Genomic DNA, 112,620 nt, shown 5'->3' with positions numbered 1-112,620 from the left:
AAACCCAATCCACCGAATCCCGTTCCGGCTACGCCGTGCTGTTCAGCCGTGAATACCGCAAACGCACCGCGTTCAACTGCCTGTTCTTCGTCTGCATCGTGATGCCGTACTTCGCCATTTACACGTTCCTGCCGTCGATTCTGCAGAAGATGGGCCTGGCCGAAGGTTTTGGCACTGAGCTGATGCTGAACATGCTGCTGATCCTCGGTGCGCTGATCGGGATCTGGTGCACGATCAAATTCTCCCGCCGCGGGTTCTTGATCAACTCGTTCATCATCCTGGCCGTCGCGTTATTCATGTTGGCGGTGTTGCCGAGTAGCGCGGCGTTCTTGATGGTGTTGGTGTTTGGCTTGTTCACGCTGGTGTTGTCGGCGGTGAGCAACCTGGTGGGGGTATTCCCGGCCGAGAGCTTCCCGACTGAAGTGCGGGCCAGCGGAATTGGCCTGGCGACTGCCGTCAGCCGTTTGGGCTCGGCGGTGAGCACGTTCCTGTTGCCGGTGAGCGTAGCGGGGATTGGCTTGAGCCCGACAATGGGCATTCTGGCGGCGATTCTGGCGCTGGGGGCGTTGCTGTCCTGGGCCTGGGCGCCGGAGACTAAATCGTTGACGCTGAGCCAGGCGTGCAAGGCGCAGAGTCCGGTGGAAGGAGGTGCGTCGGTCGCCGTGAAAGTCGCAGCACCGGTCTAATCGAGGCTCACCACCGTCTTCTGTAGCAGCTGTCGAGCTTGCGAGGCTGCGTCCGACTGCGAAGCAGTCGTAAAACCATGTACCGCGGTGCTTCAGACAAACCGCGTATTCAGGGTTTACGACCGCTTCGCAGCCGGACGCAGCCTCGCGGGCTCGGCAGCTGCTACAGGTTGTGTGTTTTCAGGGATTACTGACCAGTTCCAACCACTGCGTAAACAACCGTACTTTCGACAACCCTTGCTTGTCGTTCGCCACATCCAGCCAATACCCATATGGCCCGATCACTTCCACCGGGGTGATCGGCAACAAACTGCCATTGGCCAGTTCCTTCTCGATCATCTGCCGATCAATCACCGCCAATCCACCGCCCGCCAGCGCGGTGTGGATCACCTGATCCAGGGTGCTGAATTCCAGGCCTTGCCCGGCATCGACATCGTCCCGGCCCATCGCGGCCAGCCAGTTCTCCCAGACCTTTAAACGCTTGCCGTCGTGCAAGATGTGCAGCAACGGAAACTGCCGCAGATCCGGGGCTTGCCCGTCGTTGAACAGCTCCGGGCTGGCCACGGCGATGTGCCGTTCCATCACCAGCAACTGACTGCTGCAATGGCTGGCGGCTTCGAGGCCGAAGCGGATGTGGCAATCGATTTCCGCGAGGCTGTCGTGGCCGGCCTGGTTGGTTACGCTCAGGCTGATATCCGGATAGCGCTGGCAGAACACCCGCAAGTGCGCCGACAACCAGCGCGTAGCCCAGGTCGGTGGCGCGAGAATGCGCAGGCGCTGACGCAAGTTCGGCACGCGCACGGCTTGCAGGGCGCGTTCGATGTGGTCGAAGGCTTCCGCCAGATGCGGGGAGAGGGCAATACCGGTCTCGGTCAGTGACAAGCCTTGGGGCGTACGTATGAAGAGTGCCACGCCGAGGTAGTCTTCGAGCTGTTTGATCTGGCGACTGACGGCACCTTGAGTGACGTTGAGGCCCAGGGCGGCCTGGCTGAAACTGCGATGCCGTGCGACTTCTTCGAAGACACGCAGCATGTTGAGCGAGGGCAGTTGACGCATGGGAGGAGGGCTCCGCACCGGCCTCGGGTGTTGCGTCGGGTCGGTTTATTGTTTTTGGATGGTTTTGTGGTGCCTATCTGACTATCTGGTAAGGGTGGATGCAAGTGTTGTTTGGGCTGGCGTCTTCGCGGGCAAGCCTCGCTCCTAAAGGTGTGCGCTTAACCCTGTAGGAGCGAGGCTTGCCCGCGAAGGCGTCCTCAAGGACGCCAAAAATACCGGATCAGAAGTAATACCCAATGTTCATGTACAACTGGTTTTCCCACTGGTCGCTACCGCCAGCCCCCAAACTCTGGGTGTAGCTGCTACCGCCGATGTACGGATCGTTCTTGCCGTAAATCCATTCCGTCGCGATCCACAGTTTGCTGAACGAGAACGAGGTGCCGAAGATCAACCGCTGCGACGTCTTGAACTCATCGGCGGATTTATCGAAGGCGCTGTAGTTGGCGTACAGCTTCACGCCGCTGACCTGATCGAACAGGTATTTGCCGGCGACGTCATAACTCACATCCGCCACATACAGATTGCCGCGACTGGCGACGTTGTAGGTGCCGTCGTAACCGCCCAGCGTCACCAGTTCGTCCGTGCCGGCGTTGCGCGGGGACATCTGCTGACGTGCCGCTTGCAGCTGAACACCCCATGGGCCGTTTTTGCCCAGGTAATGCACGGCCACCGCATTGCGCCGACCATCGTTGCCGGTGTCTTTGTTTTCCAGGGTGGAGCTCAGGCCGGAAAGACCTACTTCGGATTTCCATGAGCCCAGGTCCAGAGCCCTGGCCACTCGCAACACCACGGTATTGCGTTCCTGGTTGTCGCTGCCATCGGTCACGTAGCTGTCGGCGCCAGAGACCACGCTGGAATAGGTCACGCCTTTGCTGGTGCCCTTGCCTTGCCACGCCGGACGCAGGTAATAGCCGGCCTGAAGGTTCCAGTCACCGCTTTGCTGGATGTACTTGGCGCCGATCTGTTGCACATCCTCCAGGCCGATGACGTTACCCAGGGTTTCGTAGAACGTGCTGCCGAAGTACGGCTGCAAACCAAATGGCACCGTGTTCAAACCCACCTGCACCTGCTGGTCGGGATTGAACTTGTAGCCAGACCAGGCGAACTTGGCGAAGCGAATATCGCCGTAGTTTTTGGTGTACTGATAAGGGTAGGACCGCCCGTAGAAACGGTACTGAGCCTCACCGATCCAGGTGTCGGAGTTGTATTTGGCGCTGAGAAACACCGTGTCCAGGCCGAACTTCTGAATGTCACGGTCCGGGTCGTAATCCCATCGGGCACGAATGGCTCCGCCAAGGTCCAGGTTGTCGGTCACTTGTACCGCCATGGCGGGCGCCGCAAACGTGCAGAGTAGAGCGAGGCAAGACGAACTTAGGCGCAGGGAAGCAGGGAAGTGCATGGGGCGGCTCTCGGTTATTTTTATTAGAGATGCCGGCCAGTCTTGCGATCAGCGATGCGTTGAACAAACGATAAAAAATGTGAGAGAACCTTCGCCAAATGCATGTTACTGAGAAAATCCTGTAGGACAATTCGCGGCAGGCGTGGGATGCTTTGCGCCTTGTCATTGGTCTTGAGAGCCCTCCATGAAACGAAAAATGCCCGGCCTCAACGCGTTGAAAGCCTTTGAAGTGGCTGGCAGCACGGGCAGCTTCACCCGCGCTGCCGAGTTGTTGAACGTGACCCAGAGCGCCGTCAGCCGCCAGGTGCGTCAGCTGGAAGAACAGCTCGAAGAGACGCTGCTGGAGCGGCGCCACCATCACCTCGAACTGACGAGCGCAGGGCGAATTCTGCTGCGGGCGCTGCATCAGTCCTTCGACAAGATCGAACTGACCGTGCGCAGCATCCAGCAAAAAACCCATTCCAATCGCCTGCACATCAACGCGCCGCCGACCTTTACCAATCGCTGGCTGATGCCGCGCCTGGGACGCCTGCGGGAAAAGCATCCGGAACTGGAATTGAGCATCACCACTCGTTTGCAGGACAGCCTGGCCGAGACCAGCACGCTGGATTGCGCGATCCGTTTTGGTGATGGCGAATGGGACGGGCTGGACAGTTCGTTGCTGATCCAGGAACGGCACATCGCGGTATGCGCACCGTCCTTGTATGCGCGGGAGTGGAGCGGGCAGGGCATTGATCTCAATCGCCTGACCCTGTTGCACGTACTGGCCCGGGAGGACCAGCGCTACCTGACCTGGAAACACTGGCTGGACGCGGCGCGCATCACCGGTGTCGATACCCAGGGCGGCTATGAATTCGACTTGCTCGACCTGGCGATCCGCGCGGCCATCGACGGGTTGGGCATCACCATCGCCGACTGGCACATGGTCGCCTCGGAGCTGGCCAGCGGGCAGTTGACCCAAGTGCTGAACGTGCACGTGGAAGGTCATCAGTCCTACTGGCTGGTGACCCGGCCGGAGCAGACGCTGATGCCGCAATTGCAGGTGTTCAGCCAGTGGTTGCAGGAAGAAATCTGGTTGGCGCAACGCCAGCTCGAGCCCTCGACCGCCGTCCTCTGACCACCGCAAACCCCTTGTAGAAGCGAGGCTTGCCCGCGAAGACGGTGTGCCAGGCAATAAACGTGTCGACTGATACACCGCCTTCGCGGGCAAGCCTCGCTCCTACAGGGAATGTCGGTAACCTGCATTTTTCGAATGTTACATCGCTTAATAAATCGTTTGTTCAACTCGGTTCAGATGCCAAGACTGCGAGAACTGGATAAAAACAACGATGGGCGATGCACATGCGACTCGAGCGAAATTTTGTTAACGGTCACTTCATTGAACCTGCCAGCGATGCGCTGATCGCAGTTTTCAACCCTGCAACCGAAGCGCTGGTGGGCCACGTCTCGGCGGCGACTGCCGATGAAGCGACCCATGCGGTCGAAGCCGCCGCTGCAGCCCAAAAAACCTGGGGCAAACTCACCAGCATCGAACGCGCCGAACACCTGCGATCTTTCGCTGACGCCCTCGATGCTCGCGCAGAAAACATCGGTGCAGCGTTGGCCGCCGAATCGGGCAAAAGCGTGGCCGACGCCAGCAACGAAGCCCGTTACGCGGCGCAGATCACCCGTTACCACGCTGAATGGGCGCGCCGTATCGAAGGCGAAATCATTCCCAGCGACACCCCGAACGAAAACCTGTTCCTGCACCGCGAGCCGATTGGCGTAGTCGCGTGCCTGATTCCGTTCAATTACCCGGTCTACACGTTGCTGCGCAAAATCGCCCCGGCGTTGATTGCCGGCAACACCGTGGTGGTGCGCCCGAGCAACAACACCCCGACCTCGGCGTTCGAAATCGCCAAGGCGGTGCAGCAATCCGGTTTGCCGGCCGGCGTGGTGAACATCCTGACCATGGACCACGCCACGGCCGCCGCCGTTTGCACGCACAAAGCCGTCGGTTTGATCACCCTGACCGGCAGCGTCAACGCCGGGCGCATTGTGCTCGATTACTGCAAGGCCAACATCGCCAAGCCATCGCTGGAGTTGGGGGGCAAGACCCCGGCGATCATCGAAGCCGACGCCGACCTTGAAGCCGCCGCTACCGCGATCGTTGCTTCCAAGACCACTCACTGCGGCCAGTTGTGCACGGCGGTGGAGCGGGTCTACGTGCAAGAAAGTGTCTACGAGCAATTCCTCGCCCTGCTGAAAGCCAAAATCAGCGCCGTGAAGTTCGGCGACCGCGCCACCGATGCGAATTTGATGGGGCCGTTGGTCAACGCCAGTGCGCAACAGAACATTCACGCCATGGTCGAGCGCGCCATCGCTGCCGGTGCTGTACTGGAAACGGGCGGTGTGCTGCCGCAAGGCAAGGGTCATTTCTACCCGCCGACCCTGCTCAGCGGCTGCCGTCAGGACATGGAAATCATCCAGGAAGAAATCTTCGGCCCGGTGTTGCCGGTGCTCAAGTACCGCGACATCGACGAAGCGCTGGCCATGGCCAACGACCATCAGTTCGGCCTGTCTTCGGTGCTGTACACCGAGAACTACCGCACCACGATGAAAGTTGCCAATGCCATCGAGGCCGGCGAGTTGTACGTCAATCGCACCCCGGCGGACCCGTACCAGGGCTTCCACGCCGGCTGGAAACGCTCGGGCCTGGGCGGCGATGACGGCAAGCACGGCATGCTCGAATTCACCCAGACCCGTCTGGTGGTCATGAAGTATTGATCCACCCGCAACACGCCTCACGCTGCACCCATAAAAACAATTATCAGGGGCGCCCGGACCACCGGGCTGCCCGAGGTCTCCTAGATGTCCAAGCATGCATCCACTGCTGCCGCTGTTCAGGGTTCGAACGCGGGTTCAAAAAGCCACAGTGACAAGGGAAGTCGCTATTTCCAACTGATGCTATTGGTGCTGGCCGCCGGTGCGATCTATCCGATCCTGTACCTGCGCCAGGTCTACCAGACCACCATGCTCGAAGTGTTCCAGATCAACCACAGCGAACTGGGTTATCTGTACTCGATGCTCGGCACGATTTTCCTCCTCAGCTACTTGCCCAGCGGCTGGCTGGCCGACCGCATTGCCCCGCGTTTTCTGATCTTCTTTTCGCTGGTCGCCACCGGCGCCCTGGGCCTTTGGTATTCCACCGCGCCGTCGATGACCGGGTTGATGATCATCTTCGGTTGCTGGGGCCTGACCACCGGCCTGACGTTCTGGGCGTCGGTGCTCAAGCGCGTGAAGATGATCGCTCATCACACTGAACAAGGCCGGTTCTTTGGCATCCTCGATGGCGGTCGCGGGCTGGTCGAAGCCTTGCTGGCGACCGTCGCTCTGGGGCTGTTTGCCTTCGCCACCGAAACCCGTGGCGAGTCGGCCGCCGAAGGTTTCAAACACGTGGTCTACCTCTATGCCTTCACCTGTATCGCCATCGGCTGTGTGCTGGTGTTGATCAAGGATCCGAAGTCCATGGAGGACACGGCGGCGGTGGAGAAGGGCAAGTACAACCTGCTCAGCGATCTGACGACCCTGGTGAAAATCCCCGAGCTGTGGCTGGTAACGGCCATCGTGTTTTGCGGTTATCACATCTTCTGGGCCACCTATAGCTTCTCCGATTACCTGCAGGGCGGCGGCATGACCGCGGTCATGGCCGGCACCATCACCACCATCAAATTGTGGATGCGCCCCATCGGCGGCATCGGCGGTGGCTGGCTGGGTGACAAGTTCTCCAATATTTCGGTGCTGATCGTGGCGCTGTTTTTGGCGACCCTGGCGATGGTCGGCCTGATCGTGTTCCCGGCGCTCAACAGCATGGGCCTGCTGATCGGTACGGTGATCTTCATCGGCCTGATGACCTACGCGATTCGCGGCTTGTACTGGGCGATCCTCGATACCTGCAACATTCCGCTGCGCATCACCGGTCTGGCGATTGGGATTGTCTCGGTGGTCGGTTATCTGCCTGACGCCTTTATTCCCTTGATCAATGGCTACCTCACTGAGCATTTCCCCGGTGCCCCTGGTTACAAGCTGTATTTCGGCTACATCGCTTTCGTCGGCCTGCTCGGGACCCTGGCGGCCCTGACCCTGCGCGCTCGAATCAACCGTAAAACTTTGAACAAAACAGGTGCCTGAGATGAAAATCGTCGCCCTTGAAACCCATATCGTTGCCGTACCGCCACCGCACATCGGCGGCATGTACTGGCTGTTCGTCAAGCTCAAGACCGATTGCGGCATCGAAGGCGTGGGCGAAATCTACGCTGCGACGTTCGGTCCCAAAGCCATGCTGCCGATCATCGAAGACGTGTTCGAACGTTACCTGCTCAACCACGACCCGCACCACATCGAACGCTTCTTCCGTCAGGCCTATTCGAGCGGTTTCACCCAGCGTCCGGACCTGACCATGATGGGCGTGGTCAGCGGCCTGGAGATGGCGTGCTGGGACATCATCGGCAAAGCAGCGAACAAGCCGGTGTATGAACTGCTGGGCGGCAAGGTCAACGAACGTTTGCGTTCCTACACCTACCTGTACCCGGTCAACAGCAAGGGTGAATACGACTACGACGACCCGGACCTGGCGGCCGAGTGCGCGATCGAGAACATGAACAAAGGTTTCACCGCCGTGAAATTCGACCCGGCCGGGCCGTACACCGCGTACTCCGGGCATCAGATCTCACTGGAAGTACTGGAACGCTGCGAAACCTTCTGCCGCAAGATCCGCGAAGCGGTGGGCGACAAATGCGACCTGCTGTTTGGCACCCATGGGCAGATGGTGCCGTCCTCGGCCATCCGCCTGGCCAAGCGTCTGGAAAAGTACGACCCGTTGTGGTTCGAAGAACCGGTGCCACCGGGGCAGGAAGAGGCCATGGCGCAAGTCGCGGCCAAGACCAGCATCCCGATTGCCACCGGCGAACGCCTGACCACCAAGTACGAATTCTTCAAGCTGTTGCAGGCTGGCGGTGCGTCGATTCTGCAGATGAACGTCGCCCGTTGCGGCGGTCTGTTGGAAGCGAAAAAGATCGCCAGCATGGCCGAGGCTTATTACGCGCAAATCGCACCGCACCTCTACAACGGGCCGATTGGCGCGGCGGCGAGTTTCCAGTTGGCCACCTGCACGCCGAACTTCTTGATCCAGGAAAGCATCATGACCTGGGGCGGTTTCCACGCCGAAGTCCTGACCAAGCCACTGCAATGGGAGGACGGCTACATCATCCCGTCCACCGAGCCGGGCCTGGGTGTGGAGTTGAACATGGACGTGGTGCGCAAGCATTCGCCGTACACCGGCGAGCGCCTGCACCTGCAAATGGCGCCTACCCCGGCTGACGTCAAAGACACATCGCCAGCCCGAGGCTGACAGGAGAGGGCGCTGTTCCTCTGTAGGAGCGAAGCTTGCTCGCGAAAGCGGTGGGTCAGCCAATATCAAAGTGACTGACTCGACGCCTTCGCGAGCAAGCTTCGCTCCAACAGGTGGGGCTGCGCGCAGTTTTTTGTACAACGACTTACGCGGTAACCGTGCATGACTTACGACTACATCATCGCTGGCGCTGGCGCCGCAGGCTGCATTCTTGCCAATCGGCTGTCGGCTTCCGGGAAATACTCGGTGCTGCTGCTGGAAGCGGGCGGCAAGGACAGTTCCCTGTGGTTCAAGATTCCGGTCGGCTTCGCCAAAATGTATTACAACCCGACCTTTAACTGGATGTACTACAGCCAGCCGCAAAAACAGCTGAACAACCGCGAAATCTACGCGCCGCGCGGAAAAGTGCAGGGCGGCTCAGGCTCGATCAACGCGATGATCTATGTCCGTGGCCAGGCCCATGACTTCGACGACTGGGCGGCCAACGGCAACGAGGGTTGGGGCTTCAAGGATGTGCTGCCGTACTTCCGCAAACTGGAAAACCATCCGCTGGGCGACAGCGAATACCACGGCGGCAGCGGTCCGATCAGCATCACCCCGATGAAGGGCCAGACCCATCCCATCTGCGATGTGTTCCTCAGGGGATGCGACGAACTCGGCTATCCGCACAGTGACGATTTCAACGGGCCGAAGTTCGAAGGCTCGGGGATCTACGACGTCAACACTCGCAACGGCCAACGCTGCTCCAGCAGTTTTGCCCATCTGCATCCGGCATTGAGCCGGCCAAACCTGACGGTTGAGCATTATGCGCTGGTGGATCGGGTGCTGTTCGACAGCGGTCGTGCGACCGGTATTTCCATTACCCAGCACGGCGTAGTGCGCAGCTTCGCCGCCAACAAGGAAGTCATTCTTTGCGCTGGCGCCGTGGACACGCCGAAGATTCTGCAATTGTCCGGCGTCGCGGATCAGGCGCTGCTGGCCAAGCACAACATTCCGTTGGTCAAACACCTGCCGGCGGTGGGGCAGAACCTGCAAGACCACCTGTGCGCCAGCTATTACTACAAGGCCAACATCCCGACGCTCAATGACCAACTCAGCTCGCTGTTCGGTCAGTTCAAGCTGGGTCTCAAATACCTGTTTACCCGCAAGGGCGCACTGGCGATGAGTGTCAATCAGGCCGGTGGCTTCTTCCGCGGCAACGAACAGCAAGCCAACCCGAACCTGCAACTGTACTTCAACCCGTTGTCGTACCAGATTCCGAAAAACAACAAGGCCAGCCTCAAGCCCGAGCCGTACTCAGGCTTTCTGTTGTGCTTTAACCCGTGCCGGCCAACCAGTCGCGGGCACATCGAGATTGCTTCGAAAAACCCACGGGACGCCGCACTGATCGACCCGAACTACCTGAGTACGCAAAAGGACATCGACGAGGTGATCCAGGGCAGCCGTTTGATGCGCAAAATCATGCAGGCGCCGGCACTCAAAGGCGTCACCGTCGAGGAAGTACTGCCCGGCCCGGCCATCGAAAGCGACGAGCAGATGCTGCAGTATTTTCGTGAAAACAGTGGTTCGATTTACCACCTGTGCGGGTCCTGCGCGATGGGCGCGGACGATCAGCAGTCGGTGGTCGACAAGCGTCTTAAAGTCCATGGTCTGAACGGTTTGCGCATTGTTGATGCGTCGATTTTCCCCAACGTAACCTCCGGCAATACCCACGCGGCGGTGTTGATGGTGGCGGAGAAGGGCGCCGATCTTATTCTGCAGGACGCCTGATTTCGTCATCTTCCTGTATCAAAAATGAATTTCCGCCGAGTCCGCTGCTCATACCTGTAAGCAGCGGATTTGAGCCCGCGAAATCATTAGGCAATCAGGGAGTGGCAAAGTCATGTGTCCAATATCGATGGCGGGCGAGCAGCTTCCTGGCGGGTTGATACTGGTGGTTGAAGATGACCCGCTGATTCTTGAGTTTCTCTGCGAAATTCTTCAGGAAGAAGGTTTTGTGGTTCACCCGCAAGGCAGCGCGGATGCCGCATTGGGATATCTTGAACAACACGCCAACGAGGTCGGGTTGTTGCTGACGGACATCACCATGCCCGGCAAACTCAACGGCGCGGATCTGGCCAACCAGTTCGGCGATCGCTGGCCGGAAAAGCCGATCATGATCATGTCCGGATATGAAACCCCCGAATCCTCCGGGGTGCGGCATGAGGTGTCTTTTATCAAGAAACCCTGGGCGCTGGGCCAACTGCTGGATTGTGTCGATGGGGCCTTCAAGTCGCGACGGTCGCTGTAGGTCGTGTACATTGACGGACCTGCCTGACACTCGAAGGAAGCCTGTCCTTGTCTGCCAATGACTCCGTTTTCAAGACGCCGTATCGCGCGTTTCTGTTCGACATGGACGGCACCGTCCTCAACTCCATCGCCGCCGCCGAGCGGATCTGGACCACCTGGGCCTTGCGCCACGGGGTGGATGTCGAATCGTTCCTGCCGACCATTCACGGCGCCCGTGCCATCGACACCATCAACCGTCTGGCATTGCCGGGTGTGGATGCCGAGGCACAAGCGCAGTGGATTACCGAGTCGGAAATCGAGGACGTGGAGGGGATTGTCGAGGTGTCCGGCGCGGCGAATTTCCTCAGGTCCTTGCCGGCCAATCAATGGGCGATCGTTACCTCCGCACCGAGGGCATTGGCGTTGCGCCGGATGGCGGCGGCGGGGATTCCCGAGCCGGGTGTCATGGTCACGGCCGAAGATGTCAGCGCCGGCAAACCGGATCCTGCGGGTTATTGCCTGGCGGCTCAACGGTTGGGTGTTGAGGTGACTGATTGCCTGATCTTTGAAGATGCCGCCGTGGGGATTCTTGCGGCAGAGGCGGCTGGGGCGGACCTTGTGATAATTACCTCGACGCATGACCATCCGATTCAGACGGCGCATGCCACGCTGGCGAGTTACGACTCGGTTGTCTGTCGTGCAGATGTTGACGGTCTCCTCCTGATCGAAACCTGACCTGTAGGAGCGAGGCTTGCCCGCGAAGGGGCCATCACGGTCGAACATGGGATAGTTATTGGTTGTGCCGACGTCTTCGCGGGCAAGTCGGATCGCCGCACCGCTCGCTTCTACAGGTCAGATTTCGGCACGTTAAACCTCAGTAAACTCCGGGAATCAACCGCCAACTACGGGCGCAGTACGCCTCATATTCCCCCCCGAACTGCGCCCTCAGCAGCGACTCTTCCGAGTGAATCCGGGCAATCAGCGGAATCACCGTCAGCGCCGCCAGCAACAACCCGACCCCAGAACGAAACGCCAGTGCCCAGCCCACGGCGATAACCAACATCCCCAGATAACTGGGGTTGCGCAAGCGGCGATAAATCCCGTCGGTGACCAGGCTGTGTCCCGGTTGAATCGCCACCAAACCGCTGAAGCGCTTGCCCAGCACAAACACCGGCCACATCCGCAAGGCGCCGCCGACGATGAACAGCAAAGCCCCCAGCCAGCGCACCCCCTCGCCACCGAAGGTCCAGAAATCGATGCGGTCGGTGTAGGCCGGCAGGTACCCACTCAACAGTCCGATGACGCCGAACGCCGGCAGCACCCAACGATTGGCCCGGTCTTCACGTTCTCCGGAGCTCAGATTGACCTCGGTGAACAACGAGGCAACGGCCATCGCTAACGTTGCGATGGCAACGACCACCAGCGGTGCCTGCGCGAAAAGCGCCGCAAACCCGCCCAGCCCCCACACCGCGAGGCCGAGGTAGGCGAGGGTGGAGACGATGGCGAAAAACGCCAGCCTGGCCGAAATTTTCATGGGCACCCATTCCTGCTTTTAACCGATGCCTTCAGTGTAGAGGGTCATGCTGATCCACCGGATTGCGCTAGCTTCACCGAACGGTTCAGTCGGGCGAAAGGAGAGGCGTATGAACCCATCGATGCTGGCCTGCGGCGTCAGTTTCCTCGGCATGCAAGACTTGCGCTTCCGGCGCACTCACTAACACTCACGCCGTCATCTGCGACCTGGCATTACGCCGAATCACCTGCGGCGGTTGGCCGAACGCTCGAAGGAAAGCTTCGCGCATGCGACGACGGTCGGTAAAACCGGCCTCGGCGGCAATCTGGTCGAGGGTCAGGCGCCCGCGTTCGAGCATCTGTCGCGCCGCCTCCAGGCGCAGATTTTCGATGGCCTTGGCCGGGGACTGCCCTGTCTCGGCGCGAAAGGTACGGCTGAATTGCCGTGGGCTGAGGCGCGCCACTTCCGCCAGTTGTTCCACCGACAACGCGGATGTCAGGTGTTCCCGGGCGTAGCCGAGGACGGTCTGAATGCGGTCGGATTTGGGCTCCAGTTCCAGCAATGCCGAATGCTGCGACTGGCCACCTGCGCGGCGCTGATACATCACCAGCTTCTGCGCGACGGCGCGGGCCAGTTCGGCACCATGATCCTTTTCGACCATGGCCAGCGCCAGGTCGATGCCAGCAGTCATGCCGGCGGAGGTCCAGATGGAACCGTCGACCACGTAGATCCGGTCGTCTTCCACTTTTATCGAGGGAAACCGCGCTTGCAGTTCCCGCGCGTACGCCCAGTGGGTGGTGGCCCGTCGCCCGTCGAGCAAGCCGGCCTGGGCCAGCACGAACGCGCCCGAACAAATCGACGCCGTGCGTCTCGCGGTTCTCACGCTGTCGCGCAGGTACGCCAGCACACCCTCGGGCGCCTGCTCGAGGATCGAATCGCCTCCGACCACGATCACCGTGTCGAACACCTGCTCATCAAATGCCTGGGTGCCGACACTCAAACCGCCGGAAGCCCGCAGGGTACGGCCATCCTCAGAGATCACGCTGACCTCATAAAGCGCTTCACCGGCGCTGAAGTTGGCGTACTCGAACACCGGCATGGCCGCCAGCGCCATGGACTGGAAACCCTCGAAAACCACGAACGCGACGGAAGTCATGATGATGCCCTCAAAGGCCTATGTCCTGAAAACGTACTTTAAACGTCATTTGAGACGAGCGTGAGTCAATTTATAACTGTTCACACCCGGCGACCTTATCGCCTCACTGTGAAGGAAATTGCACATGGCTCTCTCATCCAAAGGCACCGCACTGATCACTGGCGCTTCTTCGGGCATCGGCGCGGTCTACGCCGACCGTCTCGCCCGGCAGGGTTACGACCTGATTCTGGTCGCCCGCAGCCAGGGCAAACTCAACGCGCTGGCCAACCACCTGAGCAACGAAACCGGCCGTGCCGTGGAAGTGGTCGCCGCTGACCTTAAAGACAAGGCCGGCCTGCTGCGGGTTGAAAGCATTCTGCGCAATGACGCGAGCATCACGTTGCTGGTCAACAACGCGGGCGTTGGCGGTGTCATGCCGTTACTCGGCAGCCCGGTGGACGATATGGAAGACATGATCAACCTCAACGTCACCGCGCTGATGCGTCTGTCCTATGCCGTGGTGCCCGGCTTCGTTGCACGGGGCGCCGGCACCGTGATCAACATTTCCTCCATCGTCGCCATTGCTCCGGAAATCCTCAACGGCGTTTATGGCGGGACCAAGGCTTTCGTTTTGGGCCTGAGCCAATCGATGCACCATGAGTTGGCCGACAAAGGCATTCGCGTCCAGGCGGTATTGCCCGGCGCCACCGCCACCGACTTCTGGAGCGAGGCCGGCAACCCGGTGGAGAACCTGCCGCAAGAGATCGTGATGTCCGCCGAAGAGATGGTCGATGCCGCGCTGACAGGGCTGGCGAAAGGGGAAGTGGTGACCATCCCGGGCCTGCATGAGGGCAACAAATGGGTCACCTACGAAGCTCAGCGCCAAGTGCTGTCAGGGTCGTTTGGCCACTCGTCGGCGGCACCGCGTTATCAGTAAGACGGTAACCGCGGGGCAGGGTGAACTAAGCTTGGATAAGGAATGTTCATCACCGGCGCGTCGACACCTCGACACGCCGATGCTGCCAAAGGAAGCTCGCGATGCTACACATCAGAACGCCTTTGATTCTGCACCCAGGTCTGTCAACGCCGACCCGGCGCCTCTGGCTCAAGCTGGAAAACCTGCAACCCAGCGGCTCGTTCAAATTGCGCGGCATGGGCCTTTTGTGCAGTCAGGCAAAGGCCCAGGGCAAACGCAAAGTCGTTTGTCCTTCCGGCGGTAACGCCGGTTTTGCCACCGCCATGGCCGCCGCTGCCCTCGGGCTGAAAGCCTGCATTGTGGTGCCGCACACCACCCCGGAATCCACCCGCGCCAGGATCAGGAAAACCGGTGCCGAGGTGATCGTTCACGGCAAGGTCTGGGACGATGCCAATCAACGAGCGAAAGAGCTTTCACAGGATGCGGATACCGAATACGTGCCGGCCTTCGATCATCCCGTGTTGTGGGAAGGGCACAGCACCCTGATTGATGAAGTCCTCGAGGATTGTCCTCAAGTCGATGCGCTGGTGACGTCGGTGGGCGGCGGAGGTTTGTTGGCGGGCATTCTGACCGGATTGATGCGGCACCATCGCATGGACTGCCGGATCATTACATGCGAAACCCAAGGGGCGGCGTCCTTCGCGGCTGCCATCGAGGCTGGGCATCCCGTCAGGTTGGCGCGTATCGACACCGTCGCGACATCGCTGGGCGCTGCAAAAGTGGCCGCGTGGCCGGTGCAGCACATTCTCGAATTTCCTCACGAATGTGTGGTGCTCAGTGATGACGAGGCGATCATGGGCGTGGTGCGTTACGCCAACGACCTGCGCCAACTGGTCGAGCCGGCGTGCGGTGTTTCATTGGCAGTGGCGTACCTGGACCATCCGGCGATTGCCGAAGCCCATGACGTGGTGATTGTGGTGTGTGGCGGGGTCAGCATCAGCGCGCAGTTGGTGGCCGGGTGGGCGCGCTTATCTTCGGGGTGAAGTAAGGCAGGGCTGCAAACTATCCGGGTGTCGCGAGCCCTGCCTCAACCTTCATTGGCCGCCAGCGACGGTTTCATGGATCAAGATCGCTCTGGCGAGCTCTTCGTCGCTTGCTTTGAGGCCTGGATTTGCCTGGCGAATCTGATTCAACACCGACTCCAGGTACACACCGCGAATCGTACCGCCACTGGCAACGAAGCTGGAAGCGTCATCACGGGCAGGAATCGCCAGTTTGTTGTCCTTGAACGTCGAGTACAGCGATGCGGAAACCCCCGCAGAGGTAGCGACATCACCTGCATCCACTTTGGCCATCGCGGAGCCGAAGGGTAAACACAGCAAAAGGGAAGACAAGATAATCAGACGGCGCATGACGGTGTCCTCTGAAAGCGTGAAGCAAAAAGGAAGTACCTCATCATTTAAGATGCCCGGCGAAGGTCAGGAGTTCCCTGTTGATGCGTTACCCACGCCCGTTAGCGTTCAAAACCGCAGCGTTGCCCCAGTGGTCAGCCACTGATCACGTTTCCCCGTCAAGTTGCGTCCCACCACCAGATCGACGTCGATGCGCTCACCGATATGCAGCCTCGGACCGGCCTGCCACGCCTGTTCCCCGCCTTGTTGGCCATAGCGTTCAGCGATCAACGTCAGGGAGCGGGCCAGGTCGTATTCCGCGCCGGTGCCCCAGGTCCAGCGATGGTTTTGCTCGCCATTGTCATAGGCGTGGGTCCAGCCGGCATTGAGGTTCAGACGCAGGGTTTCGAGCGGTTGGTAGGTGAAAGGCAGGTTCAGGTCAGCGCCATCGAAGGCGTGGGCCCGATTGAAGGCGAAGTGCGCCGAGCCTGCCAGTGCCAACGCCAGGCCAAGGTCTTCCCGTGAGAATATTTGCGCCTTGAATTGTGGGCTCAACTGGGTTTCTGAATCCCCGTCATCGCGGTTGTGCTGCACGGCGGCGCCGAGTTGCACGCTGGGCAGGCTTTTGAATGTGCAGTCCTGTGACACCACGCTGGTGCTGGATGAATTGTGCCGACCGTTCTGGTACCAGGCGTCGATGTTGCACTCACCGGGGGCGTTGATCCCGGCGTCATCCACCGCATAGGCACCTCCGGCAGCGTTGGCGCTGGAGATGATGCTGAGCAACGCGATCAGGCCCAGGGTGAGGCTGACGAACAGCAGGTTGCGTCGCACGCCCCGGCTTTGGGTGGGCGGCAGATTGCGCATGAAGGACGTAAACAGGCGAGTAGGTTTTTGCATGAGATATACCTCGAAGTTTTTTGATGGCGAGCAGCGAATGCGGTCCCGTAGCAGCTGCCGAGCCTGCGAGGCTGCGTTCGGCTGCGAAGCAGTCGTAAAACCAGCGATTGCGGTACATCAGGCAGACCGCATCAGCCGGACTCACGACTGCTGCGCAGCCGAACGCAGCCTCGCAGGCTCGACAGCTGCTACGGGACCGCGTTGTGAAGTGGGGCTCAGCCCCGACCCTCTACCGATAAGGTTTGCAATCCGGCCGTCCGGGCCTGGGCCACCAGTTCTTCGGTGTCTTCGCCGCCGGGCAGGGCGATCACCACGTCCGGTCGGCTGTCGAGCAACATGAAGTGGTTGCGCAGGCGTTCAGCCGACTTGCCATGGCGCTGCCAGTTGGGCGGGTAGCGCACGATGTCGGCGCCGTGTTCCCGGGCCCACTCTTCGATGTCGCCGCCCAGGTATTGATTGCCGCCATGGATCAGCACGCGCACCGGATGCATTCGGTGGAAGGCATCGAGGACCCGCCGGCACAGACGGCTGTCGGCGTAATGGCGACCCGCGCAGATCAAGAGGCGCATGACGGGTTTTCCTTGCTCAGATCATGGCTCTCGACCGCTTGCTCACCGGCACGCTCCAGCAGCGGATAGCCCAGGGCGGCGATGTGGTGATGCACGCGGCGGTAGTCACGCAGGACCCGCTGGAAGATGTCGCCGGACTCCGCCCAGGTGTTTTTGTCTTCCTGCAACTTGCGAAAGTGCTCGCGGCTGGCGTGCGCTTCGAGCCTTCTGACGGTCTCCTTGCGATGGATCAAATGATGCGCGGTGGGAATGTCTTCGCGCAGGAACACGGTGATCGCCAGGCTCAGGCTTTCCAGCAGCGCGTCGTGCAGCGGGGCGATGTTGCCCAGCTCGAACGCCGAGAATTGTTCGCCACGGCGCAACCGGCGCATGGCCAATTGCGTCAGGCTGCTGGAAAGAATGTCCGCGGCATGTTCCAGGTTGATCACGAACATCAGGATTTCCTGGGAGCGATCGGCATCGCTGTCACTGATGCCTTCCTTGCCGATGTCCGCCAGATAAGCGCGAATGGCCGCGCCCAGCAGGTCCAGTGACTGATCGATGCGCTGCACTTCAGCGGCGCAGGCGGGCGCCGAAGTCTGGAACAGCTGCACCAGTCGGCCGAGCATCGCCGAGAGCATGTCGGCCATACGCAGCGCTTCGCGGGCGGCGTTGGACAGGCCGATGTTGGCCACTTCCAGACCCGCTTCGTCGAGGTAGTGCGGCATGCCTGGATCGACATCCCGCTCCGGCGCCGGCAGCAGATGGGTGAGCCATTTGGCGAGTACGTCGGTGAGGCCGATGAACACCAACGCCAGCAGCAGATTGAAACCGCTGTGCAGGGACACCACCAGCACCGACGGCTCCAGTTTCAGCTCGGCTAGCAGCCCGGAAAATGGCAGCACAAACAGGGCACCAACCGCACGCACCAGCAGATTGCCCAGCGGCAGACGTCGGCCGACGCTCGAACCGGCATTGATGACCGAAGGCAGCGCACCGCCAATGTTCACGCCCAGTATCAGCGCGACGAGGGTGGTTGCCGACAGCATGCCTGTGGCAGCCAGCGAGACGATCAGCAACACCACGGCGACGCTGGAATGGCACAGCCACGTGAGAATCAGCGCCACCAGCAGCGCAATCAGCAGATCGCCGTCCAGGCTCTGCATGATCAGCTGAAAGACCGGCGTGCCTTCGACGTCCGCCAGTGTCGAACCGAGCATGCGCAGGGCCAGGAGCATCAGCCCCAGACCAATCAGCGCACAGCCGACGCTTTCGTACCGCGAGTCATCGCGCAGGCGGAACACCATCAAACCCGCTAGCAAGACGATGGGTGTGAGGATTGAAACGTCGACGCTGAGCAGTTGCACCACCAGGGTCGAACCGATATTGGCGCCGAGCATCACCGCCAACGCGGGCGCCAGACCCAGGGTGCCGGCGGCCGTGAACGAAGTCGCCATCAGGCTGACGGCGGTGCTGCTTTGCAAGAGGCCGGTGATGCCGATACCCGAGAGCAAGGCCATCCAGCGGTTGTTCAAGTTGTGGCCCAGCCAGTGGCGCAGCGGCGTGCCGAATCCGCGCAACAACGCCGAAGAAATCATGTGAGTGCCCCACAGCAAAAGTGCGATGGAGCCTGCGAGGTTGATCAGTAGAGTAGTTCCCGACATCAGGACTCTCCCTTTTTCCGTGTTGCATTAATTTATGGCCCGACCCGAAACCTGTGGGAGCGGGCTTGCCCGCGATGGCGGTGTGTCAGTCGACATCTCTTTTGAATGTCAGTCCGCTATCGCGGGCAAGTCGGATCGCCGCACCGCCGCTCCCACAGGGATTGTGGTGTTCAAGTCATTTAGGCTCGTCCACTCAACTCAGGGTGTTCGGATCAGAACCACTGCTTGAAGCGGCGGATGTAGATCGTCTTCATGATCTGCGCGAACACGCAGTAGCTGAGGAGGGTGCCCACCAGCCAAGGGAAATATGCCCACGGCAGCGGTTGCAGGCCGACCAGCGTGCCCAGTGGCGAGAACGGAATGTAGATACCCAGCGCCATCACCAATCCAGTCATCAGGATCACCGGCAACGCCGCCGTGCTCTGGAAGAACGGAATCTTCTGGGTGCGCAACATATGCACCACCAAGGTCTGCGACAGCAGCCCTTCGATGAACCAGCCGGACTGGAACAGGCTCTGCATTTCCACGCTGTTGGCGGCGAACACGTACCACATCAGGGCGAAGGTGGTGATGTCGAAGACCGACGAGGTCGGCCCGATCCACAGCATGAAACGGCCAATGTTTTTCGCGTCCCATTTGCGTGGTTTGCGCAGGAACTCCTTGTCCATCTTGTCCCACGGCAGCGACAGCTGAGAGATGTCGTACATGAGGTTTTGCAGTAACAGATGGATCGACAGCATCGGCAGGAACGGAATGAACGCACTGGCCACCAGCACCGAGAACACATTGCCGAAGTTGGAGCTGGCGGTCATGTTCAGGTACTTCATGATATTGCCGAAGGTTTCGCGGCCCTTGAGCACGCCTTCCTCCAGCACCATCAGGCTCTTTTCCAGCAGAATGATGTCGGCCGATTCCTTGGCGATGTCGGTGCCGCTGTCCACCGAAATGCCGACATCGGCATCGCGCAGGGCAGGGGCGTCGTTGATGCCATCGCCAAGGAAACCCACGGTGTGACCGTTGGCCTGCAGCGCCTTGAGCACCCGGGACTTTTGCAGCGGCGTCAGCTTGGCGAACACCGTGCGCTCTTCAACCCGTAGCTTGAGCGTGGTGTCGTCCATTTTCTCGATGTCTTGCCCGAGCAGCGGCGTGCCGGGCTCCAGCCCGACTTCGCGGCAGATCTTGCAGGTCACCACGGCGTTGTCGCCGGTCAGCACCTTGACGGTCACGCCCATGTCGCGCAACGCGGCAATCGCCGGGCCCGCGGTTTCCTTCGGTGGATCGAGAAAGGTCAGGAAGCCGCGAATCACCAGCTCGCGTTCATCCACGGTGTTGTACTGGTTTTTGCTTTGCGCTTTCGGGATCTCGCGGGTGGCGACCAGCAGCACCCGGAAACCGTCCTCGTTGTACTCGTTGGCCAGGGCCAGCAGGTCTTTGCGGCGCTGTTCATCGAGTGCCACGACCGTGCCGTTTTCATGAATGTGGCTGGCGATGGTCAGCATTTCCTCGACCGCGCCTTTGCACACCATCAGGTGATCGTCGCGGCTGTCCTTGACGATGATCGACAGGCGCCGACGGACGAAGTCGAACGGCAACTCATCGACCTTGCTGTAAGCAAAGGGCACGCGAAACTTTGGATTGCTGTTGGCAAACTGCACCACGGCCTGGTCCATCAGGTTTTTCAGACCGCTCTGGTGATGGCTGTTGAGCCACGCCAGTTCGAGGATCGTGTCGTCGCGCCGACCGTTGCTGTCGACGTGGTGCTCAAGAATGATCTTGTCCTGCGTCAGGGTGCCGGTCTTGTCGGTGCACAGCACGTCCATCGAGCCGAAGTTCTGGATCGCGTTGAGACGCTTGACCACCACTTTGCGCTTGGCCATGGCCATCGCGCCTTTGGCCAGGTTGGCGCTGACAATCATCGGCAGCATTTCCGGGGTCAGGCCGACCGCGACCGCCAGGGCAAACAGGAACGCGTCGCTCCAGTCGCCTTTGGAAAACCCGTTGAGCAGGAACACGATCGGCACCATGACCAGCATGAAGCGGATCAACAACCAGCTGACGCTGTTCACCCCGCGATCGAATGCCGTTTGCACCCGCGAGCCGACAATGGCTTTGGCGAGCGAGCCGAAATAGGTGCGCGGGCCGGTCGCGACCACCACCGCCTTGGCGGTGCCGCTGACCACGTTGGTGCCCATGAAGCAGATGTTTGGCAGGTCCAGCAGGTTGGATTGATCGGCAGCGCTGTGGCTCGCCGACTTCTGTGCGACGTCGCCCAGGGTGTCGTACTTCTCGACGGGCAAGGCTTCGCCGGTCAGCACCGCCTGGCTGATGAACAGGTCGCGGGATTCGATCAGGCGGATGTCCGCCGGGATCATGTCGCCAGCGCTGAGCTGGACGATGTCGCCGGCCACCAGTTCGCGCATCGGCACTTCGCGCAGCACCGGGCCGTTGCCGTTTTGTCCGCGTCGCAGCACGGTTGCCGTGGTGCGCACCATGGCTTTGAGGGCTTCGGCGGATTTGGCCGAGCGGTATTCCTGCCAGAACCGCAGCAGGCTGCTCAGGGTAACCATGGTCATGATAATGATGACCTTGGTCAGATCCGCATCGTCGCCTTCGCCCTGGCTGATCGGCAGCCAGTAGTCGGTGAAAAAACTGATGCCGGCCAGGGTCAGCAGGACATAGATGAAGGGATTGTTGAGGGCTTTGAGTAGTTGGACGATGGCGTGAGGCGGCTTGTCGTGGGCGACTTCGTTGAAGCCTGCGCGCGCCAGACGGCCTTCGGCCTCAAGCTCGGTCAAACCGTCAGGGGTGGCGTTGAGATTGGCGAGGGTCACGGCCAGGCCGTTTTGTGCTTCACGGGCGGCACGCATCGACAGTTTGGCGTTGTCGCTGCTGGCGCCTTTGGCGCGAGTATCCGGAGTTTTTACAGTCGTCATTGTGTGTGCTCCTGCCGCCGTCTTGCGGCACGACACACAGCCCACTCATCTATTCATAGGCGAGCGAATGTATGTCGAGTCGCAAACAGGCGATCAATTTCGAAAGTGTTGTTTTCTTGTGTTTTTAACGTTCGCTGCGTATCAGTGGAAAGTTGATGCGCAGCGAACCGTCTACTGGCTTCGTCCATAACTAACTCCAGCAATTTGGTGTTTTAACAGGCAATAAGAAGTTGCCGAATTCCGTATTAAGGAAAACGTCGAGGGAAGGACTTTGAAGTGCCTTCAGATCAACTGAAAGTGCGGGCCCCGAGGGTCAGGCCGAACATCCGCGCGATGCGCCGACTCGGTGGTTCCTGGCTGTCGTCGAAGCTCCAGCGTTGCTGAAGCCGGCCCGTCATCGGGCAGACGCGCCAGTTGGCACGAGGGTGTGCCTTGGCGGGGGAAGAAGGGGTGGAAAACGGGGCGCTGACCCGTGTCGTCAATAGACGCTCACGGCACAGCTTGACCCGCATGGTCGATGCAAAGGCGCGTACGCCCGGCATTACGGTGGTTTTGAAATTCATAACATGCCTCTGGACCGGACGGACGCCGGTGAGGCAAGTTACGGTGGAGCATCAAGCTCTAGCGCAGCTCACCCGACCGAAAAGTCGAGTCCCGTCATTTACTGGGTTATGTGCCAGGTTCCGCGAATTCGCAGTGTCCCGACAGCGACTAGATACTGTGTCCATTGGATTCTTTTGTGAGTTGAAAAAAGGCCTTCGTCGAAGGCCCGGGCAATTTACTCAGGGAGGTCGGTGAAGTCAACCTTCAATGTCCGCTAAATACCGAATCGAGTGGAAAAAACATCGGATTTGAATATTGAAGTTCGAACTTGTTCAGCTAAATGACAGGTAGTTATATGCGCTGTGATTAACGAGAGAATCGATTGCGATAATCCCTCGGCGAGATCCCAAGGTTGCGCTGAAAGGTAAAACGCATGCGCTCCTCATCACCAAACCCGCATTGACGGGCGATTTGATCAATGTTGCGCTCGGACTCTTCCAGCAAGCGTCGGGCGGCTTCCAGTCGCAGCACTTCCACCGATTTGGCCGGGGTGCGCCCAGTCTTGAGTTTGTAGACCCGGGCAAAATTTCGCGGGCTCATTTGCATCTTTTCCGCCAGCGCTTCGACGGTCAGCTTTTCGCTGCTCAGGTTTTGCGCGATCCACAGGTGCAAATCATCGAAGGCGGCACCGTCTTCGGTCTGCGATTGCAGCAACTGGCTGTACTGGGCCTGGCCGCCGGGGCGCTTGAGAAAAACCACCAATTCCCGGGCGACCTCCAGAGCGACTTCACGGCCGCAGTCGGCTTCCACCATCGCCAGCGCCAGATCGATACCGGCGCTGACACCCGCCGACGTCCACACTGAGCCTTGCTGGATGAAGATCGCATCGCTATCGACTTCAATCGACGGGAAGCCCCGCTTGAGCATGTCGCACATCGCCCAGTGAGTCGCGGCGCGGCGGCCGTCGAGCAAACCGGCTTGCGCCAGCAGGAAGGCGCCACTGCACACGGAGGCGGTGCGCTTGACGTTGACCGCTGCCGATTTCAGCCAGACGACCAACGCCTGGGAATTGCTCATTGCATGACGAATATCCGGCGCGCCGGGGACGATCAGGGTATCGATCGAATGCTCGTCGAAATCGCTCAATCGCAACGTGTCGACCGACAGACCTTCCGCGGTCTGAATCAACCCGCCGGTGAGGCTGGCGGTGTGCCGGATGTAACCCGGCAAACTGCGCTCGGCCATGGCTTTGGAAGCTGCCCAGAACACGGTTTGCGCCCCCGTGAGATCCAGCAGGCCCATCTCCGGGAACGCGACGAACACGATAGAGCGCGGCTGATCGGGATGAGGTGTTCGGGTGATTTCGTTCATGGGCTTCTGTGTCAGCGACGCCGGTTCAAGCGGCTGGATTTCCGGGGTTTATGTCATTGCTGCCGGCAGAGTTCAACCGCCAAACGACGAAGTGGTCGCCAGTCCCATGAATACCAGTCGGCTTACCACATTCCCTGTAGGAGTGAGCGTGCTCGCGATAGCGGTCTGTCAGCCACGTCGGTGCTGAATGACCCACCGCTATCGCGAGCAGGCTCACTCCCACAGGGGTTCAGCGATGGTCACAAAAAACGGGAGTGACGCCCATCCAGTGTGGGAGCTAGCCTGCTGGCGATAGCGGTCTATCTGACAGCGCAACTGTTGAATGTGCCGCCGTCATCGCGAGCAGGCTCGCTCCCACAGGGGTTCAGCGATGGTCACAAAAACCGGGAGTAACGCCCATCCAGTGTGGGAGCTAGCCTGCTGGCGATAGCGGTCTATCTGACAGAGCAACTGTTGAATGTGCCGCCGTCATCGCGAGCAGGCTCGCTCCCACAGGGGTTCAGCGGTGGTCACAAAAACCAGGAGCGACGCCCATCCAGTGTGGGAGCTAGCCTGCTGGCGATAGCGGTCTGTCAGCCGGCGTCGATGCTGAATGTTCCACCTCTATCGCGAGCAGGCTCACTGCCACAGCTCTCACTCGTGACAATCCAGAACAAATGTATTGCCCATCCCTGTCTGTTTCCCCACAGACAGGCTGCGTACCTTGGGTCCACTGCAACCTCACAAGGACCCGCTCATGCTCAATCGATTGGTACTGCCATTTGCCCTGTTGTTCACCCTCAATGCCGCCCACGCTGCGGACAGCGAAAAATGGTATCCCTCGAAATACGGCGCCAACGATGAAATCGGCGCACTGAACCTGCTGAATGCCGAGTCAGTCATCAACGCTTCAAAGCTGATCAAGACCGGCAAAACCTACCCGCTGGCCGTGCCCATCGACAAAACCCTGCCGGCTTTCCGTCACCGCAGCTTTCACCTGACCAATATCCAGCCGGGCGAAGCGGGTGGCACCACCATGGGGCCGAACAAATTCACCTTCAACGATGAACTGGTGGTCGGCTGGACCGGTGTCGGCACCCAACTCAACGGCATCGGCCATATCGGCATCGACAACGTCTACTACAACGGCAACCGTGCCGCGGACTTCGTCACCGTGGAAGGGGTGAAGAAACTCGGCATCGAAAAAGTCCCTCCCATCGTCACCCGTGGCGTGGTGCTGGACATGACCGCCGTGTACGGCAGCGCCATCGTGCCGGAGAAAACCGAGTTCAGCGTCGCCGACATTCAGAAGGCACTGGACCTGCAAGGCATCAGCATTCAGAAGGGTGACGTGGTGCTGTTCAACACCGGTTGGCTGGAACTGCTGGGCAAGGACAACGAAAAATTCCTCGCCGTGGAACCCGGTATAGGCATGGCCGCGGCCAAATGGCTGGCGGACAAGCAGATCGTCGCGTTCGGCGGCGACACCTGGGCTTCGGAAATCTACCCGGCCAAAGACGGTCAGGAATTCCCGGTCAACCAATTCATGCTGGCCAAGAACGGCATCTACAACCTTGAGCTGATCGACAGCCGCGCGCTGGTGAAAGACAAGGCCTGGGAGTTCATGTTTGTCCTCGGACAGCCGCTGTACAAGGGCTCGACCCAGGTCAACATCAACCCGGTCGCGATTCACTGACACCCACCGTCCGAAGTCGTAACGCACCCGTAGCAGCCTGCGTTCGGCTGCGCAGCAGACGTAAATCCTGCGCACGCGGTCTTTCTGAAACACCGCATTGCCTGATTTCACGACTGCTGCGCAGCCGAACGCAGCCTCGCGCTGCTCGGAAGCTGCTACACCGACCGCATTGCGGCGAAGTGCCGGTTATCAGCCTTTATAATGTCGCCCGCTGTGAGGGCTATGCTTGCCAGTGCGCCCATCGTAATGGGAGAACTCTGATGATCAACGTACGCACTGCGCGCATGCTTGCCGATTACAAGCAATGGGCCGATCAGCGCCTCTTTGACAGCCTGGCCGCATTGCCGCCGGGTGAGGTCAACAAAGAGCGGGTGTCGGTGTTCAAAAACATGATCGGCACCCTGAACCACATCTACGTCGTGGATTGCATCTGGCAGGCTCACCTCGAAGGCCGAGGGCACGGCTTCAAAACCTCACACGACCTGCTGCATCCCGACCTGGCTGATTTGCGCATGGCGCAAAAGGAGATCGATCACTGGTATTGCCGGTGGAGCGCCCGGCAGAGCGAGACGTCGCTGGATAAGCCCGTCGAATTCACGTTTGTCTCGGGCGAAAGCGGCACCATGAGTGCCGGGGCGATGCTGATGCACGTGGTCAATCACGCCAGTTATCACCGTGGCTGGGTGATCCAGATGTATTTCGACATTCCGGCGATGCCACCGATGACCGACATGCCGATCTTCCTGCGCGAGACCGATCCGGATTTCAACTCGCTCAGAGCACCGGCAGTTCAGCCGACATGTGTTGGGCAATTCGCGAGCGCAACCAACGTTCTGCCGGATCGTTATCGTTGACCCCGTTCCAGACCATGGACAGTTCGGACAGCACGATGTCAAACGGCGGGTCGTCGGCACGCAACTGGCTGCTGCCTTCGATCAGCGCACACGCGGCGTAATCCGGCACCGTTGCCAGCATATCGGTGCCGGCCAGCAACGCGCGCAGCCCGGAGAACTGCGGCACCGCCAACACCACCCGCCGTGAACGTCCGATGCTCGCCAGGTCGTTGTCGATAGCTCCAGTCAAATCCCCGGAAAACGACACCAGCGCATGAGGGCGAGCGCAGTATTCATCCAGGGTCAGGGGGCCGGGGCGGTCATCACCGCGCAGGATCTTCACGCTCAGGTCCCGTAGCTTCTTGCGCTTGGCATTGGCCGGCAGTTCGGTGGTGTAGCTGATCCCGACGGAAATCTCCCCGGAGGCCAGCATCGACGACATCAGCAAGTAATTCACCCGACGCACCACCACCACGACGTTCTGCGCCTCTTCGCGAATCTGCTTGAGCAACGGTGGAAACAGACCGAACTCGGCATCGTCGGACAGGCCGATACGGAACACATCGCGGCTGGTGGCCGGGTCGAAATCCTTGGCCCGACTGACCGCACCGGAGATGGTGTCCATCGCCGGCTGCAATTCCTTGAGAATCACCAGGGCGCGCTGGGTCGGCTCCAACACCCGGCCGTTGCGCACCAGCAACGGATCGTCAAACAGATCGCGCAACTTGGCCAGCGAAGCACTGACGGCGGGCTGACCGAGAAACAGTTTCTCCCCGGCCCGGGTCAGGTTCTTCTCGAACATCAACGTTTCGAAAATCACCAGCAGATTCATGTCCACGCGGCGCAGGTCGTTGCGGTTCATGTCCGGGTACTCGCAGGGTTTTGGGGTCTTTTCAGTAAAGCATCAAACCCGGACGGTGCGATGGCGGCGGTCAATGACAGGGAGTGGAACGGGGACGTATTGCACTGGCACTCAGATGCCGACCATTCATCTGAAAACATACCCCACCTGTCAGATCTGACAGTAGCCAACACCCTCGCTTCACACCTTAAATGACCCCGTCGCCCAGCCCCTCGACAGGAGTCATCAACATGCTCGTGCAACCCCGCCACGCCGTTTCCATGCTGTTGCGTGCACCGGAAATCCCCGGTGCCCACCCGATGGAATCGTCCGATGACGAATGGGCGATCAACCGCAGTGCCGCCCTGGACAACTTCCCCGACCATGGTCTGAAAGTCTACGTCCCGGTCTGGTCGGCGATGGGCAAAGGCGACAAGGTCGAGCTGCTGTTCAACGGCCTGGTGGTCGATCAGCACACCCTCACGCAAGACACCGAAATCGGTGAGCGCGTGACTTTGTGGGTGGCGCCCAAGCATTGGCTGACCGGGCCGCATACGCTGGCTTACCGGGTGACCCGTTTCAATCAGGGCCCCGAGACGTTTGCGCCGGCGCTCAAGCTCTACGCCAAGCTGGAAATCCCTGCCGGCCAGGATCTGGACCCGGAAGAAGGCAGCCACTCGAACTTGTTCATGTTCATCGACCCGGTGATCGTCGAGGGCATCATCGACAAGGAGATCGCCAAGGACGGAGTATCCGTCATCATTCGCGCCGAGTCCGGGACCGGCGCGCCGTATCCGGACGCGGCAGTGGGCGATGTCATCGTGCTGAGCTGGGGCGGTGTGCTCGTGGAATCCGCGCCGTTGACCGCCGAGCAGATCAACGACCCGGACAAACATCCGATCGTGATCCACATCGACCTAGCGACCATCCTGGCGGCGGGCGATACCGATGGCGACGGGTTGGCGGTCACCTTCCATGTGTGCGACGTGGTGCACAACTACTCGGAGGACTGGTGCAAGGCCACGCGGCTGGTGGTCATGACCGGCACCGATCTGCTGGACGCGCCGGTCGTCCACGAAGCAGTGAACAACAGGCTCTTTCTCGATGAGCTGGACGGGAAAGACATCACAGTCGAGGTCTGGGCCAAAAAGCCGGCGGTCCAGCTGGGCGATATTATTGCCCTGAAAATGCGCGGTACCACAGTCGACGGCGAAGTGGTGGAAATCACTGCGCCGGCCCAGACGATCGACAACCTGCCACATACCTACAAATTCATCCTGTCCAACGCCAACGTGCTCAGACTGGCGAAAACCCAGGTGACTTTTTCCTACTACGTGGAGCGCCCCGGCACGCCCGACCCTTTGCCGTCCAAGGGTCAATTCGTCACCTTCATCGGCGAACCGAAACGCTTGGCCGCGCCCTGTGCCGAAAAGGCGGAACACGGCGGGATTGACCCGGACTTGCCGTTCCCCCGCGTGCGGATCCCGTTCGACCTGATCATGCAGATGGGCATGGCCATCGAGCTGATCTGGTTCGGTACCCGCCCCGACAAGAGCACCTATACCCCTGAGCTAGAGTGGTACTTTCTCAGCCAGGAGGAAATCGAGGCCGGGAAAGATTTCTTCATCACGGTGGACGGCAAACACCTGAAAACCCTCGAAGGCGGCACGCTGGTCCTGTCGTACAACCTGCTCAGCGAAGGCCAAAACGGCGAGATCGTGCGGCGCGAGTCACTGCCCGCGGCGCTGCTGGAGGTGGGCGAGCAGCTGGCTGAATTGGTCAGAGCCATTGTGTTGGGTGAAAAGAACGGAATGCTGGAGACCTTGGAACTGCCCCACGGCGCCAGCCAAGCGACCGTGCTGAACCCGGCGGTCAGACCGACCAAGGCTGGGGACAAGGTGTTTTGCACGGTGACCGGCGAGGTCAGTGGTGAGGTAGAGCTCTCGATCGACATCACCAGAATCTCGGAGGGTAAGGACGTTCACTTCACGCTCAATGCCAAGTTTGTCAGGGATCACTTTGAGCCGAATCGCGGCAAGAAGGTGACGGTGCGTTACCGGATCTGGCGGGCGACGGAGAAGGAGATGAGTTATTCGGAGGTGTTGGAGTTTGTGATCGGGACGGCGTTGGAGCTGAAGTCGCCGAGAGTGAAAGAAGCCGACGACACCCGCCTCGAACCGTTGAACTCCCAGACCCATCTCACAGCCATCGTCGACTATGACGGCATGCAGATCGGCGACCAAATAATCGCCATCTGGACTGGTGCTGACGGCACGCTCCCCGAGGGTTCGCACACTACAAAAGTGTGGGCTGTGGCCACCCTCGGGCCGCAGGAAATTCCGTTGGTGACCACGGTGATCGCCTTTAACCTGAGCAAAGAGGTGAAGGTGTTCTATCAGGTGAGCCGTGGCGATAATGGACCGGTCAAGTCGACGCCACTGCTGCTGACGGTGCTGCCATTGCAACAGCAGGATTTACCCCGCCCCGAAATCGACGGCATGCTGGGTGATGTTCTGGACGTGCAGGCATTGGTCGACTCTGCGTGCACGCGGATCGCCAAATGGCCTTTTATCGCGCGCGGACAGAAACTTTGGTTGCGTTATTTCGGCACTAAGGCTGACAACTCGCCGTACAGCTCGCAGACCTATGAAGCGACGCCCGTGCCCGAGGCCGGCTTGCCCAATGGCTTATTCCCCAATGCGCCAGTTGCCGATTTGCGTGGGCTGAAGGACGGCTCGAAGCTGGAGATCAAGTTCAAGGTGACATTTGACGGCAGCACTGACGAAGACGAAGCGGTGATTTTTTCAATGCGGACTTATACCGTCCAGGCCGTACCGCAAGAGCAAGTGAAGTTCACGAATGTGCCATACACTATCGCGCCGGGGGGGCGCTTCAAGGATATCGAACTTCAGCTGCGCACTGTTGTGGACGAAAAGCCGGTGCAGGGCACTTTTACGCTGACGATTCCGCCAGGCTTTAGATATGACGATGGTGAAAGCGGCCCGCGGGACTTTGTCACCAACAGTGAGGGCATGGCCAGCATCAGTGGGGTAACGGGCTCCGACTCAAGCGGCACTTACACATTGATTGCCACTAAAGGTGCTGCGCGGGACGAAGCCTCAGCCACGGTAACGGCTCAAGGAAATCAGACAGTCATCCCTATTGGAGGAGGCTGTTGGGGCGTAGCAATCAGTTTGGACGGTACACGTGTTTATGTCTCCGGCTGGTCAAAAAACAGCATTTCCATTATCGACACGGCAACCCACCAGATTGTTGAAACGGTTTTGAATATCCACAGTCCGCATGGTATTGCGCTGCATTCCAATGGACAGCTCTGCTATGTGAGTAACCGATACCAGGACAAGGTCTCGTTTATTGATCTGTTGTCGGGTGCAACACTTCGTACCGTTGCTACAGGGCAAGGGCCGGTTGGTATTGTTCCGAGCCTGGATGAGCAGTGGCTATTCGTTTGCAACTTTTCCGGGGCCAGTGTTACACGAATAAATACCGGTACTTATGAGGTAAAGCATATTCCGGTAGGGACGTCACCGCGCAACGGCGCTGCCAGCCCGGATGGCAAGTCCATATATATCAGTACATTCAGTACCGACATTGCGGTCCTCGACGTTGAGACAGGCATTCCCCGTTCAATCCGCTTGTCCGGGGCAACATGGGATGTAGCATTTAGCCCTCGCGGCGACTTTGCCTACGCTGTCATGGCGTCAAAAATTGCGGTCATTGATGTCAAACTCGAGAAGGTCGATCGCTATATCGAGAAAGTTGGCGGCTGGCATATTACTGTCGGTCGAACCGGGGAATATCTTTATGTGACAAACGTTGATAGCGATACATTAACCAGGGTCAACGCGCTTACCGGGGCCGCTGGGCCAATCGTCAAAGTTGGGAAGAAGCCTCGTCAAGCGGTCAGTAGTACTGATGCGAAGTCTATGTATGTGTGCAACTACGAAAGCGACGGCTTGTCACGGGTGCCAGTCTAATAAAACGTAGAAAAGGGGACGTAGAAAAGGGGACGCATCTATTTTCTATCCAATGAGCTGTGCAACGGCCCCAAAAAAGGGATCGTTGCACACACAACATCAGTTACCAATATGACCACATGTGACCGCAGCTACTTGGGCAGATCAATTTTATCCAACATCCGATTCGCCGTGATCTCCGCCATCATGATGCTGTTGGAAATACCCAGCAGCGCATAACGCGATTCACCCTCCAGATGATCCACCAACTGGTGGACCATCACATCGACTGATGCCAGGATTTCGACCAGATAAACCGCCAGGGTTTCGGCCGTGGCTTCCGGGTCTACGGAAAACAGAGTGCTGCGTGTTCGTGGGGCGGCTTTGATGTCGGCGTTCGATGGGAAGTGGAAGTCGAGAGCTCGCTCGGCGGCCTCGTTGAGTTTTTTTGAATCGGGCTCATACGGAGAGACTGGATCGGTGTCGGGTGGGTTTGGTGTAACCTTGAACATAATTGCAAACTCCTGAGATGGAGCCACAACCACTTCGCGACTAAACGAGGGGTGGCGGCTGTGCGCAGGTTAGTCGACCGGGGGAGTTAGCAAAACCGGCGCGCCCGAGGGCGCCCTGCGCACAACCACCATTAAGCACAGGACTGAAATGCCTGACTGAATGACGCGCTATGCATACTAACAACCACGGGCGACTAAACCCGATCACTGATGGGCAGTGACGGGAACCAAGTTACCGAGCGGCCCTTAGGCGCACAAGCCGGCGGATTCTGGCGCAGCCGTAGGCAACGGCGCAAGGTTTTGTAGCTTTCAGGAAGTATCTTTGAGGGTGTTTAAACAAGTGCTGTTTCGCGCTTAAACAGGTGAGTGGGATCAGGGCCGCATCAGCAGACTCTGTGGCGAGGGAGCTTGCTCCCGCTGGGTCGCGCAGCGGCCCCAACACCTGCAACCACGTACTGTCAGGAAGACCGCGTCGGGTGGTCTGGCGCCTGCTACGCAGCCGAACGGGAGCAAGCTCCCTCGCCACAGGGTTTTTGTGAACTTCACACATTAAGGTGTCATCACCACAGGGTTTGATCGTTCCCCACGCGGGAACGATCAATGCGGACCTGATTCGGTCAGCACCTTCCTGAACGTCTCCACCAACGGCCGCAAATTGATCCGGTGCCACGCGGCCCACAGCGGTCTGGTGTAGCCAATCCACGACACTTCCCGCAGCACCACGCCCGGCGGTGCGTTGCGGCTCAAGCCTTTCTGGATCATGGCGATGCCCAGTCCCGAGGCCACCAGAGCCAATGCAGTGAAGGGACCGGTGGCTTCCATGCGGATGTCCGGGGTGAAGCCGGCACGGATGCAGGCGCTGACGAAGTCTGCGCGGCTAGTGAGGTGCTGCACGCCGATCCACTCCTGATCGGCGAGGTCGGCCGGGATCAGTGTGGCCTGGTGGGCGAGGGGATGGTCCTCGGGCAGGGCCAGCAGCATCGGGTCGTCCAGCACTTGAAAACCCAGCAGGTCCGGGTCGTCGGCGACGGGCGGTTCGCTGACCAGGGCGATATCGAGACTACGCTGACGCAGGCCTTCGAGTTGTTCGGCGGAGCTCTGGTTGTACAGCGCAACGTGCACGTTCGGCCGGTCGACGCGCAGCACCCGCAAGGCGTTGGGTAGCACGCCGGCGTGCATGGCGTTTTCGATATAGCCGATGCACAAGCCGCCTTCTTCGCCGCGACCGAGGCGTTTGCCGAGGGATTCGAGGCGGTTGGCGTGGGTCAGCAGGGCGCGGGTTTCGGCGAGGAAGGTCTGGCCGTCGCGGGTGAGGCGGATGCGCTGTTGGCTGCGCTCGAACAGGGTCAGGCCCAGGCGTTCTTCGAGCTGGGCGATCTGCCGGCTCAAGGGCGACTGGGAGATGTGCAAACGTTCGGCGGCGCGACCGACGTGTTCTTCTTCGGCGACGGCGACGAAGTAGCGCAATTGGCGGATGTCGATCATGTCAGACCTCGTGGGACTCAAGTGCTGCACATTATGTCTTGGACGGTCCGATCATCGCAATCTAGGATCTGCTCAACGGTCAGGCCACTGACCACTGAAACTGACGAGGATTGAATCATGAGCTTGAAAGACAAACTGCCCGGCGCGCTGGGTTTCGGTACCGCTCCATTGGGCAACATGTTCCGCGCCATCCCTGAAGACGAGGCGCAGGCCACCGTCCACGCTGCCTGGGATGCCGGCGTGCGCTATTTCGACACCGCGCCATTCTACGGCTCGGGCCTGTCGGAGATTCGCCTGGGCACTGCACTGGCTAAATACAACCGCGACGACTACGTGCTGAGCAGCAAAGTCGGCCGGGTCATCCTGGACGAAGTCGAAGACGCCGCCGCCCGCGACCTGGGTGAAAAGAGCGGAGTGTTCGAACACGGCCGCCCGAACAAGATCGTCAATGACTACAGCGCCGACGCGACGATGCGCTCGATCGAAGACAGCCTCAAGCGTCTGCAAACCGATCGCCTGGACATCGTCTGGGTGCATGACATCGCGCAGGATTTCTACGGCGACCAGTGGCTGGAATACTTCAATCAGGCCCGCACCGGCGCGTTCAAAGTGCTGACCCGTTTGCGCGAAGAAGGTGTGATCAAAGGTTGGGGCCTGGGCGTGAACAAGGTCGAACCGTGCGAACTGACCCTTGATCTGACCGAAGCCCAGCCGGACGGTTTTCTGCTGGCGGGTCGCTACACACTTCTCGACCATGACCGTGCCTTGCAACGTCTGATGGACGCAGCCCTGGCGCAGAACGTCGAGATCGTGGTCGGCGGTCCTTACAGCTCGGGCATTCTGGCCGGTGGCGCGCACTTCGAATACCAGAAGGCCAGCCCGGCGATCGTCAACAAAGTCGAGCAGATCAAACGCATCGCGGCTGCCCACGGTGTCGATATCAAAGCTGCAGCGTTGCAGTTCTCGCTCGCCAACCCGGCCGTGGCGGCGGTGATTCCCGGCTCCAGCCGTCCAGACCGAATTGCTGAAGATGTTGCCGCACTCTCGGCCGTCATTCCTGCTGCTTTCTGGCAGGCGATGCGCGACGCGAAACTGGTGAGCGAACGCGCTCCATTGCCCATCTGAGGAGGTTGAGCATGAAGATTGATCTGACTGGAAAACTGGCGATTGTCAGCGGCAGCACCGCCGGCATTGGGCTGGGCATCAGCAAGGCGCTGGCCGAATCCGGCGCCACGGTGGTGGTGATCGGCCGCGAGTCGGCCAAAGTCGAGCAGGCACTGGCGAGCATTCGCCAGAGCGTGCCGGGCGCGCAACTGCGTGGCCTGACCGCCGACCTTGGCACCGCCGAAGGTGCGGAGCAACTGTTCGTCGCTGAACCGCGTGCCGACATCTTGGTGAACAACCTCGGCATCTTCAACGAGGTGGATTTTTTCGACACGCCAGACAGCGAGTGGACGCGCTTCTATGAGGTCAACGTGATCTCCGGCGTGCGCCTGTCCCGGCATTACGTGCCGGACATGGTCAAGCAGGGCTGGGGCCGGGTGATTTTCCTGTCCTCGGAGTCCGGCATCGCGATCCCGGCGGACATGCTCAATTATGGCGTGACCAAAAGCGCCAACCTCGCGGTGTCCCACGGTCTGGCCAAACGACTGGCGGGCACTGGCGTGACTGTCAACGCGATCCTGCCGGGCCCGACGTTGACCGATGGCCTGGAGCAGATGCTCAAGGACGCCACCGCCCAATCGGGGCGCAGTGTCAAGGAAGAGGCCGATGCGTTCGTACGCAAGGCGCGGCCGACGTCGATCATCCAGCGCGTGGCAGATGTCGAGGAAGTCGCCAACCTGGTGGCCTACATCGCCTCGCCACTGTCCTCGGCCACGACGGGCGCGGCCTTGCGGGTCGACGGCGGTGTTGTCGACAGCATGGCGATCTGACTTTTATTGATTAAGCGAGAACATTACATGGCAAGTGCATCAGCGTTTATCGACATTCCGGCTTCGGCCGAAGAGGTTTGGCAATTGATTGGCGGCTTCGACACGCTGCCGGACTGGCTGCCGTTTATCCCGAAAAGCGAACTGAGCGAAGGTGGGCGGGTGCGTTGCCTGCAAACGGCGGACGGGGCGGTGGTGGTTGAGCGGCTGGAGACGTTTGATAACGCCGGCAAGACTTACAGTTACTCGATTATGGAGGCACCGTTTCCGGCGACCGAGTACCTGGCGACGATCAAGGTTGAGGCCCAAGGGCAGAGGGCTCGGGTAACGTGGTCGGGTCGGTTTTTGCCGGTTGGGGTGAGTGATCAAGAGGTTGAGGAGTTGTTTGCCGGGATTTATCAGGGTGGACTAGAGGCCCTGCGGGCGAACTACCCAACCTAGAAGTACAACGCAACCTTTGTAGCAGCTGCCGAGCCTGCGAGGCTGCGTTCGGCGACGCAGTCGTCGTAAACCCTGCGAACGCGGTTTTCCTGACACACCGCAGGGGCTGATTTCACGACGACTTCGTCGCCGAACGCAGCCTCGCAGGCTCGGCAGCTGCTACGCAATGGAGTGGGCTTCAGGTTTGGGGTATCAAGTCTTGGCCGCAATCGAGCACTAACCGCGCCCCGCCGAGTTCACTGGTGCTCACCTCAAGCGCAAACCCATGCAGGCTGACAATCGCCGCGACAATCGACAGCCCCAAGCCGAACCCGCTTTTCTGACTCCCACCCTCGGCACGGTAAAAGCGCTGGAACACCGCTTCCCGTTCGCTTTCCGGAATGCCTGGCCCTGAATCGAGCACTTCGATTCGCGTCCGCCCACCGTCATTGACCCCCCGCAAAATCACCTCGCCACCCAGCGGTGTAAATTTGATCGAGTTGCTCAACAGGTTCGCCACGGCTTCAAACAACAGGGCCCGATCGCCATTCAACATCGGCAACGACGCCGGTAATTGCAGCTTGAACACCAGTTCGCCTTCCTCCGCCAGCGGCAGGTAAAAGTCATGCAGCTCCTGCAGCAACGGCACCGGGTCCAGCTGCACGAAACCGGAACGTCGCTGGCGATCCTCCAGCTCGGAAATCCGCAGCAATCCACGAAACCGCGCCATCAAGGTATCCGCTTCACCGAGCACGGAATCCAGTTGCACGGCCAGCGTTGAGCCGTCATCCGCCTGCTGCTGGATCCGGTACAACTGCGCCCGCAAGCGGGTCAGCGGTGTGCGCAGGTCATGGGCGATGTTGTCGCACACCCCCTTGACCTCGTTCATCAGGCGTTCGATGCGTTCAAGCATGGCGTTGACGATGGCGGCGAGCATGTCCAGCTCATCGCGGCGGTTCGACAATGGCAAACGCCGGGTCAGGTCGCCGGCGACGATCGCCTCGGCGCTGGCCTGGATCGCACGAATCCGCCTTAACGGGCGCCGCCGCAACAGATGCCAGCCGGCGATGCCGGGCAGGATGGTCAGCGTCACGCCCCAGAGCAACGCGTGCAGAATGATCCGGGTCACGGCAAACAGTGAACCGTTATCGCGCACCAGCACCAGCCAGCGACCGACCGTCCTTTGTCTGGGTCGCGACCGCGTCGCAACTGTCGGCGGGCAAGCTGGGGTCATCAGACTCGGCGCAGTCGCCGAGCATGTGGATCTTGCCATCCAGCGGCAGGCCTTCGGGCATGTGCCGCAGTGCACCGCTGAGGTAGCGGTGCTGCGAATCGAACAGGCCATAGGCGTCGATGCCGCGAATGTCGAAGGTCATGCTGACGGCGAGGGCGTCGGCCAATTGTTCGCCCTGAAAGTGCGAAAACAGGTGCTGACGCTGCTTCAGCGAGTGCTTGGCCAGGTTGTCCAGGTACGCGGACACCTCGTAGTACATGACCCCCATCAGAATCCCGCTCCAGATCACGAACAGCGAACTGTAGAGCGCGAGCAAGCGGCTGCTGGAAGAGCGCCAGCCGTTAGAGGGGTTCAGCAATGACATAACCCGAGCCTCGCACGGTCCGAATCAGTGGGACTTTGCCAGGCGGGTCGATCTTTTTGCGCAGCCGGCCGATGTGCACGTCGATGAGGTTGGTGCCGGGGTCGAAGTGATAACCCCAGACCTCTTCGAAAATCATCATCCGCGACAGGATCTGCCCGGTGTTGCGCATCAGGAATTCCAGCAACTTGTATTCAGTGGGCAACAGCGTCAGCAACTGATCGTCGCGGCTGGCTTCGTGGCTGATCAGGTTCAGCTCAAGATCGGCGACCCGCAACGTGGTCGCCTGGGCGGTCACCGTGTTCTGGCGGCGCAACAGCACTTCAACACGGGCGGCCATTTCATCGGTAGCAAACGGCTTGGTCAGGTAATCATCACCACCCGCCCGCAAGCCGCGCACCCGCTCATCGACGTCGGAGAGGGCGCTGATCATCAGAATCGGCGTGGCCACGCCCATGGTCCGCAGCGTGGTGACAATGGCCAGGCCGTCGAGCTCCGGCAGCATGCGGTCGAGGGTGATCAGGTCGTAATCACCGCTGACCGCACGCTCCAGGCCTTCGCGGCCATTGTTGACCCAATCGACGTCGAGGCCGTGGCTACTGAGTTCGGCGACGATTTCCCGAGCGGTCACGGCGTCGTCTTCGATGGTCAAGATGCGGGTCATAGGGCGTGCCTGATAGTCAGTTCATGGCGGAGTGTGTGGGCATTTTGCCTATAAATGCTTGCCGACTTTCTAAATAAAACTTCACGTAGAGAAAAGATCGATAGCACGCAGCCTCGTTTCACTCGACAGCTGCTACAGGGGATACGCAGTTCTATGTAGCAGCTGTCGAGTGAAACGAGGCTGCGTGCTGTTGATCTCCAATGCATAAAACCCGCTGCAATTGCCGCTTCCTTGCATTTTGCATGGATATCGGAAGTTCAAAATTTATAAGGTTATGAAATCAAACGATTTATTGAAATTTGGCAACTGGCACGGTGACTGCACTCACTCCTTTGAAGAGTTGTAACACCATCTTTCCTGCCTGGAGCGATACAACAATGAATAGATCCTCTGATGGTTTCTATCCTGCCGCAGAAGAATCAAGCACGCTCTCGGGTGTGTCCTGGGGAGCGATCTTCGCCGGTGCCGCTGCGGCGGCGGCGTTGTCGCTGATTTTAGTGCTGCTTGGGTTTGGTCTTGGATTTTCAGCTGTTTCACCATGGGCCCACGAGGGTATGAGTGCCAAGGGCCTGGGGATTTCAACGATTGTCTGGCTGGCCGTTACGCAAATTTTGGCGTCCGGCGCCGGTGGTTACATTGCCGGTCGTCTGCGGGTGAAGTGGGCCTACATGCACGGTGATGAAGTCTATTTCCGTGACACGGCCCATGGCTTCCTGGCCTGGTGCGTTGCCACGCTGGTGACCGCGACGCTGGTCGTCGGTTCGGTCAGCAGCATTGTCAGCAGTGGCGTGCAAGCCGGGGCGAGTGTAGTCGGTGGCGCTGCGAGTGCCGCGACTCAAGCCGCTGGCGCCGCTGCGGGCAATACCAGCAGCGACCAATATGGCTACTTCGTCGACACTCTGTTCCGCGATGATCGCCCGGCTGCTGTCAGTGATGACGCCGCCCGTAGCACCGTGACTCGCATCTTCGTGCGCTCCTTGAGCAACGACGGTCAACTGGCTGCCGAGGACCGGACTTACCTGGCGCAAATGGTTGCTCAACGTACCAACCTGACCCAGGCCGATGCCGAGCGCCGTGTCGATGAGGTCTACGCCCGCACCCAAAAAGCCGCGGCCGACGCCAAACTGGCTGCGCAGCAAGCTGCTGACACCGCCGCCAAAGTCGCTGCCTGGACTGCGCTGTGGATGTTCATTGCGCTGCTGATCGGTGCGTTTTTCGCCAGCCTCGCCGCTACCTTCGGCGGTCGTCGTCGGGATGCCGTGGAGTATCTGGAATCCGACGATTACGTGACCACTACCACTACGCTGCCACCCGTTCGCTAACCCAGGAGAATTACCATGCGCTCATTACTGCTGTTATTTCTTGGCGTACCAATCCCGATCATCATCCTGATCGCCATATTCATGCATTGATTATCTGAGGCTCATGCCTCTGCCGCTTCCGCCTCTGGTGGAAGCGGCGTTTTGCTTTCTGGCGCCCATTAAAGCGAAGATGAACCCATGTGGGAGCGAGCCTGCTCGCGATAGCGGACTTAAGTTCAGAATCTTCGGTGACTGACAGCCCGCTATCGCGAGCAGGCTCGCTCCCACACTTATTTTGCATTTGGATTAAAAAGGGGAGAAGTACGTTGGACAAAAAGGAAATCAAACGGCAACTGGTGGCCATGCTCGACGCCGGGCGCTCCAAAACCGAGACGTTCAAGGCGTTCTCCGGTGGGGCGGTAAAGGACCGGGTGCTGGCTTACTGGATCGGCGCCCGGCCGGACCCGGCACTGCGGGAAAAACACTCACTTAAAGTCAACGTTCTGATCGCGCTGACTTGCGTTCAAGCCTTGCTGGGTGCGGTCTCCGGGTTTTTCCTGGGCTCGATGATCGGTCCCGGTGCCGTGGTGTTCTTCACCCTGTTTGCGGCGTTGGTACCGCTGGCGTTTGCCTGGGGCTTCTACAAGTACGTGCCACAGGCTTACACCATTTACGTGATTCTGACGGTCAGCCAGGTGTCGCGGATGTTCAAGGGTTATGAAGAAGACCCGGTGATGACCGTGGTCGGCGTAGCAATCACCGTGGGCATGGCGTTTTTCGTCGCCTTGGTCAAAAACCTGCTGTTCCCGGACCTGGGCTTCATCGGCGCGAAAAAGGTCAAGGGCGAGTACGTGTTCTCCAACTGATCGATGGGTTGGGGCTCGGCGTCTTTCACTGGCCTGGATCAATATTCGCTTACGCGATATCCCCTACCGTAAAAGATCCAAGCCCCTTCTTTGGCTTCGACTACATTGCTTTGACGCGCACTTGTTGCGCTGTCGAAGTACCGGTGCAGGCCGTCTCGTTTTTTGCGTATCAGTTGGCCTGCAAGGTGTAGTGCAGCAAGGAGCTGTGGACCCTCACCTGAACTCATCATGGATGAACATCGCAATGCCTCGTTTAGACAGAACGTTTGATATCCAGCCACTGCGGTGCGCGGATATGACTGTGCACATCAACGGCCAGGCGGTCAGCGCCGCCATCGGCGAAACCGTGCTCTCGGTCATTCAAGCCCTTGGCCTGCGCCAGGTGGCCCGCAACGATCACGACCAAATCAGCGGCGCCTATTGCGGCATGGGCGTGTGCCAATGCTGCCTGGTGAAAATCAATGGCCGGCACAAACGTCGCGCCTGCCAGACCGTGGTGCGCGACGGCATGAAAGTCGAAACCCAGGTCAACCGCGTCGTTGAACAGGAGGGCGTATGAGCCTGCTTCCGGTGATCGTCGGCGGTGGACCGGCAGGGATGGCTGCGGCCATTGAACTGGCCCGCCACGGCGTGCGTTGCACGTTGCTCGAAGAGGCTTCGCGGCTGGGCGGCGTGGTCTATCGCGGACCGTTGCGCGATGGCGTGCAACTCGACTATCTGGGGCCGCGGTACTCGGAAGTGCTGACCAGGTTGCATGGCGAGTTTCAGGAACACGCGGCGCTGATCGACGTGCGCCTGAATCACCGCGTGATCGGCGCCGAAGGCACACGGGCGTTGGTGGTGCTGGACGCCGAGGAGCGTTTGCAGGAAGTCGAATACGCGCAACTGCTGCTCGCGGCCGGTTGCCATGAGCGCAGCGTGCCGTTCCCGGGCTGGACCTTGCCCGGCGTAATCCTGCTGGGCGGCCTGCAATTGCAAATCAAGAGCGGAGTGGTCAAGCCTCAAGGGCCGGTGGTGATTGCCGGCACTGGGCCTTTATTGCCGCTGGTGGCCTGTCAGCTGCACGCGTCCGGCGTGACAGTCGCCGGTGTTTATGAGGCGTGCGCATTCGGCAAAATCGCTCGGGAAAGCCTGTCGCTGCTGAACAAGCCGCAGCTGTTTCTCGATGGCTTGAGCATGCTCGCGTTCCTCAAACTGCACGGTATCCCGATGCAATACGGCTGGGGCGTGGTGGCGGCGCAGGGCGACGGTGAGCTGGATAGCGTGACCGTGGCGCCGTATTCCAGCACCTGGGTGCCGGACCTGAGCCGTGCCGAGCAAATCCCGGCGCAAACCCTGGCGGTCGGTTACGGTTTCATCCCGCGCACCCAGCTCAGTCAGCAAATGGGCCTGAACCATGGGTTCAGCGACGACGGTTACCTGCGGGCCAGCGCCAATATCTGGCAGCAAAGCAGCGAGCCTCACGTGCACCTGGCCGGCGACATGGGCGGGATTCGCGGTGGCGAAGCGGCGATGCTCGCGGGACGGATCGCGGCCACGTCGATCCTGTTGCAACGGGACGTGCTGGACGCGGAACTGGCCCTGGTGCGGCGCAATCGCTATGTGTCGAAACTCAAGGCCATCGTGCGCTTTCGCGCGGCGATCGATCGCTACACCGAACGCGGTGCCGGGCAAACCGCGCTGCCGGCCGCCGACACGGTGATCTGCCGCTGCGAACATGCGATTCGCGCCGACATCGACCGGGCGCTGGAACAGGGCGTGCAAGACCTGGCTAGTCTGAAAATGCGCACTCGTGTGAGCATGGGCGATTGTCAGGGGCGGATGTGCGTCGGCTATTGCACCGACCGCTTGCGCGAAGCCACGGGTCGCAAGGACGTGGGTTGGTTGCGGCCGCGTTTTCCGATCGATCCGGTTCCCTTTTCTGCGTTTCAATCCACCGGCATGGAGGCCGCGAATCATGAGTAAGTTCTATGACGTGGTCATCGCCGGTGGCGGCGTGATCGGGGCGTCCTGCGCCTATCAGTTGTCCAAGCGCAAAAACCTCAAGGTCGCGTTGATCGACTGCAAGCGCCCGGGCAACGCAACCCGTGCTTCAGCGGGTGGCTTGTGGGCAATCGGCGAGTCGGTAGGGCTGGGCTGTGGGGTAATTTTCTTTCGCATGATGTCGGCCAATCGCAAGCGCGAGGCCCAGGGTTCGGCGGTGGTGGTGGATTCCAGCACGCCGCACATCCTGCCGCAGTCGTTCTTCGATTTTGCCTTGCAGTCCAATGCCATGTATCCCGCGCTGCATCAGGAGTTGAAAGACAACCACGGGATGGATTTCAAGTTCGAAAAGACCGGGCTGAAATTCGTGATCTATGACGATGAAGACCGCCTCTACGCCGAGCACATCGTCGCCTGCATTCCCCACCTGGCCGATCAGGTGCGCTGGCTCGATCAGGCGGCGCTGCGCGAGGCCGAACCGAGTGTCAGCCATGAGGCGAGCGGGGCGCTGGAGTTTCTCTGCGACCATCAGGTCAGCCCGTTCCGACTGGCCGATGCCTACACCGAAGGCGCGCGGCAGAACGGCGTCGACATGTACTTCAACACCAACGTCACCGGGGTTCTGCACCATGGCTCGCGCGTCAGCGGCGTGCAGACGGCCGAGGCCGGGGTGTTTCACTGCACCACGCTGATCAACGCGGCGGGTGCCTGGGCGGCGGACTTGAGTGAGCAGGCCACCGGGATCCGGATCCCGGTGAAACCGGTCAAGGGGCAAATTCTGCTGACCGAGCGCATGCCGAAAATACTCAACGGTTGCCTGACCACCAGCGATTGTTATGTGGCCCAGAAGGACAATGGCGAGATCCTGATTGGTAGCACGACAGAGGATAAAGGCTTTGACGTGACCACCACCTACCCGGAAATTGCCGGGTTGGTGCAGGGGGCGGTGCGGTGCCTTCCTGAGTTGGCGGACGTGAACCTCAAACGGACCTGGGCGGGGCTGCGGCCGGGGTCGCCGGATGAGTTGCCGATTCTCGGGCCGATGAGCGGGGTGGAGGGCTATCTCAATGCCTGCGGGCATTTCCGCACGGGGATTTTGACGTCGGCGATTACCGGGGTGTTGCTGGATAAGCTGGTGAACAACGAACCGTTGCCGCTGGATATCACACCGTTTCTAGCGGATCGGTTTGCGGTTGAGCCGGTTGGGCTGAAGAAGATGGCCTGACATCACACCGCGTTATCGTTCTTCGCGGGCAAGCCTCGCTCCTACAGGGCACTGGACCTGTAGGAGCGAGGCTTGCCCGCGAAGGCGTCATAACTGACACCACAAGCCTCAAACCTTACCCGCCTCCCGCTCCTCCATCTGATCCGCCTCAAACAACCGCGCCAATTCCCCCCGGGCTTCCTGGGCGGTCTGCAGCACCTTCGCCGCATCGTCATAAACCGCATGCTGAGCCTCCAGCACCTGTTCATCGTGATGCTTGAAGCGCTTGATCCGCGCATCGGCCTGCGCGTGGGTCAGCCCCAGCCCGACCAGCGTGCGACGGCTCATTTCCAGACTTGAATAATAGGTCTCCCGAATCGCCTCGGCGCCAAGGTCCACCAATCGGTGCACATGCTGACGGTTACGTGCCCGGGCGATGATTTTGATGTGCGGATAGAGCTTGTGCACCACTTCGGCGGTCTTGATGTTGGTGTCCGGATCATCCGTGGCGATGACAAAGTATTCCGCCTGCTCGACCTTGGCCGCGCTGAGGATTTCCGGGCGCATCGGGTCGCCGTAGAACACCGGCACGCCGCCGAAGCTGCGGGACAGCTCGATGGTTTCCACCGAAGTGTCCAGCGCGACGAACTTGATGTTCTGCGCCCGCAGAATCCGCGCCACGATCTGTCCCATCCGGCCCATGCCGGCGATCACCACGCGCGGTGCGTCGGTGTCGATGTCGCGGAATTTTTCCGGCACCACCACAGGCTGCACCTTCGGCGAATACAGGCGTGCGCACAGCAGCAGCAACAGCGGCGTGACCGCCATGGACAAGGTGATGGTCAGCACCAGCAAGTCGTACAGACGCGGCTCGAACAAACCCTGGTCGCGACCAATCTTGAACACTACAAACGCAAATTCGCCACCGGCCGCCAACACGATGCCGAGTCGAATTGCATTGACTTTGCCCAACCCGCCGGCCAATCGGCCGACCACAAACAACAGCGGCAGTTTGATTGCGATCAGCAGCAAGGTCAGCCCCAACACCGCGATCGGCGCGCTGAGCAGCAGGCTCAGGTTGGCGCCCATACCGACGCTGATGAAGAACAGCCCCAGCAACAGGCCCTTGAACGGCTCGATCTGCGCTTCCAGTTCATGGCGGTATTCAGAGTCCGCCAGCAGCAACCCGGCGAGGAACGCCCCGAGTGCCATCGACACGCCGACCAGGTCCATCAGCCACGCCGTGCCGATCACCACCAGCAATGCGGTGGCAGTGGACACCTCGGGCAAACCGGTCTTGGCCACCACGCGAAACACCGGGCGCAGCAGATACCGTCCGCCGATCACCACCACCGCAATGCTGCCCATCACCCGCAAGCCGTGATTCAAATCCTCGGCCGCCGTGGTCGTGTGGTCGCCGCCCGCCAGCAGCGGCACCATGGCGATCAACGGGATCGCGGCGATGTCCTGGAACAGCAGAATCGCAAACGCCAGTCGCCCGTGAGGGCTGGTCAGCTCCTTGCGCTCGGCCAGGCTTTGCAGGCCAAACGCGGTGGACGACAACGCCAAGCCAAGGCCGAGCACGATGGCGCTGTTCAGCGACTGGCCGAAGACAAACAGCGCCAGCACGCCGATCACCGAACCGGTCAGCAACACCTGCGCCAGACCGACGCCAAACACCGATTTGCGCATCACCCACAAGCGACGCGGCGACAATTCCAGGCCGATGATAAACAGCAGCAACACCACGCCGAGCTCGGAGATGTGGCTGACGCTTTGCGGATTGCCGATCAAGCCCAGCACTGACGGCCCGATGATCACGCCGGCAAACAGATAACCCAGCACCGCCCCCAGCTGCAGGCGTTTGGCCAAGGGCACGGTGAGCACCGCCGCGAACAGAAAAACGACAGCGGCTTGCAACAGGTTGCCTTCATGGGGCATGGCTTACTCCAGAGCTCGGTACGGCGGAGTGCCAAGGATAAAGGGTGGGGCTTCAGGCGTCAGCCTTGAACATGAATTGATGTTGACTGATAGACCGCCATCGCGAGCCTGCTCGCGATGGCGTCCGAATGGGCAACCAGTCATTCAGATAAACCCCTCAATATGCGCCATCCCCCGAGCCACATACTCTTCCTTCTCACCCACCGGCGCGAAATTGTGCAACGCCTCCCGCGCCGCTTCAGTGCTCTTGAGCCGAGCCAGCAACCACACCGCCAAATACTGCGCCGACAGACACCCCCCCGCCGTGGCGATATTGCCGTTGGCATAGAACGCCTGATTCACGACATTGACGCCAGCCGCCTGCACCCACGGCTTGCTGATGGCGTCGGTGCAGGCCGGTGCATCACCGAGCAGTCCGAGCTTGGCCAACAGAAAAGTGCCGGAACATTGCGCCGCCAGTAACTGACGGCCTGAGTCGAAGCGCAGCTGATCCATGATCGCCGGGTCGGCGGCCACTTCACGGGTCTTCCTGCCGCTGCCCACCAACACTGCGTCAGCCTGACAGGCTTGCGCCAGATCGATGTGCGAATCGATGGTCAAACCGTTCATCGACGTGACGCGCGGCGTCGGCGAGGCAATGCTCACGCGCCAGTCCTTGTCACCCAGCAGGGAAACCCGGCTAAGCATGCCGAAGGCGATCAGGGAGTCGAGTTCGTTGAAGCCGTCGAAGGTCAGAATGGCGATGTGCATGGCTAATCCTGTTGGTTTTTGCCAAGCGTACGCCCGGCGAATGCCCGGTTCCCCGTACAGTCCGCGGCAGAATCATCGCAACAGTAAGGAATGATTCCACACGGGCGCAGTCGGAGTTCAGGTGTCACGAATTTACTGGAGGTTCATCGATGAACAACAAGACCCTTATCGCCAGCCTTGCCCTCGTCGCAGGCCTCGCCGGTATCAGCCCCATCGTTCAGGCGGATGATCCCCCCGCAAAAACCGTCCAGCCCGGAGTCAACAACGCCCGCCAACTGGTGGTCGGTGACCGCGCCCCGGACATTTACCAGCGCAGCGAAAAAGCCCTGGGCGACTGGAAAGCAAAAGGCCTGAAAGAGCCAAAGGAACAGGCGCAGTGGGTGCAGATCAATGACAAGTACATGATGGTGATGGTGACCAACGGGACGATTGTGGATATCACGCCGATAGAGCGTTAGGCCGCCAGCAACAATTAGCCATGGAAGGCTGATTGAAATCGTCCGCTGCTCCGGTAAAGATCGGCGGCGACTTTGTTGACTGGATGTCAGGAGTTATTCGTTGGGAAAGAAACCTCTCTACCGTAAGGTCAATACTCGCACGTGGGGTGTTCGGCACAACGATCACACGGGTGAATACCGCCATCAACGCCATACAAAAGCGGAAATGAGCAGCGATGCACTGCGCGGTTCGATGCATGGAACCCGTCGGTATGGGTACGATTACACGCCGCTATACAAGTTTTTACTGTCCAGAGTCGGTGAGCGTTGGGACGAAGTTTTCAGTGAGGCGGTCGCTCGGCTTGATCGACCTGAGCCGGTTTTCTGGATAGTTGCTTTACATGAAAGTGAGCAGCAGGATTTCGTCAGGACAGATGAGGCCAGCTACTTCAGCGGCTTGTTCGTCGATGATCAAGGCTTGCTCGCCATAGTCGCGCCTGAGTTGACTGCCGAGAACATGGCCACTTTCTGCCGCTGCTGCAGCCATAGCTTCAACGGCATTCCTTACGGGCAACCGGTTGAGCGCAGTGCCATCGTGTCGTATTGACCCGAGTGCCTTGGTGTTGCTTATCTTAGTTGACGTTAATTCTGAAAACCGTACCGAATGAGTTGCCAATGGCGCACATTTCTGGGAAAACGGCGCCCATTGGGCCCTGTCGGGTGAGAGAACAATAGAGTGAACGTGATGAATGATGAATTGCAGGTAATCGATCTTGAAATCGGCGACGGCAAAGCCGCCGTCAAAGGCGCGCTGATCACCACCCAGTACCGCGGCTGGCTCGAGGACGGCACCGAATTCGATTCTTCCTACAGCCGTGGCAAACCTTTCCAGTGTGTGATCGGCACGGGGAGGGTGATCAAGGGTTGGGATCAGGGGATTATGGGCATGCAGGTGGGCGGCAAGCGCAAGTTGCTGGTGCCGGCGCATTTGGCTTATGGCGAGCGGACGATGGGCAAGATCACGCCGAATTCGAACCTGATTTTTGAGATTGAATTGCTGGAAGTGCTGACGCGGGATGAATGATTTGTTGGGTGTGAACTGGAATGGCGAACCCCGCCATCTCTGTTAGAAGAAATGGTGGGGTTTCTATGTGTTGGGAGGGTGATTTCTGGTTTTGATTTAGCGAGTCAGGTGAACATTTCAATATCGTCGACCGTGTCAGCAACTGTAGCTTCAAGTGCAGGAAATTTTCTTTTTACGAAATCAAGGGCAGGCATCACAGCATGCATTTCAAGCTCTCCGAGTCTGCGGGCTACGTGGCCAAGTGCGGTGATTGCTGCCGCGGCCACCGACTGAGTGCCACTCTCGAGATGTTTCAGGCAAATAGTCTGAGCCCAGGCACTGTCTTTCTCATTTAATCCGATGGAAATCAGCGCGGTGACAATGTTCTTTTCTGAGCCGCTATCAAAGAGACGGACTGCTTCGTCATGGCTAATCGACGGATCGTGGTAGATAAGACTCACTTTTTTGCTCCCAGAATGTCTGATCTTTGAGATTGAATTGCTGGAAGTGCTGACGCGGGATGATTGATTGGCGCGTGGGTTGAGATGGCACATGCGGCGAGGGAGCAAGCCCCTCGCCGCAGTTAAACAGTTTTCCCCACTATTCCCGCAGTCCTATGAAGAGGTCCAGGTCAGTCGGTAGCTGCACATTGAGCGCTTTAGCGGTTTGTTGTGTTTGCTCGGCGGTCAATAAACCGATTCCCGCTAGCCTTTCGGATCGATGTTATCCAGCGCCCGGTTTACCGCCAGTTCGCCCAGCATGACGACCTGCGCAATCCCCAGCGCCTTGTTGCGATGCGGACCTTCCAGAAGGTCGGCGAAGTCGCTGAGCATCACGCTGGCGGAGGCCATGGATTCGCAAGCATTGGCCAGCAGGCTTTCGCTGTCCATGTCGGGGGCGACCATGAACATGGTGCTGGGTTTGCGCGGGGTTTTGGCTTCTTTCAGGGCCGCGGGGTTGAGGTAGTGATCGAGGGCGCGCTCGGCGGCTTCGTGGAGTTTTTTTGAATCGAGGGATTCGTAGGGGGAGGCCGGGTCTGTATCGGTTTCTGATTCAGGGGGATTTGGTGTTTCTTTAATCATCATGATGCTCCTTGGTCCATTAGGAGCTGCCAACATCACTTGCAGATGATGGGGTGGCAGCTATGCGCGGGTCTGCAAGACCGGGGAACCAGGAACCCGGCAGACCCGAAAGTCTCCCGCGCAAAGCCGCCATCAAAGCGGACACAAAAAAGTGTCCTTTTGGCAACGCTATGCGAATAGTTCCGTCGGGCTTGCAGACCCGATCACTGATGAGCAGTGACAGGAACCAAGTTACCGACGAGCCCCAAGGCGCACAAGCCGGCGGATTCTGGCGCAGTTGTAGGCAAAGGCGCAAGGTAACGTAGCCTCTTGCGACAGTTACAAATGATGTAGTGATCAAGCGGCAAAACACCCCGCTATGACGTGTGTTCAGATCTGAAACGTCTCCCGATACGCATACAATCCTGGCGTTCCGCCCGTCATCACAAACAGGACATTGTCCCCGCGCTGAAAGCGCCCTTGCCTGATATCACTCAACAACCCGGCGAAAGCCTTTCCGGAATACACCGGATCAATCAACAAGCCTTCAGCCCGAGCCATCAGGCGCACCGCGTCCAGCATGGCGGTCGTCGGCAGACCGTATCCGTCGCCCAGCTGACTGCCATCAATGACTATCTCTGAAGCCTGAACGACCGCGTCACTACCCAGCAACGCCAGCGCGTCCTGAGTCAATCGTACGGTTCTGTCCGCTGACGTTTCCTGATCAGACAAGACCGAATACGACTTGACGATCGACGTCCCCCGACCCAGCAATTGAAACCCTGCGGCGAGCCCGGCGTGGGTGCCAGCACTGCCATTGGGCACTACAACCTGCTTAAAGTTGATGCCCAGCTCCGTTTCCTGCTGCGCAATCTCCGCTGCACAGCGCGCATAACCGAGGCTGCCCAGCGGCGTTGAGCCCCCGGTCGGTATCACCAACACTTTGCGACCGGCTTCCCGAAGTTGAGCGGCCCGTTTCTCGGCCTCGGCCAGTGAATCGCTCCCCCCTGCAAGCACCCGTATTTCAGCGCCGAACAACTGATCGAGCAGGACGTTTCCGTTCAGCTCGTAGTCCACTTCGGATTTGGGCAACGACCGGGTCAGGATCAATTCGCAGGCAAGGTCCAGACGGGCACACACGGCGGCGGTCAGGCGCGCATGGTTGGACTGGAGGCCGCCGATGGTAATGATCGTGTCGACCCCGGCCGCGAGCGCCGCGCCAAGGTGGAATTCGAGTTTGCGCAGTTTGTTGCCGCCACCACCGATCAACATGTGATCATCGCGCTTGAGAAACAGGCCGATGCCCTGTGCCTTCAAACCCAGCAGCTGTTCCAGGCGTTCGGCCCGTTGAATCGGCGTGGGACCTTGCAGCAGATCTGCCCGTGCAAAAGAACTCAGTGACGTGTCCAGTAGGGTTTGCATCAATGGCGCCTCGTTATGCACTTTATTAAAGTGACTCTAGGGACAAAGTCCCGGGTGATAAACGCATCGCCGGTTATTACTCCTTTAACCTGATGTATCGAATGCAAGGCAGGGTGATGAGAAAACTCAGGCAAATGGAAGTCTTCGTCGCGGTTGTCGAGGCGGGCAGCTTCGCCGATGCGGCCAACGCAGTCGGCATGTCGGCGGTCATGGTCGGGCGGCATATTCAGAGCCTGGAGAAAACCCTCAATACTCAGCTGATTCAGCGCACCACCCGGCGGCAATCCATCACGGGCGAGGGGCGCTTGTTTTACGAAGAAGCCAAACTGGCGCTGGAACAAGTGAAGTACGCCTTCAGTCGGGTGGAAGCGTCCAGCCCTGAGCCCAGCGGCCTGCTGCGAATCACCGCGCCGATGAGTCTCGGCGTTTCCCTGGTCGGGCCTTTGGTGGCCGAATTCATGCAGCATTATCCGCAGATCCAGGTCGAGCTGATTCTGAACAATGAAGTGGTGGACTTGTACGAAACGTCCTTCGATCTGGCGTTCAGGATTTCCGAACTGATCGGCGTGAATCTGCTGGCCACGCCGTTGCCGCCGTATCGGATGGTGATCTGCGCCTCACCGCGGTATCTGGAGAAATGGCAGGAGCCCCAGTGCCCCGAAGACCTGCACCGACATAGGATTCTCACCCATACCTCCTGGAACAACCGGTTTGCCTGGCCGCTGAGAAACGGCGCCAGTGAAGTGCCCTGGCCTGAGAGCGCGGTGTTGAAGAGCAATGATGGTCAGGTGCTGCTGCAGGCTGCGGTGGCCGGAGAGGGGATTTTGATGCAGCCTGACTTTCTGGTGTCGGCGGCGTTGGCCAAAGGGGAACTGGTTCGGATCATGGATGCTTATGTTCCGCCGCCCAAGCCGGTGCAGATGGTTTATCCGCGCTCCCGGAAATCGCTGCCCAAGTTGCAAGCCTTTGTCGACTTTGTAGCGGATCGACTGGGGTGACAGGGCAGATTTGCGGATTCAGATGATGTGGCGGTGTTAGGTCGTCATCGCGGGCAAGCCCGCTCCCACAGAGGATCTCCAGTGAACACAATAGTTGTGAACGACAAAGAATCCTGTGGGAGCGGGCTTGCCCGCGATGAACGATGACGCGGTGTTACGGCAAGTCGTTAAAGACCGGAATACGCCCGTTCAGTGAAGGCCGGTACTTCCACGCCAATCGATCCAGCGCAGGTTGAGGCGCCAGAATCTCGCTCAACGTGGCACTGGCAATCCCCAACGCCAGCATTTGTCCCGGACATTGATGTCGCCCGGCGCCAAACGTAAAACTGCGCCGATGCGGGCGATCCAGAGTAAAGGCGTCGGGACTGTCATTGAGGTGCGGGTCCCGATTGGCCGAAGCTAGCAGCACCAGAATTACATCGCCTGAATTGAGGTTTACTCCTTCGATTTCGCAGGGTGCCACGACAAACCGGCGGGTGTTCTGCACCGACGGGTCGAAGCGTTGAACTTCTGCAATCAAGTCGTCAACGCGCGTCGAATCACGCAGTAATGCCCGGTTTCGAATCAACGCCACTATCGCGTTTCCAATCAACCCGGCGGTGGCTTCATACGTCTGGGAGAACAGCCCGATCAGATTGGCAATCAGCGTTTCAGTGTCGCCGGCGAAGCGTGACCGAATCCCGGCGAGCAGCGCGCTTTTGTTGTCCAGATCATCCAATAGCTCAACAAAGTAACCCCTCAACTGTTCCGCCGCTGCATGAGAAATCTTCAGTTGTGCCTGATCACTCAGCGGCGACAGGCACGCCACGAAATCCGCCGTCAGCTCACTGATCGCCCGGCCCTGAGCCGGCGAGAACCCCAACAACGCCGCCACCACGCAAACCGGCCCGCGAAACATGGCGTTGTACAACCCATCGGTATCCGGCGTGATCAACCGCGCGGCCACCAGTGCATTGACTTCGTTCTCATCAATCAGCGCCAACCCCGGCTGAATCGCCGACCTCGGGCAACGCTGACGTTCACCCTCATTCATGCGCATCAATTGCCCAAACACCTTGCCGGCCAGCCCGCCGACAATCGCTTTGGGCACAGGCTCAGCAGCCGGCCGAACGTGACAATCCGGATGCGCCAGCACCGCCGCAACGGCTCGGGCGCTACTCGCCACCCACAGGTTCAGTCCTTGATGAAACACCAGCCCACCCTCGGCGCGCAGTTGGGCGTAATAGGGATAGGGGTCAGCATGAGTCGCAGCGATGATCGGGTCCATGGGTCGCAGCCTTGTTCGTGGTGGGGAAAGTGTTGCTACTATCTCCAGTTCGAAAGGGCCTTGATTCGTCCGGGAGCGAAATATGAACGTTGAACACCACGACATCGGCGTCTCTCAAGTGGCCGCGGCCATCGCGGAACCGGCCCGGACGAAAATCCTCTGTTCGCTGATGGACGGCCACGCCCGCACCAGCACCGAGCTCGCGGCGATTGCCGAAGTCAGTGCCTCCACCGCTAGCGCGCACCTGGCCAAGCTCAAGGACTTGGCGCTGCTGCGTTTGCACGTGCAGGGCCGCCATCGCTATTACAGCCTTGCGGACAAACGCGTGGCCCAGGCACTGGAAGCGTTGATGGTGATCGGCCAGAACTCCGCGCCGACCTTCAATTCGCGAACGCCGGATCGCCTGCAATTCGCCCGCACCTGTTACGACCACATGGCCGGGACGCTGGCGGTGCTGTTGCATGACCGGATGCTGGAAAAAGGCTGGTTGCTGGAAACCGACGAGCAGGTTTATCGCCTGAGCGACAGCGGCGAGGCGTTGATGCAAGGGCTGGGCATCGAGGTCAACGACCTGAACACCTTGCGCCGCCGCTTTGCTTGCCCGTGCCTGGACTGGAGCATGCGTCGGCCACATTTGGGTGGTTCGCTGGGGGCGGCGTTGTTGCAAGCGGCGATCAAGCGCAAATGGGTGACCCAGGATCTGGACAGCCGGGCGCTGGCGTTGACGGCATTGGGGCGCAAGGAACTTGGCGCACGGTTCGACCTGACGCTGCCAGATGTGCAGCCTGTCCGGGCACAGCGCCAAACTCTGCCCGCGCATGATGTGATCTGACCCGACCAAGGGTTCGTTGATGGCTTGTGCCTTGGAGGTCGACCCTATACTGTATATCCACACAGTAATAGGCGTGCCCCCATGGAACTCATCGACAAACTCAGCATTCTCGCCGACGCCGCCAAGTACGACGCGTCTTGCGCCAGCAGTGGTGCGCCGAAGCGTAGTTCCGAGGGCAAGAGCGGCCTGGGCTCGACCGACGGCATGGGCATTTGCCACAGCTACACACCGGACGGGCGCTGTGTTTCTTTGCTGAAGGTGCTGCTGACCAATTTCTGTCTGTACGACTGCCAGTATTGCGTCAATCGACGTTCCAGCGACGTGCCACGCGCACGCTTCACGCCGGAAGAAGTGGTGACGCTGACCATGGATTTCTACCGGCGCAACTGCGTCAGCGGGTTGTTTCTCAGTTCCGGGATCATTCGCTCGGCGGACTACACCATGGAGCAACTGATCCGCGTGGCCAAATTGCTGCGCGAAGACCACGAGTTCCGCGGTTACATCCACCTCAAGACCATTCCCGAAGCCGACCCGGCGCTGATCGAGGAAGCGGGGCGCTATGCCGATCGCTTGAGCGTGAACATTGAACTGCCCACCGACGCCAGCCTGCAAACCCTGGCCCCGGAGAAACAGCTGGGCTCGATCAAGCAAGCGATGAAGACCATCTATACCGGCGTACAAACCGTACTCAATGAACCCCGCGCACCGAAATTTGCCCCGGCCGGGCAGAGCACGCAAATGATCGTCGGTGCCGATGACACCGATGACAGCACCATTCTGCACAGTGCCCAGGCGCTGTACGGCAACTTCAGTTTGCGTCGGGTCTATTACTCGGCGTTCAGCCCGATCCCCAACAGCCCGAAAAGCGTGCCGCTGGCCGCGCCGCCGCTGATGCGTGAACACCGCTTGTATCAGGCGGACTTCCTGTTGCGCAGTTATGGCTTCACCGCTGGCGAGCTCTTTAAGGGGCCCGGGCACCTGGCGCTGGATATAGACCCGAAGTTGGCGTGGGCGCTGGAGAATCGCGAGGTGTTCCCGCTGGACCTCAATCGCGCCGATGCAGCGTTGATCGCGCGCATTCCCGGCATCGGCCTGCGCACCACCGAGCGGCTGGTGGAGCTGCGCCGTCAGCGACGCATTCGCTACGAAGATCTGGCCCGAATGCGCTGTGTGTTGGCCAAGGCCAAGCCGTTCTTCATTACCAGCGACTACCACCCGCAGCAGGCCGAGGTCACCAGTCATTTGCTGTATCAGCAATTGCGCGACCGGCCACAGCCGCAACAAATGGGGTTATGGGGATGATCAGTCTGGATTGCGACGACCTGTTCGACACCTGGCGCCAGCAGGCACGCTGGCTGCTCAGTCATGAGGTGGACCCAAGCCGGGTGAGTTGGGCCAATGAAGGCGTGCCCGATCTGTTCGCCAGTGACGATGCGCCCCCCCAAACCCAAGGGCCATTTCAGGCTCGGATACCGCGAACGCTGCTGGACACCCTTGAGCGCGCTGCCCGTTATCGCGGTGATCAACGCTGGAGCCTGTTATACGAAGTGCTGTGGCGGGTCAGTCATGGTGACCACACCGCGATGCTGGCGGGGGACAAACTCGGCAGTGAATTTCATAGAAGAATCAAACAGGTACAGCGTGAAGCTCATCATTTACATGCATTTGTACGCTTTGTGGCGATGCCTGAAGGCAAGGGGCCAGAGTACGTCGCCTGGCATGAACCGGCCCACGACATCCTGCACAGTGCCAGTGAACATTTTGTCGGGCGCATGGGCCGGCATCGCTGGTTGATTGCCACGCCCAGGGATGGGGTTTACTACGATGGCGAGCAGTTGATCCACCAACGCCGGTGCCCGATTGAATGGCAGCATCTGGCACAAAACGTCGACGACCCGCATAGCGACATGTGGTTGACCTATTACAGCCACATCTTCAATCCGGCGCGCCTGAACCCGAAAGTCATGCAGGGGCATTTGCCAGCCCGCTTCTGGAAAAATCTGCCTGAGGGGGCGCTGATTCCGGGGCTGATCACCCAGGCACGCACGGGTAAGCAGCAAGATGGCCAGGCGAGCGGAATCAAGGGCAGGGGCGGTAAACGTATTGCGCGGGCAGACGCCGATCATCGCTCATAAAAAAGCCCCCCATCGCCATAGCGATGGAGGGCTTCGATGCAGCAGGGGTCAGATCAAACCTTGACGATCCAGCCCGCTGGCGCTTCGATGTCGCCAGTCTGTACACCGGTCAGCTCTTTGTAGAGCTTCTGGGTGACCGGGCCGACTTCGGTTTCGCTGTGGAACACGTGCAGGTGGTCGTTGTAGCTGATGCCGCCGATCGGGGTGATCACGGCAGCAGTACCGCAAGCGCCGGCTTCCTTGAAGTCGGACAGCTTGTCGATGAACACGTCACCTTCAACCACTTCCAGGCCCAGACGCGATTTGGCCAGCTCGATCAGCGACAGACGGGTGATGCCCGGCAGTACCGACGGCGAGTTCGGCGTGATGAACTTGTTGTCGTGGGTGATCCCGAAGAAGTTGGCCGAGCCGACTTCTTCGATTTTGGTGTGGGTCATCGGGTCCAGGTAGATGCAGTCGGCGTAATGCGCCTTCTTGGCCTGGGAACCTGGCATCAGGCTGGCCGCGTAGTTGCCACCAACCTTGGCTGCACCGGTGCCTTGTGGGGCGGCGCGGTCGTAGCTGGAGATCAGGAAGTTGTGCGGGGTCAGGCCACCCTTGAAGTAGGCGCCGACCGGAATGGCGAAGATCGAGAAGATGAACTCAGGTGCGGTACGCACGCCGATGTTGTCACCCACGCCGATCACGAACGGACGCAGGTACAGCGCGCCGCCGGTGCCGTAAGGCGGGATGAAACGCTCGTTGGCACGAACCACTTCTTTGCAGGCTTCGATGAACTGCTCGGTTTCCACGAACGGCATCAGCAGGCGTGCACAGCTGCGTTGCATGCGCAATGCGTTCTGATCCGGGCGGAACAGATTGATCGAACCGTCCTTGCAACGATAGGCCTTCAGGCCCTCGAAGCATTGCTGGCCATAGTGAAGGGCAGTGGAGCCTTCGCTGATGTGCAGCACGTTGTCTTCGGTCAGGGTGCCTGTGTCCCACTCGCCATTACGCCAGTGCGACAGATAGCGCTTGTCTGTCTTGATGTAGTCAAAACCCAACTTGTCCCAATTGATGCTTTCGTTACCCATGACACCCTCTATCACTTAACAACCGCCGAAACGGTTCAAGGCTTCTGACGTTTTTCTGGATGGGGACAACAATACTTCATTCCGGGCCCAATTCGCAGCCCGCAATTCGATCTCTGCGACCATCGACGCAACCCGATGTAGCAGCTGTCGAGCACCGCGAGGCAGCGTTCGGCGGCGTAGCCGTCGTATTCCGGCAGTCTCGGTATGCCTGTAAGCATGCGCTGGCAGGTTTTGCGACGACTTCGTCGCCGGACGCTGCCTCGCGGTGCTCGTCAGCTGCTACAGGGTTTTGCGTGTGGTTTTAGAGGTGCAGCGCATGCCCCAACGCACGCAAAGCCGCTTCTTGCACCGCCTCGCCGAGCGTCGGATGCGCATGGATGGTGCCGGCAATGTCTTCCAGCCGCGCGCCCATTTCCAGGCTCTGGCCGAACGCCGTCGACAACTCCGAAACGCCCACACCCACCGCTTGCCAGCCGACAATCACATGATTGTCACGCCGTGCCACGACGCGCACGAAGCCGCTTTTGGATTCCAGCGTCATCGCCCGGCCGTTGGCCGCGAACGGGAAGCTGGAAACGATGCAGTCCAGGCCCGCAGCCTTGGCGTCGTCCGGGGTCTGGCCGACGACCACCAGTTCCGGGTCGGTAAAGCACACGGCAGCGATAGCGGTCGGGTTGAACTCGCGGGACTTGCCGCTGATCAGTTCGGCAACCATTTCGCCCTGAGCCATGGCCCGGTGCGCGAGCATCGGTTCGCCGCTCAGGTCGCCGATGGCGTACACGTTGCGCATGCTGGTCTGGCAGCGATTGTCGATCTTGATCGCCGAGCCGTTCATGTCCAGGTTCAGCGCTTCAAGATTCCAGCCTTGGGTGTTCGGCTTGCGACCGACGGCCACCAGCACCTGATCCGTTTCCAGGTTCAGGGTATCGCCACCCGGCTCAAGAACTTGCAGTGTATTGCCAGCAGAATCAAAGCCTTGGACGCTGTGCTTCAAGTAAAGCTTCACGCCGAGTTTTTTCAGTTCGTCGTGTACCGGCTGGGTCAGTTCGGCATCGTAGGCCGGCAGAATGCGATCCTGCGCCTCGACCACGCTCACGTCAGCGCCCAGTTTGCGATAGGCAATCCCCAGCTCCAGACCGATGTAACCGCCACCGACCACGACCAGCCGTTTTGGCACGGACGTCGGCGCCAGGGCTTCGGTGGAGGAGATGATCGGCCCGCCAATCGGCAGCATCGGCAGGTTCACGCTTTTCGAACCGGTCGCCAGCACCAGGTGCTCGCACTGGATCCGCGTGTCGCCAACGTCAACGGTTTTGCCGTCGATGACTTTGGCCCAGCCTTGAATGACCTGGATTTTGTTCTTTTTCAGCAGGGCCGCGACGCCGGTGGTCAGGCGATCGACAATGCCATCCTTCCACTCGACGCTCTTGTTGATGTCGAGGGTAGGCGCGGACACGCTAATGCCCAGGGCTGAGTGTTGGCTGTGGTGTTGCGTCTGGTGGAACTGTTCGGCGACGTGAATCAATGCCTTCGACGGAATGCAGCCGATGTTCAGGCACGTACCGCCCAGTGATTCGCCTTCCACCAGAATGGTCGAGATGCCCAGTTGGCCGGCACGAATCGCCGTCACATAACCGCCAGGGCCGCCACCGATGATCAGCAGCGTGGTATTGAGAGATTGCATGCCTTACTCCACAAACAGGGTGGCGGGTTGTTCGAGCAAGCCGCGAACGGCCTGGATGAATTGCGCCGCGTCCATGCCATCGACCACACGGTGATCGAAGGAGCTGGAGAGGTTCATCATCTTGCGAATCACGATCTGGCCTTTGACGACCATCGGGCGTTCGACGATTTTGTTGACGCCGACGATCGCCACTTCCGGCAGGTTCAACACCGGCGTGCTGACGATGCCGCCCAACGCGCCAAGGCTGGTCAGGGTGATGCTCGAGCCGGACAGCTCATCGCGGTTGGCCTTGCCATTACGCGCGGCAGTGGCCAAACGGGAGATTTCCTGAGCGTTGTCCCACAAGCTGCGGGCTTCGGCGTGACGCACCACCGGGACCATCAAGCCGATGTCGGCTTGCGTAGCGATGCCCACGTGGACAGCACCTAGGCGAGTGATGACCTGGGCTTCGTCGTCGTAACGGGCGTTGATCTGCGGGAAGTCGCGCAGGGCGACGACCAGGGCGCGGACCAGGAATGGCAGCAAGGTCAGCTTGCCACGGGTCGCACCGTGTTTTTCGTTCAGGTGCGCGCGCAGTTCTTCCACGGCAGTCACGTCGATTTCTTCGACATAACTGAAATGCGCGGCGCGTTGCGTGGCGTCCTGCATGCGCTGGGCGATCTTGCGGCGCATGCCGATCACCGGGATTTGCTCTTCGTCGTTACGCTGGGCGTAAGCGGCGGCCACGGTCGATTGCGGTTGCTGACCCTGGGCCAGATAAGCGTCGAGGTCTTCGTGCAGCACGCGACCGGCAGGGCCGGTGCCACGGACCAGGCGCAACTGGATGCCGAGGTCCAGCGCATGTTTGCGCACGGCCGGGGAGGCCAGCGGGCGTTCGTCGGCTTCGCGAGCCACCATCGGGCCTTGGCAAACGGCCGCTCGTGGCGCTGCAGCCGCGACCGGCTTGCTTGCCACCACGGCTTCAGCTTTAGGGGCTGCAACCGGCGCTTCTTTAACAGGTGCAGGCTGAGCAGACTCTTTAACGTTGCCCGCACCTTCGACTTCGATGCTGATCAGGATGCTGCCAACTGCCATGACCTCGCCCGGCACACCGCCCAGCGCAATCACCTTGCCATGCACCGGCGAAGGGATGTCGACCATCGCCTTGTCGGTCATCACATCGGCCAGCACCTGATCTTCGACGACCATGTCGCCGACCTTGACGTGCCACACCGACAATTCAACTTCTGCAATGCCTTCACCAATGTCCGGCATCTTAATAACGTGCGTGCCCATTCAGACCTCCATGACCCGTTTCAAAGCCGCGCCCACTCGGGACGGACCAGGGAAATACGCCCACTCTTGCGCGTGTGGGTAGGGAGTGTCCCAACCGGTGACGCGTTCGATCGGCGCTTCCAGGTGATGGAAGCAATGCTCTTGCACCAGGGCGACCAGTTCGGCGCCGAAGCCACACGTGCGGGTCGCTTCGTGAACGATCACGCAGCGGCCGGTTTTTTTCACCGACTTGACGATGGTCTCAAGGTCCAGCGGCCACAGGCTGCGCAGGTCGATGACTTCAGCATCAATGCCGGTTTCTTCCGCGGCGACTTGCGACACGTAAACGGTGGTGCCGTAGGTCAGGATGGTCACTTCTTTGCCCGGACGGGCGATGGCGGCAACGTCCAGCGGCACGGTGTAGTAACCGTCCGGGACTTGTGCAGCCGGGTGTTTCGACCAAGGGGTTACCGGACGGTCGTGGTGGCCATCGAACGGGCCGTTGTACAGGCGTTTTGGCTCGAGGAAGATCACCGGGTCATCGTTTTCGATGGAGGCGATCAGCAGGCCTTTGGCGTCGTACGGGTTGGACGGCATGACCGTGCGCAGGCCGCAGACCTGGGTGAACATCGCTTCGATACTTTGACTGTGGGTCTGGCCGCCGTAGATGCCGCCGCCGCAAGGCATGCGCAGGGTCATCGGCGCGGTGAACTCGCCGGCCGAGCGATAACGCAGGCGCGCGGCTTCGGAAATGATCTGGTCCGACGCCGGGTACACGTAATCGGCGAACTGAATCTCGGCCACCGGACGCAGACCGTAGGCACCCATGCCCACGGCGACGCCGACGATGCCGCTTTCGGAGATCGGTGCATCGAACACGCGGGAGGTGCCGTATTTGTTCTGCAAGCCTTCGGTGCAGCGGAACACGCCGCCGAAGTAGCCGACGTCCTGGCCAAACACCACGACATTGTTGTCACGCTCAAGCATCACATCCATGGCCGAGCGCAGGGCCTGGATCATGGTCATGGTGGTCGTGGTCATGGCGGTTTCCGGCTGAATATTGTTGTTGTGATCGTTCATGTCAGATCCCCAACTCTTGACGCTGGCGCTTCAAGTGCTCCGGCATCTCTTTATAGACGTCTTCGAACATGGTCGCGGCGCTCGGAATCTGGCCACCGGCGAGGGTGCCGTACTGCTCGGCTTCTTTTTGCGCGGCAATCACTTCGGCTTCCAGTTCGGCGCTGACGGCGACGTGTTCTTCTTCAGACCACTGACCGATCTTGATCAGGTGCTGTTTCAGGCGCGCAATCGGGTCGCCCAACGGGAAGTAGCTCCAGTCGTCGGCAGGACGGTATTTGGACGGATCATCAGACGTGGAGTGCGGGCCGGCGCGGTAGGTGACCCATTCGATCATGGTCGGGCCGAGGTTGCGGCGGGCGCGTTCGGCGGCCCAGGCAGAGGCCGCGTAGACCGCGACGAAATCGTTGCCGTCGACCCGAAGGGAGGCAATACCGCAACCGACGCCACGACCGGCGAACGTAGTGGCTTCACCCCCGGCAATCGCCTGGAACGTCGAGATCGCCCACTGGTTGTTGACCACGTTGAGGATCACGGGCGCACGGTAAACGTGGGCGAAGGTGAGGGCGGTGTGGAAGTCGGATTCAGCGGTGGCACCGTCGCCGATCCACGCCGAGGCGATTTTGGTGTCGCCCTTGATCGCCGACGCCATGCCCCAGCCCACACCCTGTACGAATTGGGTGGCGAGGTTGCCGGAAATAGTGAAGAAGCCGAAGTCTTTGACCGAGTACATGATCGGCAGCTGACGGCCCTTGAGCGGATCACGCTCGTTGGACAGCAGTTGGCAGATCAGGTCCACCAGCGGCACGTCTCGCGCCATCAGAATGCTTTGTTGGCGGTACGTCGGGAAGCACATGTCATCGACGTTCAACGCCAGGGCCTGGCCGCTGCCGATGGCTTCTTCGCCAAGGCTCTGCATGTAGAACGACATTTTCTTCTGACGCTGGGCGACCACCATGCGGTTGTCATAGATCCGCGTCTTGAGCATGGCGCGCATGCCTTTACGCAGGATCTCGGCGGGTACGCCTTCAGCCCATGGACCGAGGGCATTGCCCTGGTCGTCGAGCACGCGAATCAGGCCCTTGGCCAGATCGGCGGTGTCGGCCGGTTCAACGTCGATTGGGGGTTTGCGCACCGTGCCAGCGTCGGTCAGACGCAGGTAGGAGAAGTCGGTTTTGCAGCCAGGACGGCCCGATGGTTCGGGAACGTGCAGTTGCAGCGGTTCGTACGCTTGGTTCATGGCTTCTACGCTCGATCTTGTGAATTTCTTGTAGTGAGCTGACCGTCATTCCACGTGTTATGGAAATCTTGTCCTACAAACATCATAGGCCCGGCGCAGAAGAATATTTATCTCTGTTTCATTGCGCTGGAGATCATTTGAGGATAAAAAATCTGCATAAACATAAAAAACAGGTGGTTTTGTCTCATGCGCAAACTGGACCGTACCGATATCGGCATTTTGAACAGCCTTCAGGAGAACGCGCGCATCACCAACGCTGACCTCGCACGCTCGGTCAACCTGTCGCCGACGCCATGCTTCAACCGGGTCAAGGCGATGGAGGAACTGGGGCTGATTCGCGAGCAAGTGACCCTGCTGGACGCCGACCTGCTGGGGCTGCACGTGAATGTGTTCATTCATGTGAGCCTGGAGAAACAGGTGGAAGAGGCGTTGCAGCATTTCGAGGAAGCGATTTCGGATCGCCCGGAAGTGATGGAGTGCTATTTGATGGCGGGGGACCCGGACTATTTGATCCGGGTGCTGGTGCCGACCATTCAGTCGCTGGAGCGCTTCATGATGGACTTCCTCACCAAAGTCCCCGGCGTGGCGAACATCCGCTCAAGCTTTGCGCTCAAGCAAGTGCGCTACAAAACCGCACTGCCATTGCCGGCCAACGGCCTGACCCTCAACAACTAAACACAAGTCCCCTGTAGCAGCTGTCGAGCACCGCGAGGCAGCGTTCGGCGGCGAAGCCGTCGCAAATCCTGCAACCGGGTTCCTTCAGGCACACCGCAGACGCAGCCTCGCGCTGCTCGACAGCTGCTACGGAGGTGGGAAGTTCAAGTTTTGATGATCGTTCCCACGAGTGAGAACGATCAAGCGTCAGAGTTTATTCAGGGGGATTTTCAGGTAAGTCACGCCATTATCTTCCGCCGGTGGCAAATTCCCCGCCCGCACATTCACCTGAATCGCCGGCAGCAACAGCGTCGGCATGCCCAACCCGGCATCGCGTTGGGTGCGCATGGCGACGAACGCCGCTTCATCGATGCCGTCATGAACGTGGATGTTGCTTTGACGCTGCTCGCCCACCGTGGTCATGCATTGGGATTCGCGGCCTTCGGGCGGGTAGTCGTGGCAGACGTAGAGCCGAACGGTGGCGGGGAAGGCCAGCAGTTTGTGAATCGAGGCGAACATCTGGTTGGCGTTGCCGCCGGGGAAGTCGCAACGGGCGGTGCCCACGTCCGGCATGAACAAGGTATCGCCCGCCAGGATCACATCACCGTCGATCAAATAAGCCATGTCTGCCGGCGTGTGGCCGGGCACATGCAGGGCCGTGGCCTTGAGGTTGCCGATCATGAACGACTCGTCCGGCGCGAACAGATGGTCGAACTGTGAACCATCACTGCGAAACTCCGGCTCAAGGTTGAACAGGGTCTTGAACACGCCCTGAACCTTGCTGATCGACTGGCCGATGGCGATTTTGCCACCCAGCTCCCGACGCAGATACGGTGCGGCGGACAGGTGATCGGCATGGGCGTGGGTTTCCAGCAGCCATTGCACGTGCAGCTGATGGTCGCGAACGAAGGCGATGATTTTATCGGCTTGGGTGGTAGCGGTGCGCCCAGCGGCGTGGTCGTAGTCGAGGACCGGGTCGACGATGGCGCATTGACCGCCATTTCCTTCGTAGATCACATAGCTGTAGGTCGACGAGGCAGGGTCTAGAAAAGCTTCAATCAAGGCAGGCATGGTGGCCGTTTTCATTCAGGACAAGCCATGAGGGTAGTTTCATTTTCCCTGTGCTGACCAGCCCTGCGTTAATTGATGAAGGAAAAAATCCGCACGGGCTCTATCCTGTCAGTCATCGATACCGGGCGTTCCCGGCTTTTTTTCGCGGATCACGAGCGTTTTATGTTGTTGGCAAGTTTTTTTGGGGTGGTGATGGGCCTGGTCCTTGGATTGACCGGGGCAGGTGGCGGCATTCTTGCGGTGCCGGCTCTGGTCTTGGGGCTGGGTTTGACCATGACCCAGGCCGCGCCGGTGGCGTTGTTTGCGGTGGGCAGTGCGGCAGCGGTCGGGGCCATTGATGGTTTGCGCCATGGTCTGGTGCGGTATCGCGCAGCGTTGCTGATCGCGCTGCTTGGGGCGGTTTTTTCGCCGGTCGGCATCTACTTCGCCCATCAGTTGCCGGAAAAAATCCTGATGATCCTGTTCAGTCTGCTGATGGTCATGGTGGCCTGGCGGATGTTGCGTCGTGAACGCCAGCAAGAAGAAGGGCCGAGCGACCACGGCCACGCCAACTGGGGCCAGAAAAACTGCATGCTCGATCAGCAGACCGGGCGATTTTCCTGGACCGCCAAATGCACCGCGACCCTCGCGGCACTGGGTGCGGTCACCGGCGTTGTCTCTGGTCTGCTTGGGGTGGGCGGCGGCTTTCTGATCGTCCCGGCTTTCAAGCAACTGACCGATGTGCAGATGCGTGGCATCGTTGCCACTTCGTTGATGGTGATCAGCCTGATATCGGCCATCGGGGTGATCGGAGCGTTTCATGCCGGGGTCAGGATTGACGCATTGGGTGTGGCGTTCATCATCGCCAGCATCGTTGGTATGATCATTGGCCGACAGATTTGCGCCAGGGTGCCGGCGCGGGCACTGCAGGTTGGGTTCGCCAGTGTTTGTCTGATCGTCGCGCTGTACATGCTGGCTAGAGCCTGAGTTTGTCTTTGCCGAAGTATCGGTTTCAGCTCACGATCATCGGAGGCATGGTGCCCAGCAGGGAAACCGTCGCAACCGCAGCCATCCCCAACAACCATTCCACAATCACGCTGGTTTTCAGCGTCGCCAGGCGTTGCTCACACTCCTTGATCCGCAACCGATTGAACAACGCCAACCCCAGCATCATCGCCACCAACGCAACCTTGATAAGCAGAATCAACGCAAACCCGGACAGCAACGGCGTCGGCCAGAACTGCCCGGTGAGGACGCGTACGTTGATCAAACCGCTCACCAGCAATCCGGCGACCAAGGCATAACCGACTCCACTAAAACGCAGCAGTATTGCGCGAGCGGTATGGCCTGCCGGTTGCCGCAAGATCATCACCAACAGCATCAACCCGCCCAGCCAGGCGCCGACGCAGGTCAGGTGAATGATTTGATTGAGGATCAGCAATTGGCCTTGAAGGCCATCGAGCATGGCGCCGTGACCAACCGGGGCGAGGGTCGTCAACAGCAGGCTCGCGAGGCCGATCCGCAGGGGATTGCTGGAGCGCAAAGGCGTCAGCAGCAGCGCCACCAACAGAACATTGAACAGCAGATGCCAGCGCCAGACCTGACCGAAAAACGTATTGCCCAGGACCAGCTGCAGGGTCGACGGATCGAATGCCGCGTCCCAGGTCCCCGCCATGCTGGCGGTGATTAGCAGCAACCAGCAGACGCCAGTGACCAGCGCCACCGCCGCGAGCAATCGGGTCACTTGCGCCAGCGGCTGATCCAGCGCCGTGTCACGGCCTAAAAGCACAGGCCTGAACACCCAGGCTCCGAACAGCATCAGCACCACGGTGAAATGCAGAAAGCGGCACAGCACCATCGCGCTGGTCATGAATTACTGGCCAACCTTGAAGCTGTACGCGCCTTCACTTTTGTGGGTATCGACCGACACTGCATGCCATTCGACTTTGTAGGCGCCCGTCGTCAGAGGCACCGCTGGCGTGACGATCAGGGTCTTCTTGTCACTGCCTTCGGTGGCCAGGTTTTTCACCGGCACATCGGTTCCGTCCTGGCTGATCGTGACCTTGGTGAAAGTCGCTTCGACGCCTTCGGAAAACACCAGGCGCAGCTCTGACGGTGCGCTCACGGTGCTGTCGGCGGCCGGGGTCTGGTCTTTCAAATGGGCATGGGCAAACACCGACGAGGCGGCGAGCAACGAGCCGAGCAGGGCGGCGGTGGTCAGGGCTTTCTTGAGCAGCATCGTGAAGACCTCAGCGGCAAGTTCGAAGAGGCGTCAGTTTACCTGCGAGAACCTGGGTGTACGAAGTTTCGTTTTCCCTTGTCGCCGCGAGCTAGAGCGGATGCTAGTCTTGGCCAACGCTGTTGCCAGGGAGCCCTCATGGGCAATCACAAGATCGAGATTCGTCGCAGTAACGTCGAGAAGATTTTGCTGGGGGCCGAAAAGGTCTTCGCCGAAAAAGGCTTCGGTGGCACCGCCATGGCCGACATTGCTGCTGAAGTGCAACTGCCGCGCTCCAATCTGCATTACTACTTCAGCACCAAGACCGAACTGTACAGCGCGGTGCTGTTCGATCTGCTGGAAGTCTGGAAGCAGGACGCGTTGTGCTTCGAGATGTTCGACGATCCGCGCGTGGTGCTCAGCAGCTACATCCGCGCCAAGATGAACCACTCCCGCAGCCGGCCTTATGGTTCGAAAGTCTGGGCCAACGAAATCATCCACGGCGCCCCCACCTTGGGCGTGGCGCTGGACGCGAGCCTGTACGACTGGGCCAAGATGAAGGAAGCGAAAATCCGCCAGTGGGTGGATGACAAACGCATCCTGCCGGTGGAGCCTTCAAGCCTGCTGTACATGATCTGGGCCTCGACCCAGCATTACGCGGACTTTGATCATCAGGTGAATATTTTGAATGATCATCAGCCGCTGTCGGACATGCAGTTCGAGCGGGCGGTGCAGACGGTGACGAGTGTGATTTTGCGGGGGATTGGGTTGGAGCCTTGAGATTTACGTTGTTGCTGACGACCCTATCGCGGGCAAGCCCGCTCCCACAGTGATTCATGTCGTACACACATGCTGTGTACACCAGAGAATCTTGTGGGAGCGGGCTTGTCCGCGATGGCGTCCTGTCAGACGCCGCAGAACTCAAACGGCAACATGGTACGGATTTCTCGGATCATGATTCCAATCCAGAAACGGCTTCCCATTCTCCATCGGCACCATCTCAATGCAATCCTCCACCGGGCAGGTGATCTGGCACAAATTGCAGCCCACGCACTCATCATCAATCACTTCATACTTATGCGTCCCGTCCGCTTGTTTCAGGCTGGCCACCGCCTGGTGTGAAGTATCTTCGCAAGCGATGTGGCAACGCCCGCAACCAATGCACGCTTCCTGGTCAATCTTCGCGATCACCTGATAGTTGATGTCCAGGTACTTCCAGTCCGTGGTATTGCCCACCGCCCGCCCGGAAAATTCCGAGATGCTGGCGTAACCCTGACTGTCCATCCAGCGTGACAACCCGTCCTTCATCTCCTCGACAATCCGGAAGCCATGCAGCATCGCCGCCGTGCACACTTGCACCGAGCCGCTGCCCAGGGCGATGAATTCCGCCGCATCGCGCCAGCTGCCGATGCCGCCAATGCCAGAGATTGGAAGGCCTTGGGTCTGTGGGTCACGGGCGATTTCGGCGACCATGTTCAGCGCAATCGGCTTCACCGCCGAGCCGCAATAACCGCCATGGGTGCTTTGGCTGCCGACGGCAGGATTGGCGACCATGCGCTCCAGGTTGACGCTGGTGATCGAATTGATGGTGTTGATCAGCGACACCGCATCGGCCCCGCCGCGATGGGCCGCACGGGCCGCGACGCGGATGTCGGTGATGTTCGGCGTGAGTTTGACGATCACCGGCAGCGAGCAATATGTCTTGCACCAGCGGGTGACTTGCTCGACGTACTCCGGCACCTGGCCGACCGCGGCGCCCATGCCCCGTTCCGGCATGCCATGCGGGCAACCGAAGTTCAGCTCGATGCCGTCGGCGCCGGTTGCTTCCACCAGCGGCAGGATGAATTTCCATGATTCTTCGACGCAGGGCACCATCAGCGAAACAATCAGTGCGCGGTCCGGCCAGTCCTTTTTGACCTGGGTGATTTCCCGCAGGTTGATCTCCAGCGAGCGGTCGGTGATCAGCTCGATGTTGTTGAAGCCCACCACTTCTCGGTTGGCACCGAAGAGCGCGGAGTAGCGGGACGACACGTTGACCGCCGCCGGGTCTTCACCGAGGGTTTTCCAGACCACGCCGCCCCAGCCGGCCTCGAAGGCGCGAACCACGTTGTAGGCCTTGTCGGTCGGCGGCGCGGAGGCCAACCAGAACGGATTCGGGGATTTGATGCCGGCGAAGACAATCGAGAGATCGGCCATTTACGCAGCCTCCACGTTGAGCATCAGTTGAGTGTTGATGGCTTCGGCGGCCCGTTTGCCATGCTGCACGGCTTGCACGGTGAGGTCCTGATCGAGGCTGGTGCAGTCGCCGCCGGCATACACGCCGGGGATGCTGGTGCGCAGCTGTTCATCGACCTCGATTCGATCGCCCTGGCGCTTGAGTTCGCGCGCCAGCGGATCGGCGAGGGCGCTTGCATCGAAGGCCTGGCCGATGGCTTTGAAAATCGCGTCGGCAGCCAGCTCGAAGGTCTCGCCAGTGATTTGCAGGCGACCGTCTACCAAATGCGTGCGGGCGAAGCGCATGCCGCGCACGTTGCCTTGGTCGTCGAGCAGCACTTCTTCGGGCTGCGCCCAGGTCAGCAAGCGCACTTGATTGGCCTTGGCGATGTCCTGTTCGTGGCCGGTGGCGCCCATTTCCTCGACACCGCGGCGGTACACCAGATTCACGTCCCGAGCCCCGAGGCGAGCCATTTGCACGGCCATGTCGATGGCCGTGTTGCCGGCGCCGAGGACGATGCAATGATCCGCCAGCGGCAGTTGGCTCAGATCATCCGCCTGACGCAGTTCGCGGATGTATTCGGTGGCAGCCAGCAGGCCGGGTGCGTCTTCATGAGGCAAGCCGAGTTGTTTGCTGGCGGCCAGGCCTAGGCCGAGGAACACCGCGTCGAATTGCTGATGCAGTTCACTGAGGGTCAGGTTCTCGCCGAGTTTCTGGCCGTGGCGGATTTCGATGCCGCCAATCGCCAAGAGAAAATCCAGTTCCTTCTGCGCGTAGTCGTCCACCAGTTTGTACTTGGCGATCCCGTATTCGTTGAGGCCGCCAGCCTTTTCCCGGGCCTCGAAAATCACTACGTCATGGCCATGCATTGCGCTGCGGTGAGCGCAGGACAACCCGGCCGGGCCGGCACCGACCACGGCGATGCGTTTGCCGGTGGTGGCGGCGCGCTGGAAGGGGTGTTCGCTGAAGTGCGCGTTGTCGACGGCGTAACGCTGCAACAGACCGATCAATACCGGTGCGCATTCGTGATCGTTGTTGCGCACGCAGGCTTGCTGGCAGAGGATTTCCGTCGGGCACACCCGGGCGCAGCTGCCGCCGAGGATGTTCGCCGAAAGGATTTTCTGTGCGGCGCCCTGAACGTTTTCCTGATGGATATTGCGAATGAACGACGGAATGTCGATCTCGCTCGGACAAGCATTCACACACGGCGCGTCGTAGCAATACAGACAGCGCGAGGCTTCCAGATGCGCCTGGCGGTCGTTGAGTGGGGGCGCAAGGTCGGTGAAGTGGCCGGCGAGGGCGGCCGCGTTCTCATAGGGATGCGGGAGGTGGTTCAGGGTTCTGATCACGGTTTTTTTGCCTCACGGTTATTGAGGTATTGCCTCTGATGGGCATTGGTTCTGTGTTGTCTGGGCCGGCCTCTTCGCGGGCAAGCCTCGCTCCTACTTTTGGAATGCGTTCCCCTGTAGGAGCGAGGCTTGCCCGCGAAGGCCGAAGGCCTCGATCTCAGCGTTTCACAGCCGTCGGCTTGTTCAACTCAGCCCGCTTGCTCAGCAAATCAAACACCGCTGGATAAGCCGGCCGTTCGACATACCGTCCGGCACCACGCTCGGCCCGCAGATCACCATCCGCCCAAACCACCCGACCCTGGCTCACGGTATGACTCGGCACGCCGCGTACGGTCTTGCCTTCGAAGATGTTGAAGTCGACTTGCTGGTGGTGAGTCTTCGCCGAAATGGTCCGCGTGCCCTCCGGATCCCACAGCACCAGATCCGCATCCGCACCCACACGAATCGCACCTTTACGCGGGTAGAGATTGAAGATCTTCGCGGTGTTTGTAGAGGTGAGCGCCACAAAGTGCTGCATCGACAAACGCCCGGTGTTCACCCCTTCATCCCACAGCACCGCCATGCGGTCTTCGATACCGGCGGTGCCGTTGGGGATCTTGCTGAAGTCATCGCGGCCGGCGGCTTTTTGCTCGGCGCAAAAGCAGCAATGATCAGTGGCGGTGGTGTGCAGGTTGCCGGATTGCAACCCGTGCCAAAGCGCCTCTTGATGGCCGCGAGGACGGAAGGGCGGGCTCATCACGTAACCGGCGGCGGTCTGCCAGTCCGGGTGTTGGTAGACGCTGTCGTCCAGCAGCAAATGCCCGGCCAGTACTTCGCCGTAGACTGGCTGGCCTTTGCTGCGGGCATAGGTGATTTCGTCCAGCGCTTCCTTGGTTGAGACATGCACCAGGTACAGCGGCGTGCCCAGGGTTTCGGCGATGCGGATCGCCCGGCTCGCGGCTTCGCCTTCCACTTGAGAAGGCCGCGACAGCGGATGCGCTTCCGGGCCGGTCATGCCCTGGGCCATCAACTTGCGTTGCAGGTGATAGACCAGCTCGCCGTTTTCCGCGTGCACCGTCGGCACCGCGCCCAGTTCCAGGCAGCGCTCGAAACTCGCCACCAGAGTGTCGTCGGCCGCCATGATCGCGTTCTTATACGCCATGAAATGCTTGAAGCTGTTGACCCCGTGCTGGCTGACCAGCTCCGCCATGTCTTCGCGAACCTGTTCGCTCCACCAGGTAATGGCGACGTGGAAACCGTAATCCGATGCCGATTTCTCTGCCCAGCCGCGCCACTGATGGAAAGCCTCCATCAAAGATTGCTGCGGATTGGGAATGACGAAATCGATAATCGACGTGGTGCCACCGGCCAGGCCCGCGGCGGTGCCACTGAAAAAGTCTTCACTGGCCACGGTGCCCATGAAGGGCAGTTGCATGTGCGTGTGCGGGTCGATGCCACCGGGCATCAGGTATTGGCCGCTGCCGTCGAGCACTTCGGCACCTGCGGGAACATCAAGATTTTCGCCGATGGCTTTAATCACGCCGTCGGCGCAATAGACGTCGGCGCGATAACTTTCATCATGGGTAATAACGGTGGCGCCACGGATCAACAGAGACATTCCGAGTTCCTCGCAGGCAATGACCGACTTATGTCGGTTCTAAATGTTTTATATGAAGCCGACGCAAACAGGTGTATTCCTGTCAACGCTGTCAGGAATAGAAGCTAGTCTGAGTTTATGGAATGAGCAAGAATATTTTTTATAAGCTTATGCCTGTTTTAAAACGTTGATTAATAACGATTAAAACTGAAATTCACCAAAATGGTGTGGCCTTGAACCATTTTGACGCACTTGACAGGTTCTAAAAATGGACGAGATTTCTTATGTGAAATCAGCTGCTTGAGGATGGTCTATGGTTGATGCGCAACTTTGAAAAAAACAGCCATGCACCAGATTGAGCCCTGACTGTTCGGACAACTTGCCTGGCATTCGGCCTGAGTGAGCAAGCAAATAACCGGGGGCTTATCCGGGCTCTATATAAAAACTGATAAACATCAGTTGGTTGCGAAGTTTTTGTGGAACTGCCCGATGCGCAAACGGGGTGCCCGGCACGTTTATTGATGCCGCCAGCCCCTGATGAGCAAAAAATAATTCAAAGAACAATGGAGCGGCCATGCAACAGATCAGATCGCAAGTGACCGAGCGCGACGGCTTGTTTGAGCTCGAAGCCGGCACCGACGTCCTCGACAGTCCCCGTTATAACCACGACATGGCACCGACCAAGGTGCGCGAACGAACCTGGAACAAATGGCACATCACCGCGTTGTGGGTTGGCATGGCGATCTGCGTGCCGACCTACACCCTCGGCGGTGTGCTCACCGCTTATTTTGGCCTGAGCGTCGGCGAAGCGTTGCTGGCGATTCTGTTCGCCAACATCATCGTTCTGATCCCGCTGACCCTGAACGCTTTTCCCGGCACCAAGTACGGCATTCCGTTTCCGGTGCTGCTGCGTTCGTCCTTCGGCATTCTGGGCTCCAACATTCCGTGCCTGATCCGAGCGCTGGTGGCGTGCGGCTGGTTCGGCATACAGACGATGTTCGGCGGACTGGCCATTCACCTGTTTCTCGGCTCGGTGTTCGACGGCTGGAAAGCCCTCGGCGGGACCGGTGAAGTGATCGGCTTCATGGTGTTCTGGGCCTTGAACCTGTGGGTGGTGATCCGCGGTGCGGACTCGATCAAATGGCTCGAAACCCTCTCGGCGCCGTTGTTGGTGCTGGTGGGCGTGGGTCTGCTGGTGTGGGCCATGCCGAACGTATCGATGACCGAGTTGATGGCGATCCCGCCCAAGCGTCCGGAAGGGGCCAGCGTGGTCAGTTACTTTGCCGCCGGGCTGACCGCCATGGTCGGGTTCTGGGCCACCTTGTCCCTGAACATTCCGGACTTCAGCCGCTATGCGAAAAGCCAGAAGGATCAGATTGTCGGGCAGATTATCGGCTTGCCCCTGACCATGTTCCTGTTCGCATCGCTGGGCGTGGTGATGACCGCTGCCTCGGTCAAACTGGTAGGCGTCAGCGTCTCCGATCCGGTGACTCTGATCGGCCATATCCAGAGCCCGGTCTGGGTCGCGCTGGCCATGGCGCTGATCATCATCGCCACGTTGTCGACCAACACCGCGGCCAACATAGTTTCGCCGACCAACGATTTCCAGAACGTCGCACCCAAGTTCATCAACCGCACCAAAGCAGTGTTGCTCACCGGCCTGGTCGGCCTGGCGCTGATGGCCCATGAGCTGTTGAAGAAACTCGGGTTGATCGTCTCGGATTTAAGCCTGGAGACCGTTTATTCCAACTGGCTGCTGGGCTATTCGAGCCTGTTGGGCCCGATCGCCGGGATCATGGTGGTGGACTATTTCCTGATCAAGAAACAGCAACTGGACCTGGCCGGGTTGTATCGCGATGACGTGTACCCGGCGTGGAACTGGTTTGGGTTTATCGCGTTTGGCGTGCCGGTGATGCTGACGGTGCTGTCGCTGGGTAGCGATGCGTTCAGCTGGTTCTACAGCTATGGCTGGTTTACCGGCTCGGCGTTGGGTGGGCTGATTTATTACGGGTTGTGCTCGATGCGACCTAACCCGTCTGTTGCGAAATCTGCGGTGTGAACACTGGCCCCATCGCGAGCAGGCTCGCTCCCACAGGGGAATGCATTCCAAATGTGGGAGCGAGCCTGCTCGCGATGATGGTCTTGGAAACACCAAAAAAATTGCCTGAAGAAAACCATAAGAACTGCCTGAGGAGATCATCATGAACGCTGCTGTAGACGTTCTGCAGTCCACCCATCAGCACATCAACCGCGACCGCTTGTGGCAGTCGCTCATGGACCTGGCCAAACTCGGTGCCACGGTCAAGGGTGGCGTCTGCCGCCTGGCCCTGACCGATCTGGACCGCCAGGCCCGGGACATCTTCGTCAACTGGTGCGAAGAGGCCGGTTGCACCGTCAGCATCGACGCCGTCGGCAACATCTTCGCCCGCCGCCCAGGGCGCAACCCGAACCTGCCGCCGGTGATGACCGGCAGCCACATCGACACCCAACCCACCGGCGGCAAGTTCGATGGCTGCTTCGGTGTGCTGGCCGGCGTCGAAGTGCTGCGGACCCTCAACGACCTCGGCGTGGAAACCGAAGCGCCGCTGGAAGTGGTGGTCTGGACCAACGAAGAAGGCTCGCGCTTTGCTCCATGCATGATGGGCTCCGGCGTGTTCGCGGAAAAATTCACCCTCGAAGAAACCCTGGCCAAGGTCGATGCCGAGGGCGTCACCGTTGGCGAAGCCCTCAATGCCATCGGCTACGCCGGCCCGCGTAAAGTCAGCGGCCACGCGGTCGGCGCTTATTTCGAGGCGCACATCGAGCAAGGCCCGATCCTCGAAGACGAACACAAAACCATCGGCGTGGTGATGGGCGCCCTCGGCCAGAAATGGTTCGACCTGAAACTGCGCGGCGTCGAAGCCCACGCCGGCCCGACGCCGATGCACCTGCGCAAGGATGCCCTGGTCGGCGCCGCGGTGATCGTCGGTGCGGTGAACCGCGCCGCTCTCGGCCATCAACCTCACGCCTGCGGCACCGTCGGTTGCCTGCAAGCCTATCCCGGCTCACGCAACGTCATCCCCGGCGAAGTGCGCATGACCCTCGACTTTCGGCATCTGGAACCGGCGCGCCTGGACTCGATGATCGCCGAAGTCCGCGAAGTCATCGAAACCACTTGCGAGGAACACGGCCTGACCTTCGAACTCACGCCCACCGCCGACTTCCCGCCGCTGTACTTCGACAAGGGTTGCGTCGAAGCGGTACGTGGCGCCGCCCAAGGTCTGGGGCTGTCGCACATGGACATCGTCAGCGGAGCAGGGCACGACGCGATCTTCCTCGCCGAACTCGGCCCGGCCGGGATGATCTTCGTGCCGTGCGAAGGCGGTATCAGCCACAACGAAATCGAAAACGCCGCACCGGATGATCTGGCAGCCGGGTGTGCGGTGTTGTTGCGGGCGATGCTGGCGGCGTCGGCGGCGATTGCCAGCGGCCAGTTGGCGGCCTGAAACCCGTGACGTGCGTTGAACCATCAGCGCACGTCACAAACCCGATGCCCTAATCGTCATCCTTCACACCGTTCGTAGCAGCTGTCGAGCTTGCGAGGCTGCGTTCGGCGACGAAGTCGTCGTAAATCCTGAGCGCTGGATCTTCCTGACACACCGCAGTGCCGGATCGAGCGACGACTGCGTCGCCGACGCAGCCTCGCAAGCTCGACAGCTGCTACACGTGCCACAGCGGCTGCACCTGCTTCGCACGATCCCACCCCCCCGCGGTCGTAATCTTCACAGGCGGCGTGTCACTGCGCCGCTGCACCCGTGGAGAGCCAATGAGCCAGGACGTCCTGACCACCGAAACCAATCGCCGTCAGTTGCAGCAGATCATCGCCGGTTTGTCCGACGGGGTGATTCTGCTGGAGCTCGACCAGACGATCCTGTGGGCCAATGATGCCGCGCTGGCTATGCACGGCGTCAGTCGGGTCGGGGAATTGGGCGTCAATGCCGAGGAGTACGCCAGGCGCTTTGCCTTGCGCTATCGCAATAATCACCCGGTGCTGCCGGAGAATTACCCGATCAGCCGCGTTGCCAAAGGCGAGACGTTCAGCGATGTGCTGGTGGAGGTGACGCCGGCCGATGACGAAGAACGCACCTGGGTTCACAGCGTGCGCAGCCTGGTGCTGGCCGACAGCGCGGGCGAGCCGGAGTTGCTGGTTTTGATCATGGACGATGTCACGGAGTGGGCCAGCGCCGAGCAGCGTTTCGAAAAGACCTTCAACGCCAACCCGGCACCGGCGGTGATCTGTCGTCTCAGTGACTTGCGTTATATCAAGGTCAACGCAGGCTTCCTGGAAATGACCGGCTATACCCGTGAGCAAGTGATTGGGGTATCGACGTATGAGCTGGACATCCTTGACGGTGCCGAAAAGAAAGACCTGGCGATCGAGCGCCTACGCGAGCACGCCACGATTCCGCAAATGCAGGCTGAGCTGAAAATGGCTGATGGCGGCAGCAAGCAAGTGATCGTCGCCGGTCAACCGCTGGAGTTCAACGAGGAAGACTGCATGCTGTTTTCCTTCGTCGACATGGAGCCGCGACACAAGGCCGAGGTTGCACTGCGTCAAAGCGAGGAGCGGTTCGCCAAGGCGTTTCGTCTGACGCCAGTGCCGACATTGGTCTGCGATGCGCAGGATCAGGTGGTGATCGACGTCAATGAAGCCTTTCTGGATACCCTCGCGTACCCCAGTGAAGAAGTGCTCGGCAAGACCGTTGCAGAGATCGACTTTATTGATGACAAAGGCGCGCGCAGCCGGGTGTTTGCGGCGCTGGAGAAGTCTGGAAGCCTGGATCGGGTCGATGTCAGGATCCGCAGGAAAGACTCGACCTTGATTGACTGCACGGTGTCGGCCGACACCGTGAATATTCAGGACAAACCTTGCTACCTGCTGGTGTTGATGAATATCACCGAACGCAAACGCACCGAGCTGGAGCTGGTGTCGGCGATCGAGGAGGTGATGAAAGACGCCTCGTGGTTCACCCGTACGCTGATCGAAAAACTCGCCAACGTGAAGAATATCAACTCGCCGCAGTTGCCCAGCGTGTCCTTCACCGACCTGACCGCCCGTGAGCGGGATGTGCTCGGCCTGATCTGCGAGGGCCTGGCGGACAAGGAAATCGCCGCACGCCTGAAACTGGCGCCCAACACGGTGCGCAACCATGTGTCGACGGTGTATTCCAAGCTTGATGTACACAGTCGTAGCGAGGCGATCGTGTGGGCGCGTGAGCGCGGTTTGTTCTCCAGCGAGTGGCGGCCGAAGGGTCAGCGATAAGGTGCAAATGCACTAGGTCGGGCAGTGCAAATGGATGTTCTGGCGGACGGTGGCAATTCTTAGTCTGTAAGGGTGCGACACGGGTCTTTGGCCGGTGTCGTGTCCTCTACGAAACAGCTTAAGGAACAGTCGCATGCTTGGCCAATTCAACAGGTTTTCAGTCGACGGGGTCAGCCGGCCCATGGGTGAATCGCGATGATTTATCTGACGCAATTGCGTGCGCAACTGGAACAGCACTTTTCCCCGCTGGCTTGTGATTGCAGCGTGTCGGGCGACAACTCGGTGACGGTGAAACTCTATCACCCGGTATCGGGGCAGGTGGATCTGGTGGTCAGTGGGTTGAGTGTCGAGCACCTCAGAACCCCGGAGGCGGTCACGACGTTGATTGATGAGCTGCGTTATGAGCTTGAGAGCAACAGCTTGCATCGGCGGCCGGATGCGGCTTTGTAGGAGCTGTCGTTTTTCCGGGTGGAAAAGGGGCTAAGTGCCTTATTTGCTGGCATTGGCGGCTGGCTAGGCTATAAGAAATGCGAGGGTATTGTTTTCTGTGACCAATCCGCGGCTTCGCGGTAGGTGTGTCGGGTCGCGGAAAGTGTCGATTACTTATCGCAGGACAGCCTATGAACAGTTTTGGGAAACGTGCTTTTTCGCCTCTGTCGCTCGCCTTCTGCGTGGCGATTCTCAGCGGTTGCGCCAGTCCGCCACCTCCACCGCCTGCCGCACCGCCGCCTATTCCGGAACGCACCTGCGAAACCACTGAGCAAACCGATGTGATGGGTGACGCGCGAGTGACCGAGGAAGTGACCCGGGAAACGACGCTGACCCGTTGCGTCACTCAATAAGCCAGGGCGACTGCATCGTTGAAGCCCCGTGTCGAAAAAAATCGTGTTGGTGGGCGCTGACGTTGCGAAAGGCCAGGGCGTGGGCGCGGCCCATGAAACCTGTGCCGATGAGTCCGATACCGAGTTCGCGCATGATGGAAGGCCTTTTGATTTTTATTTTCAGAAGGCACTTTATGGAATAGATATTCACTCTGGTCGTGGTGCTCGTTTCCACGCGTGAGAATGATCGGGCGAACAAAAAAGGCAGCCCTGAGGGTAATGCCAGTCGGTCAGCCATAACGCAGTCCGGGTAGCAGCTGGCGAAGCCTGCGTTCGGCTGCGAAGCAGTCGTGAAATCACGATGCGGTGTTTCAGATAGACCGCAAACTCAGGTTTAACGACTGCTTCGCAGCCGAACGCAGGCTTCGCCAGCTGCTACCCGGACCGCGTTACGACTTGACTGACTGGCAGCCCAAAGGCTGCCTTTTGTTCATCCGCAGAAATGAATCAGGACAGGAACCCGCCATCCACATTCAACGAAACGCCGGTGGTGTAGCTGGATGCATCGCTGGCCAGATAAAGCACGGCACCGGCCATCTCACTCGGATCGGCCACGCGCTTGAGTGGAATCTGCTGCAACGCGGTCTTCAGGATCGCATCGTTCTTCACCAGTGCCGACGCAAACTTGGTATCAGTCAGCCCAGGCAACAAGGCATTGCAGCGAATGCCGAACTGCGCGCATTCCTTGGCGAATACCTTGGTCATGTTGATCACGGCGGCCTTGGTCACCGAGTAGATGCCCTGGAAGATGCCCGGCGAGATGCCGTTGATCGACGCAACGTTGATGATGCTGCCGCCGCCGTTTTCGCGCATCAGTTTGCCGGCTTCGACCGACATGAAGAAGTAGCCGCGGATGTTGACGTCGACGGTTTTCTGGAAGGCGCTGAGGTCGGTGTCCAGTACGTTGCAGAACTGCGGGTTGGTCGCGGCGTTGTTGACCAGGATGTCCAGGCGTCCGAACTGTTCCTTGATGCCGGCGAACACTTGGCTGATCTGTTCCATTTCGCCGATGTGGCAAGCGACAGCGGTGGCTTTGCCGCCGGCGGCGATGATCGCGTCGGCCACGTGTTGGCAGCCGTCGAGTTTGCGGCTCGAGACGATGACGTGGGCGCCTTGCTGGGCCAGCAGTTTGGCGATGGCCTCACCGATGCCGCGGCTGGCGCCGGAGACGAATGCGATTTTGCCGTCGAGGTCGAACAACTGAGTCTTGGACATGGTTTTTCCTTGTTATAGGGGCCAGGGAATGTAATCAGAGCCGCGCGATCAGAGGCTGGATTTCGAGATGACTTGCAGGCTCATCTGCTCCAGCAGTTTGTTCATGTGAATGAACTGCGCGAAGCGTTTGTCCTGGGTCTGACCGTGGAAGAAGCGGTAGTAAATCTGCTGCACGATGCCGGCCAGGCGGAACAGGCCATAGGTGTAATAGAAGTCGAAGTTGTCGATCTGGATGCCGGAACGCTCGGCGTAGTAATCGACGAATTCACGGCGGGTCAGCATGCCCGGGGCGTGGCTTGGTTGACGACGCATCAGTTGCACCGGCGCCGGGTCGGCGGCTTCGATCCAGTAGGCGAGGGTATTGCCGAGGTCCATCAGCGGGTCGCCGAGGGTGGTGAGTTCCCAGTCGAGCACGCCGATGATTTGCATCGGGTTATTCGGGTCGAGGATCACGTTGTCGAAGCGATAGTCGTTGTGGACGATACTGGAAGTCGGGTGATCGGCTGGCATTTTGTCATTGAGCCAGGCCTTGACCGCTTCCCACTTCGGCGCGTCCGGGGTCAGGGCTTTTTCGTAGCGATCGCTCCAGCCTTTGATCTGCCGCGCCACATAGCCTTCGGGCTTGCCGAGGTCGCCCAGGCCATAGGCCTTGTAGTCGACCCGATGCAGCTCAACGAACTTGTCGATGAAGCTTTTGCACAGGGCTTCGGTTTTCGCCGAGTCCAGGTTAAGTTCCGGCGGCAGTTCGGAGCGCAGGATGATCCCGTTGACCCGTTCCATCACATAAAACTCGGCGCCGATCACCGATTCGTCGGTGCAGTGCACATAGGCTTTGGGGCAATACGGAAAACCGTCGCGAAGCTGATTGAGGATGCGAAATTCGCGGCCCATGTCGTGTGCGGACTTGGCTTTGTGGCCAAACGGCGGGCGACGCAGGACAAATTCCTGCTCCGGGTATTCCAGCAGGTAGGTCAGGTTCGACGCACCGCCGGGAAACTGGCTGATCACAGGCGCGCCACTCAAGCCCGGAATGTGGGCCTTGAGGTACGGATCGATCAGGCTGGCATCGAGTTCTTCGCCGGTACGGATACGGGTGGACTGGTCAGTAAGCGCCATGCTTATCCCTTCTGCTTATTTTGGAGGCCAGACATCATTGGCTAATCTAATGGTGCGCCGGAGTCGCCACAAGCGTGGCACGGTCTTATAGGTTAGCGTGTTGCTGGATAATCAGCGTTCCTGATGCGCGAGAACAGGCGCAGCGGACTATGGATCAGCGGGAAAGCGCGGTTGCAGGAAGGAGGTTTGAAATGGGCTGTCTGCCAGGCGTTGATTGCCGAGTACCTGGCGCGCACCGAACCCCACACCCCCGTTCCGTATCTGATCAAGCGCGGGGTGGAGTGGGGCAACAAGCCGCTGAGCAAGTTGCTGGGAGAACTGATCTCGGCCGACGCCGAATCCCGGCGCCTCTGGACGCTGTCGGGCGCCCTTTAGCCTCAGCGAACGTGTGCGGCCGTGAGCGGCGCGGGCAAGGCAATGGGCGTCAATACCGGCAGGCCGGAAAAGAACGCCATCAGGTTTTGTCCCACCAGTTCAACGGTGCCTTGAGTCGCTTCCGGGGACAATCCCGCGACATGCGGCGTCAGGATCACATTGGTCAGCGCCTTGAGTGCTTGCGGCACGTGAGGTTCGGCATCGAACACATCCAGTGCGGCACCGGCAATGCGTCGCTGTTCAAGCGCGCTGACCAGGTCGGCCGTGGCAATCACCGAGGCTCTGGCGATGTTCACGACGAACCCCTTGGGGCCCAGGGCCTCGAGTACCTGTCTGTTGATCAGATGTTTGGTGCCCAGGCCGCCGGGCGTGGCGATGATCAAAAAGTCCGAGGCGCGTGCCAGTTCGGTCGGCGTCGAGCAGAAGGTATAAGGGACGTCGCTGCGATGTTGGCGGTTGTGGTAGCTCACGGTCATGTCGAAACCGGCGGCGGCGCGTTTGGCGATGGCCATGCCAACGGCGCCGAGGCCGAGAATCCCCAGGCGCTTGCCGGCGAGGGAAGGGCGCATGATCTTCGGCCATTCGCCGCGGCGTACAGCGGCGTCGCATCGGGGAATGTCGCGTACCAGCGCCAGCAACATCGCCATGGCATGGTCGGCGACTGACGAGGCATTGACGCCGGCGCCATTGGTGACGGTGATGTCCCGGTTGGCGGCGGCTTGCAGGTCGACGTGTTCGTAACCCGCGCCGATCACGCAGATGATCTTGAGGTTGGGCAGGGCGGCGATTTCATCGGCGTACAGGCCCAATGGGCCGCGGGTCAATACCGCATCGATCTGAGCACCCTGCCGTGTGATGGCGGCGACGCGCTCGGCAGGCGTCGGGGCCAGAATCAGGTGAAAGCCCTGATGTTCGAGAATCGGCAAGTAATCATTAATCGTTTCAACCAGTACCAGAACGGTTGCAGGCATGCTGGGCTCCTGTGGGTATTGAATGTCGGATCTCGAATGTTGCTTCAGATTGCTGATTCTAGAGGAGTTTAGCAATGACCACGGATCGCACATGCTGTTGGTCAGATTGATTGACCTTGTGGGGTTAAAAATTTCCGGGCGGCGTCGAGAATCTCATCGGACAGCCCATCTCCGCGGGTGGCGCGAGCCAGGGTCAGCGCGCCGACCATCAAGGAATAATCCACCAAGGCTTGTTGGCGATTGGCTTCGGGATTATCCGCACCCATCAAGGGTGTGAGTATCTGCAGCAAGGCTTCCAGCCCCTGGGTGTAGGTCTGGTGCAAACCGCTTTCGGCGGTTTCATGGCACATGTCCCCGGCAAACGCCGTCACCGGGCAGCTTTCGCCCGGATTGTCGCGATTGGCCGCCGACAGGTAGGGCGCGATGATGCTCGTGCGCGCCGAGACGCTGTCGTCGTTGGCGTCGATTTTCTGTTTCCAGCGTTCCATCGACTGGGTGAACGCTCGAGTGCAGGCCTCTTTCGCCAGCGCTTCCTTGGACTCGAAATGACCATAAAACCCGCCATGGGTCAGGCCGGCAGCGCCCATCACATCGACGACGCTGATCCCGTGCAGGCCGCGCTCGCGAAACAGCCGCGTGGCAGCTTCGACGATGATCTCGCGGTTGAGTTCGGCTTGTTTGCGGGAGACTCGGGGCATGGCGGCTCACAGGTGTTGTGGGTGTATGGATGACTGAGTCTCAGGGGGCAGTGGGTCGCGTTTCAGGCCGTTCAAAGGGCGTATTGAGCGATGCCATTGCCAAACGACCAGTTCTCTTTCTTCACTTCCACCAGATTGATAAAGACGTCTTCCAGCCGCACCGCCAGTTCCGCGTTAAGGCTCTCGGCGATGGTTTTATAGAGGAGTTTCTTCTGCTCGACGGTGCGGCCTTCGCTCAGGGTGATCTGAATCACCACCAGGCTGTCGGTTCGACTGATGCCCAGGTAGCCGGGATCAAAGATGAAATGCTGTTCATCGTGCTCGGCAAGAATCTGGAAATTATCGTTTTCCGGCACGCCAATCGAGTTGTGCATGGCGGCGTAAATCAACTGCCCGACACGTTTGGCGAAAGTGGGGTCTTGATGCTTCTTGATGTCGACGCGAACGAGTGGCATGGGAGGGCTCCGCAGTCAGGGCTGCCGGTCAGCAGGCAGGGTTGAAAGTACCTGACGCTGCTCCTTTATCAAATAGATTTTTTGAAACATCTATTTGATAAAGTACTCCGAAATCTGATCCGCACAACCACTCCTCAGCTAAGTCTTTGCTTCTGTTCATTAATCCCGGACAATCGCGCCCCTGTTTCGGCCAGGGCGCTGCCCGTCGGATTTTTCCGACTCGTCCTGACCGGGTAGCAAATGACCGGAATGCGGAGATCCCACCGGATGAATGATCAGGCCAATAGCGTCGACGAACGCTATGTAGCGGCGACACCAGCGACTCTCACAAGCTGGAATCGCCATGACACCACCTGGATGCTGGGCCTGTTTGGCACGGCAATCGGAGCCGGTACCCTGTTTTTGCCGATCAACGCAGGCCTGGGCGGTTTCTGGCCGTTGCTGATCCTGGCGGTACTGGCATTCCCCATGACCTTTTATGCGCACCGTGGTCTGACCCGCTTTGTGCTGTCCGGACGCGAAGGCGCGGACATCACCGAAGTGGTTGAAGAACACTTCGGCATCAAGGCCGGTGCGCTGATTACCTTGCTGTACTTCTTCGCGATCTTCCCGATCCTGCTGATCTACAGCGTGGCCCTGACCAATACCGTGGGCAGTTTCCTCGAGCATCAACTGCACATCATGCCGCCACCACGCGCCGTGCTCTCATTGGTGCTGATCCTCGGCCTGCTGGCCGTGGTGCGTTGCGGCGAGCAAATGATCGTCAAGGCCATGAGCCTGATGGTCTATCCGTTCATTGTGGCGTTGCTGTTCCTGGCGGTATTCCTGATTCCGCACTGGAACGGCGGCATCCTGGCCACGGCATCGACCCTGCCTGAACCGTCGGCGCTGCTGCACACGCTGTGGCTGGCGATTCCGGTGATGGTGTTCTCGTTCAACCACTCGCCGATCATCTCGGCGTTTGCGGTGGACCAGAAGCGTCGTTACGGCGAACACGCTGAAGAACGCAGCTCGCAGATCCTGTCCCGCGCCCACATCTTGATGGTGGTGATGGTGCTGTTCTTCGTCTTCAGCTGCGTGCTGACCCTGTCGCCAGCGCAACTGGCGGAAGCCAAGGCGCAGAACCTGTCGATCCTGTCGTACCTGGCCAACCACTTCAGCAACCCGACCATCGCCTTCGCCGCACCGTTGATTGCGTTCGTGGCCATTTCCAAGTCGTTCCTGGGCCACTACATCGGCGCCAGCGAAGGCCTCAAAGGCCTGATCGTGAAAAGCGGCAAGCGCCCCGCGCCCAAGACCCTGGACCGCATGACTGCCGCGTTCATGCTGGTGGTGTGCTGGATCGTTGCCACGCTGAACCCGAGCATCCTCGGAATGATCGAAACCCTCGGTGGCCCGGTCATCGCGGCAATTCTGTTCCTGATGCCGATGTACGCGATCCGTAAAGTGCCGGCGATGGCGCGCTTCCGTGGCCAGGCGTCCAACGTTTTCGTGACGGCGGTTGGTTTGGTGGCGATTTCGGCGTTGATCTACTCCCTGACTGCCTGATGCATCCCCCGTAGGAGCGAGGCTTGCCCGCGAAGAACGATGACGCGGTCTAGCAGTTTGTCCGCGTGATGGCCTTCGCGGGCAAGCCTCGCTCCTACGGGTTTTGTGCGGTGTTCGGATTCAGGCATAAAAAAACGCCGCTCATCTCACGATGGGCGGCGTTTTCTATTGCGTTGTAGCGTTAGGCTTGAACGACCGGGATGTTGGCGTTCGCAGCAGCTTCACGGAACTCGGCGATCTGGTCGAAGGACAGGTAGCGGTAGACATCGGCCGCCATGCTGTCGATCTTGCCAGCGTATTCCATGTACTCCTCGACGGTCGGCAGGCGACCCAGGATGGAAGCAACAGACGCCAGCTCGGCCGAAGCCAGGTAGACGTTCGCGCCGTCACCCAGACGGTTCGGGAAGTTACGGGTCGACGTCGACACCACGGTGGAGTTCGGTTCTACACGTGCCTGGTTACCCATGCACAGCGAGCAGCCTGGCATTTCCATGCGTGCGCCGGCCTTGCCGTAGATGCCGTAGTAGCCTTCTTCGGTCAACTGGTGAGCGTCCATCTTGGTCGGCGGCGACAGCCACAGACGGGTTGGAAGCTGACCCTTGACCTGATCCAGCAGTTTACCGGCAGCGCGGAAGTGACCGATGTTGGTCATGCACGAACCGATGAACACTTCGTCGATCTTCTCGCCAGCAACGCTGGACAGCAGACGGGCGTCGTCCGGATCGTTTGGCGCGCAGAGCACAGGCTCTTTGATGTCGGCCAGGTCGATTTCGATGATTTCAGCGTATTCGGCGTCAGCATCGGCAACCATCAGCTCAGGGTTGGCAACCCAGGCTTCCATCGCTTGAGCACGACGTTCCAGCGTACGAGCATCGCCGTAGCCTTCGCCGATCATCCAGCGCAGCAGGGTGATGTTGGAGTTCAGGTACTCGGTGATCGACTCTTTCGACAGCTTGATGGTGCAACCGGCAGCCGAACGTTCAGCCGAGGCGTCGGATAGCTCGAAAGCTTGCTCGATGCTCAAATCGTCCAGGCCTTCGATTTCCAGGATGCGACCGGAGAATGCGTTCTTCTTGCCTTTCTTCTCAACGGTCAACAGGCCAGCCTGAATCGCGAAGTAAGGAATGGCGTGAACCAGGTCGCGCAGGGTGACGCCCGGTTGCATTTTGCCTTTGAAGCGCACCAGGATCGATTCCGGCATGTCCAGTGGCATAACGCCAGTGGCTGCGGCGAACGCTACCAGACCGGAACCGGCCGGGAACGAAATGCCCATCGGGAAACGGGTGTGCGAGTCACCACCGGTGCCGACGGTGTCCGGCAGCAGCATGCGGTTCAGCCAGCTGTGGATGATGCCGTCGCCCGGACGCAGGGAAACGCCGCCGCGGGTCATGATGAAGTCTGGCAGGGTGTGGTGGGTGGTCACGTCGATCGGCTTAGGGTAAGCCGCGGTGTGGCAGAAGGACTGCATCACCAGATCGGTCGAGAAGCCCAGGCACGCCAGGTCTTTCAGTTCGTCACGGGTCATAGGACCGGTGGTGTCCTGAGAGCCGACGGTGGTCATTTTCGGTTCGCAGTAGGTGCCAGGACGAACGCCTTTGCCTTCTGGCAGGCCGCAAGCCTTGCCGACCATTTTCTGTGCCAGGGTGAAGCCCTTGCCGGTGTCGACAGGTGCTTCAGGCAGTTTGAACAGATCGGTAGGGCCCAGGCCCAGCTCGGCACGGGCCTTGTCGGTCAGGCCGCGGCCGATGATCAGCGGAATACGGCCGCCGGCACGAACTTCGTCCAACAGCACCGGGGTCTTCATTTCGAAGGTGGTCAGGACTTCGTCGGTGCCGTGTTTGCAGACTTTGCCAGCATGCGGGTACAGGTCGATCACGTCGCCCATGTGCATGTTGGAGACATCGAATTCGATTGGCAGTGCGCCAGCATCTTCCATGGTGTTGTAGAAGATCGGAGCGATTTTACTGCCGAAGCAGAAACCGCCGGCACGCTTGTTCGGAACGTTAGGAACGTCGTCGCCGAAGAACCACAGCACCGAGTTGGTGGCCGATTTACGCGACGAACCGGTACCGACCACGTCACCGACGTAGGCGATCGGGAAACCGGAGTTGCGCATTTCTTCGATCTGCTTCATCGGGCCGGTAACGCCCTGGACGTCAGGCACGATGCCTTCACGGGCCATTTTCAGCATGGCGAGGGCGTGCAGCGGGATGTCCGGGCGGGACCAGGCGTCCGGAGCAGGGGACAGGTCGTCGGTGTTGGTTTCGCCGGTGACCTTGAACACGCGCAGGCTGATCTTGTCGGCCAGGGTCGGGCGGTTGCGGAACCACTCGCCGTCAGCCCAGGACTGGATCACGCCTTTGGCATGCTCGTTACCGTTGCGGGCTTTTTCCGCCACATCGTGGAATGCATCGAACATCAGCAGGGTGTGCTTGAGTTGAGCGGCCGCGACAGGGGCCAGTTCGGCGCTGTCGAGCAGGTCAACCAGGGTCACGATGTTGTAGCCGCCTTGCATGGTGCCAAGCAGTTCAACAGCGCGTTTCTTGTCGATCAGAGGGGATGTTGCTTCGCCTTTGGCGAGGGCAGACAGGAAGCCAGCCTTTACATAGGCTGCTTCGTCCACGCCAGGCGGAATGCGATTGGTGATCAGGTCAACGAGGAAAGCTTCTTCGCCAGCCGGGGGATTCTTCAGCAGCTCAACCAGGCCTGCAGTTTGTTCGGCGTTTAGCGGCTGGGGAACGATACCCAGTGCTGCACGCTCTTCGATATGTTTGCGGTAGGCTTCAAGCACAGTTATTACCCTCATCAGTGGTCCCAAATGGGTGTCCGGGACGCTCATCCCGAAATTGCCGTACTCATGCGCTGCGTGGCGTTGTGGGCCACTTAGCCAGAATTACCGACAATTCCTTACAGAAGCTGCTTTCAAAGTTTTACGCCTGCAGAACGGGAGCTGATGAGGGTTGGCGATTGGCTTTTCCCCGCTGGAAAAACCCATCGCCAACACCGCTCTGAAGGAACGACTGTGCTCGTGACGCTTTGAAAACAGCTTCTAACGGACATTGGCGCCTTAAAAGGCTGGCTGATTCTACGGCAAAAAAAAATTAAAGGTAAGTCAGGGGCTATTGGACTTTGGTGGCGGGCCGCATTGCCGGCCAACGTGTGCGAGGCAAGGTGTGGGCATCCGTCGTGACCGTCAGCAAAGCCCCACAGACCCTGAGCCCCTGCATTTTGAGGGGTGATGAATGCCGGACAAAGGGCTAACATGCCGGCCTGTTCTGCTTTCCCGTGTTTTGCCTACCTATGCCCAATCAGACCATCAAGACCCCCTGCGTCGGCCTCTGCTCCACTGTTTACGGTGATCTGGTGTGCCGTGGCTGCAAGCGTTTCCACCATGAAGTGATCAACTGGAATGGTTACAACGAGGAGGAAAAGAGCGCGGTGTGGCTGCGTCTTGAGCAGCTGTTGTCCCAGGTGATGGCCAGCAAGCTGGAGGTTTTCGATGCCCAGCGCCTGCGCTTGCAGCTGGAGCAGCGCAAGATCCGCTTTGTGCCGCATCAGTCCGAATATTGCTGGGCCTATCAGCTGATCGCCCGTGGTGCGCGGGTGATCAACAATCTGGAAGCCTACGGGATGGTGCTGATGCCGGAGTTTCGCGACTGGAACCTGCCGGAACTGCGCGATGCCATTGATCGGGAATTCTTTTTGCTGTCTGAGGCGCATTACCAGCGCTACATAGCGCCCGGTTTCCTCAGAGACGCCTTCGGCGCCTAAAAGCATCGCTAGCAGGCTAGCTCCCACACTGGATCTGTGGCGTTCACAAATCCCCTTGTGGGAGCGAGCCTGCTCGCGATGGCGTCCTTATCGGCGCCGCACCTCTCAATGCTGAGTCACAATCTCCTCCAGATGATCCATGATCGTATCCGGCTTCAGCACCAGCACATCGCTCTCCACCGCATCCAGCACCACTTCCGCCGTATTCCCGATCAACGCCCCGGACAGTCCGGACCGCGCGACAGTACCAATGACGATCACCGCCGCCTGAAGTTTGTGCACCATGAACGGAATCAACACATCCGCCGGGCCTTCGGCGATATGCAGGTGTGCATCGTCGATATCGAACTCGGCCTGAAACGATTTGCACTGTTCGCGATAGCGCGCCTCGATGGTTTCGCTGAGTTGCAACGTCGGGTCGGCCGCCGACAGCATCGGTGACGGATGGGCGCTGACCACGTGCAGATGAGCCTTGGCCAGGCTGGCGATGTCGTAGCCGTGATCGACGATGGCAGCGTGCAAGGTGCGGTGCTCCTTCTCGGTATTGCCGACGTCGATGGCCGCCAGAATGACCCCGCCCGTCCACGGTTTCGAGGTTTTCACCAGCAGCACCGGTGTCGGGCAATAACGCAGCAGTTTCCAGTCCGCCGGGGTCAGCAGGGCTTTTTTCAACGGGCTGTCGGGGTAATGCTGTTTGACCACCAGCCCGCAGCCTTCCGCCTGCTGCACATCGACAATGGTTTCGTACAGGCTTTCATTCCAGGCCTGTTCGGTGGTGACGCTGTAGCCGTCCTCCAGCAAGGCCGCCTTGAGCACGCCCAACATGCCGCTATGGTCATGCTTGCGGTCGCACACCAGCAAATGCAGATGCGCCTGGGTCACGCCAGCAATCAGTTTGGCCCGTTTGAGCGCCAGGCTTTCCGAGTGTTCGGGTTCGATGACCACCAGAATGCTGCGAATGGCTTGCATGATCGGGATCTCCAGGAAGGTAAAAAATACTGCGTTGGACAACTATAGTTGTTCGCCGCCAACCCGGTACTTGATGCATATCAACGGTGGCGACTGGTGGTCTGGCGGCAGGCCGGTATAATCGGCGCCCTTCGATTTATACCTTTTATTCCGTGAGCCCCATGATCCTTCCCGAAATTCACGAGTTCCTCGGCTGCCGCACCCCCGACGGCTGGGTCCAGGCCGCGCTTGCCGATCAGGAAACCCTGCTGATCGACCACAAGAACTGTGAGTTCAAGGCGGCCAGCACGGCGTTGAGCCTGATCGCCAAGTATCACTCCCACGTCGACCTGATCAACCTGATGTCGCGCCTGGCCCGGGAAGAGCTGGTGCACCACGAGCAGGTCATGCGCCTGATGAAGAAGCGCAAGATCGAGCTGCGTCAGCTGTCCGCCGGGCGTTACGCCTCGGGCCTGCGCAAAGTGGTGCGTAGCCACGAACCGGTCAAGCTGGTGGACACGCTGGTGGTTGGCGCATTTATCGAGGCCCGCAGTTGCGAACGTTTCGAGGCGCTGGTGCCGCATCTGGACGAAGAGCTGGGCAAGTTCTATTTCGGCTTGCTGAAAAGCGAAGCGCGGCATTTCCAGGGTTACCTGAAGCTGGCTTACCAGTACGGTGATGCCAAGGACATTGCCCAGGTGATCGACCGGGTCCGCGCTGCCGAGCAGGAATTGATTGAGTCGCCGGACGTGGAGTTCCGCTTTCACAGCGGTGTCCCGGCAGCCGCATAACCTTGTAGGAGCGAGGCTTGCCCGCGAAGGGGACCTTGAGATCGCCTTCGCGGGCAAGCCTCGCTCCTACAGATGCCATTCGCAGGCTGCGATCTTTTGCATGCGAATTGTTAAAAACTCTTAAGAGTATGAAACATCGCCAGAAACCGGCCCCCGAGGCCGGTTTTTGCTGCCCGTCATCACCGTCCCGTCACCGATTGGCGCCATAATGCCGGCCACTTCACACAAGGGGCAGCAGACGGTCGTTATGGATAACCTGGGTTTTGGCAAAGTATTGCTGGTGGAAGACGACGAGAAGCTCGCCGGGCTGATCGCGCATTTCCTGTCCCAACATGGCTTTGAGGTCCGGCAAGTACACCGCGGTGACCTCGCGTTGGCCGCATTCCTCGAGTTCAAACCAAAAGTTGTCGTGCTTGACCTGATGCTGCCGGGTCAGAGCGGCCTGCACGTGTGCCGCGAGATCCGCAGCGTGTCCGACACGCCGATTGTCATCCTCACGGCCAAGGAAGATGACCTCGATCACATCCTCGGCCTGGAGTCCGGCGCCGACGACTACGTGATCAAGCCGATCAAGCCGCCGGTGCTGCTGGCCCGCCTGCGTGCGTTGCAACGGCGTCAGACTCCGGACAGCAGCGTGTGCAGCGCCCTGGAATTCGGCCACCTGAGCATCGACCGCAGCTGCCGCGAAGTGCGGCTGGCAGGCGATGTCATCGAAATGACCACCATGGAATTCGAGCTGCTGTGGTTGCTGGCCAGCGCCGCCGGCAAGATTCTGTCCCGCGACGACATCCTCAACCGCATGCGCGGCATCGCCTTCGACGGCCTCAACCGCAGTGTCGACGTCTACATCAGCAAGTTGCGCGGCAAGCTCAAGGACAACCCGCGCGAACCGGTGTGCATCAAGACCATCTGGGGCAAGGGTTACTTGTTCAATCCGTTTGCGTGGGAGCTGTAAATGCTGCGGTTATTTCTTGGGCTGTTTCTGGTAATGACGGTTGGCCTGGTCCTGGGGCTGCAAACGGTTGAGCGCACGTTCGATGCGCTTCTCGACGGTCAGATGCAAAGCTACAACCGTGAGGCGGTGCGTGGCCAGGCCTGGACACTGGCCGAGCAGTTGCGCGATCTGGACGGTTCGGACCGGGAGCGACAACTGGAAGCGGTGCGACCTCACTATGGTTTGGGCCTGACCTTGGTCGAGAGCGGGCGACTGTCCCTGACCGATCAAGAGAAAGCCGAGTTGGCCCTGGGGCTGCTGGTGATTCGCGACAAGTACACGCAGTTCATCTCGCGCATCGACGACGGTTCTCAGTTGCTCAGCATCAAGCTGCCGGCCGAGCCCAGCCTGATGCCGTTCTACATTGCTGCGGCGTATCTGATGATCGCGGTGATGATCGGTTTCGTGTTGATGTTCTGGGTCCGGCCGCATTGGCGAGACCTGGAGAAACTGCGCCTGGCGGCCGAGCGTTTTGGCGATAACGACTTGTCGTCGCGGATCCAGCTGTCCAAGCGCTCGAACATTCGTGATTTGTCCGGACACTTCAACCTGATGGCGGCGCGCATCGAAGGTTTGATCGCCAATCAGCGCGAGCTGACCAACGCGGTGTCCCATGAGCTGCGCACGCCGATTGCCCGGTTGTCTTTCGAACTCGATCAGCTCAAACAACAACCCGATCCGACTCAGAACCGCGAGCTGATTGCCGACATGTACGCCGACCTCGGCGAGCTGGAGGAAATGGTTTCCGAGCTGCTGACCTACGCCAGCCTTGAGCGCGGTGCCACGGTCATCACCCGGGAAAACATTCAGGCCAGCAGTTGGCTGGACAGCGTGGTCGGCAGCGTGGCGCTGGAGGCCGAGGCCGCCGGGGTGCAATTGCTGATTGTCGAGTGTCAGGTCGATGAGGTGCGCATCGAGCCGCGTTTCATGGCCCGGGCGGTGATCAACTTGCTGCGCAATGCCATTCGTTATGCCGATCAGCGGGTGGAAGTGTCGCTGGTCCGTACCGGTGATCACTACGAAGTGCGGGTCAACGATGATGGTCCGGGCGTGCCGGTGGACGGGCGCGAGAAAATCTTCGAACCGTTCTCGCGCCTGGACGCCAGCCGTGATCGGCGCACAGGTGGATTTGGCTTGGGGCTGGCGTTGGTCCGGCGGGTGTCGCAATCCCATGGCGGACAAGTGGAAGTGGCGGACTCGCCGTGGGGTGGGGCGTCGTTTCGCATGACGTGGGCGCATCTGGACTGATTGTGTTGCTCCCACTGACGCCTTCGCGGGCAAGCCTCGCTCCTACAGGATTTCGGCCGCTCACATAATTTGTGTACGACTCCGGACCTGTAGGAGCGAGGCTTGCCCGCGAAGAGGCCATCAGCAACAAAGCATTGCTAAAAGGTGTACGCCACTTGCCCACCCACCGATGCCTGCATCCGCCGCTCAACAATCGGACTGTCCGCCGCATCACCCGCCAGATACTGCACGGCCAGCACCGTCGAAACACTCCATTGCTCATTGATCGGCAACGACCAGGTCAAATCCGCCCCGCGACTCACCAGCCCACCGTGAGTGTCATGCGCCCTGAACTGACTGCGCGACGCCTGCGCCGCACTGACGCCATACCAGGTGCGTACGTAATTGCTGTCACCAAACTGACTGTTCAGACTGCCCACGACCTTGCCGTAGTCACCCTCATAAAACGGCGCGCTGATGCTCAGCTTCAGGCGATTCCAGGCAGAGCCGGTGTCGTGATCGTCATCATCCTTTTCCAGCGCATGTTCAAAACTGGCACCGAGAATGATCGGGCCCATGTGGTAAGTCCCGTCCAGCCCCAGCACAGGTCGCGACTTGATCGAGCCCATGCCGTCCAGCTCATCCGAGCCTTTGAAGCCGGTCTTGCGATCCTTGCGCACATCGCTCGCGCCGATGTAAACGCTCAGGCCGAAGTCGTCTTCATCGAACGCCCAGCCCAATCCCTTTTCAGTGTCCAGAAAGATTCCATACGGGCTGACCACCTTGGCGCCCAGTAGCGGCGCGACCGCGCGCTCGTCACTGCCGCTGTAACGCGGCACGCTGGCGGCACCGGCGCGTAAGGTGTATTGCCAGTCTTCGGCGTGTAATGAGTCGGCGGGAAACAGCAGGCAAAGCGAAGGCAACGACAGACACAGCAAACGTAGCATGGGAACACCTGAGGGGAGGTTGGATGCGCCCATGCTAGGCGGCTGCCGCCTGGCAATCTTTGAGAGCTTTGTCGGGAAACTGTCAAAGACTGTGAAGCGGCTTCAGCGGCTCAAACCCAGGCGTTCATGCCAGTCGGCAATGGACTCTTCGGGATAGACGTCGAACTGTTTGTCTCCGGGGCGCATGTCGACTTCCACCCACGGCGCCTTTGAGTCGAGCAACAGGTGCGTGTGTTCAGGCGGCACCGGCAGCGGGGTGTCGATGGCTGACGCGAACGGGTGAATCAGCTCCGGCCATTCGGGGCTGTACACCCACAGGCCCGAGCCGCAGACCGAGCAGAAATGCCGGCCGAGGATACTGCGATGGGCGCGCTTGGCGCCTTCGTTCTTGAGTTGCGCATGGTAAACCGCGACGTGCTTGCGCCCACGGACCTTCAGACTGGCGGCATCACCGGCAATATTGATCGAGTAACCGCCACCGCCCTGAGTCTTGCGGCAGATCGAGCAGTAGCAACGCTGATACGGGTAGGGGTGGGCGCTGGTCAAACTGAACGACACAGCGCCGCAATGACAGGAACCTTCGAGCTGCATGGGAACCTCCGACGAGGGTTAGGTGTACCCAAAACAGCCTAGACCGTCAGCGAACTTCGACCGGCACCAGAATCGCATCGCCGGTCGCCACCAGTTTCAACTGGTCGCCGGTTTGCGCGAACAGCTCGGCGCGGGCAAACACCTGCTTCTTGCCGGCCTTCACCACCCGGCCCCGAGCGATGAACACTTCGCCGACGGCGGGCGCGAGGCAGTTCACCGAAAAGTGCGAAGCGAGCACGTTGCCGGCGACCGTTCCGGCGGCGAATCCGCAGGCCGTGTCGAGCAGCGCGCCGATCAGCCCAGCGTGCAGGAAGCCGGCGTATTGCGCCATGTCGGCTTCGCGAAAAGCCAGGGTCAGCTCGGCTTCGCCGCTCGCGGCAGCGGTCAATTCGAAACCGGCCCAGCGGTTGAAGGCCGAGGTTGAGTTGATTTGTTTGAGAGCGTTGAGCATGGCGAATCCCTCCGGTTGAGACACCAACATGCGCCGGGTTTGGGGGGAAGTCATGGTGGATAAGGGCGGGTGATGGGGGCTTGGATTTGTGGTGAATGTACCTCCGCCATCGCGAGCAGGCTCGCTCCCACAGGGGGACCGCATTCATCGGGAAGAACTCGGTCAACTGTGGGAGCGAGCCTGCTCGCGATGAACGATAACTCGGTCTTACTGGACGCCCACCAACGGCCAAGGCAGCATGGTCGCCTTCATCACCGGGGCTGAATTCATGCGACGACTGCCTTCCTTAGCAGCACTCAGAACCTTCGAATGCGCCGCCCGTCACGCCCACTTCGGCCGGGCCGCCGCCGAGCTGTGCGTCACCGACAGCGCCGTCAGCCATCAAATCCGTCAGCTCGAAGAGCACCTGGGCGTCTCGCTGTTCATTCGCGAAGGCCGGCAGATTCGTCCGACCATGGCCGCGGGCCGGTTGATGCAAAGCCTGCAGCAAGCCTTCGAACTGATCGGCGAAGCCTGCGATGAATTGCGCGACCCGTCATCGTTGGCCGTGTTGCGTCTGGCGGTCACCGCCGAGTTGGCGCAGAAATGGTTGATGAGTCGCCTCACCGACTTTTACGCGCGCTATCCGCACATCACGCTGCACCTCTACGAACAACCCATCGACGCCACGGCGCCGGGGGAAGACATCGACTTGGCGATCACCTACGGCACGGGTCCGGTCGACAGCAGCGCGTACTTCGTCCGGCCCTTGCCGGCGCTGCAATTTTTTCCGGTGTGCAGCCCTGGCCTGTTCAACCAGGGCACCTTGAAAACCCCGAAGGACCTGGCGCGCCATTGCCTGTTGCATGACGATCAGGACGGCAAGACCTGGACCGCGTGGCTCACCAGTCATGCCGGCGATCAGCGTCCCGAACGGCAACTGTATTTCGCCCATGCGGGCCTGGCGCTGGAAGCGGCGGTGCAAGGGCAGGGCGTGGCCATGGGCGACAATTTGACGGCCCAGGAAGACTTGCTCAGCGGTCGTCTGGTCCGGCCTTTCACCGCCAGCATGACCGCGCTCGGGCAATATGCGCTGGTGTGTGAGCGGGTACGCCTGGAGCGTCCGGCCGTGGCGCAGATGCTGGAATGGTTCAACGATCAGCTGACCGATTGATGAGTTGAATTCAAGTATTCCGAAATAATCATCGTTGGCGAGGAGGGCGCCGACGACCTTAGCCTGTGGTCATTCCAATCCCCGTTGATGAGGTCTGACCATGGCACGTTTGCTCGATTCCACCCCGAAACTCGACGGCTTCCGCCTGCCCGGCGAATTCGAAACCAAGGCCGGTTGCTGGCTCGGCTGGCCGGAACGCACCGACGTCTGGCGCAATGGAGCCAAGCCTGCGCAGAAAGTCTGGGTGCAAATTGTTACCGCAATTTCTCAAAGCGAACCGGTCACGGTGTGCGCCTCAGCCGCGCAATTCGCCACCGCTCGCCGGCAGTTGCCGCCTCAGGTACGGGTGGTGGAAATGACCTGCAACGACACCTGGTTCCGCGACAGCGGCCCGTGCTTTGTGGTCAACGACGACAGCGGTGAAGTGCGCGGCGTCGACTTCGAGTTCAACGCCTATGGCGGTCTCGACGGCGGCTTGTACTACCCGTGGGACAAGGACGATCAGATCGCCAGCAAAATCCTCGAAATCGAGCGTTTCGACCGCTACCGCGCGCCGCTGATTGCCGAACTGGGCGGGATCCAGAGTGACGGCCAGGGCAGCATTCTGACCACCGAACAATGCCTGCTCAACCGTAATCGCAACCAGCATCTGGGCAAGGAAGAAGTCACCCGCCGCCTGACCGATTACCTCGGCGCCGAGCAAATCATCTGGTTGCCACGGGGGTGCAAGTTCGACGAAACCGACGGCCACGTCGACGATCTCGCCTGCTTCGTTCGCCCCGGCGAAGTGGTGCTGCAATGGAGCGACAATCGCGATGATCCGCAGTGGGAGATCTATCAAGAGGCCTACGACATTCTGCGCAGCACCCGCGACAGCCGTGGCCGCGACCTGATCGTGCATAAACTGCCGCAACCGGATGTGCTGGAATGGACCGCTGAAGAGGCCGAAGGCCTGGACCAGCAGGACAGCACCCATACCCGTCAGGCCGGGACCCAGATCTGCGCGTCGTACATCAATTACTACGCCGGCAACAGCTCGATCGTGGTGCCGCTGTTTGGTGATCGCCATGATCAGGCGGCGCAGGCGACCCTGGCTGAGTTGTTCCCGCAACACAAAATCGTCGGCATCGAAAACTCTCGGGAAATTCTTCTGGGTGGCGGCAATGTCGCCTGTATCACCATGCCGCAATACGCCGCAAAGGGGGTTTGAACATGGGCCTGCACAAACTGACTCAAGCGTTATTGCTGGTGCTTGCACCTTTGTGTGTGCAGGCCGCCGGCACCGCGAAACCGGTGGTAAACCTGTACATCTGGGGCGAGTACCTGGCCCCGGATACCCTGACCAATTTCGAGAAGAAAACCGGCATCCATGTGGTGGTCGATCACTTCGACTCGTTAGAAACGGCGGAGACCAAACTGCTGACCGGCCGCAGCGGTTATGACCTGGTGCTGACGGCGGGGCAACACCTGTCCCGGGCGATCCAGAGCGGGGCGATTCAAACACTGAACCCGCAACAACTGCCGCACTTTGCCGGCGTCGGGGAAGAGTTCCGCCAACACATGGCAGCGTTCGATCCGGGTAACCGTTACGCCGGGATCTACGCCTGGGGCACCACCGGCGTCGGCTATCAGGAAGAGGCAATCAAACAGCGCTTGCCGGACGCGCCACGGGACAGTTGGGCAATGCTGTTCGACCCGGCTGTGGTGGCGAAATTTGCCGATTGCGGGGTTAGCCTGCTCAACGATCCGAACGAGGTTTTCGCAGCGGTCATGAAGTACTTGGGCCTGGACATCAATCGCCAGAATCTCGATGACCTGAAACTGGCCGAGCAACAACTCGCGAAGATCAGGCCGTACATTCGCTACTTCGACAATGACCTGAACATCAGCGACCTGGCCAACGGCAACACCTGCGTGGCGATGTCGTGGAACGGCAACGTGGCCATCGCGGCCGGGCAGGCCGAGGCGGCGAAAAAACCGTTCAAGCTCAGTTACCGGATACCGAAGGAGGGCACGTTGATCTGGTTTGATGCCATGGTCATTCCCAAGGATGCACCGCACCCCGAGGCCGGGCTGGCGTTGATGGATTACCTGATGACCCCTGAAGTGATTGCGCCAATCACTGACACCATTCACTACGCCAATGCGATTACGGCGGCGGACGGCTTGATCGATCCAGCGATTCGCAATGATCCGGGGACGTATCCGTCGGCGCAGGTGCGGGCGTCGTTGTATAGCAAGAATGACAATGGCAAAGCGTTCAACCGCGCGCTGATTCGGGCGTTTAGCCGGTTGAAATCCGGGTTGTGATTGGCCCTGAGTTATGTGTTGAATGTGATGCCGCCATCGCGAGCAGGCTCGCTCCCACAGGGGTTTTGTGAACACTCGAGATCCAGTGTGGGAGCTAGCCTGCTGGCGATGAACGATAACGCGGTTTACTTGCCAGTCATCCGCCACAAATACCACGAAGCTACTGTCCGATATGGACTCCACGCCAAGCCAATCTCCATCATCTGCTTTCGCGTCGGCTGCACCTCCAGGCCCTTCAGTCGCCGATACCCCTCGCGCACTCCAAAGTCATCCGCCGGCAAAATATCCGGTCGCTCCAGGCTGTAAATCAGCAGCATCTCGACCGTCCAGCGGCCAACCCCGCGCAAGGTGATCAAGCGCTCAATCAGCGCCTCATCGTCCATCGCCAGTGCCGTTGCATAATCCGGCACCACGCCGTCCAGAGCCGCCTGCGCAATTCCCTGGATGGTCGCAATCTTGCCCCCGGAAAACCCGCAACTGCGCAACTGATCAAACCCTGTCGCCAGAATCTGTTCCGGCCTGGGAAACGCCACTGACGGATACAACGCCAGCAGCCGACCGACAATCGCATCCCCGGCCTTGGCGTGCAGTTGCTGATAGGCAATCGCCCGCACCAGCGACTCATAGGGATCGCGAGCCGCGTGGGGTTGGTGCAGGCACGGGCCGATCGCCGCGATGTGGCGCGCCCAGTCTTCGTCGATGGATGACAGAAATTCGGTCGCCGGCAGATAGGTATCGAGCATGACGATCAGGCTTTCCCGGCAGGTTTGAGCAGAGCGTTGACTTCCCCATACGTGAAGGCCTTGAGGTGGCTGCTGTCCAGTTTGCCGGTCTCCAGAAAGCCTTTGGCCAAAGACGCCATCGCGCCATACAGAAACTCGGCAATGCCCGAGCCGGCACTCAGTCGCCGTACGCCGAGGGCTTGCAGCGTTTCAGGCGACGGCAAACCCGGCAGCCCGAGCACGTTCACCGGCAATGGTGTGCCTTGGCACAGTGCAGCAATCTCATATTCAGCCGTCACGCCCGCCGCGAACAACCCATCGGCGCCTGCTGCTTGATACAACGCGGCGCGCTTGAGCGTTTCGGCGACGCGATCTTCGGCAGGCACCAGGCCCCTGAGGTACACGTCGGTGCGGGCATTGATGAACAGCTTCACGTTGCGGCGATCGGCAACCTGACGGGCGACTTCGATCTTGCGTGCCAGCAACTCCGGCGGGGCAGCGCCGTCTTCGATATTGATCCCGACCGCACCGGCCGCGATCACCGCATCAATGACCTCGGCAACCCGCGTCAGGTCATCGGAATAACCCGCCTCGACATCGATGGTCAACGGCACCGAGATCACGCGGGCGATGGATTCGACAGTCGATATCAGGCGTTCGAGGGGCAGGGTGTTGCCGTCCGCATACCCATGAGCCCAGGCCACCGCCGCGCTGCTGGTGGCCACGGCTTTGCAGCCCAGTTGCTCGACGATGCGCGCCCCGGTGGCATCGGCGACGTTGGTGAGGATCAGCAAGCCTTCTTGGTGCAGTTGATGAAATTGGGTGTCCATCGAGTCTCCTTCCTTATGACTTTTTAGAGAAACCAAGGGGTCAGAATGCGAGTTGTTCAGTCACCTGCACGGCGGCTTTTTCCAGCCTGAGCAAAAATGCCTTGCGCGGTTGCCCTCCACCATAGCCCGTCAACGAGCCGTCTGCACCGATCACCCGGTGGCAGGGCAATACAATCGAAAGGCGGTTATGCCCGTTGGCCAGGCCCACTGCACGACTGGCGCCGGGCTTGCCCAGTATCGCGGCGATGGTGCCGTAGGTGCTGGTCTGGCCGTAGGGGATCTTCGCCAGTTCGGCCCAGACCTGCCGCGCAAATTCGCTGCCGGGCAAGTGCAGCGGAACGTTGAATCGGGTGAGTTTGCCGGCGAAATACTGCGTCAGCTCGGCTTCAATCTGCTGCAAATGGGCGTTGTGCCCCGGCGCGACGGCATAGCCATAATGGTTTTGCAGTTCTTCGACTTCCCGGGTCAGCGCCGGACGATCCAGGAACTCCAGCAGCACCAGCCCACGGCGTTCGGCCATGGCGATCATCGGCCCCAGCGGTGTGGTCAGGCGAGTGAACAGCAGCGGCTCACTGTTGGCCGCGCGGCCCGGCGTGATGTGAAAGGATTTTTGAAACGCATCGCGAAAACCGCTCAGGGATTCGTAGCCCGAGTCGAACGCCGCGTTGTCGATGGAATCACCCTGTTTGATACCACCCAAGGCCATGCCCAGACGCCGGGTGCGCAGCCAGGCGTGGAAGGTCATGCCGAAATGCTGCTTGAACCAGCGCCGCAGTTTCAACGGCTCAATGCCCTCGGCCACGAGCTGGGCATCGGTCCAGCGCAGGTCAGGATCGCTGTCCACCGACTTGAGCAACGCCTGCACCCAGTCCGGCGCGATGGCGGCGGCGTCCAGCGGCTTGCAGCGCAGACACGCGCGGTAGCCCGCCGACATGCACTCATCGGCATGGGCGAAGAACTCGACGTTCTCCGGTTTGGGCTTGCGCGCCGTACAACTGGGGCGGCAGAAGATCCCGGTGGTCTTCACGGCAGTAAAGAACACCCCCTCGTAGGCGGTGTCTCGTTCGAGCATGGCGCGAACCATCTCGGCGTGGGGCGGCAGCAAAGCGTTTTGTAGGTTCATGGGTTGAGCATAAGACGCGTTGACGGCCGCCTCCACCGGAAAATCGACAGAGAATTCCGCTGCCTCAGATCGAGCGTTGATTGACCCGCTTCGACAGTTCTTCAGCGCTCTCTTTACGTTCCGAATATCGGTCGACCAGGAACTCCTCGCGGCCACGCACCAGCACGGTGAACTTCATCAGTTCTTCCATCACATCCACCACACGGTCGTAGTACGCGGAAGGCTTCATCCGGCCAGCCTCGTCGAACTCCATAAAAGCCTTGGGCACCGAGGATTGATTGGGGATGGTCAACATGCGCATCCAGCGGCCCAGCACGCGTAATTGATTGACCGTGTTGAACGACTGGGAGCCGCCACACACCTGCATCACCGCCAGGGTTTTGCCCTGGGTCGGACGAACCGCGCCCATCGTCAGCGGGATCCAGTCGATTTGCGCCTTGAACACCGCCGACATCGAACCGTGGCGTTCCGGTGAACACCACACCTGGCCTTCTGACCAGAGCACCAACTCGCGCAGTTGCTGGACCTTCGGGTGGTCGCTGGGTGCATCGTCGGGGAGGGGCAGCCCGGAAGGGTCGTAGATCACCGTTTCGGCCCCCAGCAGACGCAAAATTCGTGCGGCTTCCTCGGTCAGCAGCCGACTGAAAGAGCGCTCACGGGTGGAGCCGTAAAGCAACAGGATGCGTGGTTTGTGGGTGCTTTCGGTTGCAGGCGTCAGCAGGTCCAGATCGAGATTGGGCAGTTCGTCGTTCATCACAAGGCTCCGATGCGGTCCAGTTCGACTTTCAGTTCGGCGTCCGAAAGGCTTTTCAAGTCCAGTGCGAAGAAGGCTGCGAACCGTTGCTTGATCGTATTGACGGTGCTGTCGAAAGCAGCCTGAATTTCCTGCTCGTTGCCATGCACCTCCGATGGATCGGCCAATCCCCAGTGGCTTTTGATCGCCGGGCCGAAATACACCGGACAGGCTTCCCCGGCGGCTTTGTCGCACACGGTGATGACGATGTTGGGTGGGGAGTCGGCGAACGCTGAAGAGTCTTTGCTGTAGAGGCCTTCGGTCGAGATACCTAGGTTGTGCAGGGTTTGCACGGCTTGAGGATTGAGCCGGCCACTGGGGAAACTGCCGGAACTCACCGCTTCATAACCCACGGGAGCCAAGTGATTGAACAGCGCTTCGCTCAACACGCTGCGGCAGCTGTTGGCGGTGCACATGAAGAGAACTTTGGTGGGATGGGGGAGAGGGCTCATCGCTGGAAGCTCGTATATATGGATATTCGAATATACGGATGCCTGCCCTAATTGCCAACTGCCTTTTCCGCACCGTTACCTCAGGCGTAGGCGCTGATGGCGATCCATTCCAGGATCAGGAACAACGCGCCGAGCGGTGCAAATTGCAGCGTCACGGCGCGGGTCGGGTCGACGGACTGGGGCAGGAATGCGGTGAAGATCAGGATCGCCTTGGGTTTCTGGGGTTTAGTTTGATGCCTCCATGCCTGGAGGGGCTGCTTTCGGCCGAGGCTGTGTAAAAACGTTTTTGAGCGCGACAGGTACTTAAAACCGAACTGAAAATCGCGCTTCTACGCGAAATCCACATCTACTGACGTGCCGATAAATTTCAGATTTAACGTAGACGCGCACACTTCAATTTTGGGGAAGCGTTTTTACACACTCTGGGCCAGAAGCAGACATTCACGGACGACGACACTGCCCCCCGATACCAAACATAGACACATTGCCGACGACTTCGTAATCTCGGCTCATGGCTTGTCGCTTTTTTCCCTCTGGCTACGATTGCACCCGCCCTTTAACTCGTTAGGTGTCATAAAAAAACATGAATTTAGGTGACCTCTTCCCCCCGGCTGGAAACGTGCAGCGCATCTATTGCAACACCTGTACGACTCATCTGGATTTGTCTTTCGAAGACTTCAACGATGAAGTGTCTGGCGTCCATATATATCTGAGCGATCTGCCTATCCTGAAGTGCCCAGAGTGCGGCGCTTCGCACTTGCCCGATAGATCGCGGTTCGCGCTAATCGAGTTGCACAAGCGCGCAACTGAGAGTAAATCCGACAACGTCAAGGTTCAACGTCGCAAAACCGAAAGGAACTACGGTTTTACGAAAGTGCCATTCCAGTACGACAGTGATGATTACTGCTACATACCAGGCCTCTGGCGCGAGTTCGATGAGGGTTTCCTAACGCCAGTATTTTTCAATAAAGAGGTCTTACTCAAATATGACGTTCATCCGTCGTATCGAGTGGCCTTTGCTTCAAGCACCTATGGGTCAATCAGACAAGGTGATGACTTTGATATCCCTTTTGGGATAAATCGGCATGGACGTTTAGTCATGTGGCTTGGAGATATCGCCCGCTTACCGGAGAGCGAGCAATTTTATCTGCGTTCTGAGAACGTTCAATCAGATCACTCCATCGGTTCTGAATTTTACGACGGCCAAATCGAGTGCAAGTTCACTGATCGCCCGCCAGAAGACCAGCTTTTCGAACAACGCTCAAGGCTTTTGGAGGCCTGCTTTGCTCGTTTTGGGCAAAAAGTCGCTCATTTAGAGAAAGAGGTTCTAGATCTGGCAATTTCCATTCGACGGCCGGTCGTAGACACTCCAGCCGAGCGTCGAAATGTCGCAGATGCACTGAACAAGGTTTACCTTGAGTCGTTCGACAACAAGGCACTCGAGAAAATTCTTAGCACGCTTGGGGTGGATGGTTCGAAACTTGGAAGCCTGAAACGGTTGCAGAAACTAATAGAGGCAGTAGCTCCCGCGAAAGACGTTGCAGGAACAATGAGCCCGCTCTATTCCCTCTATGATTTTCGAATTGCCTATTCGCATTTGGGATCACACGAGGGGCAAGAGGAAAAGTTGCGTTTCGTGAAGCATCGTTTAAAGCTCTCAGAAGAATCCGACTTATTCGAGATCTACGACGCACTGCTGCTTGCACTCCAGGTCGCATTCGCGGAACTGGCGGGCCTGCTCGAATGAAACCTAATTTTTCATTCTAGCCAATGCCTTTCGGAGCGGCTCGATTCAAGCGTTCGTAGCCGCTTGGGTCGATAATGCTCGTTCGCGATCGACTGCTATCGGCCAGAAGCAGTCAATGAACTAAACCGCAAGTGAGTAGCGTCAAACTGCCAATTATGGTATATCGGCGAACAATGACCACCATTTAAAGAACCTAAAATGTCATTTGACAACCCCAAAACTGCACAGCGACTTCTGGATGCCTGGAAGGCAATGAGAGAGGGGACGTTGAAATTTCCTCCATCGCTACAATCCCATGTGGATGAGCTATTAGCTGCTCCTTTGACAGCTACTGGATTGGTAGATACTAAAGGTATGTCCAGAAAGACTGTATTGATGGCGACGAGTTTTGGCGCAGCGCTGTCGGTACAGAGAGAAGAAGCGTTAAAGGATAAAGCTCATCAGCCAACAACCGCCATGAATGAAGTTCAAATTGAACTATTTGCCCTTTTCAGCTCGCTATTTGCTGCATTGACAGGCCGTTCGGTCGATCTGGTCAGAAGCGTGAACGAGATCAAGCAACGGATGATGTGGCGTGTTGGACATCAGCCAGACGTGTTCGCCCACTCAGTAAACCAAGTAACAGAAGAGTTGAGTGAATTTTATAATCGCCATTCCATAAATATTTATCAACGAGCAAAGAGTCTTGGTGGAATGAGATTGGTTACGGGTGGTCAGCGTCAATTTGGCCCATCCGCACTCAATGCCGTTCGCATAACCGGTCTTTACGCAGATACACAATTAATCCCAGATCCTATATACCCATTCATAAGCTCAGACCTAAACCTAAATGCTGTACACTTACAACTTGCCATTCAACTTTTCCATATACTGCAGTTGCGTCCGTTAGTAGATGCTAAGCTTCCAGTGCCAGCTGTTTTTATTTTCCCAAGTTTCGAGGAGGCATTGGAACGGAACGATGCACATACCAAGTTGGGGCTTGAACAGTTGGCGATTCGCTTGATTTCCCCAATTTGCCTCGGACAGATTCAATCACTAGAAGAACTATTCGATTATTCAAATAAACAAGAAACTGCATTTCTTGACGCACTGATGCCATCAGGCTTGTTTGTCCCTCCAGGTGGGAAACTCGGCATTCAACTCAGCGCCGGCGAAGCGGCGAGCCAATATCTCAAAGAGCTTGAGGGAATACGCTCGCCCCTTGTTCTAGATCAAATGAAACGCATGCCCACGGGCCCATTGCTTCTCAATGGCGTTCTGGAAAGACTACGACCTCAGTACCATTTATTTGAAAATTCCAGCGAACTTGGGGCGCAGGCACTTCTTTCGCAGCCTGTTCACTGGCACTATTTCGAGAAAATCGCTCAAGCAAATGCAAGAGATCTGCGCTCAAAAAATGTGATTTCTGATCAAGCGCTTCGGACGCTCCATGCGATCCAGGACGACAGCCTATCCTGGCTGGCTAATATCCCCGTAACGACTCTTGTCCAGCTAATTTCGAATAACGAACACCGGTGGCTCCGAGAGGAACTCAACAAATATACAAGCCAACTAGCATCCACAGGCCCCATTGATACGGATGAAATGATCAAAGAGGTCAGCCACGGCCTCGCTTCGCTAGTACAGCGGCAACGCAAGAGTCTTAAGGATATTGAATTAAAGTATGCACCGAAGAAAGCAGCAGTCCTTACAGGCAGCATCATAGGCGCGGGTCTGGTAGCATCGGCAGTCATGCTTCCCTTACTTTCCCCGCTCCTTGCAGTAGGTGTTCCCGCAGTTGCACTGGCAGGCGCAGCTAGCGGTGCCCTCATTGGTTTTGGTAAGGAGAAAATAGGCGAAGTCGTTGAGAAGCGTCACGCGGGTCAATCTATGCTTGGCGTGCTCGCTACAACTAGACCTAGTTAATACCCAGTATATGTGACGTACATGTGCTGCCGTACCTAACTAGTTTGGGCGAGATGCCGGGGGGGGGCAGGTTGGCCCGACAAAGGCTCCAATACTGCTCCCCTTAAGGCCATTCGTTGCTCATTCGTCGATATCAATCTCGAGAGCTCTCAAAACTGCGACAAGAGCATGATCACAACCTTCGGCTAGGTGGAAGAAGTGCGTACGGAAATTCCCATGGGTGGTACGGGCTTCCCGAATAGCGACAGCTTTCTTTTCGTTAGTCGCATGTCCCCGGATCTCATTGCGAAGCTCATGGAGTTTTCTCATCGGCGCCAAGATCTGCTTAGCGTCTTCTGCGCTAATTGAGCTTCCCACGAGAATTTCATACAACAACTTGAGCGAGCGCCAGGTTGGCTCCAGAACGCGTCCTTTCGCCTCAGCCATCTTACGCAGTGGCTTGTCGAGAAAGCCTTCTACCAGACATTGATCGAGAGCCATGACTTCATCTCCCCATTCCTTAGGCGAGTCTGTGGCTGGAGCAAGCACGCTATCGATCAGCTCCTCACCGCGAGGGTTCCACCAGGCAGGCTTTCTCTTGTCGAGCGTTCGGACCTTGCGCTTGAGCGCATCCAATGGATGATATTCGGTGTACCAGTCGCCTTCGATGTCCGTTCGATGCGCGCGCTCGGAGATGGGAGCCTTAGGCCATTCGTTGAAGGCCTTCCAGTACAGTTGTTCATCGTAAGGGAGCTTCGATAGGTCCCAGATGTACGCATGAACCTGGCCGGCCTCATTGATATCGTAAGATTTAAGATACCAAGCTCCTCTGCACGAAATGCTCCGGTCCTCCAGCGTGTACTTCTCAGGGTCGCCCTTGAAGCGATTTAGAACTTCTGCCCTGAAAAAAGCGGGAGATATCTGCCAGGGAAGATCGCTATCTTCAAAATAGCTGACGATGTGCTCGGGGCTGCAAGAAGTCTCTACCTGGCGGTCATTCTTACGATCAAAGATTTTGAAGACCGCGTACTCACGATCTGGATCACCGTCGAAGTCTTTGCGCCACGCCTCTTCTTGTTCTTCAACGGTGGTCTTAGGCCTAACCACCATGGCTCCATGCGCGAAGCTCGCCTTACTGGTCGATCCACCATGGTAGAACAGATCTGACTCGTCTCGGTTGTATCGACTGGCGCCATCCCAACCGTTGAAGCTGCCGGCCACATAACGAGTGAAATCAAATTTCATGACCAGCGCCATGTCCGCTAGGGCCATGTAATTGTCCAGGTCCTTACGAAGGATCGTGACTATATCCCGCCCCTCTATTTGGTCGGGAATTTGGAGCCTCAGTATTCTGATGACATCCTCGATATCGCCATTGTCATTCAGGCGGCAATACGCCTTTCGCTCATCCATATAGTGAATGTCGAGGCAATGTACGAGTTTTTGGCTAATTTCGATCGGCGTTGGCCCGGTATGAACCCCCTCAAGACGTCGCCGAATGACCAGAGGTTCACCCCCTGCTAAAGCAGACCCGCTGTCCTCTGGAAAGGGTGCCTCAATGTAGACACGATGTCCTTCATTGGAACACCAGGACTTCTCGATGCGCCAGGTAGTATCGGTGAACAGTGAGAGATTTCGAAGCGTTTCACCATCGGGAGGAGTGACATTATCGGTTGGAGCGAGTGCCCCGACGATGAGAAGGAAAGGAGCGCTAACGTAAATCACAATCTCGTCTGATTCCGAGTTTGCTGTCATGTACTGAACAGCCTGCTCGGCATCTTTGTACCAAGGATCATCCTGGTCCTCTGGAGCCGTCGCAAACGCAATTAAAGGTTTTGTATCGAAACGACGCATTTCCACTCCCGCAAGCCTAATTGAAGATTTCAGGGGTTGGCCCGGTAAGCCTGATCGTGCAAAAAGATGATCGCAGAGGCCGTCATATTCAGGGTGTACTTCGCCACATGCTCTGGCACTACCTTCTGCACCTCGCCGGCACCATGCGAGGTGCTCAGTTTGTTGCGAAGCGTGCCGACAGTCATCAGTGGCTGCTCCCAGAAAGTATCCATCTCAGTTTTCTGCATGATGGTCCGAATGAGCTTGGAGGTTGTGTCTCCTTGGGCATACCCGAAGCCTTTCTGTCCGCAGATCACCTTCATGACGCTTTCGTAGCTGCTGTTGCACTTGGTGACGCAGTCGCCGAATTTTCCGTGCCGAAAGTCTTCCAGAGCTGCCATGAACTCGGAGTTCGCATTCAGGAATGCAGGCTGACGCAATAGCTTCAGAGCAGGCTCGATAGCCGTCTCGTGGATAGCTTGGCTTTCCTTTGGAATGACCTTCGCGTGCTCACGGATTCCGGTAAATTGAGTGAGGGCGCCTCGGTACATTTCCTCCGTGGTTTCCCATACCGGTTTGGTGACGAAGTAGGGAAGATCATCTACGTTTAAAAACTCGTTCAAACGATCAATTACGAGTTCATGCTGACCGCCTATGTAACGCCATCCTCCCTGATGGACTAGGTATTCAATGGCATCAAGAAAGTGGGGGTCGCTGCAGGTATGCAGAAACTCGAAAGCATCATCAGCATAGGAAAGATTTTTCTTCCCTGAGAGGTTTTGGTGCCCGAGAAGGTAGGAAAGCCGGTCGTGAAGAAACTCTAGGGATTCGACCATGCCCGGACCAACGTCCCGAATGAGCATGAATGTCCTTTGCCGGAATTGCTGAGTGAGCTGCTTTTTCGGCTTAGTCTGGTTTTCCCTACGTCGTGAAAAAACGTTGAAGATATTCCCTATCACTACGACACCTTGAAGCCGTTCAAAGAATAGCATCATAGTCATGAAGGTGTCGCATAGCCATCACCTGATCGTCGCCGCCAACCGTTAGCTGTGTTCTTTTCCCGCAGTAGGCCGAAAGTATGTTCGTCGGTCTCTCGGCGTCGCCTCATCGTCGTTGAATCATTTTCAGCCATCTGGGTGGTGAGCGGCAAGCGTCTGCTTTTGGCCCAGAGTGTGTAAAAACGCTTCCCCAAAATTGAAGTGTGCGCGTCTACGTTAAATCTGAAATTTATCGGCACGTCAGTAGATGTGGATTTCGCGTAGAAGCGCGATTTTCAGTTCGGTTTTAAGTACCTGTCGCGCTCAAAAACGTTTTTACACAGCCTCGGCCGATAGTTGCCGGTCGCGGAGGTCCGCTGACGACCCAACCGGTCAGTCGTGACAGGCAGAAAACGCCTCAGGCTGTGAAAAAAGCGGGCACAGTCTTGAAGACTGCGTTGCTACTTAAAATCTATTGGTGCTTGGTTGATCAGCAGCTCAAAAATTTGCGTAGAAACGCAATTTTCGTCCCGATCCTGACAGTCAAACCTGCTCTTAGGCCCCATTGTGTGTTCGGGGACGAGCGGCCAATTGCGAGCGGGGCGTCAAGATGGCCAAGGCTACCGCCACGATGAAGAGCGCCGGCACGTCACCTGCCAAGTGCCCCATTTGCTCCGGCTGGATCACCGCCTGGACGGCCATGATTCCTCCGTGTACGGCGCTAGACCACACGGTGAACCAGATCAGGCTCAGATTGGCTAATGGATCACGTGCGGCCAGGATCAAGAACACGCCAAGTGTGGTGTAGATGCCAACGATCATCATCGGGTAGTCCGAGTGACCGACGTGCCAGGCCCAGCCGGACGGCCAGAACAACATAAGTGGGTAGAGAGCAAGGCACGCGAGGCCAGCCAACACTAGAACGACGCGCAAATACTTGAGGCGATCGACTACGGTCATGACGGATCCCTCTTTGGGCCTGACTCTAAATTGACCTCAAGTGGGGTGATAACACCCTCACGGGCTTGGTGGATAACATTCCTCGTTCTGTCGTCTAGCCTGACTAGACCGGGCATTGTGACAGTCGGGTAACCGCTGAAAATGGACGGAAAGCCCAATCTGCTCAATGAATTTCGGCAGTAGACCAAGCATAGCTACTCATTAGCTATCGCTACCTCCACGACTTTTACTGCTCAAAGTGAGTGCGCGTCCGTTCATTCAACAGGATTTGAGGGCGCTTGTTTAAACGCCATTGGGTTTACTTCCTGAAAGCTACAAATCCTTGCGCCGTTGCCTACGGCTGCGCCAGAATCCGCCGGCTTGTGCGCCTAGGGCCTGGGTTTTATCGTTTCCGGGTCGCTGAATATCAGCGATCGGGTTTGGTAGCCCGGCAATTAGGCGCATTGCGCCACCGTTTGTAGGCCTCTTCAGGTCTCTGTTTTTTATGGTGGTCATGCGCAGGGCTCCTTCGGGGGCGCCGGTTCCTAATTGCCGGTCTACCAACCCGCGTATGGCCACCACCCATTCGTTTGGTAGCGAGGGTGGGGGCTCCTTAATTTCAATTAGGAGTTTGATCTATGTTTAAACCAACGCCAAACCCTCCGGAAACGGACGACGTTTCCCCCTACGAATCCACCGACTCCAAAAAACTCAACGAAGCCGCCGAGCGGGCACTCGACTTCCATTTCCCGTCGAATGCCGACATCAAAGCTACCCCGCGAACACGCACCACCCTGTTTTCCGTGGATCCCGAGGCTACGGCCGAAACCCTGGCGGTTTATCTAGTTGAGACACTGGCCTCGGTCGATGTGATGGTCCACCAGTTGGTGGATCATCTGGAGGGTGAATCGCGTTACGCGCTGCTAGGTATTTCCAACAGCATCATGACGGCGGAGATCACAGCGAATCGGGTGTTGGATAAGATTGATCTGTCCAAGTAGGTGCCGCTTGCTGTGGTGAGTGGCTAACTGATGTTTGGCTGTTAATCAGGGCCAGAAGTGACATAGCAGCGACTCGCTGCGTTTCAAACGCGATGAAAACCCCCGGTGGTTTGCCGATCACTGGGGGCTTTTGTTGGCAGCAAGACCGGCCGGCTTCATCGCCGGTCAAATGCTCATGTAAGCAGTGATGTGACTGCGCCAGTTCCGCACCGCAGTTTGAACCTGCGCAGCATCCGGTCAATCCTGGAACTCACGCACGGCGCGCCATCAACAGCACCGAAGCCGCCGCCGACAACAACCCCGCGCAGCAGCGGTTGAAGATCCGCTTGCCCCGAGGCTCGGCAAACCAGCGGCGCATGTGCAGGCCCATGTAGGCGTAGGCGCTGATAGCGATCCATTCGAGCATCAGGAACAACGCACCGAGCAACGCAAATTGCGGTGTCACCGCGCGGGTCGGGTCGACGAACTGGGGCAGGAAGGCGGTGAAGATCAGGATCGCCTTGGGGTTACCGGCTGCCACCAGAAACTCCTGCCGCGCCAACGCCAATACGCCAACCGACGCGCCCGTCACCGCTTTCTCGGCCCCCGGATCAGCGCGCCACAATTGCCACGCCAGGTAAAACAGATACGCCGCGCCCACAATCTTGATGCCGTAAAACAGCAACTCGGACGTTTGCAGCACCACCGCCAACCCGGCCGACGCCAGGGTAATCATCCCGGCAAACGCCAGCAACCGACCAATCCCGGCCACGCACGAGATGCGGTAGCCGTAGCGCGTCGAGTTGCTGACCGACAGCAGATTATTCGGGCCCGGTGCCATGTTTAGGGCGAAGCAGGCGGGGAGAAACAGCGTGAGCGTGGCGAGGTCCATGACAGGTCTCCGGAAGCGAGAGCGGTATTTTTATCATGGACGGCGGGGGGCTTTCCCCGTACAGCGGTGGACGCAAGTCGCCGTACACTTTTGCTGCTCATAGAAAATGATCTATCGGGTAAACCTACTTGGGTTTCTTGAGGTTTTAACTGCGTGTAGGCAGTACGTGCCTGAAGGCCTTGAAAATAGTGGAGCGGATGAAGGGAATCGAACCCTCGTTATCAACTTGGGAAGCTGATAACGATTGTTGCCCAAGACCTAGTCTTTGCGCACGCGTTTGGGTAGCTAAGGTCGACTGTCCGCTCTTGGGTCACGCTCTACCCATTTCCTCGTACGAAGCATCGACGACCGTGACGCGCTCATCCCAAGCAGCTTCAGCGACATCCCGGATAATTTCCGCGAGCGTCTCAAGATCCACCCCCTGGGCTTCGATGCAGGCCAAACGTCCGAGCGACCAGTCGATGACGGAGCACTGTGGATACTTCCCTAGCAGTGCGGACAGGGCTTCCTGAGGCGGCTCTTTGCGGGTGTACATGAAGTCAAAGTACGGGGCACTGGCATTCTGAAGCGAGTACACGAGAGCCCAGGCATTTGATGGGCCGGGAAAGCATATATTGACGTTACGATGCGCCCATTCAGGCCCACCGTGTTTGATGCGGCGAAGTACTTCGATGATCGAATGACAATCGGGTATTCGGATCATGCGATCAGGGTCAAACGTCCAGCCAGGCCCAAACTGGGTAGCTGCTTTACTGGTCAGAAGTCCAGTCATTCTTGTTTTTCTCTTCATCGCATTACCTTAGGTTCGAACGTCTGCTCTTGGCCGAATGCTGCCTGTCGCGAAGGGCTGAAATCGACCCATAGCTGACATGCCGTGTCGAACGCAATAACCCGTCGGGATGAATTACCCCCCAGATTGCACGCGCTCTATCGCTTCGAGAAGCTGGCCGTCGAAGTACTCGGTTTCATCTCGTTCCTGCTCTTTCATGCGACGCCTTGCCTCGACAAGCAGATGTTCGGTCGCGATGTTCTGATTCAAAAAAGTGGCGACCATAAGGTCATTCAAACTCTGCAGAGGTGTATCCCATGCCTCCCTGCAACGCTGCATTAGCCCTGTGTTGTCATCTCCACTCCATGGACCTAAAAGATTCGAGACTGTCAGGGGGGAGGTCATGAATATGCCTTTGAGAGAAGTTGAAGGGCGTGTAATTTCGCACGTTCGGGAGATCGCTGAATAGTGAAATTGAATGTCTGCTTCTGGCCCAGAGTGTGTAAAAACGCGCTGATGCACTGTCGGCGCGCAGCGCTGACGGTTGTTAGCTGAGTAATTGCTCACAACAAGTCCTGCGGATCATCACGAGTGTCTGGGAGCCCCTAGCGCCGCTTCTACCTTGCTGGGTGGCCAAAATACAGACCTCTTCAGGCCGACAGCGCCTTCATTAAACCGCTGGTACCGAGAATTTTCATGACTCGTTTCAAGTTGTAGGCGAGGACGTTCAAGCTCATCTCCGCACTTACCCCGTTCAGCTTTCGTGTCAGGAAATGTGTGGCGCCCATCCATTGTTTGAGTGCCCCGAAGGGATGCTCGACCGTACGCTTGCGGACTCGCATCATGTCCGGCGCGTTGCTCAGCCTGTTCTGCATTTCCTCCAATACGGCTTCATGCTCCCATCGCCGAACTCGCCGTTGCTTGCTCGGTGTGCACTTCGATTTCAGCACGCATCCCTGGCAATTAGAACTCCAGTAACGGTGCAACTTCAGGCCTTTTTCAACGCTGGAAAAGCGCCAGATCAACGCCTCTCCAGCGGGACAAATGTATTCGTTTTTTGCCGCGTCATAGATGAAGGCATCGTTATTGAAACGCCCGTCAGCCTTGGCTCTAGAGGTCATCGGCTTGGGCACATAGGCGGTGATGCCTGCATCGTGACAAGCTAGGATTTGTTCGCTTTTGAAGTAACCTCGGTCAGCCACTACCGACAACGTATCTGACGCCATCGCCTCGCGGGCCTGCTTGGCCATCGAGCTGAGTAGATCGCGGTCGGAACCGACGTTGGTCACCTCATGCGCAACGATCAAATGGTGCTGGGTATCGACTGCTGTCTGCACGTTGTAACCGACGATTCCAGTGCCGCGCGTCATCATGGAACGGGCGTCTGGATCGGTCAGTGAGACCTGTTTATCCGGTGATTCGTTGAGCTGAGTTTCAATGACCTGCAACTCTTTCATCTGAGCTTTGAGCTTGTCGATTCTCTCTTGCAGACGAGCAGCCTTGGGCTGAGCGACCGAGGGTTCTTGCCGATCGGTTTCGTCGAGCGTAGTCAGGTACCGATTGATACTTGATTCAATTTCTTCCATCCGCCGTTTCAGCTTGGCGCTGGTGAAATTGCGGTCGCGGTTATTGACGGCCTTGAATTTACTTCCGTCGATGGCGACCAGATTTTCTTCGAACAGTCCTAGCTGCTGGCACAGCACCACGAACTGGCGGCAGACACCTCGGATGGCCTTGCTATTGTCTTTTCGGAAGTTGGCGATGGTCTTGAAATCGGGCATCAAACGCCCGGTCAGCCACATCAGCTCGACGTTGCGTTGGGCTTCTCGTTCAAGACGCCGGCTCGATGGAATGCGGTTCAGATAGCCGTAGATGTAGATCTTCAGCAGGACCGAGGGATGGTAAGCCGGCCGGCCTGTATCAGCAGGTAAGGCGCCCTCGAAACCTAGTTTGACCAGGTCCAGTTCGTCGACAAAGACGTCGACTACGCGCACCGGATTGGCATCCGTGACGTAATCGTCGAGGCTCGCGGGAAGGAAGGTTTCTTGGCCTCGATGTTCACCTTGGATAAAGCGCTTCATGGGCGATCCCTGCGATGAAATCCTCAGAAATCATAGCAGGGCTAAGAGCGGTGTTCTGTTCAGATATTGATGCGTTTTTCAACCGCCTGTAGTTGCCTTACCGGGTCCCAACCACTCGGCGACGCTTGAGCTTTGCTCCACCAAAGCATTCCTTTAGAGATCCATAATTTCCGCAAATCAGCATGAGCAGATGTTGCGTCATCATAGCCAAACTGCGTACCGCAGGACGGGCACATGCCAAAAGAAGAGCAGCCAACCTCATCGTATGGAGGCTCTTCAAGCCCGGGGTATCCACAAACCGGACAAAGATATGAAACGTTGCTTGCAATCATCCAACCCCCAGATTTCTAGCCTCTAGCCCACGTTGTCGGCGTACCTGCTGATTTCCGGAATCTTATACTGAATCTGAGCAACTGATGTCTGACCTGGGCTGAGTAGGAAAAAACACTAGAGTGGAAGCCACTAACAAGGGTTTTGACACACTCTGGGCCGAAAGCGGTCTATCGCGCGCAAGTCGCCGTACACTTTTGTTGCTCGTAGTGAGTGCGCGCCCGCTCAT

The 112,620-nt window shown here is 59.1% G+C and carries 104 protein-coding genes, 1 tRNA gene and 3 pseudogenes (1 of these 108 only partly in view); 49 read left to right on the top strand and 59 right to left on the bottom strand.

The genetic code is table 11. The annotated features are described in order from the left end of the window. Positions 1-686 carry the 3' portion of an MFS transporter gene (locus tag ACYZT6_RS14590; RefSeq protein ID WP_462027503.1) on the top strand. The gene continues 679 nt to the left of window position 1, outside the view, so 686 of the gene's 1,365 nt are visible here — the last part of the coding sequence; its start codon lies beyond the left edge, outside the window; the stop codon is at positions 684-686. A 180-nt stretch (positions 687-866) separates the two neighbouring features. Here the strand turns inward: ACYZT6_RS14590 and ACYZT6_RS14585 are convergent, their stop codons facing one another. Then, complete coding sequence (locus ACYZT6_RS14585) at positions 867-1,742, bottom strand: LysR substrate-binding domain-containing protein (protein WP_462027502.1); 876 nt, start codon at positions 1,740-1,742, stop codon at positions 867-869. A 220-nt stretch (positions 1,743-1,962) separates the two neighbouring features. Continuing rightward, entirely contained in the window at positions 1,963-3,141 is a 1,179-nt protein-coding gene (locus ACYZT6_RS14580) for a hypothetical protein (RefSeq protein WP_462027501.1), read from the bottom strand. Between the two features lie 184 nt (positions 3,142-3,325). On the opposite strand from ACYZT6_RS14580, the gene ACYZT6_RS14575 reads away from it, so the two are divergent. The 7 genes from ACYZT6_RS14575 to ACYZT6_RS14545 all read left to right on the top strand — a co-directional run bounded on the left by ACYZT6_RS14575 (position 3,326) and on the right by ACYZT6_RS14545 (position 11,533). Then, positions 3,326-4,258 (top strand): LysR substrate-binding domain-containing protein, encoded by a 933-nt coding sequence (locus tag ACYZT6_RS14575; protein WP_462027500.1) that lies wholly within the window; start codon positions 3,326-3,328, stop codon positions 4,256-4,258. A 224-nt stretch (positions 4,259-4,482) separates the two neighbouring features. Beyond that, positions 4,483-5,907 carry an aldehyde dehydrogenase gene (gene aldA / locus ACYZT6_RS14570; protein WP_462029953.1) on the top strand — a complete coding sequence of 475 codons (1,425 nt, stop codon included), beginning with the start codon at positions 4,483-4,485 and terminating at the stop codon, positions 5,905-5,907. An 84-nt stretch (positions 5,908-5,991) separates the two neighbouring features. Continuing rightward, complete coding sequence (locus tag ACYZT6_RS14565) at positions 5,992-7,311, top strand: MFS transporter (protein WP_462027499.1); 1,320 nt, start codon at positions 5,992-5,994, stop codon at positions 7,309-7,311. 1 nt (position 7,312) lies between these two features. After that, a complete protein-coding gene (locus tag ACYZT6_RS14560; RefSeq protein ID WP_046046632.1) occupies positions 7,313-8,530 on the top strand; it encodes a mandelate racemase/muconate lactonizing enzyme family protein in 1,218 nt (405 codons plus the stop codon). Between the two features lie 162 nt (positions 8,531-8,692). Beyond that, a complete protein-coding gene (locus tag ACYZT6_RS14555; protein ID WP_462027498.1) occupies positions 8,693-10,300 on the top strand; it encodes a GMC family oxidoreductase in 1,608 nt (535 codons plus the stop codon). 112 nt (positions 10,301-10,412) lie between these two features. Further along, positions 10,413-10,820: a response regulator gene (locus ACYZT6_RS14550; RefSeq protein ID WP_462027497.1), complete on the top strand. Its 408-nt coding sequence runs from the start codon at positions 10,413-10,415 to the stop codon at positions 10,818-10,820. Positions 10,821-10,867: 47 nt separating this feature from the next. Then, complete coding sequence (locus ACYZT6_RS14545) at positions 10,868-11,533, top strand: HAD-IA family hydrolase (RefSeq protein WP_462027496.1); 666 nt, start codon at positions 10,868-10,870, stop codon at positions 11,531-11,533. Positions 11,534-11,672: 139 nt separating this feature from the next. Here ACYZT6_RS14545 and ACYZT6_RS14540 read toward each other — a convergent pair whose 3' ends face one another. Continuing rightward, positions 11,673-12,332 carry a methyltransferase family protein gene (locus tag ACYZT6_RS14540; protein WP_462027495.1) on the bottom strand — a complete coding sequence of 220 codons (660 nt, stop codon included), beginning with the start codon at positions 12,330-12,332 and terminating at the stop codon, positions 11,673-11,675. A gap of 187 nt (positions 12,333-12,519) precedes the next feature. Continuing rightward, the gene (locus ACYZT6_RS14535; protein ID WP_462027494.1) at positions 12,520-13,467 is read right to left on the bottom strand and encodes a GlxA family transcriptional regulator; all 948 of its coding nucleotides are present in this window, start codon (positions 13,465-13,467) and stop codon (positions 12,520-12,522) included. Positions 13,468-13,591: 124 nt separating this feature from the next. On the opposite strand from ACYZT6_RS14535, the gene ACYZT6_RS14530 reads away from it, so the two are divergent. Together ACYZT6_RS14530 and ACYZT6_RS14525 are read left to right on the top strand one after the other, a co-directional pair. Continuing rightward, the gene (locus ACYZT6_RS14530) at positions 13,592-14,383 is read left to right on the top strand and encodes an SDR family NAD(P)-dependent oxidoreductase (protein ID WP_462027493.1); all 792 of its coding nucleotides are present in this window, start codon (positions 13,592-13,594) and stop codon (positions 14,381-14,383) included. A 101-nt stretch (positions 14,384-14,484) separates the two neighbouring features. After that, a complete protein-coding gene (locus ACYZT6_RS14525; RefSeq protein WP_462027492.1) occupies positions 14,485-15,405 on the top strand; it encodes a pyridoxal-phosphate dependent enzyme in 921 nt (306 codons plus the stop codon). Between the two features lie 51 nt (positions 15,406-15,456). Here the strand turns inward: ACYZT6_RS14525 and ACYZT6_RS14520 are convergent, their stop codons facing one another. The 7 genes from ACYZT6_RS14520 to ACYZT6_RS14490 form a co-directional block, all read right to left on the bottom strand. Next, positions 15,457-15,774, bottom strand: coding sequence for a DUF2388 domain-containing protein (locus ACYZT6_RS14520; RefSeq protein WP_462027491.1), 318 nt, complete (start codon positions 15,772-15,774; stop codon positions 15,457-15,459). Positions 15,775-15,882: 108 nt separating this feature from the next. Beyond that, the gene (locus tag ACYZT6_RS14515) at positions 15,883-16,653 is read right to left on the bottom strand and encodes a hypothetical protein (protein ID WP_462027490.1); all 771 of its coding nucleotides are present in this window, start codon (positions 16,651-16,653) and stop codon (positions 15,883-15,885) included. Between the two features lie 215 nt (positions 16,654-16,868). Next, positions 16,869-17,222 carry a DUF2493 domain-containing protein gene (locus tag ACYZT6_RS14510; RefSeq protein ID WP_462027489.1) on the bottom strand — a complete coding sequence of 118 codons (354 nt, stop codon included), beginning with the start codon at positions 17,220-17,222 and terminating at the stop codon, positions 16,869-16,871. Further along, complete coding sequence (locus ACYZT6_RS14505) at positions 17,210-18,865, bottom strand: Na/Pi cotransporter family protein (protein ID WP_462027488.1); 1,656 nt, start codon at positions 18,863-18,865, stop codon at positions 17,210-17,212. The genes ACYZT6_RS14510 and ACYZT6_RS14505 overlap by 13 nt, the downstream gene beginning before the upstream one ends. 212 nt (positions 18,866-19,077) lie before the next feature. Further along, entirely contained in the window at positions 19,078-21,798 is a 2,721-nt protein-coding gene (mgtA, locus tag ACYZT6_RS14500; protein ID WP_462027487.1) for a magnesium-translocating P-type ATPase, read from the bottom strand. 287 nt (positions 21,799-22,085) lie between these two features. Then, positions 22,086-22,361, bottom strand: a complete 276-nt coding sequence (locus ACYZT6_RS14495) for a hypothetical protein (protein ID WP_462027486.1) — start codon at positions 22,359-22,361, stop codon at positions 22,086-22,088. A 346-nt stretch (positions 22,362-22,707) separates the two neighbouring features. Beyond that, positions 22,708-23,712 carry a GlxA family transcriptional regulator gene (locus tag ACYZT6_RS14490; protein ID WP_462027485.1) on the bottom strand — a complete coding sequence of 335 codons (1,005 nt, stop codon included), beginning with the start codon at positions 23,710-23,712 and terminating at the stop codon, positions 22,708-22,710. A 736-nt stretch (positions 23,713-24,448) separates the two neighbouring features. Between ACYZT6_RS14490 and ACYZT6_RS14485 the strand changes: the two genes are divergently transcribed. Then, positions 24,449-25,387, top strand: coding sequence for a cyclase family protein (locus tag ACYZT6_RS14485; RefSeq protein ID WP_462027484.1), 939 nt, complete (start codon positions 24,449-24,451; stop codon positions 25,385-25,387). 260 nt (positions 25,388-25,647) lie between these two features. Further along, positions 25,648-26,241, top strand: coding sequence for a DinB family protein (locus ACYZT6_RS14480; protein WP_462027483.1), 594 nt, complete (start codon positions 25,648-25,650; stop codon positions 26,239-26,241). Here the strand turns inward: ACYZT6_RS14480 and ACYZT6_RS14475 are convergent. Further along, positions 26,162-27,082 carry a LysR substrate-binding domain-containing protein gene (locus tag ACYZT6_RS14475; protein WP_462027482.1) on the bottom strand — a complete coding sequence of 307 codons (921 nt, stop codon included), beginning with the start codon at positions 27,080-27,082 and terminating at the stop codon, positions 26,162-26,164. The two genes, ACYZT6_RS14480 and ACYZT6_RS14475, sit on opposite strands and share 80 nt — an antisense overlap. Positions 27,083-27,312: 230 nt before the next feature. On the opposite strand from ACYZT6_RS14475, the gene ACYZT6_RS14470 reads away from it, so the two are divergent. Beyond that, positions 27,313-31,059 (top strand): YncE family protein, encoded by a 3,747-nt coding sequence (locus tag ACYZT6_RS14470; protein WP_462027481.1) that lies wholly within the window; start codon positions 27,313-27,315, stop codon positions 31,057-31,059. Between the two features lie 131 nt (positions 31,060-31,190). Here the strand turns inward: ACYZT6_RS14470 and ACYZT6_RS14465 are convergent, their stop codons facing one another. Together ACYZT6_RS14465 and ACYZT6_RS14460 are read right to left on the bottom strand one after the other, a co-directional pair. Continuing rightward, positions 31,191-31,550 carry a DUF6124 family protein gene (locus ACYZT6_RS14465; protein WP_462027480.1) on the bottom strand — a complete coding sequence of 120 codons (360 nt, stop codon included), beginning with the start codon at positions 31,548-31,550 and terminating at the stop codon, positions 31,191-31,193. A gap of 597 nt (positions 31,551-32,147) precedes the next feature. Then, positions 32,148-33,035 carry a LysR substrate-binding domain-containing protein gene (locus ACYZT6_RS14460; protein WP_462027479.1) on the bottom strand — a complete coding sequence of 296 codons (888 nt, stop codon included), beginning with the start codon at positions 33,033-33,035 and terminating at the stop codon, positions 32,148-32,150. A gap of 117 nt (positions 33,036-33,152) precedes the next feature. On the opposite strand from ACYZT6_RS14460, the gene ACYZT6_RS14455 reads away from it, so the two are divergent. The 3 genes from ACYZT6_RS14455 to ACYZT6_RS14445 are packed head-to-tail and all read left to right on the top strand — an operon-like array spanning position 33,153 to position 35,407. After that, positions 33,153-34,160, top strand: a complete 1,008-nt coding sequence (locus ACYZT6_RS14455) for an aldo/keto reductase (protein ID WP_462027478.1) — start codon at positions 33,153-33,155, stop codon at positions 34,158-34,160. Positions 34,161-34,171: 11 nt separating this feature from the next. Beyond that, complete coding sequence (locus ACYZT6_RS14450; RefSeq protein WP_462027477.1) at positions 34,172-34,969, top strand: SDR family NAD(P)-dependent oxidoreductase; 798 nt, start codon at positions 34,172-34,174, stop codon at positions 34,967-34,969. A 27-nt stretch (positions 34,970-34,996) separates the two neighbouring features. Continuing rightward, entirely contained in the window at positions 34,997-35,407 is a 411-nt protein-coding gene (locus ACYZT6_RS14445; protein WP_462027476.1) for an SRPBCC family protein, read from the top strand. A gap of 178 nt (positions 35,408-35,585) precedes the next feature. Here ACYZT6_RS14445 and ACYZT6_RS14440 read toward each other — a convergent pair. Continuing rightward, positions 35,586-36,984, bottom strand: a pseudogene (locus ACYZT6_RS14440) (sensor histidine kinase). Then, a complete protein-coding gene (locus tag ACYZT6_RS14435) occupies positions 36,962-37,645 on the bottom strand; it encodes a response regulator transcription factor (protein WP_438658753.1) in 684 nt (227 codons plus the stop codon). The pseudogene ACYZT6_RS14440 and the gene ACYZT6_RS14435 overlap by 23 nt, the downstream one beginning before the upstream one ends. A gap of 377 nt (positions 37,646-38,022) precedes the next feature. Between ACYZT6_RS14435 and ACYZT6_RS14430 the strand changes: the two genes are divergently transcribed. The 5 genes from ACYZT6_RS14430 to hcnC all read left to right on the top strand — a co-directional run bounded on the left by ACYZT6_RS14430 (position 38,023) and on the right by hcnC (position 43,020). Beyond that, on the top strand, positions 38,023-38,967 hold the full coding sequence (locus ACYZT6_RS14430; RefSeq protein WP_462027475.1) for a hypothetical protein: 945 nt from the start codon (positions 38,023-38,025) through the stop codon (positions 38,965-38,967). A gap of 305 nt (positions 38,968-39,272) precedes the next feature. Then, positions 39,273-39,812 carry a hypothetical protein gene (locus ACYZT6_RS14425; protein WP_462027474.1) on the top strand — a complete coding sequence of 180 codons (540 nt, stop codon included), beginning with the start codon at positions 39,273-39,275 and terminating at the stop codon, positions 39,810-39,812. A 244-nt stretch (positions 39,813-40,056) separates the two neighbouring features. Then, positions 40,057-40,371, top strand: a complete 315-nt coding sequence (hcnA, locus tag ACYZT6_RS14420) for a cyanide-forming glycine dehydrogenase subunit HcnA (RefSeq protein WP_462027473.1) — start codon at positions 40,057-40,059, stop codon at positions 40,369-40,371. Continuing rightward, positions 40,368-41,777 carry a cyanide-forming glycine dehydrogenase subunit HcnB gene (gene hcnB, locus ACYZT6_RS14415; RefSeq protein ID WP_462027472.1) on the top strand — a complete coding sequence of 470 codons (1,410 nt, stop codon included), beginning with the start codon at positions 40,368-40,370 and terminating at the stop codon, positions 41,775-41,777. The genes hcnA and hcnB overlap by 4 nt, the downstream gene beginning before the upstream one ends. After that, positions 41,770-43,020: a cyanide-forming glycine dehydrogenase subunit HcnC gene (hcnC, locus tag ACYZT6_RS14410; protein WP_462027471.1), complete on the top strand. Its 1,251-nt coding sequence runs from the start codon at positions 41,770-41,772 to the stop codon at positions 43,018-43,020. Before hcnB ends, hcnC begins: the two co-directional genes overlap by 8 nt. A gap of 108 nt (positions 43,021-43,128) precedes the next feature. Here hcnC and ACYZT6_RS14405 read toward each other — a convergent pair whose 3' ends face one another. Both ACYZT6_RS14405 and ACYZT6_RS14400 read right to left on the bottom strand, forming a co-directional pair. Then, complete coding sequence (locus ACYZT6_RS14405; protein WP_462027470.1) at positions 43,129-44,940, bottom strand: monovalent cation:proton antiporter-2 (CPA2) family protein; 1,812 nt, start codon at positions 44,938-44,940, stop codon at positions 43,129-43,131. 144 nt (positions 44,941-45,084) lie between these two features. Next, the gene (locus ACYZT6_RS14400) at positions 45,085-45,690 is read right to left on the bottom strand and encodes a DJ-1/PfpI family protein (protein ID WP_462027469.1); all 606 of its coding nucleotides are present in this window, start codon (positions 45,688-45,690) and stop codon (positions 45,085-45,087) included. A gap of 149 nt (positions 45,691-45,839) precedes the next feature. Here ACYZT6_RS14400 and ACYZT6_RS14395 point away from each other — a divergent pair, with 149 nt between their 5' ends. The 3 genes from ACYZT6_RS14395 to ACYZT6_RS14385 all read left to right on the top strand — a co-directional run bounded on the left by ACYZT6_RS14395 (position 45,840) and on the right by ACYZT6_RS14385 (position 47,211). Then, positions 45,840-46,148: an RcnB family protein gene (locus ACYZT6_RS14395; RefSeq protein ID WP_462027468.1), complete on the top strand. Its 309-nt coding sequence runs from the start codon at positions 45,840-45,842 to the stop codon at positions 46,146-46,148. 100 nt (positions 46,149-46,248) lie between these two features. Continuing rightward, a complete protein-coding gene (locus ACYZT6_RS14390; RefSeq protein WP_462027467.1) occupies positions 46,249-46,734 on the top strand; it encodes a hypothetical protein in 486 nt (161 codons plus the stop codon). Between the two features lie 138 nt (positions 46,735-46,872). Continuing rightward, entirely contained in the window at positions 46,873-47,211 is a 339-nt protein-coding gene (locus tag ACYZT6_RS14385) for an FKBP-type peptidyl-prolyl cis-trans isomerase (RefSeq protein ID WP_462027466.1), read from the top strand. A gap of 104 nt (positions 47,212-47,315) precedes the next feature. On the opposite strand, the gene ACYZT6_RS14380 is transcribed toward ACYZT6_RS14385, so the two are convergent. From ACYZT6_RS14380 to ACYZT6_RS14365, 4 genes are all read right to left on the bottom strand, one after another. Beyond that, positions 47,316-47,651 carry a hypothetical protein gene (locus ACYZT6_RS14380; protein WP_462027465.1) on the bottom strand — a complete coding sequence of 112 codons (336 nt, stop codon included), beginning with the start codon at positions 47,649-47,651 and terminating at the stop codon, positions 47,316-47,318. Between the two features lie 139 nt (positions 47,652-47,790). Beyond that, on the bottom strand, positions 47,791-47,880 hold the full coding sequence (locus tag ACYZT6_RS14375) for a hypothetical protein (protein WP_462027464.1): 90 nt from the start codon (positions 47,878-47,880) through the stop codon (positions 47,791-47,793). Between the two features lie 14 nt (positions 47,881-47,894). Then, positions 47,895-48,272 carry a DUF6124 family protein gene (locus ACYZT6_RS14370; RefSeq protein ID WP_462029952.1) on the bottom strand — a complete coding sequence of 126 codons (378 nt, stop codon included), beginning with the start codon at positions 48,270-48,272 and terminating at the stop codon, positions 47,895-47,897. A 369-nt stretch (positions 48,273-48,641) separates the two neighbouring features. Beyond that, positions 48,642-49,673: a D-cysteine desulfhydrase family protein gene (locus tag ACYZT6_RS14365; RefSeq protein WP_462027463.1), complete on the bottom strand. Its 1,032-nt coding sequence runs from the start codon at positions 49,671-49,673 to the stop codon at positions 48,642-48,644. Positions 49,674-49,789: 116 nt separating this feature from the next. On the opposite strand from ACYZT6_RS14365, the gene ACYZT6_RS14360 reads away from it, so the two are divergent. Beyond that, complete coding sequence (locus ACYZT6_RS14360; RefSeq protein WP_462027462.1) at positions 49,790-50,671, top strand: LysR family transcriptional regulator; 882 nt, start codon at positions 49,790-49,792, stop codon at positions 50,669-50,671. Between the two features lie 154 nt (positions 50,672-50,825). On the opposite strand, the gene ACYZT6_RS14355 is transcribed toward ACYZT6_RS14360, so the two are convergent. Further along, a complete protein-coding gene (locus ACYZT6_RS14355) occupies positions 50,826-51,938 on the bottom strand; it encodes a cytochrome P450 (RefSeq protein WP_462027461.1) in 1,113 nt (370 codons plus the stop codon). A gap of 82 nt (positions 51,939-52,020) precedes the next feature. Here ACYZT6_RS14355 and ACYZT6_RS14350 point away from each other — a divergent pair, with 82 nt between their 5' ends. The 3 genes from ACYZT6_RS14350 (at position 52,021) to ACYZT6_RS14340 (ending at position 54,905) form a co-directional block, all read left to right on the top strand. Then, positions 52,021-52,770 (top strand): ArsR/SmtB family transcription factor, encoded by a 750-nt coding sequence (locus tag ACYZT6_RS14350; protein ID WP_462027460.1) that lies wholly within the window; start codon positions 52,021-52,023, stop codon positions 52,768-52,770. Between the two features lie 81 nt (positions 52,771-52,851). Next, a complete protein-coding gene (locus ACYZT6_RS14345) occupies positions 52,852-54,072 on the top strand; it encodes a putative DNA modification/repair radical SAM protein (RefSeq protein WP_131062763.1) in 1,221 nt (406 codons plus the stop codon). Beyond that, a complete protein-coding gene (locus ACYZT6_RS14340; protein WP_462027459.1) occupies positions 54,069-54,905 on the top strand; it encodes a TIGR03915 family putative DNA repair protein in 837 nt (278 codons plus the stop codon). The genes ACYZT6_RS14345 and ACYZT6_RS14340 overlap by 4 nt, the downstream gene beginning before the upstream one ends. Positions 54,906-54,958: 53 nt before the next feature. Here ACYZT6_RS14340 and ACYZT6_RS14335 read toward each other — a convergent pair whose 3' ends face one another. The 5 genes from ACYZT6_RS14335 to ACYZT6_RS14315 all read right to left on the bottom strand — a co-directional run bounded on the left by ACYZT6_RS14335 (position 54,959) and on the right by ACYZT6_RS14315 (position 61,233). Beyond that, on the bottom strand, positions 54,959-55,978 hold the full coding sequence (locus ACYZT6_RS14335; RefSeq protein WP_462027458.1) for a branched-chain amino acid aminotransferase: 1,020 nt from the start codon (positions 55,976-55,978) through the stop codon (positions 54,959-54,961). A 301-nt stretch (positions 55,979-56,279) separates the two neighbouring features. Further along, positions 56,280-57,662 carry a dihydrolipoyl dehydrogenase gene (lpdA, locus tag ACYZT6_RS14330; protein WP_462027457.1) on the bottom strand — a complete coding sequence of 461 codons (1,383 nt, stop codon included), beginning with the start codon at positions 57,660-57,662 and terminating at the stop codon, positions 56,280-56,282. Between the two features lie 3 nt (positions 57,663-57,665). After that, a complete protein-coding gene (locus ACYZT6_RS14325) occupies positions 57,666-58,937 on the bottom strand; it encodes a dihydrolipoamide acetyltransferase family protein (RefSeq protein WP_462027456.1) in 1,272 nt (423 codons plus the stop codon). Further along, positions 58,938-59,996, bottom strand: a complete 1,059-nt coding sequence (locus ACYZT6_RS14320; protein WP_462027455.1) for an alpha-ketoacid dehydrogenase subunit beta — start codon at positions 59,994-59,996, stop codon at positions 58,938-58,940. It abuts the gene before it with no gap. 1 nt (position 59,997) lies between these two features. Then, entirely contained in the window at positions 59,998-61,233 is a 1,236-nt protein-coding gene (locus ACYZT6_RS14315) for a thiamine pyrophosphate-dependent enzyme (RefSeq protein ID WP_461954435.1), read from the bottom strand. Between the two features lie 186 nt (positions 61,234-61,419). Between ACYZT6_RS14315 and bkdR the strand changes: the two genes are divergently transcribed. Continuing rightward, complete coding sequence (gene bkdR, locus ACYZT6_RS14310) at positions 61,420-61,908, top strand: Bkd operon transcriptional regulator BkdR (protein ID WP_008005367.1); 489 nt, start codon at positions 61,420-61,422, stop codon at positions 61,906-61,908. A gap of 186 nt (positions 61,909-62,094) precedes the next feature. Here bkdR and ACYZT6_RS14305 read toward each other — a convergent pair whose 3' ends face one another. Beyond that, positions 62,095-62,958 carry an MBL fold metallo-hydrolase gene (locus ACYZT6_RS14305; RefSeq protein ID WP_462027454.1) on the bottom strand — a complete coding sequence of 288 codons (864 nt, stop codon included), beginning with the start codon at positions 62,956-62,958 and terminating at the stop codon, positions 62,095-62,097. Positions 62,959-63,120: 162 nt separating this feature from the next. Here ACYZT6_RS14305 and ACYZT6_RS14300 point away from each other — a divergent pair, with 162 nt between their 5' ends. After that, a complete protein-coding gene (locus tag ACYZT6_RS14300; RefSeq protein WP_462027453.1) occupies positions 63,121-63,924 on the top strand; it encodes a sulfite exporter TauE/SafE family protein in 804 nt (267 codons plus the stop codon). Positions 63,925-63,949: 25 nt separating this feature from the next. On the opposite strand, the gene copD is transcribed toward ACYZT6_RS14300, so the two are convergent. Both copD and copC read right to left on the bottom strand, forming a co-directional pair. Then, positions 63,950-64,807: a copper homeostasis membrane protein CopD gene (gene copD / locus ACYZT6_RS14295; protein WP_462027452.1), complete on the bottom strand. Its 858-nt coding sequence runs from the start codon at positions 64,805-64,807 to the stop codon at positions 63,950-63,952. 3 nt (positions 64,808-64,810) lie between these two features. Further along, entirely contained in the window at positions 64,811-65,176 is a 366-nt protein-coding gene (gene copC / locus ACYZT6_RS14290; protein WP_462027451.1) for a copper homeostasis periplasmic binding protein CopC, read from the bottom strand. A 138-nt stretch (positions 65,177-65,314) separates the two neighbouring features. On the opposite strand from copC, the gene ACYZT6_RS14285 reads away from it, so the two are divergent. After that, positions 65,315-65,935: a TetR/AcrR family transcriptional regulator gene (locus ACYZT6_RS14285; protein ID WP_084320882.1), complete on the top strand. Its 621-nt coding sequence runs from the start codon at positions 65,315-65,317 to the stop codon at positions 65,933-65,935. A 141-nt stretch (positions 65,936-66,076) separates the two neighbouring features. On the opposite strand, the gene preA is transcribed toward ACYZT6_RS14285, so the two are convergent. From preA to ACYZT6_RS14265, 4 genes are all read right to left on the bottom strand, one after another. Further along, positions 66,077-67,351, bottom strand: a complete 1,275-nt coding sequence (preA, locus tag ACYZT6_RS14280; RefSeq protein WP_462027450.1) for an NAD-dependent dihydropyrimidine dehydrogenase subunit PreA — start codon at positions 67,349-67,351, stop codon at positions 66,077-66,079. Beyond that, a complete protein-coding gene (locus ACYZT6_RS14275; protein ID WP_462027449.1) occupies positions 67,352-68,719 on the bottom strand; it encodes an NAD(P)-dependent oxidoreductase in 1,368 nt (455 codons plus the stop codon). 157 nt (positions 68,720-68,876) lie between these two features. Further along, positions 68,877-70,316, bottom strand: coding sequence for a dihydropyrimidinase (hydA, locus tag ACYZT6_RS14270; protein WP_462027448.1), 1,440 nt, complete (start codon positions 70,314-70,316; stop codon positions 68,877-68,879). 402 nt (positions 70,317-70,718) lie between these two features. Next, positions 70,719-70,871, bottom strand: coding sequence for a hypothetical protein (locus ACYZT6_RS14265; protein WP_462027447.1), 153 nt, complete (start codon positions 70,869-70,871; stop codon positions 70,719-70,721). On the opposite strand from ACYZT6_RS14265, the gene ACYZT6_RS14260 reads away from it, so the two are divergent. The 6 genes from ACYZT6_RS14260 to ACYZT6_RS14235 all read left to right on the top strand — a co-directional run bounded on the left by ACYZT6_RS14260 (position 70,870) and on the right by ACYZT6_RS14235 (position 76,659). Then, the gene (locus ACYZT6_RS14260; RefSeq protein ID WP_462027446.1) at positions 70,870-72,354 is read left to right on the top strand and encodes an NCS1 family nucleobase:cation symporter-1; all 1,485 of its coding nucleotides are present in this window, start codon (positions 70,870-70,872) and stop codon (positions 72,352-72,354) included. The genes ACYZT6_RS14265 and ACYZT6_RS14260 overlap by 2 nt on opposite strands. A gap of 142 nt (positions 72,355-72,496) precedes the next feature. After that, entirely contained in the window at positions 72,497-73,780 is a 1,284-nt protein-coding gene (locus tag ACYZT6_RS14255; RefSeq protein WP_462027445.1) for a Zn-dependent hydrolase, read from the top strand. Between the two features lie 320 nt (positions 73,781-74,100). Then, positions 74,101-75,597, top strand: a complete 1,497-nt coding sequence (locus tag ACYZT6_RS14250) for a helix-turn-helix transcriptional regulator (RefSeq protein ID WP_462027444.1) — start codon at positions 74,101-74,103, stop codon at positions 75,595-75,597. A gap of 195 nt (positions 75,598-75,792) precedes the next feature. Continuing rightward, complete coding sequence (locus ACYZT6_RS14245; protein WP_462027443.1) at positions 75,793-76,047, top strand: DUF1652 domain-containing protein; 255 nt, start codon at positions 75,793-75,795, stop codon at positions 76,045-76,047. Between the two features lie 170 nt (positions 76,048-76,217). Then, complete coding sequence (locus ACYZT6_RS14240; protein WP_462027442.1) at positions 76,218-76,439, top strand: hypothetical protein; 222 nt, start codon at positions 76,218-76,220, stop codon at positions 76,437-76,439. A gap of 28 nt (positions 76,440-76,467) precedes the next feature. Then, the gene (locus ACYZT6_RS14235; protein WP_462030039.1) at positions 76,468-76,659 is read left to right on the top strand and encodes a hypothetical protein; all 192 of its coding nucleotides are present in this window, start codon (positions 76,468-76,470) and stop codon (positions 76,657-76,659) included. A gap of 266 nt (positions 76,660-76,925) precedes the next feature. Here the strand turns inward: ACYZT6_RS14235 and ACYZT6_RS14230 are convergent, their stop codons facing one another. Further along, entirely contained in the window at positions 76,926-77,693 is a 768-nt protein-coding gene (locus ACYZT6_RS14230; protein ID WP_219093920.1) for an SDR family oxidoreductase, read from the bottom strand. 48 nt (positions 77,694-77,741) lie between these two features. Further along, positions 77,742-78,809: a phosphotransferase family protein gene (locus ACYZT6_RS14225; RefSeq protein ID WP_462027441.1), complete on the bottom strand. Its 1,068-nt coding sequence runs from the start codon at positions 78,807-78,809 to the stop codon at positions 77,742-77,744. A 210-nt stretch (positions 78,810-79,019) separates the two neighbouring features. Between ACYZT6_RS14225 and ACYZT6_RS14220 the strand changes: the two are divergent. Next, a pseudogene (locus ACYZT6_RS14220) lies at positions 79,020-79,184 on the top strand (type VI secretion system protein TssA); the annotation flags it as partial. A 2-nt stretch (positions 79,185-79,186) separates the two neighbouring features. Here ACYZT6_RS14220 and ACYZT6_RS14215 read toward each other — a convergent pair. From ACYZT6_RS14215 to ACYZT6_RS14205, 3 genes are all read right to left on the bottom strand, one after another. Beyond that, complete coding sequence (locus ACYZT6_RS14215; protein WP_462027440.1) at positions 79,187-80,155, bottom strand: 2-hydroxyacid dehydrogenase; 969 nt, start codon at positions 80,153-80,155, stop codon at positions 79,187-79,189. A 101-nt stretch (positions 80,156-80,256) separates the two neighbouring features. Beyond that, the gene (locus ACYZT6_RS14210; RefSeq protein WP_462027439.1) at positions 80,257-80,853 is read right to left on the bottom strand and encodes a TetR/AcrR family transcriptional regulator; all 597 of its coding nucleotides are present in this window, start codon (positions 80,851-80,853) and stop codon (positions 80,257-80,259) included. Between the two features lie 71 nt (positions 80,854-80,924). After that, positions 80,925-81,308, bottom strand: coding sequence for a tautomerase family protein (locus ACYZT6_RS14205; RefSeq protein WP_462027438.1), 384 nt, complete (start codon positions 81,306-81,308; stop codon positions 80,925-80,927). Between the two features lie 267 nt (positions 81,309-81,575). On the opposite strand from ACYZT6_RS14205, the gene ACYZT6_RS14200 reads away from it, so the two are divergent. Next, a complete protein-coding gene (locus tag ACYZT6_RS14200; RefSeq protein WP_462027437.1) occupies positions 81,576-82,856 on the top strand; it encodes a serine/threonine transporter in 1,281 nt (426 codons plus the stop codon). Between the two features lie 181 nt (positions 82,857-83,037). Here ACYZT6_RS14200 and acnB read toward each other — a convergent pair whose 3' ends face one another. Further along, positions 83,038-85,647 carry a bifunctional aconitate hydratase 2/2-methylisocitrate dehydratase gene (acnB, locus tag ACYZT6_RS14195; RefSeq protein ID WP_462029951.1) on the bottom strand — a complete coding sequence of 870 codons (2,610 nt, stop codon included), beginning with the start codon at positions 85,645-85,647 and terminating at the stop codon, positions 83,038-83,040. A gap of 509 nt (positions 85,648-86,156) precedes the next feature. Between acnB and ACYZT6_RS14190 the strand changes: the two genes are divergently transcribed. After that, positions 86,157-86,627, top strand: a complete 471-nt coding sequence (locus ACYZT6_RS14190; RefSeq protein ID WP_462027436.1) for a DUF1289 domain-containing protein — start codon at positions 86,157-86,159, stop codon at positions 86,625-86,627. Positions 86,628-86,732: 105 nt separating this feature from the next. On the opposite strand, the gene ACYZT6_RS14185 is transcribed toward ACYZT6_RS14190, so the two are convergent. Further along, positions 86,733-87,596: a universal stress protein gene (locus tag ACYZT6_RS14185; RefSeq protein WP_462027435.1), complete on the bottom strand. Its 864-nt coding sequence runs from the start codon at positions 87,594-87,596 to the stop codon at positions 86,733-86,735. Positions 87,597-87,757: 161 nt separating this feature from the next. On the opposite strand from ACYZT6_RS14185, the gene ACYZT6_RS14180 reads away from it, so the two are divergent. The 3 genes from ACYZT6_RS14180 to ACYZT6_RS14170 all read left to right on the top strand — a co-directional run bounded on the left by ACYZT6_RS14180 (position 87,758) and on the right by ACYZT6_RS14170 (position 90,608). Then, positions 87,758-88,366, top strand: a complete 609-nt coding sequence (locus ACYZT6_RS14180; RefSeq protein ID WP_105345386.1) for a MiaE family protein — start codon at positions 87,758-87,760, stop codon at positions 88,364-88,366. A gap of 247 nt (positions 88,367-88,613) precedes the next feature. Continuing rightward, the gene (locus ACYZT6_RS14175) at positions 88,614-89,321 is read left to right on the top strand and encodes a response regulator (protein ID WP_131062811.1); all 708 of its coding nucleotides are present in this window, start codon (positions 88,614-88,616) and stop codon (positions 89,319-89,321) included. After that, entirely contained in the window at positions 89,322-90,608 is a 1,287-nt protein-coding gene (locus tag ACYZT6_RS14170; protein ID WP_462027434.1) for an ATP-binding protein, read from the top strand. Between the two features lie 137 nt (positions 90,609-90,745). Here the strand turns inward: ACYZT6_RS14170 and ACYZT6_RS14165 are convergent, their stop codons facing one another. The 3 genes from ACYZT6_RS14165 to ACYZT6_RS14155 form a co-directional block, all read right to left on the bottom strand. Further along, on the bottom strand, positions 90,746-91,534 hold the full coding sequence (locus ACYZT6_RS14165) for a MipA/OmpV family protein (protein WP_462027433.1): 789 nt from the start codon (positions 91,532-91,534) through the stop codon (positions 90,746-90,748). Positions 91,535-91,636: 102 nt separating this feature from the next. After that, positions 91,637-92,125, bottom strand: a complete 489-nt coding sequence (locus ACYZT6_RS14160) for a GFA family protein (RefSeq protein ID WP_462027432.1) — start codon at positions 92,123-92,125, stop codon at positions 91,637-91,639. A 46-nt stretch (positions 92,126-92,171) separates the two neighbouring features. Beyond that, positions 92,172-92,576 carry a PaaI family thioesterase gene (locus ACYZT6_RS14155; RefSeq protein WP_462027431.1) on the bottom strand — a complete coding sequence of 135 codons (405 nt, stop codon included), beginning with the start codon at positions 92,574-92,576 and terminating at the stop codon, positions 92,172-92,174. A 268-nt stretch (positions 92,577-92,844) separates the two neighbouring features. Here ACYZT6_RS14155 and ACYZT6_RS14150 point away from each other — a divergent pair, with 268 nt between their 5' ends. From ACYZT6_RS14150 to ACYZT6_RS14140, 3 genes are all read left to right on the top strand, one after another. Further along, positions 92,845-93,729, top strand: coding sequence for a LysR substrate-binding domain-containing protein (locus ACYZT6_RS14150; protein ID WP_462027430.1), 885 nt, complete (start codon positions 92,845-92,847; stop codon positions 93,727-93,729). Positions 93,730-93,829: 100 nt separating this feature from the next. Then, the gene (gene aguA / locus ACYZT6_RS14145) at positions 93,830-94,939 is read left to right on the top strand and encodes an agmatine deiminase (protein WP_462027429.1); all 1,110 of its coding nucleotides are present in this window, start codon (positions 93,830-93,832) and stop codon (positions 94,937-94,939) included. A 2-nt stretch (positions 94,940-94,941) separates the two neighbouring features. Continuing rightward, positions 94,942-96,039: an extracellular solute-binding protein gene (locus tag ACYZT6_RS14140; RefSeq protein ID WP_462027428.1), complete on the top strand. Its 1,098-nt coding sequence runs from the start codon at positions 94,942-94,944 to the stop codon at positions 96,037-96,039. A 125-nt stretch (positions 96,040-96,164) separates the two neighbouring features. On the opposite strand, the gene ACYZT6_RS14135 is transcribed toward ACYZT6_RS14140, so the two are convergent. The 6 genes and pseudogenes from ACYZT6_RS14135 to ACYZT6_RS14110 form a co-directional block, all read right to left on the bottom strand. After that, positions 96,165-96,782 (bottom strand): DNA-3-methyladenine glycosylase family protein, encoded by a 618-nt coding sequence (locus ACYZT6_RS14135; protein ID WP_462027427.1) that lies wholly within the window; start codon positions 96,780-96,782, stop codon positions 96,165-96,167. 5 nt (positions 96,783-96,787) lie between these two features. Then, positions 96,788-97,591 carry an isocitrate lyase/PEP mutase family protein gene (locus ACYZT6_RS14130; RefSeq protein ID WP_462027426.1) on the bottom strand — a complete coding sequence of 268 codons (804 nt, stop codon included), beginning with the start codon at positions 97,589-97,591 and terminating at the stop codon, positions 96,788-96,790. A 40-nt stretch (positions 97,592-97,631) separates the two neighbouring features. Beyond that, positions 97,632-98,714: a bifunctional transcriptional activator/DNA repair enzyme AdaA gene (locus tag ACYZT6_RS14125; protein ID WP_462027425.1), complete on the bottom strand. Its 1,083-nt coding sequence runs from the start codon at positions 98,712-98,714 to the stop codon at positions 97,632-97,634. A 64-nt stretch (positions 98,715-98,778) separates the two neighbouring features. Further along, on the bottom strand, positions 98,779-99,468 hold the full coding sequence (gene arsH / locus ACYZT6_RS14120) for an arsenical resistance protein ArsH (protein ID WP_462027424.1): 690 nt from the start codon (positions 99,466-99,468) through the stop codon (positions 98,779-98,781). After that, positions 99,468-99,959 carry an arsenate reductase ArsC gene (locus tag ACYZT6_RS14115; protein ID WP_462027423.1) on the bottom strand — a complete coding sequence of 164 codons (492 nt, stop codon included), beginning with the start codon at positions 99,957-99,959 and terminating at the stop codon, positions 99,468-99,470. The genes arsH and ACYZT6_RS14115 overlap by 1 nt, the downstream gene beginning before the upstream one ends. A gap of 83 nt (positions 99,960-100,042) precedes the next feature. Then, positions 100,043-100,174: pseudogene (locus ACYZT6_RS14110) on the bottom strand (LysE family translocator); the annotation flags it as partial. 368 nt (positions 100,175-100,542) lie between these two features. Here ACYZT6_RS14110 and ACYZT6_RS14105 point away from each other — a divergent pair. After that, positions 100,543-101,706: a hypothetical protein gene (locus tag ACYZT6_RS14105; protein ID WP_462027422.1), complete on the top strand. Its 1,164-nt coding sequence runs from the start codon at positions 100,543-100,545 to the stop codon at positions 101,704-101,706. Between the two features lie 198 nt (positions 101,707-101,904). Continuing rightward, a complete protein-coding gene (locus tag ACYZT6_RS14100) occupies positions 101,905-103,611 on the top strand; it encodes a hypothetical protein (protein ID WP_462027421.1) in 1,707 nt (568 codons plus the stop codon). 120 nt (positions 103,612-103,731) lie between these two features. Here the strand turns inward: ACYZT6_RS14100 and ACYZT6_RS14095 are convergent, their stop codons facing one another. The 3 genes from ACYZT6_RS14095 to ACYZT6_RS14085 all read right to left on the bottom strand — a co-directional run bounded on the left by ACYZT6_RS14095 (position 103,732) and on the right by ACYZT6_RS14085 (position 107,360). After that, the gene (locus tag ACYZT6_RS14095) at positions 103,732-105,444 is read right to left on the bottom strand and encodes a hypothetical protein (protein WP_462027420.1); all 1,713 of its coding nucleotides are present in this window, start codon (positions 105,442-105,444) and stop codon (positions 103,732-103,734) included. A gap of 29 nt (positions 105,445-105,473) precedes the next feature. Further along, positions 105,474-106,424 carry a DUF7014 domain-containing protein gene (locus ACYZT6_RS14090; protein WP_462027419.1) on the bottom strand — a complete coding sequence of 317 codons (951 nt, stop codon included), beginning with the start codon at positions 106,422-106,424 and terminating at the stop codon, positions 105,474-105,476. A gap of 531 nt (positions 106,425-106,955) precedes the next feature. After that, positions 106,956-107,360, bottom strand: a complete 405-nt coding sequence (locus tag ACYZT6_RS14085; protein ID WP_462027418.1) for a DUF6632 domain-containing protein — start codon at positions 107,358-107,360, stop codon at positions 106,956-106,958. A 617-nt stretch (positions 107,361-107,977) separates the two neighbouring features. On the opposite strand from ACYZT6_RS14085, the gene ACYZT6_RS14080 reads away from it, so the two are divergent. Next, positions 107,978-108,340: a DUF6124 family protein gene (locus ACYZT6_RS14080; protein ID WP_462027417.1), complete on the top strand. Its 363-nt coding sequence runs from the start codon at positions 107,978-107,980 to the stop codon at positions 108,338-108,340. Between the two features lie 250 nt (positions 108,341-108,590). Here the strand turns inward: ACYZT6_RS14080 and ACYZT6_RS14075 are convergent, their stop codons facing one another. The 5 genes from ACYZT6_RS14075 to ACYZT6_RS14055 form a co-directional block, all read right to left on the bottom strand. Then, positions 108,591-109,211 (bottom strand): LysE family translocator, encoded by a 621-nt coding sequence (locus ACYZT6_RS14075; RefSeq protein WP_462027416.1) that lies wholly within the window; start codon positions 109,209-109,211, stop codon positions 108,591-108,593. A 189-nt stretch (positions 109,212-109,400) separates the two neighbouring features. Next, positions 109,401-109,482, bottom strand: a tRNA-Gly gene (locus ACYZT6_RS14070). A 39-nt stretch (positions 109,483-109,521) separates the two neighbouring features. Then, positions 109,522-110,001 carry a hypothetical protein gene (locus tag ACYZT6_RS14065; RefSeq protein WP_462027415.1) on the bottom strand — a complete coding sequence of 160 codons (480 nt, stop codon included), beginning with the start codon at positions 109,999-110,001 and terminating at the stop codon, positions 109,522-109,524. 114 nt (positions 110,002-110,115) lie between these two features. Then, on the bottom strand, positions 110,116-110,385 hold the full coding sequence (locus ACYZT6_RS14060) for a hypothetical protein (RefSeq protein ID WP_462027414.1): 270 nt from the start codon (positions 110,383-110,385) through the stop codon (positions 110,116-110,118). A 245-nt stretch (positions 110,386-110,630) separates the two neighbouring features. Further along, positions 110,631-112,061: an IS1182 family transposase gene (locus ACYZT6_RS14055; protein ID WP_462027413.1), complete on the bottom strand. Its 1,431-nt coding sequence runs from the start codon at positions 112,059-112,061 to the stop codon at positions 110,631-110,633. Positions 112,062-112,620: the final 559 nt, after the last annotated feature.

This window comes from Pseudomonas sp. RT6P73 (assembly GCF_054897715.1).
This window is presented reverse-complemented; position numbering and strand designations above follow the sequence as displayed.

What these genes read in the sequence shown, in the direction of transcription:
- ACYZT6_RS14555 (WP_462027498.1), top strand. Translation starts at nt 8,693, where the DNA reads ATGACTTACGACTACATCATCGCTGGCGCTGGCGCCGCAGGCTGCATT.
- ACYZT6_RS14170 (WP_462027434.1), top strand. Translation starts at nt 89,322, where the DNA reads ATGCTGCGGTTATTTCTTGGGCTGTTTCTGGTAATGACGGTTGGCCTG.
- ACYZT6_RS14205 (WP_462027438.1), bottom strand. Translation starts at nt 81,308, where the DNA reads ATGCCACTCGTTCGCGTCGACATCAAGAAGCATCAAGACCCCACTTTC.
- ACYZT6_RS14085 (WP_462027418.1), bottom strand. Translation starts at nt 107,360, where the DNA reads ATGACCGTAGTCGATCGCCTCAAGTATTTGCGCGTCGTTCTAGTGTTG.
- ACYZT6_RS14255 (WP_462027445.1), top strand. Translation starts at nt 72,497, where the DNA reads ATGAACGCTGCTGTAGACGTTCTGCAGTCCACCCATCAGCACATCAAC.
- arsH (WP_462027424.1), bottom strand. Translation starts at nt 99,468, where the DNA reads ATGAACGACGAACTGCCCAATCTCGATCTGGACCTGCTGACGCCTGCA.
- ACYZT6_RS14185 (WP_462027435.1), bottom strand. Translation starts at nt 87,596, where the DNA reads ATGCAAGCCATTCGCAGCATTCTGGTGGTCATCGAACCCGAACACTCG.
- ACYZT6_RS14525 (WP_462027492.1), top strand. Translation starts at nt 14,485, where the DNA reads ATGCTACACATCAGAACGCCTTTGATTCTGCACCCAGGTCTGTCAACG.
- ACYZT6_RS14520 (WP_462027491.1), bottom strand. Translation starts at nt 15,774, where the DNA reads ATGCGCCGTCTGATTATCTTGTCTTCCCTTTTGCTGTGTTTACCCTTC.
- ACYZT6_RS14530 (WP_462027493.1), top strand. Translation starts at nt 13,592, where the DNA reads ATGGCTCTCTCATCCAAAGGCACCGCACTGATCACTGGCGCTTCTTCG.
- ACYZT6_RS14210 (WP_462027439.1), bottom strand. Translation starts at nt 80,853, where the DNA reads ATGCCCCGAGTCTCCCGCAAACAAGCCGAACTCAACCGCGAGATCATC.
- ACYZT6_RS14095 (WP_462027420.1), bottom strand. Translation starts at nt 105,444, where the DNA reads ATGCGTCGTTTCGATACAAAACCTTTAATTGCGTTTGCGACGGCTCCA.
- ACYZT6_RS14115 (WP_462027423.1), bottom strand. Translation starts at nt 99,959, where the DNA reads ATGAGCCCTCTCCCCCATCCCACCAAAGTTCTCTTCATGTGCACCGCC.
- ACYZT6_RS14135 (WP_462027427.1), bottom strand. Translation starts at nt 96,782, where the DNA reads ATGCTCGATACCTATCTGCCGGCGACCGAATTTCTGTCATCCATCGAC.
- aguA (WP_462027429.1), top strand. Translation starts at nt 93,830, where the DNA reads ATGGCACGTTTGCTCGATTCCACCCCGAAACTCGACGGCTTCCGCCTG.
- ACYZT6_RS14060 (WP_462027414.1), bottom strand. Translation starts at nt 110,385, where the DNA reads ATGACCTCCCCCCTGACAGTCTCGAATCTTTTAGGTCCATGGAGTGGA.
- copD (WP_462027452.1), bottom strand. Translation starts at nt 64,807, where the DNA reads ATGACCAGCGCGATGGTGCTGTGCCGCTTTCTGCATTTCACCGTGGTG.
- ACYZT6_RS14100 (WP_462027421.1), top strand. Translation starts at nt 101,905, where the DNA reads ATGTCATTTGACAACCCCAAAACTGCACAGCGACTTCTGGATGCCTGG.
- ACYZT6_RS14335 (WP_462027458.1), bottom strand. Translation starts at nt 55,978, where the DNA reads ATGGGTAACGAAAGCATCAATTGGGACAAGTTGGGTTTTGACTACATC.
- ACYZT6_RS14055 (WP_462027413.1), bottom strand. Translation starts at nt 112,061, where the DNA reads ATGAAGCGCTTTATCCAAGGTGAACATCGAGGCCAAGAAACCTTCCTT.
- ACYZT6_RS14190 (WP_462027436.1), top strand. Translation starts at nt 86,157, where the DNA reads ATGCCCAATCAGACCATCAAGACCCCCTGCGTCGGCCTCTGCTCCACT.
- ACYZT6_RS14360 (WP_462027462.1), top strand. Translation starts at nt 49,790, where the DNA reads ATGAGAAAACTCAGGCAAATGGAAGTCTTCGTCGCGGTTGTCGAGGCG.
- ACYZT6_RS14400 (WP_462027469.1), bottom strand. Translation starts at nt 45,690, where the DNA reads ATGCACATCGCCATTCTGACCTTCGACGGCTTCAACGAACTCGACTCC.
- ACYZT6_RS14515 (WP_462027490.1), bottom strand. Translation starts at nt 16,653, where the DNA reads ATGCAAAAACCTACTCGCCTGTTTACGTCCTTCATGCGCAATCTGCCG.
- ACYZT6_RS14510 (WP_462027489.1), bottom strand. Translation starts at nt 17,222, where the DNA reads ATGCGCCTCTTGATCTGCGCGGGTCGCCATTACGCCGACAGCCGTCTG.
- ACYZT6_RS14460 (WP_462027479.1), bottom strand. Translation starts at nt 33,035, where the DNA reads ATGATCGACATCCGCCAATTGCGCTACTTCGTCGCCGTCGCCGAAGAA.
- ACYZT6_RS14175 (WP_131062811.1), top strand. Translation starts at nt 88,614, where the DNA reads ATGGATAACCTGGGTTTTGGCAAAGTATTGCTGGTGGAAGACGACGAG.
- ACYZT6_RS14540 (WP_462027495.1), bottom strand. Translation starts at nt 12,332, where the DNA reads ATGAAAATTTCGGCCAGGCTGGCGTTTTTCGCCATCGTCTCCACCCTC.
- ACYZT6_RS14150 (WP_462027430.1), top strand. Translation starts at nt 92,845, where the DNA reads ATGCGACGACTGCCTTCCTTAGCAGCACTCAGAACCTTCGAATGCGCC.
- ACYZT6_RS14465 (WP_462027480.1), bottom strand. Translation starts at nt 31,550, where the DNA reads ATGTTCAAGGTTACACCAAACCCACCCGACACCGATCCAGTCTCTCCG.
- ACYZT6_RS14240 (WP_462027442.1), top strand. Translation starts at nt 76,218, where the DNA reads ATGAACAGTTTTGGGAAACGTGCTTTTTCGCCTCTGTCGCTCGCCTTC.
- ACYZT6_RS14250 (WP_462027444.1), top strand. Translation starts at nt 74,101, where the DNA reads ATGAGCCAGGACGTCCTGACCACCGAAACCAATCGCCGTCAGTTGCAG.
- ACYZT6_RS14550 (WP_462027497.1), top strand. Translation starts at nt 10,413, where the DNA reads ATGTGTCCAATATCGATGGCGGGCGAGCAGCTTCCTGGCGGGTTGATA.
- hydA (WP_462027448.1), bottom strand. Translation starts at nt 70,316, where the DNA reads ATGTCTCTGTTGATCCGTGGCGCCACCGTTATTACCCATGATGAAAGT.
- ACYZT6_RS14385 (WP_462027466.1), top strand. Translation starts at nt 46,873, where the DNA reads ATGAATGATGAATTGCAGGTAATCGATCTTGAAATCGGCGACGGCAAA.
- ACYZT6_RS14260 (WP_462027446.1), top strand. Translation starts at nt 70,870, where the DNA reads ATGCAACAGATCAGATCGCAAGTGACCGAGCGCGACGGCTTGTTTGAG.
- ACYZT6_RS14225 (WP_462027441.1), bottom strand. Translation starts at nt 78,809, where the DNA reads ATGGCGCTTACTGACCAGTCCACCCGTATCCGTACCGGCGAAGAACTC.
- ACYZT6_RS14215 (WP_462027440.1), bottom strand. Translation starts at nt 80,155, where the DNA reads ATGCCTGCAACCGTTCTGGTACTGGTTGAAACGATTAATGATTACTTG.
- ACYZT6_RS14430 (WP_462027475.1), top strand. Translation starts at nt 38,023, where the DNA reads ATGAATAGATCCTCTGATGGTTTCTATCCTGCCGCAGAAGAATCAAGC.
- ACYZT6_RS14200 (WP_462027437.1), top strand. Translation starts at nt 81,576, where the DNA reads ATGAATGATCAGGCCAATAGCGTCGACGAACGCTATGTAGCGGCGACA.
- ACYZT6_RS14305 (WP_462027454.1), bottom strand. Translation starts at nt 62,958, where the DNA reads ATGCCTGCCTTGATTGAAGCTTTTCTAGACCCTGCCTCGTCGACCTAC.
- ACYZT6_RS14560 (WP_046046632.1), top strand. Translation starts at nt 7,313, where the DNA reads ATGAAAATCGTCGCCCTTGAAACCCATATCGTTGCCGTACCGCCACCG.
- ACYZT6_RS14155 (WP_462027431.1), bottom strand. Translation starts at nt 92,576, where the DNA reads ATGCTCAACGCTCTCAAACAAATCAACTCAACCTCGGCCTTCAACCGC.
- ACYZT6_RS14450 (WP_462027477.1), top strand. Translation starts at nt 34,172, where the DNA reads ATGAAGATTGATCTGACTGGAAAACTGGCGATTGTCAGCGGCAGCACC.
- ACYZT6_RS14140 (WP_462027428.1), top strand. Translation starts at nt 94,942, where the DNA reads ATGGGCCTGCACAAACTGACTCAAGCGTTATTGCTGGTGCTTGCACCT.
- ACYZT6_RS14580 (WP_462027501.1), bottom strand. Translation starts at nt 3,141, where the DNA reads ATGCACTTCCCTGCTTCCCTGCGCCTAAGTTCGTCTTGCCTCGCTCTA.
- ACYZT6_RS14485 (WP_462027484.1), top strand. Translation starts at nt 24,449, where the DNA reads ATGCTCAATCGATTGGTACTGCCATTTGCCCTGTTGTTCACCCTCAAT.
- ACYZT6_RS14455 (WP_462027478.1), top strand. Translation starts at nt 33,153, where the DNA reads ATGAGCTTGAAAGACAAACTGCCCGGCGCGCTGGGTTTCGGTACCGCT.
- ACYZT6_RS14355 (WP_462027461.1), bottom strand. Translation starts at nt 51,938, where the DNA reads ATGGACCCGATCATCGCTGCGACTCATGCTGACCCCTATCCCTATTAC.
- bkdR (WP_008005367.1), top strand. Translation starts at nt 61,420, where the DNA reads ATGCGCAAACTGGACCGTACCGATATCGGCATTTTGAACAGCCTTCAG.
- lpdA (WP_462027457.1), bottom strand. Translation starts at nt 57,662, where the DNA reads ATGCAATCTCTCAATACCACGCTGCTGATCATCGGTGGCGGCCCTGGC.
- ACYZT6_RS14365 (WP_462027463.1), bottom strand. Translation starts at nt 49,673, where the DNA reads ATGCAAACCCTACTGGACACGTCACTGAGTTCTTTTGCACGGGCAGAT.
- ACYZT6_RS14585 (WP_462027502.1), bottom strand. Translation starts at nt 1,742, where the DNA reads ATGCGTCAACTGCCCTCGCTCAACATGCTGCGTGTCTTCGAAGAAGTC.
- ACYZT6_RS14565 (WP_462027499.1), top strand. Translation starts at nt 5,992, where the DNA reads ATGTCCAAGCATGCATCCACTGCTGCCGCTGTTCAGGGTTCGAACGCG.
- ACYZT6_RS14130 (WP_462027426.1), bottom strand. Translation starts at nt 97,591, where the DNA reads ATGGACACCCAATTTCATCAACTGCACCAAGAAGGCTTGCTGATCCTC.
- ACYZT6_RS14435 (WP_438658753.1), bottom strand. Translation starts at nt 37,645, where the DNA reads ATGACCCGCATCTTGACCATCGAAGACGACGCCGTGACCGCTCGGGAA.
- ACYZT6_RS14265 (WP_462027447.1), bottom strand. Translation starts at nt 70,871, where the DNA reads ATGGCCGCTCCATTGTTCTTTGAATTATTTTTTGCTCATCAGGGGCTG.
- hcnC (WP_462027471.1), top strand. Translation starts at nt 41,770, where the DNA reads ATGAGTAAGTTCTATGACGTGGTCATCGCCGGTGGCGGCGTGATCGGG.
- ACYZT6_RS14325 (WP_462027456.1), bottom strand. Translation starts at nt 58,937, where the DNA reads ATGGGCACGCACGTTATTAAGATGCCGGACATTGGTGAAGGCATTGCA.
- ACYZT6_RS14350 (WP_462027460.1), top strand. Translation starts at nt 52,021, where the DNA reads ATGAACGTTGAACACCACGACATCGGCGTCTCTCAAGTGGCCGCGGCC.
- ACYZT6_RS14470 (WP_462027481.1), top strand. Translation starts at nt 27,313, where the DNA reads ATGCTCGTGCAACCCCGCCACGCCGTTTCCATGCTGTTGCGTGCACCG.
- ACYZT6_RS14575 (WP_462027500.1), top strand. Translation starts at nt 3,326, where the DNA reads ATGAAACGAAAAATGCCCGGCCTCAACGCGTTGAAAGCCTTTGAAGTG.
- preA (WP_462027450.1), bottom strand. Translation starts at nt 67,351, where the DNA reads ATGGCCGATCTCTCGATTGTCTTCGCCGGCATCAAATCCCCGAATCCG.
- ACYZT6_RS14125 (WP_462027425.1), bottom strand. Translation starts at nt 98,714, where the DNA reads ATGAACCTACAAAACGCTTTGCTGCCGCCCCACGCCGAGATGGTTCGC.
- ACYZT6_RS14535 (WP_462027494.1), bottom strand. Translation starts at nt 13,467, where the DNA reads ATGACTTCCGTCGCGTTCGTGGTTTTCGAGGGTTTCCAGTCCATGGCG.
- ACYZT6_RS14300 (WP_462027453.1), top strand. Translation starts at nt 63,121, where the DNA reads ATGTTGTTGGCAAGTTTTTTTGGGGTGGTGATGGGCCTGGTCCTTGGA.
- hcnA (WP_462027473.1), top strand. Translation starts at nt 40,057, where the DNA reads ATGCCTCGTTTAGACAGAACGTTTGATATCCAGCCACTGCGGTGCGCG.
- mgtA (WP_462027487.1), bottom strand. Translation starts at nt 21,798, where the DNA reads ATGACGACTGTAAAAACTCCGGATACTCGCGCCAAAGGCGCCAGCAGC.
- ACYZT6_RS14320 (WP_462027455.1), bottom strand. Translation starts at nt 59,996, where the DNA reads ATGAACGATCACAACAACAATATTCAGCCGGAAACCGCCATGACCACG.
- ACYZT6_RS14345 (WP_131062763.1), top strand. Translation starts at nt 52,852, where the DNA reads ATGGAACTCATCGACAAACTCAGCATTCTCGCCGACGCCGCCAAGTAC.
- ACYZT6_RS14080 (WP_462027417.1), top strand. Translation starts at nt 107,978, where the DNA reads ATGTTTAAACCAACGCCAAACCCTCCGGAAACGGACGACGTTTCCCCC.
- ACYZT6_RS14090 (WP_462027419.1), bottom strand. Translation starts at nt 106,424, where the DNA reads ATGACTATGATGCTATTCTTTGAACGGCTTCAAGGTGTCGTAGTGATA.
- ACYZT6_RS14405 (WP_462027470.1), bottom strand. Translation starts at nt 44,940, where the DNA reads ATGCCCCATGAAGGCAACCTGTTGCAAGCCGCTGTCGTTTTTCTGTTC.
- ACYZT6_RS14395 (WP_462027468.1), top strand. Translation starts at nt 45,840, where the DNA reads ATGAACAACAAGACCCTTATCGCCAGCCTTGCCCTCGTCGCAGGCCTC.
- ACYZT6_RS14285 (WP_084320882.1), top strand. Translation starts at nt 65,315, where the DNA reads ATGGGCAATCACAAGATCGAGATTCGTCGCAGTAACGTCGAGAAGATT.
- ACYZT6_RS14505 (WP_462027488.1), bottom strand. Translation starts at nt 18,865, where the DNA reads ATGTCGGGAACTACTCTACTGATCAACCTCGCAGGCTCCATCGCACTT.
- ACYZT6_RS14495 (WP_462027486.1), bottom strand. Translation starts at nt 22,361, where the DNA reads ATGAATTTCAAAACCACCGTAATGCCGGGCGTACGCGCCTTTGCATCG.
- ACYZT6_RS14165 (WP_462027433.1), bottom strand. Translation starts at nt 91,534, where the DNA reads ATGCTACGTTTGCTGTGTCTGTCGTTGCCTTCGCTTTGCCTGCTGTTT.
- aldA (WP_462029953.1), top strand. Translation starts at nt 4,483, where the DNA reads ATGCGACTCGAGCGAAATTTTGTTAACGGTCACTTCATTGAACCTGCC.
- ACYZT6_RS14065 (WP_462027415.1), bottom strand. Translation starts at nt 110,001, where the DNA reads ATGAAGAGAAAAACAAGAATGACTGGACTTCTGACCAGTAAAGCAGCT.
- ACYZT6_RS14160 (WP_462027432.1), bottom strand. Translation starts at nt 92,125, where the DNA reads ATGCAGCTCGAAGGTTCCTGTCATTGCGGCGCTGTGTCGTTCAGTTTG.
- ACYZT6_RS14340 (WP_462027459.1), top strand. Translation starts at nt 54,069, where the DNA reads ATGATCAGTCTGGATTGCGACGACCTGTTCGACACCTGGCGCCAGCAG.
- ACYZT6_RS14105 (WP_462027422.1), top strand. Translation starts at nt 100,543, where the DNA reads ATGAATTTAGGTGACCTCTTCCCCCCGGCTGGAAACGTGCAGCGCATC.
- ACYZT6_RS14445 (WP_462027476.1), top strand. Translation starts at nt 34,997, where the DNA reads ATGGCAAGTGCATCAGCGTTTATCGACATTCCGGCTTCGGCCGAAGAG.
- ACYZT6_RS14230 (WP_219093920.1), bottom strand. Translation starts at nt 77,693, where the DNA reads ATGTCCAAGACTCAGTTGTTCGACCTCGACGGCAAAATCGCATTCGTC.
- ACYZT6_RS14245 (WP_462027443.1), top strand. Translation starts at nt 75,793, where the DNA reads ATGATTTATCTGACGCAATTGCGTGCGCAACTGGAACAGCACTTTTCC.
- ACYZT6_RS14480 (WP_462027483.1), top strand. Translation starts at nt 25,648, where the DNA reads ATGATCAACGTACGCACTGCGCGCATGCTTGCCGATTACAAGCAATGG.
- ACYZT6_RS14075 (WP_462027416.1), bottom strand. Translation starts at nt 109,211, where the DNA reads ATGGACCTCGCCACGCTCACGCTGTTTCTCCCCGCCTGCTTCGCCCTA.
- ACYZT6_RS14180 (WP_105345386.1), top strand. Translation starts at nt 87,758, where the DNA reads ATGATCCTTCCCGAAATTCACGAGTTCCTCGGCTGCCGCACCCCCGAC.
- ACYZT6_RS14490 (WP_462027485.1), bottom strand. Translation starts at nt 23,712, where the DNA reads ATGAACGAAATCACCCGAACACCTCATCCCGATCAGCCGCGCTCTATC.
- copC (WP_462027451.1), bottom strand. Translation starts at nt 65,176, where the DNA reads ATGCTGCTCAAGAAAGCCCTGACCACCGCCGCCCTGCTCGGCTCGTTG.
- hcnB (WP_462027472.1), top strand. Translation starts at nt 40,368, where the DNA reads ATGAGCCTGCTTCCGGTGATCGTCGGCGGTGGACCGGCAGGGATGGCT.
- ACYZT6_RS14475 (WP_462027482.1), bottom strand. Translation starts at nt 27,082, where the DNA reads ATGAACCGCAACGACCTGCGCCGCGTGGACATGAATCTGCTGGTGATT.
- ACYZT6_RS14315 (WP_461954435.1), bottom strand. Translation starts at nt 61,233, where the DNA reads ATGAACCAAGCGTACGAACCGCTGCAACTGCACGTTCCCGAACCATCG.
- ACYZT6_RS14370 (WP_462029952.1), bottom strand. Translation starts at nt 48,272, where the DNA reads ATGATTAAAGAAACACCAAATCCCCCTGAATCAGAAACCGATACAGAC.